General features: G+C 56.9%; 112 protein-coding genes (2 of these 112 only partly in view). 54 read left to right on the top strand and 58 right to left on the bottom strand.

Annotated elements, in window-relative coordinates:
- A protein-coding gene (locus tag ACR0MQ_RS09595; RefSeq protein ID WP_170474493.1) for an antibiotic biosynthesis monooxygenase family protein crosses the window boundary here: on the bottom strand, positions 1-232 show its 5' portion. It extends 95 nt beyond the left edge of the window; only the first 232 of its 327 coding nucleotides appear in the window; it begins with the start codon at positions 230-232; its stop codon lies beyond the left edge, outside the window.
- A gap of 131 nt (positions 233-363) precedes the next feature.
- Here ACR0MQ_RS09595 and ACR0MQ_RS09590 point away from each other — a divergent pair, with 131 nt between their 5' ends.
- The gene (locus ACR0MQ_RS09590; protein WP_480607640.1) at positions 364-1,050 is read left to right on the top strand and encodes a hypothetical protein; all 687 of its coding nucleotides are present in this window, start codon (positions 364-366) and stop codon (positions 1,048-1,050) included.
- A 38-nt stretch (positions 1,051-1,088) separates the two neighbouring features.
- Here the strand turns inward: ACR0MQ_RS09590 and ACR0MQ_RS09585 are convergent, their stop codons facing one another.
- The 4 genes from ACR0MQ_RS09585 to ACR0MQ_RS09570 form a co-directional block, all read right to left on the bottom strand.
- The gene (locus ACR0MQ_RS09585; RefSeq protein ID WP_480607637.1) at positions 1,089-3,374 is read right to left on the bottom strand and encodes a glycosyl hydrolase family 28-related protein; all 2,286 of its coding nucleotides are present in this window, start codon (positions 3,372-3,374) and stop codon (positions 1,089-1,091) included.
- A 136-nt stretch (positions 3,375-3,510) separates the two neighbouring features.
- The gene (locus tag ACR0MQ_RS09580) at positions 3,511-3,912 is read right to left on the bottom strand and encodes a DUF4864 domain-containing protein (protein ID WP_480607634.1); all 402 of its coding nucleotides are present in this window, start codon (positions 3,910-3,912) and stop codon (positions 3,511-3,513) included.
- Between the two features lie 48 nt (positions 3,913-3,960).
- Complete coding sequence (locus tag ACR0MQ_RS09575) at positions 3,961-5,535, bottom strand: lysine--tRNA ligase (RefSeq protein ID WP_480607631.1); 1,575 nt, start codon at positions 5,533-5,535, stop codon at positions 3,961-3,963.
- Between the two features lie 199 nt (positions 5,536-5,734).
- A complete protein-coding gene (locus tag ACR0MQ_RS09570) occupies positions 5,735-6,565 on the bottom strand; it encodes an alpha/beta fold hydrolase (RefSeq protein WP_480607753.1) in 831 nt (276 codons plus the stop codon).
- Positions 6,566-6,846: 281 nt separating this feature from the next.
- Between ACR0MQ_RS09570 and ACR0MQ_RS09565 the strand changes: the two genes are divergently transcribed.
- Positions 6,847-7,269 (top strand): tellurite resistance TerB family protein, encoded by a 423-nt coding sequence (locus ACR0MQ_RS09565; RefSeq protein WP_170771819.1) that lies wholly within the window; start codon positions 6,847-6,849, stop codon positions 7,267-7,269.
- Here ACR0MQ_RS09565 and dacB read toward each other — a convergent pair.
- The 3 genes from dacB to ACR0MQ_RS09550 form a co-directional block, all read right to left on the bottom strand.
- Positions 7,266-8,744, bottom strand: a complete 1,479-nt coding sequence (gene dacB / locus ACR0MQ_RS09560; protein ID WP_480607628.1) for a D-alanyl-D-alanine carboxypeptidase/D-alanyl-D-alanine endopeptidase — start codon at positions 8,742-8,744, stop codon at positions 7,266-7,268. The genes ACR0MQ_RS09565 and dacB overlap by 4 nt on opposite strands.
- 67 nt (positions 8,745-8,811) lie before the next feature.
- Entirely contained in the window at positions 8,812-9,432 is a 621-nt protein-coding gene (locus ACR0MQ_RS09555) for a nicotinate-nucleotide adenylyltransferase (RefSeq protein ID WP_480607625.1), read from the bottom strand.
- 58 nt (positions 9,433-9,490) lie between these two features.
- Positions 9,491-9,931, bottom strand: a complete 441-nt coding sequence (locus ACR0MQ_RS09550) for an MOSC domain-containing protein (RefSeq protein ID WP_480607623.1) — start codon at positions 9,929-9,931, stop codon at positions 9,491-9,493.
- Positions 9,932-10,034: 103 nt separating this feature from the next.
- Here ACR0MQ_RS09550 and ACR0MQ_RS09545 point away from each other — a divergent pair, with 103 nt between their 5' ends.
- Positions 10,035-11,408 (top strand): KAP family P-loop NTPase fold protein, encoded by a 1,374-nt coding sequence (locus ACR0MQ_RS09545; protein ID WP_480607620.1) that lies wholly within the window; start codon positions 10,035-10,037, stop codon positions 11,406-11,408.
- A gap of 85 nt (positions 11,409-11,493) precedes the next feature.
- Complete coding sequence (gene ettA, locus ACR0MQ_RS09540; RefSeq protein ID WP_170771829.1) at positions 11,494-13,161, top strand: energy-dependent translational throttle protein EttA; 1,668 nt, start codon at positions 11,494-11,496, stop codon at positions 13,159-13,161.
- 23 nt (positions 13,162-13,184) lie between these two features.
- On the opposite strand, the gene ACR0MQ_RS09535 is transcribed toward ettA, so the two are convergent.
- Both ACR0MQ_RS09535 and ACR0MQ_RS09530 read right to left on the bottom strand, forming a co-directional pair.
- Positions 13,185-13,931: a hypothetical protein gene (locus tag ACR0MQ_RS09535; RefSeq protein ID WP_170771831.1), complete on the bottom strand. Its 747-nt coding sequence runs from the start codon at positions 13,929-13,931 to the stop codon at positions 13,185-13,187.
- A 233-nt stretch (positions 13,932-14,164) separates the two neighbouring features.
- Positions 14,165-14,641, bottom strand: a complete 477-nt coding sequence (locus tag ACR0MQ_RS09530) for an REP-associated tyrosine transposase (RefSeq protein WP_480607616.1) — start codon at positions 14,639-14,641, stop codon at positions 14,165-14,167.
- A 412-nt stretch (positions 14,642-15,053) separates the two neighbouring features.
- Between ACR0MQ_RS09530 and ACR0MQ_RS09525 the strand changes: the two genes are divergently transcribed.
- Positions 15,054-15,260, top strand: a complete 207-nt coding sequence (locus ACR0MQ_RS09525; protein WP_010442474.1) for a cold-shock protein — start codon at positions 15,054-15,056, stop codon at positions 15,258-15,260.
- 166 nt (positions 15,261-15,426) lie between these two features.
- Positions 15,427-15,981, top strand: coding sequence for a L,D-transpeptidase (locus ACR0MQ_RS09520; protein WP_170771833.1), 555 nt, complete (start codon positions 15,427-15,429; stop codon positions 15,979-15,981).
- On the opposite strand, the gene ACR0MQ_RS09515 is transcribed toward ACR0MQ_RS09520, so the two are convergent.
- Together ACR0MQ_RS09515 and ACR0MQ_RS09510 are read right to left on the bottom strand one after the other, a co-directional pair.
- Positions 15,978-16,592, bottom strand: a complete 615-nt coding sequence (locus ACR0MQ_RS09515; protein WP_170771835.1) for an SOS response-associated peptidase — start codon at positions 16,590-16,592, stop codon at positions 15,978-15,980. The two genes, ACR0MQ_RS09520 and ACR0MQ_RS09515, sit on opposite strands and share 4 nt — an antisense overlap.
- Before the next feature lie 9 nt (positions 16,593-16,601).
- Complete coding sequence (locus ACR0MQ_RS09510; RefSeq protein ID WP_480607750.1) at positions 16,602-17,213, bottom strand: arylesterase; 612 nt, start codon at positions 17,211-17,213, stop codon at positions 16,602-16,604.
- A gap of 78 nt (positions 17,214-17,291) precedes the next feature.
- Between ACR0MQ_RS09510 and ACR0MQ_RS09505 the strand changes: the two genes are divergently transcribed.
- Positions 17,292-17,987: an ABC transporter ATP-binding protein gene (locus tag ACR0MQ_RS09505; protein ID WP_480607613.1), complete on the top strand. Its 696-nt coding sequence runs from the start codon at positions 17,292-17,294 to the stop codon at positions 17,985-17,987.
- Positions 17,984-20,512, top strand: coding sequence for an ABC transporter permease (locus ACR0MQ_RS09500; protein WP_480607610.1), 2,529 nt, complete (start codon positions 17,984-17,986; stop codon positions 20,510-20,512). The genes ACR0MQ_RS09505 and ACR0MQ_RS09500 overlap by 4 nt, the downstream gene beginning before the upstream one ends.
- Positions 20,513-20,514: 2 nt before the next feature.
- On the opposite strand, the gene ACR0MQ_RS09495 is transcribed toward ACR0MQ_RS09500, so the two are convergent.
- Positions 20,515-20,961: an RrF2 family transcriptional regulator gene (locus ACR0MQ_RS09495; RefSeq protein ID WP_010442480.1), complete on the bottom strand. Its 447-nt coding sequence runs from the start codon at positions 20,959-20,961 to the stop codon at positions 20,515-20,517.
- A gap of 94 nt (positions 20,962-21,055) precedes the next feature.
- Here ACR0MQ_RS09495 and ACR0MQ_RS09490 point away from each other — a divergent pair, with 94 nt between their 5' ends.
- On the top strand, positions 21,056-21,667 hold the full coding sequence (locus ACR0MQ_RS09490) for a gamma-glutamylcyclotransferase family protein (protein WP_480607607.1): 612 nt from the start codon (positions 21,056-21,058) through the stop codon (positions 21,665-21,667).
- 15 nt (positions 21,668-21,682) lie between these two features.
- Here the strand turns inward: ACR0MQ_RS09490 and gltX are convergent, their stop codons facing one another.
- Together gltX and ACR0MQ_RS09480 are read right to left on the bottom strand one after the other, a co-directional pair.
- The gene (gltX, locus tag ACR0MQ_RS09485) at positions 21,683-23,008 is read right to left on the bottom strand and encodes a glutamate--tRNA ligase (protein WP_480607604.1); all 1,326 of its coding nucleotides are present in this window, start codon (positions 23,006-23,008) and stop codon (positions 21,683-21,685) included.
- A 59-nt stretch (positions 23,009-23,067) separates the two neighbouring features.
- Positions 23,068-23,502, bottom strand: a complete 435-nt coding sequence (locus ACR0MQ_RS09480) for a DUF1801 domain-containing protein (protein WP_260024162.1) — start codon at positions 23,500-23,502, stop codon at positions 23,068-23,070.
- Positions 23,503-23,618: 116 nt separating this feature from the next.
- On the opposite strand from ACR0MQ_RS09480, the gene ACR0MQ_RS09475 reads away from it, so the two are divergent.
- Entirely contained in the window at positions 23,619-24,551 is a 933-nt protein-coding gene (locus ACR0MQ_RS09475; protein ID WP_480607601.1) for an MBL fold metallo-hydrolase, read from the top strand.
- A gap of 3 nt (positions 24,552-24,554) precedes the next feature.
- Here the strand turns inward: ACR0MQ_RS09475 and ACR0MQ_RS09470 are convergent, their stop codons facing one another.
- The 3 genes from ACR0MQ_RS09470 to ACR0MQ_RS09460 all read right to left on the bottom strand — a co-directional run bounded on the left by ACR0MQ_RS09470 (position 24,555) and on the right by ACR0MQ_RS09460 (position 28,251).
- Positions 24,555-25,886: an NAD(P)/FAD-dependent oxidoreductase gene (locus ACR0MQ_RS09470; RefSeq protein WP_480607598.1), complete on the bottom strand. Its 1,332-nt coding sequence runs from the start codon at positions 25,884-25,886 to the stop codon at positions 24,555-24,557.
- Positions 25,887-26,034: 148 nt separating this feature from the next.
- Entirely contained in the window at positions 26,035-26,343 is a 309-nt protein-coding gene (locus ACR0MQ_RS09465) for a hypothetical protein (protein WP_480607596.1), read from the bottom strand.
- A gap of 249 nt (positions 26,344-26,592) precedes the next feature.
- Positions 26,593-28,251, bottom strand: a complete 1,659-nt coding sequence (locus tag ACR0MQ_RS09460; protein WP_170771852.1) for an NAD+ synthase — start codon at positions 28,249-28,251, stop codon at positions 26,593-26,595.
- A 147-nt stretch (positions 28,252-28,398) separates the two neighbouring features.
- Between ACR0MQ_RS09460 and ACR0MQ_RS09455 the strand changes: the two genes are divergently transcribed.
- A complete protein-coding gene (locus ACR0MQ_RS09455) occupies positions 28,399-29,889 on the top strand; it encodes a 2-isopropylmalate synthase (protein ID WP_170771854.1) in 1,491 nt (496 codons plus the stop codon).
- A gap of 7 nt (positions 29,890-29,896) precedes the next feature.
- Here ACR0MQ_RS09455 and ACR0MQ_RS09450 read toward each other — a convergent pair whose 3' ends face one another.
- Positions 29,897-30,562 carry an SDR family NAD(P)-dependent oxidoreductase gene (locus ACR0MQ_RS09450; protein WP_170771856.1) on the bottom strand — a complete coding sequence of 222 codons (666 nt, stop codon included), beginning with the start codon at positions 30,560-30,562 and terminating at the stop codon, positions 29,897-29,899.
- Positions 30,563-30,838: 276 nt separating this feature from the next.
- On the opposite strand from ACR0MQ_RS09450, the gene ACR0MQ_RS09445 reads away from it, so the two are divergent.
- Complete coding sequence (locus tag ACR0MQ_RS09445; RefSeq protein ID WP_170771858.1) at positions 30,839-32,407, top strand: 2-isopropylmalate synthase; 1,569 nt, start codon at positions 30,839-30,841, stop codon at positions 32,405-32,407.
- A 44-nt stretch (positions 32,408-32,451) separates the two neighbouring features.
- Here ACR0MQ_RS09445 and ACR0MQ_RS09440 read toward each other — a convergent pair whose 3' ends face one another.
- Positions 32,452-34,191 carry an adenylate/guanylate cyclase domain-containing protein gene (locus tag ACR0MQ_RS09440; protein ID WP_480607593.1) on the bottom strand — a complete coding sequence of 580 codons (1,740 nt, stop codon included), beginning with the start codon at positions 34,189-34,191 and terminating at the stop codon, positions 32,452-32,454.
- Positions 34,192-34,302: 111 nt separating this feature from the next.
- On the bottom strand, positions 34,303-35,097 hold the full coding sequence (locus tag ACR0MQ_RS09435) for a 23S rRNA (adenine(2030)-N(6))-methyltransferase RlmJ (protein ID WP_480607590.1): 795 nt from the start codon (positions 35,095-35,097) through the stop codon (positions 34,303-34,305).
- Positions 35,098-35,251: 154 nt separating this feature from the next.
- On the opposite strand from ACR0MQ_RS09435, the gene ACR0MQ_RS09430 reads away from it, so the two are divergent.
- Genes ACR0MQ_RS09430 through ACR0MQ_RS09405 form a run of 6 tightly spaced genes read left to right on the top strand, consistent with a single transcriptional unit; the run spans position 35,252 to position 41,811 of the window.
- Positions 35,252-36,298 carry a rod shape-determining protein gene (locus ACR0MQ_RS09430; RefSeq protein WP_010442888.1) on the top strand — a complete coding sequence of 349 codons (1,047 nt, stop codon included), beginning with the start codon at positions 35,252-35,254 and terminating at the stop codon, positions 36,296-36,298.
- A gap of 56 nt (positions 36,299-36,354) precedes the next feature.
- Positions 36,355-37,257, top strand: coding sequence for a rod shape-determining protein MreC (gene mreC, locus ACR0MQ_RS09425; protein WP_010442887.1), 903 nt, complete (start codon positions 36,355-36,357; stop codon positions 37,255-37,257).
- The gene (locus ACR0MQ_RS09420) at positions 37,250-37,786 is read left to right on the top strand and encodes a rod shape-determining protein MreD (RefSeq protein ID WP_170771864.1); all 537 of its coding nucleotides are present in this window, start codon (positions 37,250-37,252) and stop codon (positions 37,784-37,786) included. The genes mreC and ACR0MQ_RS09420 overlap by 8 nt, the downstream gene beginning before the upstream one ends.
- On the top strand, positions 37,783-39,732 hold the full coding sequence (mrdA, locus tag ACR0MQ_RS09415; RefSeq protein ID WP_260024146.1) for a penicillin-binding protein 2: 1,950 nt from the start codon (positions 37,783-37,785) through the stop codon (positions 39,730-39,732). The genes ACR0MQ_RS09420 and mrdA overlap by 4 nt, the downstream gene beginning before the upstream one ends.
- Positions 39,729-40,868 carry a rod shape-determining protein RodA gene (rodA, locus tag ACR0MQ_RS09410; protein WP_480607586.1) on the top strand — a complete coding sequence of 380 codons (1,140 nt, stop codon included), beginning with the start codon at positions 39,729-39,731 and terminating at the stop codon, positions 40,866-40,868. The genes mrdA and rodA overlap by 4 nt, the downstream gene beginning before the upstream one ends.
- A 10-nt stretch (positions 40,869-40,878) precedes the next feature.
- Positions 40,879-41,811: a 2-hydroxyacid dehydrogenase gene (locus ACR0MQ_RS09405; RefSeq protein WP_480607583.1), complete on the top strand. Its 933-nt coding sequence runs from the start codon at positions 40,879-40,881 to the stop codon at positions 41,809-41,811.
- Here the strand turns inward: ACR0MQ_RS09405 and ACR0MQ_RS09400 are convergent.
- The 6 genes from ACR0MQ_RS09400 to ACR0MQ_RS09375 form a co-directional block, all read right to left on the bottom strand.
- Positions 41,808-43,823: a M3 family metallopeptidase gene (locus tag ACR0MQ_RS09400; protein ID WP_480607580.1), complete on the bottom strand. Its 2,016-nt coding sequence runs from the start codon at positions 43,821-43,823 to the stop codon at positions 41,808-41,810. The genes ACR0MQ_RS09405 and ACR0MQ_RS09400 overlap by 4 nt on opposite strands.
- A gap of 52 nt (positions 43,824-43,875) precedes the next feature.
- Positions 43,876-44,934 (bottom strand): molybdopterin-synthase adenylyltransferase MoeB, encoded by a 1,059-nt coding sequence (locus ACR0MQ_RS09395; protein WP_170771872.1) that lies wholly within the window; start codon positions 44,932-44,934, stop codon positions 43,876-43,878.
- Positions 44,934-45,389, bottom strand: coding sequence for a dUTP diphosphatase (gene dut / locus ACR0MQ_RS09390; protein WP_480607577.1), 456 nt, complete (start codon positions 45,387-45,389; stop codon positions 44,934-44,936). Before dut ends, ACR0MQ_RS09395 begins: the two co-directional genes overlap by 1 nt.
- A gap of 26 nt (positions 45,390-45,415) precedes the next feature.
- Complete coding sequence (gene coaBC, locus ACR0MQ_RS09385; protein ID WP_480607574.1) at positions 45,416-46,612, bottom strand: bifunctional phosphopantothenoylcysteine decarboxylase/phosphopantothenate--cysteine ligase CoaBC; 1,197 nt, start codon at positions 46,610-46,612, stop codon at positions 45,416-45,418.
- Between the two features lie 63 nt (positions 46,613-46,675).
- The gene (locus ACR0MQ_RS09380) at positions 46,676-47,497 is read right to left on the bottom strand and encodes a ChaN family lipoprotein (RefSeq protein WP_480607571.1); all 822 of its coding nucleotides are present in this window, start codon (positions 47,495-47,497) and stop codon (positions 46,676-46,678) included.
- Positions 47,494-48,372, bottom strand: a complete 879-nt coding sequence (locus ACR0MQ_RS09375; protein WP_010442877.1) for an RNA polymerase factor sigma-32 — start codon at positions 48,370-48,372, stop codon at positions 47,494-47,496. Before ACR0MQ_RS09375 ends, ACR0MQ_RS09380 begins: the two co-directional genes overlap by 4 nt.
- Positions 48,373-48,473: 101 nt before the next feature.
- Between ACR0MQ_RS09375 and cobU the strand changes: the two genes are divergently transcribed.
- From cobU to ACR0MQ_RS09355, 4 genes are read left to right on the top strand one after another with little or no spacing between them, the layout of a single operon-like run.
- On the top strand, positions 48,474-48,995 hold the full coding sequence (cobU, locus tag ACR0MQ_RS09370; protein ID WP_010442876.1) for a bifunctional adenosylcobinamide kinase/adenosylcobinamide-phosphate guanylyltransferase: 522 nt from the start codon (positions 48,474-48,476) through the stop codon (positions 48,993-48,995).
- The gene (locus ACR0MQ_RS09365) at positions 48,992-49,570 is read left to right on the top strand and encodes a histidine phosphatase family protein (protein WP_010442875.1); all 579 of its coding nucleotides are present in this window, start codon (positions 48,992-48,994) and stop codon (positions 49,568-49,570) included. The genes cobU and ACR0MQ_RS09365 overlap by 4 nt, the downstream gene beginning before the upstream one ends.
- A gap of 58 nt (positions 49,571-49,628) precedes the next feature.
- The gene (locus ACR0MQ_RS09360) at positions 49,629-50,513 is read left to right on the top strand and encodes a glutathione S-transferase (RefSeq protein WP_480607567.1); all 885 of its coding nucleotides are present in this window, start codon (positions 49,629-49,631) and stop codon (positions 50,511-50,513) included.
- 48 nt (positions 50,514-50,561) lie between these two features.
- Positions 50,562-52,076, top strand: coding sequence for a YifB family Mg chelatase-like AAA ATPase (locus tag ACR0MQ_RS09355; RefSeq protein ID WP_480607564.1), 1,515 nt, complete (start codon positions 50,562-50,564; stop codon positions 52,074-52,076).
- On the opposite strand, the gene gshB is transcribed toward ACR0MQ_RS09355, so the two are convergent.
- The 3 genes from gshB to rsmI all read right to left on the bottom strand — a co-directional run bounded on the left by gshB (position 52,073) and on the right by rsmI (position 54,297).
- Positions 52,073-53,005, bottom strand: a complete 933-nt coding sequence (gshB, locus tag ACR0MQ_RS09350; RefSeq protein WP_480607560.1) for a glutathione synthase — start codon at positions 53,003-53,005, stop codon at positions 52,073-52,075. The genes ACR0MQ_RS09355 and gshB overlap by 4 nt on opposite strands.
- Positions 53,006-53,066: 61 nt before the next feature.
- Positions 53,067-53,435 carry a YraN family protein gene (locus ACR0MQ_RS09345; protein ID WP_170771889.1) on the bottom strand — a complete coding sequence of 123 codons (369 nt, stop codon included), beginning with the start codon at positions 53,433-53,435 and terminating at the stop codon, positions 53,067-53,069.
- Between the two features lie 4 nt (positions 53,436-53,439).
- Complete coding sequence (gene rsmI, locus ACR0MQ_RS09340; RefSeq protein ID WP_480607556.1) at positions 53,440-54,297, bottom strand: 16S rRNA (cytidine(1402)-2'-O)-methyltransferase; 858 nt, start codon at positions 54,295-54,297, stop codon at positions 53,440-53,442.
- 87 nt (positions 54,298-54,384) lie between these two features.
- Here rsmI and ACR0MQ_RS09335 point away from each other — a divergent pair, with 87 nt between their 5' ends.
- Genes ACR0MQ_RS09335 through murJ form a run of 3 tightly spaced genes read left to right on the top strand, consistent with a single transcriptional unit; the run spans position 54,385 to position 59,874 of the window.
- Positions 54,385-55,557 (top strand): penicillin-binding protein activator, encoded by a 1,173-nt coding sequence (locus tag ACR0MQ_RS09335; RefSeq protein ID WP_480607553.1) that lies wholly within the window; start codon positions 54,385-54,387, stop codon positions 55,555-55,557.
- Positions 55,517-58,336: a [protein-PII] uridylyltransferase gene (locus ACR0MQ_RS09330; protein ID WP_480607551.1), complete on the top strand. Its 2,820-nt coding sequence runs from the start codon at positions 55,517-55,519 to the stop codon at positions 58,334-58,336. Before ACR0MQ_RS09335 ends, ACR0MQ_RS09330 begins: the two co-directional genes overlap by 41 nt.
- Complete coding sequence (gene murJ, locus ACR0MQ_RS09325) at positions 58,333-59,874, top strand: murein biosynthesis integral membrane protein MurJ (RefSeq protein WP_010442867.1); 1,542 nt, start codon at positions 58,333-58,335, stop codon at positions 59,872-59,874. Before ACR0MQ_RS09330 ends, murJ begins: the two co-directional genes overlap by 4 nt.
- Positions 59,875-59,881: 7 nt before the next feature.
- Here murJ and ACR0MQ_RS09320 read toward each other — a convergent pair whose 3' ends face one another.
- On the bottom strand, positions 59,882-60,568 hold the full coding sequence (locus ACR0MQ_RS09320; RefSeq protein WP_480607547.1) for a rhomboid family intramembrane serine protease: 687 nt from the start codon (positions 60,566-60,568) through the stop codon (positions 59,882-59,884).
- An 86-nt stretch (positions 60,569-60,654) separates the two neighbouring features.
- On the opposite strand from ACR0MQ_RS09320, the gene trpS reads away from it, so the two are divergent.
- On the top strand, positions 60,655-61,683 hold the full coding sequence (gene trpS, locus ACR0MQ_RS09315; protein WP_170474329.1) for a tryptophan--tRNA ligase: 1,029 nt from the start codon (positions 60,655-60,657) through the stop codon (positions 61,681-61,683).
- Between the two features lie 62 nt (positions 61,684-61,745).
- On the opposite strand, the gene ACR0MQ_RS09310 is transcribed toward trpS, so the two are convergent.
- Positions 61,746-62,795 (bottom strand): Glu/Leu/Phe/Val dehydrogenase, encoded by a 1,050-nt coding sequence (locus tag ACR0MQ_RS09310; protein WP_170771908.1) that lies wholly within the window; start codon positions 62,793-62,795, stop codon positions 61,746-61,748.
- A gap of 129 nt (positions 62,796-62,924) precedes the next feature.
- Between ACR0MQ_RS09310 and ACR0MQ_RS09305 the strand changes: the two genes are divergently transcribed.
- From ACR0MQ_RS09305 to ACR0MQ_RS09240, 14 genes are all read left to right on the top strand, one after another.
- Positions 62,925-63,377 carry an Lrp/AsnC family transcriptional regulator gene (locus tag ACR0MQ_RS09305; RefSeq protein ID WP_480607542.1) on the top strand — a complete coding sequence of 151 codons (453 nt, stop codon included), beginning with the start codon at positions 62,925-62,927 and terminating at the stop codon, positions 63,375-63,377.
- Between the two features lie 67 nt (positions 63,378-63,444).
- A complete protein-coding gene (locus tag ACR0MQ_RS09300) occupies positions 63,445-64,308 on the top strand; it encodes a branched-chain amino acid aminotransferase (RefSeq protein ID WP_480607540.1) in 864 nt (287 codons plus the stop codon).
- 73 nt (positions 64,309-64,381) lie between these two features.
- The gene (locus ACR0MQ_RS09295; protein WP_480607537.1) at positions 64,382-64,837 is read left to right on the top strand and encodes a universal stress protein; all 456 of its coding nucleotides are present in this window, start codon (positions 64,382-64,384) and stop codon (positions 64,835-64,837) included.
- Between the two features lie 8 nt (positions 64,838-64,845).
- Positions 64,846-65,439, top strand: a complete 594-nt coding sequence (locus ACR0MQ_RS09290; RefSeq protein WP_480607534.1) for a DsbA family protein — start codon at positions 64,846-64,848, stop codon at positions 65,437-65,439.
- 69 nt (positions 65,440-65,508) lie between these two features.
- Positions 65,509-66,072, top strand: a complete 564-nt coding sequence (locus tag ACR0MQ_RS09285) for a NifU family protein (protein WP_480607531.1) — start codon at positions 65,509-65,511, stop codon at positions 66,070-66,072.
- A complete protein-coding gene (gene tsaB / locus ACR0MQ_RS09280; protein WP_480607528.1) occupies positions 66,062-66,652 on the top strand; it encodes a tRNA (adenosine(37)-N6)-threonylcarbamoyltransferase complex dimerization subunit type 1 TsaB in 591 nt (196 codons plus the stop codon). Before ACR0MQ_RS09285 ends, tsaB begins: the two co-directional genes overlap by 11 nt.
- 11 nt (positions 66,653-66,663) lie before the next feature.
- Entirely contained in the window at positions 66,664-67,068 is a 405-nt protein-coding gene (locus ACR0MQ_RS09275) for a GNAT family N-acetyltransferase (RefSeq protein WP_480607525.1), read from the top strand.
- A 147-nt stretch (positions 67,069-67,215) separates the two neighbouring features.
- Positions 67,216-68,214, top strand: a complete 999-nt coding sequence (locus tag ACR0MQ_RS09270) for a BMP family lipoprotein (protein ID WP_010442856.1) — start codon at positions 67,216-67,218, stop codon at positions 68,212-68,214.
- 88 nt (positions 68,215-68,302) lie between these two features.
- Complete coding sequence (locus ACR0MQ_RS09265; protein WP_170771916.1) at positions 68,303-69,832, top strand: ABC transporter ATP-binding protein; 1,530 nt, start codon at positions 68,303-68,305, stop codon at positions 69,830-69,832.
- A gap of 3 nt (positions 69,833-69,835) precedes the next feature.
- Entirely contained in the window at positions 69,836-70,930 is a 1,095-nt protein-coding gene (locus ACR0MQ_RS09260) for an ABC transporter permease (RefSeq protein WP_170544552.1), read from the top strand.
- A complete protein-coding gene (locus ACR0MQ_RS09255) occupies positions 70,930-71,898 on the top strand; it encodes an ABC transporter permease (RefSeq protein ID WP_010442853.1) in 969 nt (322 codons plus the stop codon). Before ACR0MQ_RS09260 ends, ACR0MQ_RS09255 begins: the two co-directional genes overlap by 1 nt.
- 90 nt (positions 71,899-71,988) lie before the next feature.
- A complete protein-coding gene (locus tag ACR0MQ_RS09250; RefSeq protein ID WP_480607520.1) occupies positions 71,989-72,912 on the top strand; it encodes a sulfite exporter TauE/SafE family protein in 924 nt (307 codons plus the stop codon).
- Positions 72,913-73,003: 91 nt separating this feature from the next.
- Positions 73,004-73,924: a sulfite exporter TauE/SafE family protein gene (locus ACR0MQ_RS09245; protein ID WP_480607518.1), complete on the top strand. Its 921-nt coding sequence runs from the start codon at positions 73,004-73,006 to the stop codon at positions 73,922-73,924.
- Between the two features lies 1 nt (position 73,925).
- Complete coding sequence (locus tag ACR0MQ_RS09240; RefSeq protein WP_010442850.1) at positions 73,926-74,690, top strand: TIGR02186 family protein; 765 nt, start codon at positions 73,926-73,928, stop codon at positions 74,688-74,690.
- A 2-nt stretch (positions 74,691-74,692) separates the two neighbouring features.
- Here ACR0MQ_RS09240 and ACR0MQ_RS09235 read toward each other — a convergent pair whose 3' ends face one another.
- The 6 genes from ACR0MQ_RS09235 to ACR0MQ_RS09210 form a co-directional block, all read right to left on the bottom strand.
- Positions 74,693-75,421 (bottom strand): SDR family oxidoreductase, encoded by a 729-nt coding sequence (locus ACR0MQ_RS09235; RefSeq protein WP_480607513.1) that lies wholly within the window; start codon positions 75,419-75,421, stop codon positions 74,693-74,695.
- Entirely contained in the window at positions 75,418-76,950 is a 1,533-nt protein-coding gene (locus ACR0MQ_RS09230; protein ID WP_170771921.1) for an AAA family ATPase, read from the bottom strand. Before ACR0MQ_RS09230 ends, ACR0MQ_RS09235 begins: the two co-directional genes overlap by 4 nt.
- Positions 76,951-77,010: 60 nt before the next feature.
- Positions 77,011-77,649, bottom strand: a complete 639-nt coding sequence (locus ACR0MQ_RS09225) for an acyl-homoserine-lactone synthase (RefSeq protein WP_480607509.1) — start codon at positions 77,647-77,649, stop codon at positions 77,011-77,013.
- A gap of 83 nt (positions 77,650-77,732) precedes the next feature.
- A complete protein-coding gene (locus tag ACR0MQ_RS09220) occupies positions 77,733-78,452 on the bottom strand; it encodes a helix-turn-helix transcriptional regulator (RefSeq protein ID WP_170544573.1) in 720 nt (239 codons plus the stop codon).
- 367 nt (positions 78,453-78,819) lie between these two features.
- Complete coding sequence (gene ccrA / locus ACR0MQ_RS09215; protein ID WP_010442845.1) at positions 78,820-80,106, bottom strand: crotonyl-CoA carboxylase/reductase; 1,287 nt, start codon at positions 80,104-80,106, stop codon at positions 78,820-78,822.
- 112 nt (positions 80,107-80,218) lie between these two features.
- Entirely contained in the window at positions 80,219-81,601 is a 1,383-nt protein-coding gene (locus ACR0MQ_RS09210; RefSeq protein WP_480607506.1) for a 1-acyl-sn-glycerol-3-phosphate acyltransferase, read from the bottom strand.
- Positions 81,602-81,746: 145 nt separating this feature from the next.
- Between ACR0MQ_RS09210 and ACR0MQ_RS09205 the strand changes: the two genes are divergently transcribed.
- The 3 genes from ACR0MQ_RS09205 to deoD all read left to right on the top strand — a co-directional run bounded on the left by ACR0MQ_RS09205 (position 81,747) and on the right by deoD (position 84,871).
- A complete protein-coding gene (locus ACR0MQ_RS09205) occupies positions 81,747-83,714 on the top strand; it encodes a protein meaA (protein ID WP_170771927.1) in 1,968 nt (655 codons plus the stop codon).
- A gap of 111 nt (positions 83,715-83,825) precedes the next feature.
- Positions 83,826-84,143: an H-NS histone family protein gene (locus ACR0MQ_RS09200; protein ID WP_170474276.1), complete on the top strand. Its 318-nt coding sequence runs from the start codon at positions 83,826-83,828 to the stop codon at positions 84,141-84,143.
- A gap of 17 nt (positions 84,144-84,160) precedes the next feature.
- Positions 84,161-84,871, top strand: a complete 711-nt coding sequence (deoD, locus tag ACR0MQ_RS09195; protein ID WP_170771929.1) for a purine-nucleoside phosphorylase — start codon at positions 84,161-84,163, stop codon at positions 84,869-84,871.
- A 13-nt stretch (positions 84,872-84,884) separates the two neighbouring features.
- On the opposite strand, the gene ACR0MQ_RS09190 is transcribed toward deoD, so the two are convergent.
- The 11 genes from ACR0MQ_RS09190 to ACR0MQ_RS09140 form a co-directional block, all read right to left on the bottom strand.
- Positions 84,885-85,748 carry a DUF1989 domain-containing protein gene (locus ACR0MQ_RS09190; RefSeq protein ID WP_170771931.1) on the bottom strand — a complete coding sequence of 288 codons (864 nt, stop codon included), beginning with the start codon at positions 85,746-85,748 and terminating at the stop codon, positions 84,885-84,887.
- A 286-nt stretch (positions 85,749-86,034) separates the two neighbouring features.
- The gene (locus ACR0MQ_RS09185) at positions 86,035-86,175 is read right to left on the bottom strand and encodes a hypothetical protein (RefSeq protein ID WP_170771933.1); all 141 of its coding nucleotides are present in this window, start codon (positions 86,173-86,175) and stop codon (positions 86,035-86,037) included.
- Between the two features lie 136 nt (positions 86,176-86,311).
- The gene (locus tag ACR0MQ_RS09180) at positions 86,312-87,091 is read right to left on the bottom strand and encodes a succinate dehydrogenase iron-sulfur subunit (RefSeq protein WP_170771935.1); all 780 of its coding nucleotides are present in this window, start codon (positions 87,089-87,091) and stop codon (positions 86,312-86,314) included.
- Positions 87,092-87,103: 12 nt separating this feature from the next.
- Entirely contained in the window at positions 87,104-88,912 is a 1,809-nt protein-coding gene (gene sdhA / locus ACR0MQ_RS09175) for a succinate dehydrogenase flavoprotein subunit (protein ID WP_170771937.1), read from the bottom strand.
- Positions 88,913-88,924: 12 nt separating this feature from the next.
- Positions 88,925-89,308, bottom strand: a complete 384-nt coding sequence (locus tag ACR0MQ_RS09170) for a succinate dehydrogenase, hydrophobic membrane anchor protein (protein ID WP_170474256.1) — start codon at positions 89,306-89,308, stop codon at positions 88,925-88,927.
- A gap of 12 nt (positions 89,309-89,320) precedes the next feature.
- Positions 89,321-89,704, bottom strand: coding sequence for a succinate dehydrogenase, cytochrome b556 subunit (sdhC, locus tag ACR0MQ_RS09165; RefSeq protein WP_010442835.1), 384 nt, complete (start codon positions 89,702-89,704; stop codon positions 89,321-89,323).
- Between the two features lie 204 nt (positions 89,705-89,908).
- Positions 89,909-90,583, bottom strand: coding sequence for a DUF1194 domain-containing protein (locus tag ACR0MQ_RS09160; protein ID WP_480607499.1), 675 nt, complete (start codon positions 90,581-90,583; stop codon positions 89,909-89,911).
- 66 nt (positions 90,584-90,649) lie between these two features.
- Entirely contained in the window at positions 90,650-91,678 is a 1,029-nt protein-coding gene (locus tag ACR0MQ_RS09155; RefSeq protein WP_170771941.1) for a MaoC family dehydratase, read from the bottom strand.
- The gene (locus tag ACR0MQ_RS09150; protein WP_170771943.1) at positions 91,678-91,884 is read right to left on the bottom strand and encodes a DUF1737 domain-containing protein; all 207 of its coding nucleotides are present in this window, start codon (positions 91,882-91,884) and stop codon (positions 91,678-91,680) included. The genes ACR0MQ_RS09155 and ACR0MQ_RS09150 overlap by 1 nt, the downstream gene beginning before the upstream one ends.
- 12 nt (positions 91,885-91,896) lie before the next feature.
- A complete protein-coding gene (locus ACR0MQ_RS09145) occupies positions 91,897-92,451 on the bottom strand; it encodes an NnrU family protein (RefSeq protein WP_480607495.1) in 555 nt (184 codons plus the stop codon).
- A gap of 6 nt (positions 92,452-92,457) precedes the next feature.
- Positions 92,458-93,315 (bottom strand): HpcH/HpaI aldolase/citrate lyase family protein, encoded by an 858-nt coding sequence (locus tag ACR0MQ_RS09140; RefSeq protein ID WP_480607492.1) that lies wholly within the window; start codon positions 93,313-93,315, stop codon positions 92,458-92,460.
- A 177-nt stretch (positions 93,316-93,492) separates the two neighbouring features.
- Here ACR0MQ_RS09140 and ACR0MQ_RS09135 point away from each other — a divergent pair, with 177 nt between their 5' ends.
- The gene (locus ACR0MQ_RS09135) at positions 93,493-93,792 is read left to right on the top strand and encodes a hypothetical protein (protein WP_170771949.1); all 300 of its coding nucleotides are present in this window, start codon (positions 93,493-93,495) and stop codon (positions 93,790-93,792) included.
- On the opposite strand, the gene ACR0MQ_RS09130 is transcribed toward ACR0MQ_RS09135, so the two are convergent.
- Positions 93,789-94,544, bottom strand: coding sequence for a sulfite exporter TauE/SafE family protein (locus ACR0MQ_RS09130; RefSeq protein WP_170544607.1), 756 nt, complete (start codon positions 94,542-94,544; stop codon positions 93,789-93,791). The genes ACR0MQ_RS09135 and ACR0MQ_RS09130 overlap by 4 nt on opposite strands.
- A 161-nt stretch (positions 94,545-94,705) precedes the next feature.
- On the opposite strand from ACR0MQ_RS09130, the gene mdh reads away from it, so the two are divergent.
- The 8 genes from mdh (at position 94,706) to lpdA (ending at position 104,914) form a co-directional block, all read left to right on the top strand.
- Positions 94,706-95,668, top strand: coding sequence for a malate dehydrogenase (gene mdh / locus ACR0MQ_RS09125; protein ID WP_170771951.1), 963 nt, complete (start codon positions 94,706-94,708; stop codon positions 95,666-95,668).
- Positions 95,669-95,975: 307 nt separating this feature from the next.
- Positions 95,976-97,169 carry an ADP-forming succinate--CoA ligase subunit beta gene (sucC, locus tag ACR0MQ_RS09120; RefSeq protein ID WP_170544613.1) on the top strand — a complete coding sequence of 398 codons (1,194 nt, stop codon included), beginning with the start codon at positions 95,976-95,978 and terminating at the stop codon, positions 97,167-97,169.
- A gap of 83 nt (positions 97,170-97,252) precedes the next feature.
- Positions 97,253-98,134 carry a succinate--CoA ligase subunit alpha gene (gene sucD, locus ACR0MQ_RS09115; protein WP_010443702.1) on the top strand — a complete coding sequence of 294 codons (882 nt, stop codon included), beginning with the start codon at positions 97,253-97,255 and terminating at the stop codon, positions 98,132-98,134.
- 34 nt (positions 98,135-98,168) lie between these two features.
- On the top strand, positions 98,169-98,708 hold the full coding sequence (locus ACR0MQ_RS09110; protein ID WP_170474228.1) for a DUF805 domain-containing protein: 540 nt from the start codon (positions 98,169-98,171) through the stop codon (positions 98,706-98,708).
- Positions 98,705-101,662 carry a 2-oxoglutarate dehydrogenase E1 component gene (locus tag ACR0MQ_RS09105; RefSeq protein ID WP_170771953.1) on the top strand — a complete coding sequence of 986 codons (2,958 nt, stop codon included), beginning with the start codon at positions 98,705-98,707 and terminating at the stop codon, positions 101,660-101,662. The genes ACR0MQ_RS09110 and ACR0MQ_RS09105 overlap by 4 nt, the downstream gene beginning before the upstream one ends.
- 3 nt (positions 101,663-101,665) lie before the next feature.
- On the top strand, positions 101,666-103,183 hold the full coding sequence (gene odhB / locus ACR0MQ_RS09100; RefSeq protein WP_170771955.1) for a 2-oxoglutarate dehydrogenase complex dihydrolipoyllysine-residue succinyltransferase: 1,518 nt from the start codon (positions 101,666-101,668) through the stop codon (positions 103,181-103,183).
- 1 nt (position 103,184) lies between these two features.
- Positions 103,185-103,454, top strand: coding sequence for a hypothetical protein (locus tag ACR0MQ_RS09095; RefSeq protein ID WP_010443693.1), 270 nt, complete (start codon positions 103,185-103,187; stop codon positions 103,452-103,454).
- A gap of 71 nt (positions 103,455-103,525) precedes the next feature.
- Positions 103,526-104,914 carry a dihydrolipoyl dehydrogenase gene (lpdA, locus tag ACR0MQ_RS09090; RefSeq protein WP_170474220.1) on the top strand — a complete coding sequence of 463 codons (1,389 nt, stop codon included), beginning with the start codon at positions 103,526-103,528 and terminating at the stop codon, positions 104,912-104,914.
- Between the two features lie 17 nt (positions 104,915-104,931).
- On the opposite strand, the gene ACR0MQ_RS09085 is transcribed toward lpdA, so the two are convergent.
- Positions 104,932-105,510, bottom strand: coding sequence for a TetR/AcrR family transcriptional regulator (locus ACR0MQ_RS09085; protein WP_480607485.1), 579 nt, complete (start codon positions 105,508-105,510; stop codon positions 104,932-104,934).
- A gap of 102 nt (positions 105,511-105,612) precedes the next feature.
- Between ACR0MQ_RS09085 and ACR0MQ_RS09080 the strand changes: the two genes are divergently transcribed.
- Positions 105,613-106,206, top strand: a complete 594-nt coding sequence (locus ACR0MQ_RS09080; protein ID WP_170474215.1) for an NAD(P)H-dependent oxidoreductase — start codon at positions 105,613-105,615, stop codon at positions 106,204-106,206.
- A 21-nt stretch (positions 106,207-106,227) separates the two neighbouring features.
- On the opposite strand, the gene ACR0MQ_RS09075 is transcribed toward ACR0MQ_RS09080, so the two are convergent.
- From ACR0MQ_RS09075 to ACR0MQ_RS09060, 4 genes are read right to left on the bottom strand one after another with little or no spacing between them, the layout of a single operon-like run.
- Entirely contained in the window at positions 106,228-106,833 is a 606-nt protein-coding gene (locus tag ACR0MQ_RS09075; RefSeq protein WP_480607481.1) for a pyridoxamine 5'-phosphate oxidase family protein, read from the bottom strand.
- Positions 106,820-107,560, bottom strand: coding sequence for a lysophospholipid acyltransferase family protein (locus ACR0MQ_RS09070; RefSeq protein WP_010443682.1), 741 nt, complete (start codon positions 107,558-107,560; stop codon positions 106,820-106,822). The genes ACR0MQ_RS09075 and ACR0MQ_RS09070 overlap by 14 nt, the downstream gene beginning before the upstream one ends.
- Positions 107,560-108,459 (bottom strand): FtsX-like permease family protein, encoded by a 900-nt coding sequence (locus ACR0MQ_RS09065; RefSeq protein WP_170771960.1) that lies wholly within the window; start codon positions 108,457-108,459, stop codon positions 107,560-107,562. Before ACR0MQ_RS09065 ends, ACR0MQ_RS09070 begins: the two co-directional genes overlap by 1 nt.
- Positions 108,456-109,133: a cell division ATP-binding protein FtsE gene (locus tag ACR0MQ_RS09060; RefSeq protein ID WP_170544904.1), complete on the bottom strand. Its 678-nt coding sequence runs from the start codon at positions 109,131-109,133 to the stop codon at positions 108,456-108,458. Before ACR0MQ_RS09060 ends, ACR0MQ_RS09065 begins: the two co-directional genes overlap by 4 nt.
- Before the next feature lie 182 nt (positions 109,134-109,315).
- Between ACR0MQ_RS09060 and ACR0MQ_RS09055 the strand changes: the two genes are divergently transcribed.
- Entirely contained in the window at positions 109,316-110,005 is a 690-nt protein-coding gene (locus tag ACR0MQ_RS09055; RefSeq protein WP_480607477.1) for a zinc-ribbon domain-containing protein, read from the top strand.
- Here ACR0MQ_RS09055 and ACR0MQ_RS09050 read toward each other — a convergent pair.
- From ACR0MQ_RS09050 to ACR0MQ_RS09040, 3 genes are all read right to left on the bottom strand, one after another.
- Positions 110,002-112,488 carry a TIGR02302 family protein gene (locus tag ACR0MQ_RS09050; RefSeq protein ID WP_480607747.1) on the bottom strand — a complete coding sequence of 829 codons (2,487 nt, stop codon included), beginning with the start codon at positions 112,486-112,488 and terminating at the stop codon, positions 110,002-110,004. The genes ACR0MQ_RS09055 and ACR0MQ_RS09050 overlap by 4 nt on opposite strands.
- A gap of 96 nt (positions 112,489-112,584) precedes the next feature.
- A complete protein-coding gene (gene lysA, locus ACR0MQ_RS09045) occupies positions 112,585-113,850 on the bottom strand; it encodes a diaminopimelate decarboxylase (protein WP_480607474.1) in 1,266 nt (421 codons plus the stop codon).
- A 71-nt stretch (positions 113,851-113,921) separates the two neighbouring features.
- Position 113,922: a 1-nt sliver of a hypothetical protein gene (locus tag ACR0MQ_RS09040; RefSeq protein WP_010443671.1), read on the bottom strand. The gene runs 149 nt beyond the window's last position; a 1-nt sliver of its 150-nt coding sequence is all that appears in the window; its start codon lies off the right edge, out of view; its stop codon straddles the right edge of the window (only 1 of its three bases is visible, at position 113,922).

Raw genomic sequence — 113,922 nt, 5'->3', positions numbered from 1 at the left:
GCGTACGCAGCATCGCCAGAAAATCATCGCGCCGCTCCCATTGCGAGTAGTTGGCAATCCGGGTCTGGGCGTCATTCACATGCAGCCCTGCAGATATGAACCCGGGTTGTTTCGAGATGAATTCGGCATAAGCATCAGTTAGCGCCTCAAGAAGATCCTGGCAGGTTCCGGGCGTCATCTCAAATGTGGTAATGACGGTCTGATAACTGTCGGTTTTGGAAATCTGCGGCATCTGGCTTCTCCTTTGTAGCTGCCCCCAGCGTAGCACAGCTTCAGGAAATGCAATCCATTTCCTGCAGTTAAGTGCCCCTGCGTTTCAAAAACTTTATCAAACCTCAACAAGTTACTAACCATCCGTTAACCATGACTGCCGATGCTGCAGGCATGGCGCGTCAGTTTTTCATCTATCTGTTGGTCTTTTTAGTGAGCACTCCGGCTTGGGCCGGGGCGTGGCTGCGCGAAAAAGGCTCAAGCTTCACCGCGCTCTCGGTGACCGCTTTCAAAGAAGATGACGGTATCTACAAATATGAATCCGCGCTTTATGCCGAATGGGGGCTGAGACCAAAACTGACCATAGGCCTCGATGCCGAAGAGCATCAGGATCTGTATGGACATGCGTTGGTTTTCGCCCGCTTTCCGGTCGCTGACCTCGGGCAAGCAGGCCGATTTGCCGCCGAGTTTGGCGTGGGTACACATCACCGTCAATACGATGCCTGGGCGATGTACAAAACAACACTCTCTTATGGCAAAGGGATTCAAACCGGATTAGGGGGCGGATGGATCAATATCGACGCCGTGCTCGAAAACCGCACGCATGAGGCTCTAATCCGCAAGCTGGATTTCACGGCTGGCCTGTCCTCGGGACGACGCATTGACCCGCTCTTACAGATAGAAACCTCGTATACTTCAGATCGCCCTTGGTATTGGCGGGTACGTCCCTCGCTGATGTATCGCCCGAAAAAAGGCAACCTCACCTGGATTCTGGGTGCCGAACGCAATTCAGCCAATGACAATATCGGAATCAAATTCGCCCTGTGGCGCAGCCATTGAAGATGGGCCGCCCAAAACTGGGCAGCCCGCCACGTCAATCAGGTATCGATCCGCAGGATCGTAGAGATCGCCCCGCGCAAGCCTTCGGACCAGCGCAGGCGTATATCGCTCTGACTCGCACCCTGTCTCAGTTCAACATAAGGCGCGGTATAGCGTATCGCGTTCGATGCGTTCCTGAGACTGCCCAGGGCCACAACCGAATCACATCCACGGGCGCGCGCCCCAAACGGCAGCTGCCCCTGCGAACTGACGCTCCAGGCCGATGACGCAGAGCTTTGCGTATGTTGCAGCCGCAACGGATTGGCGCAGGGCGTATCGATGCCGTGAAACGTATTATTCTCAAAACACACTCTCTTGTGCCGTTCCGGGTCGAGATCGGCAAAACTGGTATCGACCCGATCCACCCGGTCGATCCGCACATTGTTGACGCGGAACTTGTTCCCGGTCACGGTCAGCCCGTTCAGGAAATGACCCGTGCCATGGGGGCGGATCACCAGATAGCTGAACCAGGGGGCAACATCGCTTGCGTAAAAGATGTTATCCGTGATGCTCAGCGCGCTGAACGAGAAACTGGTGAAATAGTCAGGGTTCGCGTCATGCTCGTTGGTCCACTCGATAAAACAGTTGTCGACATAGTTCTCAGCGATGGACGAACTGTTATAGCCGCCGATGATCACCAAGCCAGCATTGCGCACCCCATTGGCAACATTGTCGCCCTGAAAGAAGTGGTTGCCCAGCACCAGATTGTTGTCGCCGCTCAGCACCGCGAAATGGTGGAACCGGGTCGCGCGGTTGTGGCGCAGCTTGACGTCATTGGCATTGGCGTTCAGTGCGATTGAGCTGCGATCCGGCACATCCAGACTTTCCTCGGTCGACAGGAACTGACAGCCATCAATCAACATCCCCTGACATCCGCGCCCGATCGAGGTAACGCCGCGATCCTTCGGACGACTAATGAAACAGTCCTTCAGCACAAAGGTGTTCCCACCCGGTGACAGCCGGATCGCACTGCATCGACCGTTACACTGGAACTCGATCCCTTCCATGTTGAACTTTTGCAGCGCGCTGAAGCCGCTGAAATCCAGCAGGTATTTAAACGACGTAAAGGTGAAGGTCTGCGTACCCGCCGCATCATAGGTTGGCGCGCTCAGCGTGATCTCACCGGTGCTTTCGTTTTTCGACTGCACATAAACCTCACGCCCAACACCGCTGCCGGTGACCAGCGAGCCAACAGGGATATTGGCCACATTGGCCACATTGGTCAGCGTATCGGGATCAGACGGGCTATAGGTCGCGACCGAGGTGAAGGTTTCGGTATCCCAGGCCGAGCTGCTTTTGACATCAAACTGCCCGTTGCGCACCACCCGACGCGTGGCATAGCCCGTCCGGTTCGGCACCGCTGCCGCCATATCGATAGGCTCGGTCACCGCAATCTTGCGCCCGCCCAGATCCAGCGATTCATGGTCCGAGCTGTTCAGCAGCGCCTGAAACGCCTTTTTGAAGGCCAGCATCTCATCGCCGAAAGCGGTGATATAGGTCGGCAGATCGAAATTCTTGGTCAACAGCAGCATCTTATCGACTGGCATCGTGACGGTGCCGTCGAACGAGACCTCGGATGCCATATTGGTGTTCTCTTCCAGCCGGAACTCACCTTGCGGAATATAAACCTTGCGCCCATTCGCGGCCTGATCCGCCGCTTCAAACGCCGCCGAGTCATCGGTGACCCCATCACCGACCGCCCCGAAATCACGCACATCGACCAGACCGATCATGTCACGCAGGAAGACTGAGGTCACATCGGTGATCTCAATATCATCCACCCGCACCACGGCACCGTTCGTGCCTTCGACATCCAGGCCAAAGTGACCATAAAGCGCCGCATTGCCCCACGGCATGTCCACACCGGGGCGCAGACCTGTGCCCACGATGGCGGTCACCTCATGCACGGTGCCATAGCCGGTCAATTGCACCGCCGGGCCCTGCTCGACCAACCCGTCCACATGCGCATCTCCGGCACCACCGGCCCAGCCCGCGATCCGCACCTCGGGCAGCGGCCCGCTGATCGCCTTCACCCGCGCCTTTATCTGCAAATAGCAACCCGGCAACAAAGGCGTCTGCCCCATGTACCGCAGTCGCTGAGGCTCTGCCGTTTTGTAAATCTCCAGACAGCCCGCAAAATCCGCATCCGCTGGAACGAACACGCCCGTACCCGACCCTTCATAGGTCGGAGAGCCCGGCGTGCCGTCGCCACTGGACCAGACCCCAAGATCAGCCGCATAGGCGGACGGCATGAACACGATGCCGTCGGTGATTGCCTTGTTCATGTAAAATCCCTTTCCCAATCGCGCCAAGCACGCGCGCCAAAACCCGATACCGCCCGGGCCCTGAGCCCAAGCGCATGGGTCTGAGTATCGAAAAGGGATTAATCGCGGCTCTTACCACCGTGACGGTGGTGTTGCCTCAGGCCGCCGGGTCAGAATTGCCCAGCAACTGCACGCCGTTGATCTTCCAACGGCCCTCTTGTTGGATCATCTGGTAATCCAGCAGATGCACCCGTCCGTCGCCATCGGTGATCATGACCTTCTGCCACAAGGCACCGCTTATCTCGCGCAACTCCAGAAACCGCACCTCCGCCGGTCGCCAGACCATCGGATAACCGCGGCGCACCATCACCCCAAAATTGTCCGGGTCGCCAAATAAGCGCTGAATGTTGGGACTCGCAAAGGTAAAAGCGGTGGCAAAATCATCTGCCTTGAAGGCCTGTATCTGGGCCGAGATATTGGCCTCGATCTCCGCATTCTGCGCGAAGGCTCCGGATGCTAGTCCGGCACTCAGGGATAAAGCAAGCAAAAGTCGACGCATGGGGCCACCTCCTGATGCAAGGGTAGCCCCACACTGGATCAGGTCAAATCAGGACAGTTCTCCGGCCAGCGCCTTGTCGATCAGAGCGATCGTCTCTGGCACACCATATAACGCGATGAACCCACCAAACCGAGGCCCTTGCGAAGCCCCCAGCAGCACTTCGTAAAGTGCCGTGAACCAGCCGCGCATCGGATCGAACCGCTCGCGCCCGATGGAATAGACCACGGATTGCAGTGCCTCGTCTTCCATCGGCCCGTCATAGGCTTCCAAGGCCGCCCTCAACGCTTCCAGCGCCTCACGCTCCTGATCCGTCGGCGCGCGATGCTGGCGCGTCGGTTTGACGAAATCGTTGAAGTACCGCACCGCAAAGCCCGCCGCCTGATCCAGATCAGGATGGGTTTGGGCGGTCGCCTCAGGTGCGTATCGACGGATAAATCCCCACAAGGCTTCTTTATCCTCAGCCCCGGAGACCGATGCCAGATTCAGCAGCATTGCAAAGGGAACCATCAGCGTGGACTCGGGCACATTCCCACCATGGATATGCCACACTGGATTATTCAGCTGCGCCTTCAGGTCCTGCCCAGGATAAGCCCGCAACTGCTGATGATACTCATCATACGCCTTCGGGATCACATCGAAATGCATCCGCTTCGCCGTCTTCGGCTTCTGATACATGAAATAGGCCAGCGACTCGGTCGGTGCATAGGTCAGCCAATCGTCAATCGATACACCATTGCCGGACGACTTCGAAATCTTCTGGCCGTTCTCATCGAGGAACAGTTCATAGCTGAAATGCTCGGGCGCACGTCCACCTAAGGCCCGGCAGATCGCGTCATAGATCTTCTCGTTGGTGGCGTGTTCCTTGCCATACATCTCGAAGTCAACGCCCAGCGCGGCCCAGCGCGCACCGAAATCCGGCTTCCACTGCAGCTTAACGTTCCCGCCGGTCACGGGCAGCGTCCATTCCTTGCCATCCTCGTCATCGAAGGTGACAGTGTAGGTCTCGGCGCAAACCTTCTTCATCGGCACGTACAGAACCCGCCCGGTCTCGGGGTGGATCGGCAGGAAGATCGAATAGGTCTGCTGACGTTCTTCGCGCAGGCTTTTCAGCATGATAGCCATGATCTCATCATAGCGCTCAACAGCACGCTTGAGCACCTCGTCGAACTGACCGGATTCATAGAACTCCTTGGCCGAGTAGAACTCATACTCGAACCCGAACGTATCCAGAAACCGGCGCAGCATCGCGTTGTTATGCTCACCAAAGCTATCATACTCGCCGAACGGATCAGGCACCGAGGTCAGCGGACGCTGCAAATGCTGCTCCAAGATTTCCGGGTTCGGAACATTGGTCGGCACCTTCCGCATACCGTCCAGATCGTCCGAGAAGCAGATCAGCTTGGTCGGAATATCCGACAGCGCCTCAAACGCGCGCTTGACCATCGTGGTCCGCGCCACCTCGCCAAAGGTACCGATATGCGGCAGACCCGATGGGCCATAGCCGGTCTCAAACAGCACATATCCCTTCTCCGGAGCGCCCTGCTTATACCGTTTGAGCAACCGCCGCGCTTCTTCAAACGGCCACGCCTTGGACGTCATCGCGGTTTCACGCAGGTCAGACATTTGGATACTCCATCGGGAAACGTGCCAGACACCCCATGCGCCCGGACCGGCCCCTGTTATTGTGCAGGTGCAGTATGAGTCAATAAAGGGGTGGTGAATTTCATGCCTCTATGCGCATGAACACCATGCAATCGATATCTGCTCTGGATTACGAATGTCTGCGACGCGGACGAAGCGGACATTAACTCCGTCGAATTATTCAATCACCGATCGTGCCAGTCGGAATGTTCAAAACAAAGTGTGTTATTGCTTCTGCCAGTAAGTCCGGGCGTGTGACAGGCGCGCCGTGGCTGACACCGTCCACCATCTGCAACTTTGCTGTTTCAATGCTCGCGCCCGTTTGCTCTGCCATAAGTCGATACTGATCGAGCGAGTTTTCTCCAAACATAATCAATGTTGGGCACGTAATCTGAGCGAACTCCTTTGCAGACAAAGGCTTGGCCTGCTCAGCATGAAGATCCGGCAACATTGTATGGCAGTTCTCTAAGTGAACCTTTTGGAAATCTGGATGTAAGTCAAAAAAACCGCCGGATGGCATGCTGTAGACCGCTTCAAGGCCGGTACGCATGCCCGCTTTGGGATCGCCATTTTCGGCGAGAGCATAGGCGGGTTCCAAGCCCTTCCACGCGACCTCGCGCGCTTCCTTTAGCGGGCCTTTCTCTGTTGGCGGCTCGCACTCATACGAAGGTTCGAAGATGTTCAAAGAGAGGACTTTGTTGGGACTGGTTGCGGCGGCGCGCAAGAGAATACCACCGGCGTAGGACCAACCAGCGAGATGCACCGGGTACTCTAGGACTTCCAGCAGGTTGATCAGGTCTTCCGTGTGGATACGCCGCGCGTACGGCTTCTCATCAGGCCAGTTCCAATTGCCAAAATGACGTTGAGTGTAGGCCAAGAATTTCGCGTGCCGGGATATAGGTTTCCAAAGACCACACCAGATGCGGTGATCGGCCCATGCGCCATGCACAAAAAGTATCGGTTCACCGTTCCCTGCTACGACAAGCGGGAAATCGGTTCCCTTGACATCCATCGGATGTGGCGCTGGCATTCCAGCTAAATCAACGTCAATCAGGTTTTGGCTCATTCTTCAAAGCCTAGATCATACCATGTAGCCAAGCAAATTGGGCTTCTAATATTGTGCCGGGGTGCTCCTGAGTTCGGTTCAGCTTTGGGCTCTCAGCGGAAATACACATCACAGCCGAATTCACCCAGCCTCACCAATCGCATTCATTGCACCCCAAAACTACCAGTTGAACCTCTGCGCCCCCCCTCCTATCGTGCGGCAACAGAATTATCATTCAGGACGACCCTATGACCGAGCAAATCCCCCACCCGATGTCCCCGCAGGATTGCCTTGTGGCGATCATGGTGGCGGTTTCCGCCTCGGACGAAAACATCCGAACCGCAGAGCTGGTCAAGATCGAAGGCGCGGTGAACATGCTGCCGGTGTTTGCAGGCTACGATATCGACCGCACGCGCCGTGTCTCGCAAATCGTATTTGACCTGTTCGAGCAGGAAGACGGGCTGGATGCCCTTTTTGGTCTGATCCGTGAAAATCTGCCCGAGCGACTAAACGAAACAGCATACGCGCTCGCTTGTGACGTCGCCGCCGCTGATGGCACTCTGGCCGAAACCGAACTGCGCCTGCTGGAAGAAATCCGGTACGAGCTGAGCATCGACCGCCTGCACGCCGCCGCCATCGAACGCGGAGCCCGGGCGCGGCATACAACCTAACTGCCGTAGAGCGTACCCCAGCGCTCAATCAGATTGCGTTGCAATTTGCGGGACCGACGGTTCCAGGGCCGCGCGCCGTCCGGGCGCTCGCGCGATGCTCGCGGGATCGTGGCGCGGTGCGCGGTATCGGCGGTGAAGATCGCAAAGGCCAGATCAACCCCATCTGCCGTTGTCATATAACCCCCAAGACCCGAGACGAAGTTCAACGTCCCCGTCTTTGCGTCGACCTTGATCGGATGATCCTTGACCAGCTGCCCATTTTTGTCGGCCAGCGTAAAGGACCGAAGCAATGGCCGCAGCTCCTCTGATTGCCCCGCAGCTACCAGCGTCTTGACCAGACCGGCGGGGGCCATGCGCGACGCTCCGCTAAGGCCGGAATGATCGACCATCGCGATCCCATTCGCACCAAAGCGCGCGGCCGCCCAGCGGTTCATTTCAGTGGCGGACTCTTCAAGGCTCTGCGGTGCAACCCCGCGCGCTTTGGTCGCCGCCAGGCCCACCATTTCAGCGGTTATATTGGTCGAATATCTCAGCATTCCCTTCAGGATGCTTTCCAACGGATCGCTCTGATGCACCACCAGCGTGGTCCCTTGCGGTGCTTGCCGCGTTACCTGCACCCGGCCCAGCACGATCCCGTTCACCCGTGCCAGCGTGCGGAACACGTCCCCAGCATAAAGCGCAGGCTTGCGCACCGGCAGCCAGCGTGCCCCGCCATTGCCCAGCGCCCCTTTGGCGACGGTCCAACGATCCTGCCGCGCGCTTGGCTGATAGGTGTAAATCGGCAGGCTGCGATTCTCGACTCGCATCGATGCCATATCCACCGACGGCGTGTAACTTGCGCTGCGCGCATCCATGGTCACGCCATAGCCGGTGCCCTCGCGTTTCCACTCGAAATGCACGCGGTTGAAGTTAAGGGAAATCCCGCTGATCGACGGGCTATAGCCCAGATGATCCGGCTGCCCCGGATCGATGCTGAAGACGTAAGGCAGCGCACCACCATAGACTTTGAACGCGCCCCGAACCTCGGTGATTCCGGCCTTGCGCAGATTGGCTGCCATGGTGGCCAGTGCGTCTGTATCCAGCAGTGGATCCCCACCACCTGCAAGGATCAGGTCGCCTTTCAGAATGCCATTCTCGATCGGTCCATCCGCGATCAAGGTGGTTTCAAACCGATGCTCCGACCCCAGCACATCCAGCGCGTAAAGCGCGGTCAACGCCTTGGCGACACTGGCGGGCGGCAGGCTTTGGCCTTCGCCATATACCTCCAGCGGGGTTCCGGTTTCAACGTCGGCCACGGCAAAGACAACTTCGCCCCTCAGCCCCGCCGCTTTAACCAGCCGCTCGGCCCCGCTGGGCTGCGGCCCGCGCAGCACAGGACGCAAGGATACCAAAGGCGCCTCGGCCAGACCCGTGCCCGGAACCAGAGACGCCCCTAATCCACCCAGAAACAATCGACGCGAAATATGATCAACCATGGGTCTATTAGAATCCCAGAGCTTAAATGCAGACAATCACTAGATTAAGATTATGCGCCAAGAGGAGTCATTCCGGCAACACCTCATCGCTCCAGCCTCCGCGCTTGCGCAACTCGGTCGAGCTGAGATCGACCATCGGCACGTTCACAAAACACCAAGCCGGAGCCTCAGCCCGCCCCAACAAATGCCGCGCCTGCCCGTCGATACGGTATTTAGCGTAAAGCCGCGCCGCCGGTGACATCCGGGCCGAAATTCGGTCCCCCGGCCGCGCCACAACGCCCACCGGGATACTGTCCATGATCAATCGCCAGTCTTTCCAGCGATGAAACTGCGCCAGATTATCCGCGCCCATAAGCCAGACGAATCGGACGCCTGAATAAAGCCGCCCGAGCGCCGCCAACGTATCCGCCGTCGCCCGCGTCCCGGTCAGTGCTTCGATATCCGTGACCTCGACCCGCGGATGCTGCATGACATCGCGCGCCGCTGCGACCCGTTGTGCCAAGGGCGCAGGCCCGCGTTCCTTCAACGGATTGCCCGGCGACACCAGCCACCACACCCGATCCAGCCCAAAGGCCTTCATCGCCTCGCGCGTCACATGCACATGGCCTTGATGCGGAGGGTCAAACGACCCCCCAAACAAACCCACGACCTGCCCGGGCCGCGCATATGGAATAGCATTGCGCTGCATCCCCTGCTGATGTTCAGAACTGACGCGGCTTGTCAATCAATCGGCTGCACCACATCGCCTACCTTGACCTGCCCCGGTCGCACAACCTCAGCGCACCATCCCCCATGCCCCGCACAGCGGAATAGCCCCCCTCGCCCAGCGCTTCCTCCATCCGGCTGCAAGGTGCACAGATCACAGTAAAAAGCAAAATCGCTTCGCCCACCTGCACTTCACGCCCCTTGAGCGCCGCCAGATTGATCCCCGAAACCACCAGATTGCGCCGTAGAATGTCAGGCGCAACCGCCCTCTGCCCCAAATAAGAGCCAATCGCCGCAAGATGCTCCTGCTGGATCAGAGTCACCGCCCGCTTTCCTGCGCGGCTGCGGTCGCCTTGTAGGCCATCGGTTGAGATCATGGCTTCATCCACGTTGACCATCCCTGCCCGACGTTCTGGCCGGAGTCCGATCCAATCAACCCGTCCCGGCTGCGCCCACCCTGCGATGAGAGTTTTCAGTGACATTCCAGACTTTTCCTCCGCATCTCCTCCCCTCATTTAGCAGTCTGGCTCTTCCGGGTGCAGTCGCTAAAAGTAGCGCTGATTGATTTGTGAATCGGATAAAGACATGCGACTGACCATCCCCGAGCCCAAGATCAAACTTTATGAAGACGGGTTCGATGAACACGACAAACTCTCGCGCAAAGCTACAGGCGACAAGCTTTCAAAATTGGTCGAACGGATAGACGACCCACTGGTAATTGCCTTGGACGGAGCATGGGGCTCAGGCAAATCGTTGTTCCTGAAGTGCTGGGTGGGTGAGCATCTGAAGCGAGAGGGAAACACCACTCAAACCGTTTATTTCGACGCATTCAAACATGATTTTCTGGACGATCCTTTGATCGCGCTGACCGGAGCGATTGCCGAACGGTTTGAAGAGTCAGATGACAAAACCGCCCAGAAGGCTTGGGACAAAGCTAAACGAGTGGCTCCTGCTCTTGGTCGGGCAATTGTTCGCGCCGGGGTTTCAGTCGCCACAGCGGGTCTGGTGAATAAAGCAGACGAATTGGCAGATTCCGCAATTAAAACTGCATCGCGCGAACTTGACGAAGCTGTTGCCGAATTCTGGAAAAGAGAAAACGGGAAACGGGCTGCGATGGAGAGCTTTCGTCAAGCGTTGGTCGACTTAACCCAACCAGATGCAAGCGGAACGCCGACGCGAAAGCTAATCGTTGTGATTGACGAGTTGGATCGTTGTAGGCCGGACTTTGCGCTTTCTGTTCTAGAGACAATCAAACATTTCTTTGACGTCGCAGGCATACATTTTGTCCTGGGCGTTAATTTGATGGAGCTACAGAATTCTGTTCGAGCTCGATATGGAGGACAAGCAAACGCAAATGGATACCTTCAAAAATTTATACAAGTTCAATTTGAACTGCCGATTGAATCAAGAAGGTCGGCGGTTCCCACGCTGCCAAAATTCTTGAACTACATATCCGGTCTGACCAATAGCAACGATACTCAAGGAATTGGCCTTTTGAGCCTATACACAGACATCAACCTGGTTGCTCGCCAACTGACGCTTCGCGATATGGAAAGGCTGTGCACTCTGGCAGCCACTACTACTCCACTAAACACGGAATGGGGCGGTAAATACGCAACTTGGTTGATTCCGGGATTGCTCATTCTCAAAATCAAAAAACCGGGACTGTATTCGGCATTACGCGACAGAAAACTACCAATTGAAGAAGTGTTTGAACAAATTGGATTGACTGAACTTGAAAACAAACAGGGAAGCCCAGAGCGTCCTACCAAATACTACTTTCTGAGAATGGTGTGGCGTTACTATTTGGATCCTAGTTTTAACAGCACCGCGGTGGCTCTCATCAAGGTCAAGGACCCCGAAGAGAGCTTTGTGCCAGAAGACTTGCGGGGTGTGCCGCGCAGTGAGCTTCTTGCCACATTTATTAACGAATACCTTGAAGTCTTCCGACCAGTCTGAGTTCTTTAATTCGTATCATTGCCCCCACCAAGCGCATCCGCTATCACACCGCCCAACTCAATTTCCCCGACCCAGAGGACGCGACATGGCCGCCTATCAATATGTCTACCACATGCAGGGTGTCTCCAAGACCTATCCCGGTGGCAAGAAGTGCTTTGAAAACATCCACCTCAGCTTTCTGCCCGGCGTGAAAATCGGTGTCGTCGGCGTCAACGGCGCGGGTAAGTCGACGCTGATGAAGATCATGGCGGGCCTCGACACGGACTTCACCGGTGAGGCATGGGCGGCCGAGGGCGCCAAGGTCGGCTATTTGCCGCAGGAACCGCAACTGGACGAATCCCTGACCGTCCGCGAAAACGTCATGCTGGGCGTGGCCGCTAAAAAGGCCAAGGTCGACCGCTTCAACGAAATCGCCATGGAGATCGCCGAGAACTACTCGGACGAGTTGATGGAGGAAATGACCACTCTGCAGGACGCCATCGACGCCGAAAACCTGTGGGACCTCGACAGCCAGATCGACGTCTCGATGGAGGCGCTGCGCTGCCCGCCGGACGATGCCAACATCGCCAACCTCTCGGGGGGTGAGAAACGCCGCGTGGCGCTGTGCAAGCTGCTGCTGGAAGCGCCCGACATGCTGCTGCTGGACGAACCGACCAACCACCTGGACGCCGAGACCATCGCCTGGCTGCAACAGCACCTGATCGACTACAAGGGCACCATTCTGATCGTCACCCACGACCGCTATTTCCTGGATGACATCACCGGCTGGATTCTGGAACTCGACCGCGGCCGCGGCATTCCGTATGAGGGCAACTATTCCGCATGGCTGGAACAAAAAGCCAAACGGCTGGAGCAGGAAGCCCGCGAGGACAAGTCCAAGCAGAAAACCCTGCAACGCGAACTGGAATGGATGCGTCAGGGTCAAAAAGCGCGTCAGGCCAAATCCAAAGCCCGGATCAACGCCTATAATGAGTTGGCCGAACAGTCCGAGCGCGAAAAGCTGACCCGCGCCCAGATCGTTATCCCCAACGGCCAGCGCCTTGGCGGCAAGGTGATCGAGGTCGAGGGCCTGTCGAAACACATGGGCGACAAGCAACTGATCGAAGGGCTGGACTTCGCCCTGCCCCCCGGCGGCATTGTCGGCGTCATCGGCCCCAACGGCGCCGGTAAATCGACGCTGTTCAAGATGCTCACCGGTCAGGAGCAGCCAGACAGCGGCACCATAACGCTGGGCGACACGGTCGAGCTGTCTTATGTGGACCAGTCCCGCGACGACCTTAAGGATGGCGATACCGTGTGGGAAGCGATCACCGGCGGGGCCGAGATCATCCAACTGGGCGACGCACAGGTCAATTCCCGCGCCTATTGCTCGTCCTTCAACTTCAAGGGTGGCGATCAGCAGAAAAAGCTCTCGCTGCTATCGGGCGGTGAGCGCAACCGCGTCCACATGGCCCGCTTGTTGAAAGAGGGCGGCAACGTCCTGCTGCTCGACGAACCGACCAACGACCTCGACGTCGAAACCCTGCGCGCGCTGGAAGACGCGCTGGTCGACTTCGCCGGCTGCGCCGTCGTCATTTCGCACGACCGCTTCTTCCTCGACCGGATTTGCACGCATATTCTGGCCTTCGAGGGCGATGCGCATGTGGAGTGGTTCGAGGGCAACTTTGAGGATTACGAAGAGGACAAAAAGCGGCGGTTGGGGCCAGATGCGCTGGAGCCTAAGCGGTTGAAGCATAAGAAGTTTGCGCGGTAACTCCGCGCACCTTTTTCATATCGTCAACGCAAATCCCTAAATGTGAACTGCCTGGACCGCTCAGTGAAAATCACAGTTGCGTCAAATGATTCCCCTGCGCCGCCGTCAAACTCGAATAAAAAACCATACCTTTCAATCCCACCTCCATTTATCTTTCTACAGTCGTACCCCGAACCGGAAACCGCTTTCTTGCCGTCAGAAGAAATGGCATATGCGTGGGGGTTGCTTTGACATAGTCGAATTGGGTCTTCAGTCTCGCTCCTCAGGGTCAAGCTCAGATCCGCAAAATCACCCTTTAGTCGTGAACTGCTCACGCAAACTTCAAAGAACTGAGTAGTCTTGCAGTCAAAAAGTCCAGATGAGTTTCCATAACTGGAAACCCGTTGCGCACTTTCTACAATTTCCTCATTGCTACTTGAAGTTGCGCCAGAAACGATATCGCTCCAAATCCTCATACGGCAAGTTCTGTTGCTAATTATTTCTTCACCAAGTTCTTCTCTCAGCACACCGACATATTCTTCTGCTAAAAAATCACCATCGCCTTGTATGCCAACATCAACTAAAATTCGGGCCAAGTTTGTTAATTCCACTCCAGCTGTTCCACTTGCCTTGACTTCGCTGTAAGTGCCATCCTTTGCGAACTCGCCGCATACAAGTACAACCGCCTCTCTAATTCTTCTAAGGTCTTCGTCTTGAATTGATTGCGCCTGCAGCGCACTAGAAAAATTGCAAAGCAAACAGATAGTTTCAGAATAATTCTTATCTAACACAGCCTAAAGTTTGATACCAAAAGTCATTCTAACAGTTTAAGCCCAAGGTTAGCGACTAAAAACTAGCAAGCGTGGGATGGTGTTTCACCCCACCACTCACTCAACGATCGTACCCGAACACCCGCACGATCTTTTTCCGCACGCCAAACCACTCCCAACCTCCAACCTTCCAAATGATGGGGTGAAACCCCATCCTACGGCTCTCCGAACGTGCCATCGGTGACCATATCGCTCTACTCCGGATCAACCCGGCGTGCACGATTATCGCGATGGATCGACGAATATGGCCAATCCGTTGGATGCTCCACCAACCCATGTTTGACCGGATTGCCCCAACAATATGTCATATGATTGCGGTAATCTCGTTCGTCTCCGATACAATGTTCCCAAAACCGACGTTGCCAAATGGGCGCTTCGCGTTTGTCGGCCCGTAGGCCGGGCTTCAGCCCGGCATATCTGCCAGACGTCACGACGGGCAGATGTTCGGGGGTGGGTGCCGGGCTGAAGCCCGGCCTACGCCGCGACCTGTTCATATGCATGGTAAACCGAGCCTTAATCGCACCCCACCGCGTTGAATAATCCGCGTCCCCCGGCGGCAAGGTCCAAACCGCGTGCAGGTGATCTGGCAACACAACAAATGCATCGCACCAGAACGGCCGCTCCCTCTGCGTCATCACAAAAGCCACGCGCAAATACGCCACCTCTCGCACCAGCAAATCCGACGACCGGTCGGCCAAAGACACAGTGAAAAAAGTACTTGGCTCCGGGAATGCGGACGCGTCGATAATCGCTCATGCTGTAACTTGATCATGACAAGGGTTAACGGATTCTGAATGTCGCTCCGACGCGCCCGATAAATAACTAGGCCTTATCAAAGGTCCACAAACCAATAACCAAAACCATCGGCGGATTCTTGTACAAGACGGACGATTGCCCCTCAAACCCTTGTACAAACCATACAATCCGCCCTTGCCACACGGCCTGACCGATGCCATATCCAAGAGGCTTACGTTTTTCTATTTCGACCCACTGTCTCCTTTTACGGCGCTCAGTCACTCGATCCAGACTACGACGCCAGGCTGCCGCAACTCCGTGGGCAGCACCAAACAGGAGACAACGGATATGCCCGCAGGCACCGTGAAATGGTTCAACACCACCAAAGGCTACGGCTTTATCGCACCCGAAGATGGCGGCAAAGACATCTTCGTACACATCTCGGCTGTCGAGCGTTCGGGCCTCACCGGTCTGGCCGACAACCAGAAAGTCACGTACGAGCTGCGCGCTGGTCGTGATGGCCGCGAAAGCGCGGACAATATCGAATTGGCCTAAGCCGTTCAAAGGGCGGGATTTTTCCCGCCCATCCCATAAGCCCGCATTGAGTGTGTGGCAAAGGGAATACATCACAATCGGGTTATCCTTCCCCGGTGATTGACCAAATCGGCTATCATTCCAAAACTAGCGTTATGATTTCTTTGGTCATTTGAGGGATGTCACCATGTTCACACGCCGTGTCTTTCTGGCCGGTACTGCTGCCAGCCTGTTGCCGGGTGTTGCCAGCGCCAAGAAAGCGGTCGAGTATGATCCGACGCCGCAATTCGTGCGCATCAAAAAGCAATTTCAGCCCGGTCAGCTGCTGGTCGCGCCGCGATCCTTTTACCTTTATTATGTAACCGAGCCGCGCAAAGCGATCCGCTATGGCTGCGGCGTCGGCAAAGCCGGACTGGAGTTCACCGGATCGGCCACCATAGACGTCAAGAAAGAATGGCCGACCTGGCGACCCACCAATGAGATGATTGAGCGGGACCCTGTCACCTATGCCAAGTTCAAAGACAATGATTATGTCCAGCCCGGCGGCGGAGACAATCCTCTGGGCGCGCGCGCGCTGTATCTGTTTCAGAACGGGGTGGACACGTATTTCCGCATTCACGGCACAACGCAGCCGCAGACCATCGGTCATGCAGTGTCAAATGGATGCATTCGGATGCTGAATGAGCATGTGATCGATCTGTATAACAGAGTTCCTATCGGCACGGTGGTCACAGTGGTCTAAGCCCCCGACCAATCGACGTCGTCAGCTTCTTCGATCATCAAACGACCTTCGGGCCAAGGACGTGTCAAACTCTGCGCCTCGTCTTCAGACCCATGCAACCAGCGCTGAACGTCCCGCGCCTCCAGCAGCACTCCCATTCGGTGATGGATCGGCTTTACATCAGCATTGGGTTCGCATGTCACCGCTGCAACCTGATCCACGCGTAGCCCGCCCGGGGCTTCCCAAGTGTCGGTGATCGCAGCAAATAGCAGTGGAGCCCCGTCCTTGGCGGCAATCCGCCAGGCCGTTTTGCGCCGTTTCTCTCCGGTCCACTCGTACCAACCATCAACAGGGATGATTGCGCGCCCGACTCCTTCGAAGGCGCTCTTGTCAAAAACCGTCTCGGAACGGGCGTTGATAATGGTCTCCATGACAGGGCGCCCGCGTGCATTTACTCTGCCGACCGGAATCATGCCCCATCGCATGGCCTTTAACCCATCACCAGTCAGTACAATCACTTCCTGACCCGGCTGGATGTTCCTTCGCTCTGGTTGAGGACCAAAGTTGTCTTCCACATTCAGCAACCTCGCGATCTCGCCAATGGGTATTGTGAGGGAAAACCGGCCGGGCATCGCGTACTCCTATTCGGCAACGCGCTCCGTAAGCGCCAAGACAAAGGGGCCCAGCGTGTCAACGATCAGCGCAACGCCTTGGGCACTTGGATGGATACCATCAGATTGCATGAACTGGCGCGCGGCCGCCGGATCGCCTTTGGTTGTGAGCCCGTCAAAAAAGCTTTCCACATAAAGTGCATCATATTGCTCTGCCAGCTCTGGATACATGGCATCGAAACTCTGCTTGTAATCGGCTCCGTAGTTACCAGGCGCCTGCATTCCAATTATAAGCACCTCGACATCCGCGGTCTCTGCAACACGCAGTATTGTCTCGAGGTTTGATCGAGCAACGCTCGGATCGATGCCACGCAACAGATCATTGCCACCAAGTGCAACAATCATGCCGTCGACCTCTGGTGTCAGGGTCCAGTCAACGCGGGCAGCGCCCCCTGCGGTCGTATCTCCGGAAACACCGGCATTGATCAACCGAACCTCCGCACCTTCTTCCTGAAGCCAACGCTGTAGTTGCGGCACGAACCCGTCTTGTTCCGGCAGCCCATATCCTTGTGTTAGGGAATCTCCGAGCGCAGCAATCACAATTGGCTCTGCCGTCGCTGCAATTCCGCAACAGATGAACATGCCCGAGATCAAACCCTTGCGTAGCTTCTGTTTCACGCCATATCCCAATGGACTGTACCCCTCTTGATGGCCTGATCAATGACGACACCCATTCTTTCGCTCCAAGATGCCGCATTATCGCTAGATGGCAATGCCGGAAGGGTGGAAATTATGCACGACATCTCTCTGTCTGTGAACCAAGGCGAGACGCTGGGGTTGGTCGGCCCTTCTGGTTCAGGGAAATCCTCACTGCTAATGCTGATGGGCGGGTTGGAACAGGCGACCGGCGGACGTGTCACGGCATTGGGCCATGATCTGACGGAAATGAGTGAGGATGCACTTGCTCGGTTCCGGCGCGATGCGATGGGCGTCGTGTTTCAGAATTTTCACCTGATCCCGACGATGACCGCGCTTGAGAACGTCGCCACCCCGCTCGAACTTGCAGGGCATAAGGATGCTTTCAAGCGCGCTGAGGCCGAGCTAGAGGCTGTGGGGCTGTCACATCGAAGCGATCACTACCCGGCGCAATTGTCAGGTGGCGAGCAGCAACGTGTGGCGCTGGCCCGTGCGTCGGCCCCACGCCCTAAGATTTTGCTAGCAGACGAACCCACAGGAAATCTGGACGAAGCCAACGGTGCGGCGATTATAGATCTGTTGTTCGGTCTACGCGACCGGCATGGTGCCACCCTGGTTCTGGTCACGCATAGCCACACGCTGGCGCAGAAATGCGACCGCGTCGTGCGGTTGCGGGATGGACGCATCGCTGAAGAGTCGCAGCGCGAGGCAGCCGAATGAGCCTGCGTCTGGCAGGACGACTGGCACGGCGCGAACTCCGCGGTGTGCTGCGTGGATTTCGGGTGTTTCTGGCTTGTCTGGCCTTGGGCGTTGCAGCGATTGCCGCGGTCGGCATGGTCCGCCAAGCAATCCAGACCGGCCTTCAGCAAGAGGGCGCATCGCTACTGGGCGGGGATGCGCAACTGGAATTCACCTATCGCTTTGCCAATGATCAGGAACGCGCTTGGATGGAAAAAACCGCACATGCGGTTTCAGAGGTTGTTGATTTTCGGTCTATGGCCGTAACGGGAAACGGGACGAACATGCAACGTGGGCTGACCCAGGTTAAGGCTGTGGATGACGCTTATCCGCTGTTAGGTTCGGCGATCCTTGAACCTGAACTTACTCTGACCGATGCCTTTGCAGGTGCCGATGGGCTGCCTGGTGCAGTCATGGCCCCCTCTCTGATTGACCGCCTAAACCTGACGATTGGCGACCAATTTGAACTTGGCACGCAGAGATTTGTTCTGATGGCCGCGTTAGAGCACGAACCTGACGGCGCGGCTGATGGGTTCTCGCTTGGGCCGCGCACATTGGTCCGGACAGAAGATCTGCAGTCCTCCGGCCTGTTGGCGCCGGGCACTTTGTTTTCAACTAAGTACAGGTTGGACCTGCCTCAGGCTGCCGAATTGGATGCGCTGTCGCTGGAAGCGAAGCAGGCCTTCGAGGGGACCGGCATGCGCTGGACCGACGCTCGCAACGGTGCGCCGGGAATATCTGAATTCGTAGGCCGCCTCAGCGCGTTTCTGGTTCTGGTGGGCCTGTCGGGATTGGCCGTTGGCGGGATCGGGGTGTCTGCTGCCGTGCGAGCCTATCTTTCCCAAAAGACGGAGACGATTGCGACATTGCGCACGTTGGGCGCTGATAGGGCGACAATCTTTCAGACCTATATGATTCAGATCGCCGTTCTGTCGAGCATCGGTATTATCATGGGCTTGGTCCTGGGCGGTGTGTTGCCGCTGCTACTGGCCCCCGTAATCGAAACGCAATTGCCAATCCCCGCAGTCTTCTCGCTTTATCCGCAGCCACTGTTCGAGGCCGCACTTTATGGTGTGCTGACCGCGTTCCTGTTCACACTCTGGCCGCTGGCCAGAACCGAGGAGGTGCGCGCAGCAACCTTGTTTCGGGATGCGCTAACATCGGCGCGCAGTTTCCCGCGCCTGATCTATGTCGTAGCGACCGCTATTGGCTTGGCCGCACTGATCGGAGCCGCTGCATGGTTCAGTGGTTCAACCCGATTGACCCTCTGGACCAGCGCGGGGTTGGCCGGGGCGCTTACTTTGCTGGCCCTTTCTGCCTTTGCCATTCGCAAATTGGCCCGCGCGGGCGCGCCTTGGACCAGAGGCCGCCCTGCCCTGCGGTGGGCCTTGTCCGCCATTTCTGACCCACGCGAAGGCGCAGCGTCGGTGGTTCTGTCCCTTGGGCTCGGCCTGTCGGTCCTCGCAGCGGTGGGACAAATCGACGGCACCCTGCGCAATGCGATCTCGGGGAACCTGCCAGAAGTGGCACCCTCATATTTCTTCGTCGATATCCAGAAGGATCAGATGCCCGGGTTCAGCGAACGTCTCGACACTGACCCCGCCGTCAGTCGGGTAGAAAGCGCTCCAATGCTGCGCGGGATCATTACCAAGATCAATGGACAACCCGCGCGAGAGATTGCAGGCGATCACTGGGTTCTGGACGGCGACCGGGGCGTGACCTATTCCGCCCAACCGCCGCAGAATGCCCGCGTGACCGACGGAGTGTGGTGGCCCGAAGATTACAGCGGCCCTCCACAAGTCAGCTTTGCCGCCGAGGAGGCTGCTGAGATGGGGCTTAAACTTGGGGATGAACTCACGGTCAATATCCTTGGCCGCGATATCACTGCTGAACTGACCTCATTACGCGAAGTTGATTTTTCGACCGCTGGAATGGGATTTGTCATGTCGATGAATCCCTCCGCGCTGGCGGGCGCGCCGCATAGCTTCATCGCAACAGTTTATGCCGAAGAGCAGGCCGAAGCCGCCATCCTGCGCGATCTGGCGGGGCAATATCCCAACATCACGGCGGTCCGCGTCCGCGATGCCATTGACCGGGTCTCTGGTTTGCTGGCGGGCCTGGCAGCAGCTACCTCGTATGGCGCAGGCGTGTCCCTGCTGACCGGTTTTCTGGTGTTGATCGGTGCTGCCGCCGCAGGAGAGCCAGCGCGCAGATATGAAGCGGCGATCCTCAAAACTCTGGGCGCGGACCGGGGCCGCATCCTGCGCAGTTTTGCCTTGCGAGCTATTCTGTTGGGGGCCGCTGCCGGATGTGTCGCCCTGTTGACCGGTATTTTGGGCGGCTGGGCCGTGGCCACATATATCTTCGACACAGATTTCGCGATTATCTGGTCATCCGCGCTCGGGATCGTTATCGCGGGCGTCGCGGTAACGCTTGGCGCGGGGATGCTCTTTGCGCTGCGCCCGCTTTCAGTGCGTCCGGCGCGCATTCTTCGCGCCAGTGACTAAGTTCAACGCACGCACGCGACTGGCTGTAGTATCTTCAGCAACTGGTCGTTGTCACAAACCAACGCATCAAGCGTGATTTCGTCTAAGGACGCATAAAACACCTCAGCCGCATCCTGCAGCGCCAATCGCAAGCGGCAGGCATCGGTCAGCGGGCATGTATTGTCTGCATCCGCAAAACACTCGGCAATCGGCAATCCACCTTCAACATGGCGGAACACAGACCCGACCCGGATCTGATCTGCCGAGCGGGCCAGCGTCATGCCGCCATTGCGGCCACGTTGGGTACTGAGATAATCCAACTGGCTAAGCTGGTTGATCACCTGCGCCAGATGGTTCTCGGAGATGTTGCAGACTTCTGCAATCTCAGCCTTAGTAACCAGCCGATCCTGATGCGCGGCACAATACATCAATACGCGCACCGCGATATTCGTCCGTTTGGTAATCCGCATGAGGGCCTCCCGAATCTCAAGATGAAGCCTTATTGCATGTTCTGTAAAAAGACTGTTTGACATACATCAATCGTCAAAGAAGGACACGACCCGCATGGCAGACCCCTATTTCTTCGGCTATGGCAGCCTCGTGAACCTGTCGACGCACGATTTTCCCGACCCGCGCCCGGCGCGTCTGAAGGGCTGGCGGAGGGCGTGGCGGCACACCGATCTGCGCCCGGTCGCCTTTCTGACTGCGATTCCAGATCCCTTGTCAGAAATCGACGGCATGATCGCTCACGTGCCCAAAAACGACTGGGCCGCGCTGGATGAACGGGAATGGGCCTATGAACGCCTGCCTGCCACGCGATCAGTCTCCCATACGCTGACGCAGGAGGCAGAAATCGCCGTCTACGCTGTGCCCCATGACCGCCATACAGCGCCCAGCAATCACCATCCACTACTGCTGAGCTATATCGATGTCGTGGTGCAGGGGTACCTGAGGGCATTTGGATCGGACGGCGCTGATCGCTTCTTTGCCACAACCGATGGCTGGGACGCGCCGATTTTGAATGATCGTGCCGAACCGCGATATCCGCGTCATCAGCAACTCAATCTCACCGAGACTGAATTCGTGGACGACCGTCTGAAGCGCGTATCGGCTCGTATTTTGCAGCCCGGAGACCAAAGAAAAGCAGGCCAACTGCCTGCCTCCTTCGTGTTTTAAGATACTCTCTGCGGGTCAGCCCCGCGCGCGGATCACCTGCAGCAGCGGCAGCAAGGTCGCCATCTCTGGCCCGCGCTCCATCCCGGTCAGCGCTTTGCGCAGCGGCATGAACAGGCCTTTTCCCTTACGGCCCGTGGCCTCTTTCACCGCCTTGGTCCAATTCGCCCAGGTATCTGCGTCGAACGGACCTTCGGGCAGCAGGGCCACCGCCTCTGCTATGAATTCACGATCTTCATCTGCGATCAGAGGTTCGGCCCCATCGCGGCAAAGATCCCACCAGCCTTTGAGATCGCTCAAGGTGGTGATGTTTTCACGCGCCATGGTCCAGAAAGGTTCTGCCAATTCATCCGGAACACCCGCCTCTGCAACGGCATCCGCAACTTCGGCCAGAGGCAGCGATTGCAGGTGCTTCGCCGTCAGCGGGAACAGGTCCTGCACGTCGAACTTGGTTGGTGCCGCGCCAAAACGGTTGATGTCGAACCCGTCGATCAGCTCGGACATCTCAGCACGCAGCTCAACCGGATCAGAAGAACCCAGACGCGCCATCAGGCTCAGCAGGGCCATTGGCTGCACGCCCTGCTCTCGCAGATCACGTAAGGCCAGTGTGCCCAGACGTTTAGACAGGGCCTCACCCTGCGGGCCTGTCAACAGAGAGTGATGCGCAAAGCGTGGGCAGGTGCCGCCCAACGCTTCGATGATCTGAATCTGCGTCGCCGTGTTGGTGACATGGTCCGAACCACGCACCACGTCGGTCACGCCCATCTCGGTATCATCGACCACGGACGCAATCGTATAGAGAACCTGACCATCACCCCGGATCAACACCGGGTCGGATACCGAGGCGGCATCGATCGAGATGTCGCCCAAAATGCCATCGTTCCACTCGATACGCTCGTGGTTCAGTTTGAACCGCCAGACGCCGTTGCCACGCTCAGCGCGCAGGGTTTCTTTCTCGGCGTCGCTGAGGTTCAGCGCGGCACGGTCATAGACCGGCGGCTTGCCCATGTTCAGTTGCTTCTTGCGCTTAAGGTCGAGCTCGGTGGGCGTCTCGAACGCCTCATAGAACCGGCCCATCTCGCGCAGCTTGTCGGCGGCCTCGGCGTAGCGGTCCAGACGCTCCGACTGTCGCTCAACCCGGTCCCAATGCAGGCCCAACCACTCCAGATCCTGCTTGATCGCGTCGACATATTCTTCCTTCGACCGCTCGGGATCGGTGTCATCAATGCGCAGAATGAACGTACCGCCAGCTTTGCGGGCGATCAGATAGTTCATCAGGGCGGTGCGCAGGTTGCCCACATGGATGTAACCGGTGGGCGACGGGGCAAAACGGGTCGTGGTCATGGAAGTCTCCTGTTGGCGCGGCTCATGTCACATGGGCGCGTTTTTGTCCAGCAGGGCGTTCAGGTCGGCTCTACCGGCCACATATCATACAGGTGTTCGAGCCCAGCCTTGATGAGTTCACGAAGCACGTCGAGATCGATGTCTGACAACTTGTTCACGTAGAGGCAGGATTTCCCCAGCTTGTGTTTACCCAGTCGAGACAGGATATTTCCGAAATCAGCATAACCCGGCATGATGTAGATGGAATGCGCAGCCTTGCGCGGAGAGAACCCGGTCGCCAAAAAATCGCCTTCCCGCCCGGAAGCATAGCGATAGTGATACCGGCCATAGCCAATGATCGACGGACCCCACATCACTGGGGTAAACCCGGTGGTATCCTGAAAGAGCCTGTCCAGCACTTGCGCCTCGTCCGCCTTACGCAGCGGCTGAACGGTCGCCAGAAATTCAGCAATATTTTGCCCGGTGGGCACTGTTTTGTTCTCAGATCGCGGCATGAACAAAAATTAACACGTAATGTTCATCCATGCAGTCCATGTATTGGGTCTATAACTGGCAAGAGAAACGCTCCGACCTATTTCCACTACTGGCGTTCTGACAGGGAGACTTAGATATGACGATCAAATTGACTCGCAGGGCTGCTCTGAGTGCCGCTGCCGCATTGCCTTTTGCCTCTGCCGCGATGCCGGCTTTCGCAGCTGGTAAGCCGAGCAAAGCAAATTCGACCATCGCAAAATCATTCCAGTTGGGCGATTTCACAGTTACCACCCTGCTCGACGGCAGCGTGCCACGTGATGAGCCAAAGGCACTATTCGCAGCTGAAGTATCTGACGACGAATTTGCAGCAATCTCTGCGGAAAACTTCATTCCAACTGATGTTGCGCAATTCTTCTTTACTCCGACACTGGTCCATACCGGCTCTGAACTGGTGTTGTTCGACACAGGCTTGGGTCAAGGCGGTATCCAAGCCGCGCTGGCTGACGTAGAAGTCTCACCTGACCAAATTGATGTGGTCGTGATCACGCACATGCACCCCGACCATATCGGAGGCATGACAACGAATGACGCTCCGACATTTGCGAACGCCCGATTTGTAACCGCCGCGCCGGAATATAATTTCTGGTCTGCGATGGATGCGGGCAACCGCGTCGGAGATATGGTTGCAGCGAAGGTCACACCCCAAGCCGAAAAGATGACGTTCCTTGACGATGGTGGAGAGGTCACTTCGGGAATAACAGCGATGGCGGCTCACGGACATACGCCTGGTCACACGGTTTATCATCTGGAAAGCAATGGACAACGATTGGTTCTGACGGCCGATCTGGCAAATCACTACGTCTGGTCATTTGCGCGCCCCGAATGGCCCTTTAGCTTCGATATGGACGCTGCAGCGGCTACCGCGTCGCGTCGGAATGTGCTGGGTATGCTGGCCGCAGATAAAATACCCATGATCGGCTATCACATGCCTTTCCCAGCTGCCGGGTACGTTGAAACACGCGGCGAGGGGTTCCGGTTCGTACCGGTCAGCTATCAAATGATGGGCTAGGGCCTAATAACCAGGATCTGGCCGTACTTTTGAACCATCCGTGAAACGGGACAGGCGAAAGGCGGCTGGATCAACGCAGGGCGTGCTATCGGTGACAATATCCGCCATCAGCCGACCTGCGCCTGGCCCAATCCCAAAACCATGGCCGGAAAACCCGGTTGCGATATGCAGACCCGGGAATTCGTCTACTTTTGAGATAACTGGAATCGCATCCGGGGTCACATCGATCAGCCCGGCCCAGCTTTGGACGATCTCTGCCTCCTCAAGTACTGGCATCGCTTTGCGAGCGTTGGACCAGGCCTTTCGCAACACTTTTCGAGAGGGCTCGGGATCCAGCACCCGGCAGTGCTCAAACGGAGTCACATCGGTGGGCAGCCAAGTTCTGTCCTCTTTTGCCTCGACCATCCAGCGGCGCGACAGGCGAAACCGCAAGGAACGCCACTCTTGCCGAAACGCTGGCAAGAACTGAAGGCCGAGTCGAAAACTGTCAGGAACGATATCCACAGTATTCTCGTGACCCGACGCAATCGTATAGCCCCCGTCCGCACGTTTGCGAATGGCGAAATCATCACTCCAAAGCGATTCCTCCGGCCCGGACTCTACCGGTGAGGTCCGCAAGACTGTATTCAGCACCTTGAGTTGGGGCAGAGCGATACCTGCGTTCCCCGCAAAAAGACGCGACCATGCCCCACCCGCCAACACCACCTGACTGCAACGAACTCGCCCTCGTTCGGTGAAGACACCTGCAATCCGACCTGCCTCGAGATCGACGCTGCGCACTGCGCATTGTGTCATGATCGCGGCCCCACAATTGCGGGCCGCCTCGGTCATTGCGGGGGCCGCCCATTGCGGCTCAGCCCGTCCGTCTTGCGGCATATAGAGCCCAGTCTGCGGTTTCATGGTGGAGTTTGGAAATAGTGAGGCCAACTCAGCGTGCGATACCATACGGGCACCTGTCTGCTGCCCTTCAACATGCTCCAACCACCGCGTCAAGTTACCAACGTCGCGTGTGCCTGATGCGCCAAATACGATCCCCGACTGAACATAGCCCGTGCTCCGCCCAAGGCGTTCATCCAACCCACGCCAGATGCGCAGAGCTTCCTGCATCAATGGGATCTCGCGTGGGTCGCGCATCCCAAGCCGGACCCAACCCCAGTTACGCGAACTCTGTTCACCGGCGATCCGGCCCTTTTCGCACAACAGGACGGAAACGCCACGCTCGGCCAACTCAAAAGCCGTCGAGGCACCAATTATTCCGCCACCAATAACGACGACATCCACCGATTTAGGAAGGGTAATATCAGATTCGACGGGAGTCGGAGAAGGACCTGGCATCAACCGCTCGGAAGTTGTTTATCGAAGCGGTATCCAGCCCGAGAACGCGTATTCTGGCAATGAGAAATGGAGGTGGGTCAACTGAATGCAACAACCTGTTGCCTATCAGCCAGCCCATTACGCACCACGCAGCGCTGGTTGTTCTTAATCAGGCAGCGCCGGACAGTTGCTCCCATGTTTGGCGCAGGAAAGATCTGCGGCCAGTATCAGGCTTTGCAGCAAGAACTTCTTGCGAATTCAAGGATGGAAATTCCGGTCGCGTCGGCTCATTGTCTGTAGCCGGCGGCGGCGCAAGATCCTCTTTGTTCAGAATTTCTGCGATCGAAGAATCAAGCGTTTCTTCATCCAGCTTGCGCGGCTCAGACTCCATTGTTTTCCATTGCAATGGAGCATGAAGCGATTTGTCATATCCATTCGTCATTTGACCACCATCACCTTTACTGACACCCAAAAACACGGATGCCCCATCTCAAATCAACAATCACGGTCGCAGTTTCTGAAATAGCAGAGCGGCTTACCGGATTACGTCACATTCACCTCACGCAAGGCGAACTCTTGACACAAATGTGGCAAAAAAAGGACCCAATTACAAGCCGAACGTGCGCCAGATCTCCATAACCAGTTGTCATGTATGGACAATTATTATGACTTAAGCCAACTGCCGACGAATTGGAAACAATCATAGCGATAGAAACTGATCCGGCTCTTAATTCTGATCGCGCCAGCGATTTACAATCGGGTAACGACGATCCAACCAGAAGGCCCGCGGGGTCAGCCGTGTGCCCGGCGCGGACTGGAAGCGCTTGTACTCACTGATGTAAATCAGGTGCTCAACGCGCCGCGCGTCGCCTTCATCAAAACCTGCCGCTACGCAATCGGCGATCGAGCCATCCTTATCCACCAATATATCAAGAATGGCGTCCAGAACTGGGTAATCCGGCAGGCTGTCGCTGTCTTTCTGATCTTCACGCAATTCAGCGCTCGGTGGCTTATCGATGACCGAGGGACGGATGACCACTCCTTCGGGGCCCATCATCCAATCGCAGTGATTGGCGTTGCGCCAGCGACAGGTCGCGAACACGCGGGTTTTGTACAGGTCTTTGATCGGATTGTAGCCTCCGTTCATGTCGCCATAAATAGTAGCATATCCTACCGCGACCTCGGACTTGTTGCCGGTCGTCAGCAGCATCTCACCAAACTTGTTCGAGATCGCCATCAACAACAGACCACGTAGGCGGGACTGAACATTTTCTTCGGTCAAATCTTCCTCGCGCCCGGCAAATAGCGGGGCAAGCGTGTTGGTCACCGCTGTCCGACCTTCGGAAATCGGAACAAAATCATAGTGAACTCCCAACGCCTTCGCGACGGCTTCTGCATCATCCAGAGAGCTTTGGCTGGTATATTCTGATGGCAACATAACGCAGCGCACATTGTTCGCCCCGATGGCATCTACCGCAATCGTTGCAACCAATGCTGAGTCAACACCCCCTGACAAGCCAAGCACCACCTTTTTAAAGCCGGTTTTAGCCATGTAGTCGCGCAGAGACTGCACCATAGCGCGATAGTCCTGCTCCCATGCATCTGGCTGCGGCACCACCTCTGCAAGTTCGATTCGCCAGCCGTCGTCGGTGCGCATCAGATCGATGTTTTGCACTGCTTCATCAAAGACCGGCATACGGAATGCAAGCTCTCCGCCGGGGTTCAGACCAAAAGTGGCACCATCAAAAACCTGATCATCCTGCCCGCCGACCATGTTCAAATAGATCACTGGCAAGCCTGTCTCGACCGTACGCGCCACCATATGGTTCAGCCGGATGTCGTATTTGTCTCGGAAATAGGGCGACCCATTGGGGATTAACAGGAACTCAGCCCCGGTTTCCTCGAGTGTTTCGGCGACATCCTCGTGCCAGCCATCCTCGCAAATCGGACTCCCCACCCGGACGTTACCGACCGCATAGGGTCCACCCATTGGACCTGCGTCATAGAGCCGAACCTCGTCAAAGACGGTTTCATTTGGCAAGTGATGCTTGAGAACCTTGCTTACGATCTTCCCACCTTTGAGGACCAGATACGCGTTATAAAGCTTGTCTTCCTCGACCCAAGGACCTCCGATTGCGAGCGCAGGGCCCTCGGCGCAGTCTTCTGCCAGCGCCTGCACAGCTTGCATCGCCGCACGATGAAACACAGGCTTCATCACCAGGTCCTGAGTATTGTAACCGGTGATGAACATCTCAGGCAGCGCCACCAGATCAGCCTGCGCCGCGCGCCCTTGCTGCCAGGCCGCAGCAGCCTTTGCGGCATTCCCTTCGATATCCCCAACGGTTGGGTTCAGTTGCGCCAGAGTGATGCGGAAACGGTCGGCCATTTTGCCCTCTTGCCCTCGTCAGTCCTTCAGGGATTTAGCAGATCACAGCGCGAGTGAAAGGCAAATGCGGCAAAACCCGTTGCTCTGCCCCCTGCGGTATCCTAGTTTTGCGCCAACATCTCACAAGAGCCGCAGGCAGGTACAAATATGAACGCGATCCGCACATCCCTTACCGCTGCTACATTCGCCATGCTGACGCAAATTGCAGCGGCCCAGCAAAATGATCAGATCATCATAGCCGACGACGACGTCGGAGGTGTTTACGAAGGCACATTCGAAAACGGCCTGCGGCACGGCACAGGCACTTATCGGCTGCCCAGCGGATTCGAATATTCCGGTGAGTGGGTCGAAGGAGAGATTCAGGGTAAGGGTACGGCACGATACGCCAATGGTTCGGTCTACGAAGGCGATTTCGTAAAAGGCCAACCTGAAGGACTCGGGAAGATCGTTTATGCCGACGGGCAAACCTATGAAGGTGAATGGTCCAAAGGTGCGATCAATGGCGACGGTATTGCCGAGTACACCAATGGCATGCGGTACGAGGGCACGTTCAAGGAAGCTAAGCGCCACGGTCAGGGCGTGCTGACCAGTGCCGACGGATATATCTACGATGGTGATTGGGTGGACGGCCAAAAAGAAGGCAAGGCCAAGATCACCTACGCTGACGGCAGCACTTATGATGGCGATGTCAAAGCCGGGAAACGTGCTGGCACAGGCACTCTGAATCTGACTGGCGGATTGACCTATACCGGTGACTGGCTTGATGACAACATGACCGGAACCGGTCGGCTCACACACCCCAATGGTGACGTCTACGAAGGCGCGCTGATCAATGGGCGGCGTCAGGGCGAAGGCAAAGTCACGTACGCCAGTGGCGCGGTCTATGAAGGTAATTTCGCCGACGACCTGCGTCAGGGACAAGGCACATTTACCGGCACTGACGGCTTTCGCTATACCGGCGAATGGTCAGATGGTCAGATCGCGGGATTGGGCGAGGTAACCTATGCGGATGGTTCCGTTTATGTCGGTGACTTTCTGGATGACCTGCAGCACGGCAAAGGGCGGACGACCTATCCAAACGGCACTGTTTATGACGGCGACTGGGTTGCAGGCGTATTTGAAGGCACCGGAACAGCGACCTATCCAAATGGAACTGTCTATTCGGGGCAGTTTAAAAACGCGCGCAGTCATGGCAAAGGAGTTCTGACCTTCGCCAACGGCTATCGTTACGACGGAGATTGGGTTGATGGTGTCCGGCAAGGGAAGGGCAAAGCCACGTTCCCGGACGGTATTATATATGAAGGCGAGTTTAAGGATGGCAAACGCCACGGACTAGGAACGCTCACTCGCCCCGGCGGTTTCAGTTATACAGGTGAATGGTCTGAGGGAAAAATCAACGGTGCTGGCATAGCAACCTATGAAACAGGCGACGTCTACGAAGGCAATTTTCTGAACAATAAGCGTCACGGTGAAGGCACAATGCGTTTCGCCGGTGGTGAAGTTGAATCTGGGATCTGGGAAAATGACACCCTGGCGCGTGAAACAGATACCCCTGCTGAGATAACTGATCCAGAACCAGAGGCCGAACCTTCAGAACCTCAAACCGATACAGATAACGCAGATACGAGTGACGGCTAACAAAGCCCTACCAAGGCACGCGCTTGCCAGCCCAGTCGAAAAACCCGCCCGTGTCGGTTGGTGAGAGCCCTGCGATAACGGCAAGCAAATTTTCCGCCGCCTCCTCGGGCTCGACTGCAGGGTGGCGTCCGAGATATTTTTTCGTAAATGCAGTCTTAACCGTGCCGGGATGCATCACGACACACGCAGCTTGTTTGTGCGTGCGCGCCAGCTCAATCGCGGCTGTATGCACAATCTGGTTCACCGCAGCCTTCGATGCACGATAGCTTACCCAACCACCAAGTCGATTGTCTTCAATTGACCCGACGCGCGCCGACAACACAACGAAGGCTGCCTTCCGGTCACGTGGTAACAGCCTGTGAGCCTGTTTGAGGACCAATGCAGGGCCAATAGTATTCAGGGCAAACTGGTCCATCATCGCGCGGGCTGACACGGCGCGCATCGACTTCTCAGGTTCAGCCCCGTTTATCTCAAGCGCGCCAGATGCAACGATAATCAGATCGAACGGATCAGAGAGAGTATTCAAAATCCGCGCTACCACATCAGGGTCCGTCAGATCAAACCCATCCACAGACCGTGACAATCGCGTCACCTCAACGCCCCGCGCTTGCAACAAATCGCTCAGCGCGCGCCCAATTCCACCAGATGCACCTATGATTAAAGCGGTTTCCATGACTTCAGAGCTAGAAGGAAACCAAGTCCCTTCAACAGCTCAATCAATTTCAACTAGGGTTCATTTTCCCGCTTTTCATTCGCCATGCGCCCTGTATAAGCTGAAGCCCATGATCAACCGCGCAGATATCGCTTTTGCCGACGCCGCATCCTGCGGTGCATCGCTGCGTGGTCTACTGATCCTAATCCGCCTCTGAGCGTGCCATCCGGCGCGCCCGCTCAGAGGAGGACGCCCGCGCGCCAAGAGGCTTTAGGACAGAAGAAGAAAGAGAACCCCATGACAAACGTGACCGACCAAGACCGCGTCGTGATCTTCGACACCACATTGCGCGACGGCGAGCAAAGCCCAGGCGCGACTATGACACACAACGAAAAGCTCGAGATTGCCGAGCTTTTGGATGAGATGGGCGTCGATATCATTGAAGCAGGATTTCCGATCGCATCGGAAGGCGACTTCAAGGCAGTATCCGAGATCGCCGAACGGTCGAAGAACAGCCGCATCTGCGGTCTGGCCCGCGCCAATTTTGCCGATATCGACCGCTGTTGGGAGGCCGTGAAACACGCCGAGAAGAACCGGATTCATACGTTCATCGGCACCTCTCCACTGCATCGCGCCATACCGAACCTGACGATGGACGAGATGGCCGACAAGATCCACGAAACAGTCAGCCATGCGCGCAACCTGTGCGAAAACGTGCAGTGGTCGCCGATGGATGCAACGCGGACCGAATGGGATTATCTGTGCCGCGTAATCGAGATTGCGATCAAAGCGGGTGCGACCACAATCAACATTCCCGATACTGTCGGCTACACTGCCCCGGTCGAGTCCGCCGACCTGATCAAACGCCTGATCGAAACGGTCCCCGGTGCAGATGAGGTGGTCTTTGCAACGCATTGCCATAACGACCTTGGCATGGCGACCGCGAATTCTCTGGCCGCAGTCGCGGGTGGGGCGCGTCAGATCGAATGCACCATCAACGGTCTCGGCGAGCGCGCGGGCAACACCGCGTTGGAAGAAGTTGTTATGGCGTTGCGCACCCGTAACGACATCATGCCTTGGCATACTGGGATAGATACCACCAAGATCATGCACATCTCCCGCAGAGTGGCGACCGTGGCGGGCTTTCCTGTCCAGTTCAACAAGGCCATCGTGGGTAAAAATGCTTTCGCCCATGAAAGCGGTATTCACCAGGACGGAATGCTGAAAAACCGCGAGAATTTTGAGATCATGCGGCCCGAGGATATCGGTCTTTCAGGCACGTCATTGCCGCTGGGCAAGCACTCGGGCCGGGCTGCACTGCGCGACAAGCTTGAGACGCTGGGCTATGAGGTCGGAGACAACCAGCTCAAGGATATTTTTGTGCGCTTCAAGGATCTTGCAGATCGCAAGAAAGAGGTCTTTGACGACGATCTGATCGCCTTGATGTCGCTGGACGACGACGACGATCGTTTGCAACTGGTGTCGATGAAAGTGACCTGCGGTACAGGCGGTCAGGCTGAATCGACGGTCGAGCTTGAGTTCGATGGCAAAGATGTCATCGCCACCGAGCACGGCGACGGACCAGTCGACGCGACTTTCAAAGCGATCCGAGCGATTTACCCGAACAAGGCGCATCTGCAGTTGTATCAGGTCCATGCAGTGACCGAAGGTACGGACGCGCAAGCCACGGTTTCTGTACGGCTGGAAGAGGATGGCATGATTGCCACCGGTCAGTCAGCAAATACGGATACCGTTGTTGCCTCGGCCAAAGCTTATATCCACGCGCTGAACCGCCTGATCATGCGCCGTGAAAAAGCAGGTCCAGGCGCGGACACGCGTGAGATCAGCTATAAGGATCTGACCTGAGATAAAATCGGCCCGTTGTCGCGGGCCGTTTTTCGTTTGGAAGGTCAGGACAATCCGGCCTTTCTTACCCCACCGACAAAATGCTGCAGATCTTCGTCCCGGGCGTAATGCAGCGTCGCAACCAGATCTTTGATCTCGGTATCGGGCTGCGCAGCATAAATAGCCTCTACATGTTTTCGGGCCTTGGCATCATCCCCCAGCCACGCGAAGCACGCCGCGACATAGGCATTTTGCACAGAGTCCAGCGTTGGCAAATGGGCAAAATCGTCAATCGCCTGATCATAATGCTTTCCGCCAAACCGCGCCTTTCCCAGATGGCTCCAGAAACGTGCAGGATGATGCGGATTTAGGCGCATGGCTTTCTGAATCCACTCAGCGCCTTCGTCGGGTCGGCCCGACCAGGTTAGCAACTCTCCCATCTGGACGACAACCAGATCGTAGTTCGGGTTCAGCGACAACGCCCGTTCATGATGGTAACGCGCGCGCGCCAGATTGTTCCGCAATATCTCGACCGCGCCCATCAAACGATGAACATCCGCGTCGTTGTCATCCATCGAGGCCGCCTTCAGGATCGCCTCTTCGCAGGACGCCATCATGGCGTCGCTGTCATCACACCAGCCATAGCCCCAGGCTTGCCCCCGGATGCACCCGCTCCAGGCGTGGGCGTGGGCATAGTCGGGGTCAAGCTCGATGGCGCGGTCGATCAGCTTGGTGGCCTCGGCATTATCTTCGCGCGTGCTGCGATGATGCAGGACCTTGGCGGCCAGAACACATTCGTAAGCGGCGAAACTCGATGGTTTTTTGCGCGCCAGCCCTTCTTGCTGCGACGCTTCGATCCTCCCCGGCAGAGTCGCAACCACAGCTGAAATCACCTCGTCCTGAATGGTGAAAATATCGTCAAGGTCACGGTCATATTTCTCGGCCCAGACATGGCCGTCGCATTCACTGTCGATCAACTGAACCGTAACGCGCACCCGATTTCCCGCCTTGCGAACGCTGCCTTCGACTATGTAGCGCGCACCCAGTTTATCACCAACATCACGGACGTTCACCGCTTGCCCTTTGTAGACAAAGCAGGAATTGCGCGAGATCACGAACAGTTCGTGCCTGCGGCTCAGCTCAGTCAGAAGATCTTCGGTCAGACCGTCGGCAAAGAACTCCTGCTCTGGATCACCACTCATGTTCTCAAATGGGAGAACCGCGATCGAGGGTTTGACGACTCTTGTCCCTTCTTGCCCGGTAAGGTTCTGCTCGGCCTCGCCGGCCGGCGCATCTAATCCGACCCTGTACGCGCGAACAGGTTGCGACAGGTTCTTGAGCGACAGGTCCCCTACATCGTGAAACTGTAACTCCAACCGACTGGATACCCGTTCGTGGACAGCGCCGGAAATCAGCACATCGCCTGCTCGTGCTGATTGTTCCAACCGGGCGGCAATGTTGACACCACTGCCAAAGATGTCCCCGTCTTCAAAGATGATTTCATCAAGGTTGATGCCTATGCGAAACTGAATGCGCTGATCTTGCGGAACATCCGCATTCCTACGCAACATTCGGTTCTGAACTTCGACGGCGCAGGTTACGGCGTCGCTTGCGCTGGGAAATTCGACAAGCATTCCGTCGCCGGTGGTCTTGATAATCTTTCCGCGGTTTTTCTCGATCGAAGGGTCGATAAGCTCAATCCGGTGCGTGCGCAGCCGCGCCAGCGTGCCTTGCTCGTCAATTTCCATCAATCGGCTATAACCCACCATATCGGCGGCCAAAACCGTAGCAAGTCGGCGATTCATGGCACCCCTCCCTGCTGTAAGTTTAGGGCCGGTGGTCCTTTTGGAACAAGAAATTTTGCAGACACAGCCAGGACGTGTAGTCGGACACGCTCAATGCGCCTTGAACATGTGTTACCTGTGAACCAGCCCCGCAAATATTGAATCCAACCTGCGCGCCTCGTCCGCAAACCCAAACGGAGCGTTCACGACAAACATGCCAGACCCGATCATCTGATGACCTTCCCGCGCAGCAGGAAACCGCACCTCATGGCAAATCGTTTTGGGATATCCGGCGGATTTCAGTGATGAAATCATAGGCTTGTGTCGCGCATCCGTCAGGATTGGATACCAGAGTGCGATCACCCCCACATTCCACTTGCGATGCAATTTCGCGATCACCCCAGGCAACCGGTCATAGTCTGCCTTCACTTCATAGCTGGGATCGATCAGCATCATCCCACGCCGGGGCGTTGGTGGCAGCAGAGATTGCGCAAGTTCGAACCCGTCTTGCCGGTAAACCTTGGCCCTGTACGGCGATAGTGCAGTAGCCAGTGCCGCATGTTCCTGAGGATGCAACTCAGCAAGGTGCAAACTGTCCTGTTCTCTGAGCAGATTTGCAGCGATTAGTGGGGAACCGGGATAAGCAGGCGCGCCATATCGGGCCTGCATGGCCCCCAACACCTGCATCATTGGGTGATCCGGATCAAACCAACCCTCACGCTGCGCACGCGCGATCCCGGCAGCCGCTTCTCCAGTTCGGACTGCTTCAGCCGCGTCAAGTGCATACAGACCACGCCCCGAATGCGTCTCGATATAACTGATCGGCTTGTCCTTTTGGGTCAGATAGCGCAGCGTCCACGACAATAAAGCGTGCTTTTGTACATCAGCCAGATTTCCAGCGTGGTAAATATGTTGATATGAGAGCATTTTGCCTTCTAAAGTCCCTACCAATAAGGCGGAAAGGTGCTGACTATCGCGGAATCAGCCCTTTAACCGGACGAGTTGGCACCCTATAAGGCATCCGTCCCGGAACCGTCGAGTCGCGGGCAGTGGAAATTCGGACAAACGGGATCAGGGAAGTATGGGCATCTTTGGCACTCTGGGCGGCCTGTTCACAGCGGACATGGCTATAGACCTCGGAACAGCGAACACGCTTGTTTACGTCAAAGGGCGCGGTGTGATCCTATCTGAGCCGTCGGTTGTTGCCTACCACGTTAAGGATGGCGTGAAAAAGGTTCTGGCCGTCGGCGAGGACGCCAAACTGATGTTGGGTCGAACGCCAGGCTCGATCGAAGCGATCCGCCCGATGCGCGAGGGCGTCATCGCTGACTTCGACACCGCGGAAGAGATGATCAAGCACTTCATCCGCAAAGTACATAAGCGCTCGACCTTCTCCAAGCCCAAGATTATCGTCTGCGTCCCTCATGGCGCGACACCCGTTGAAAAACGCGCGATCCGTCAATCTGTTCTGTCTGCAGGCGCGCGACGCGCGGGCCTGATTGCCGAACCGATTGCAGCTGCGATCGGTGCGGGCATGCCAATCACCGACCCAACTGGCAACATGGTCGTTGATATCGGCGGCGGCACCACCGAGGTCGCGGTTCTTTCGTTGGGCGACATCGTTTATGCTCGTTCGGTCCGCGTGGGTGGTGACCGCATGGACGAGGCCATCATCTCGTATCTGCGTCGCCAGCAGAACCTGTTGGTCGGTGAATCGACCGCTGAGCGCATCAAGACCACAATCGGCACTGCACGGATGCCCGATGATGGGCGTGGGCAGTCGATGCATATCCGAGGCCGCGATCTGTTGAACGGCGTGCCTAAGGAAATCGAGATCAGCCAGGCTCAGGTGGCCGAAGCGCTGTCCGAGCCCGTTCAGGCGATCTGCGAGGCGGTGATGACCGCGCTGGAAACCACACCGCCCGATCTGGCGGCTGATATCGTCGACCGCGGCGTCATGCTGACAGGTGGCGGTGCGCTGTTGGGCGATTTGGATCTGGCTCTCCGCGAACAGACCGGGCTGGCCGTGTCAATCGCTGATGAAAGCCTGAATTGTGTGGCTTTGGGCACCGGCAAAGCGCTGGAATACGAAAAACAACTGCGCCACGCGATTGACTACGAAAGCTAAGGCGCGCACCCTTAGGGTACGAAAACTCGGGCACGAGCAGCACGGGAAGGTAACCTGTGGCAAAGGACCGATCACAGCGCGACGAATACACGACTCCCCTGCGCCGATTGCTTGTGGGGATCGTTGTTTTATGCCTGCTGGGTATCTTCTTGGTCTGGCGCATCGACAGCCCGCGTGTCGAACGTTTCCGTGCTCAGGTGGTAGACACCGTTGTACCTTCGATGGAGTGGGCGATGGTGCCGGTTACCGCGTTGATCAACCTGTCGCGTGATTTCCAAAGCTACCAGCGCCTTAGCGAACAAAACCAGGAACTACGCAGCGAATTACGCCTGATGCGCGCCTGGAAAGAGGCCGCACTACAGCTGGAGCAGGAAAACGCCCGCCTGCTGGATTTGAACAATGTACGCCTAGACCCGCGACTGACCTACGTTACCGGCGTCGTAATGGCTGATAGCGGATCACCATTCCGGCAATCAGTTCTGCTGAATGTCGGCGAGCGGGATGGTATCGTTGATGGCTGGGCTACGATGGACGGGATTGGCGTGGTCGGGCGCATCTCGGGTGTTGGGTCCGATACTTCGCGCGTGATCCTGTTGACCGATGCCTCAAGCGCAATCCCCGCCACCATACAACCATCGGGTCAGACTGCATTGATTACCGGTGATAATACCTCTGCACCCGCTGTCGAATTTCTCGAAAACCGGGAACTGGTTCGACCCGGCGACCGTGTTGTGACATCCGGCGATGGGGGAGTATTCCCCGGCGGCCTGTTGATTGGACAGATCAGCGTTGATCCGGGCGGCAGGTTACGCGTACGTCTTTCCGCCGATTTCGAGCGTCTCGAATTCTTGCGTGTTCTACGCTATCAGTCCGCACCACCAATTAGCGATTCAGGAGACATAGTCGGTCCGCGCCAGCCCGAGGCAGCTTTGACCACACAAGGGGTCAACGATGGATAAGTCTGTCTCCTCTCTTTGGGCTAAACGCAGCTTGTATGTCGCCTTGGCGATAATAGTGATGTTCCTGCACTTGTTGCCGCTGGACACGAAACCTGATCGGCTACCGTTTCCAGATATCATGATCGCGCTTACCTATGCGTGGGTATTGCGGCGACCCGAATACGTTCCAATCCTGACGATTGCCGTCGTCATGTTCATGGCTGATTTGTTGTTACAGCGCCCGCCCGGTCTGCTGGCTGCTTTGGTGGTGTTAGGGGCGGCCTATCTCCATTCCGCCTCCGTTGGCATGAAAGATTTGGGATTTATAGGCGAATGGACGACTGTCGGAGCCGTAGTCACAGTTGTTTTTGTACTTAACCGCCTCCTTCTTGCTATCCTGTCAGTGCAACAGGCGTCATTGGGGCCGGTGGTAGTGCAAGTGGTACTGACAATCGCAATCTATCCCTTGATGGTCCTGATGAGCCAAAGTGCCTTTGGTGTGCGACGAAAATCGGTCGCGGACAGCACAATGCCCCGAGTGCGGTCATGAAACAAAGAAAACCAAAACCTCAGGGTCTGGCATACAAGCGGCTGCCGCGCCGCGCCTTGATTTTAGGTGGATTGCAAGCGGCCTTTGTTGGTGGCCTCGCTGCCCGAATGCGGTTCATGCAGGTTGATCAGGCTGATGAGTATCGCTTGCTAGCCGAAGAAAACCGTATCAATATTCGCCTGATTCCACCGACCCGGGGCCGGATCTACGACCGAAACGGGCAGATCATTGGGCAAAACTCACCGTCTTATCGCATCGTCATCGTGCGTGAGGATGCGGGCGACATCGACAAGGTCATTTCCAAACTCTCGGAACTGATCCCGCTGACCGTAGATGAAATTGAGCGTGCCAAGACGGAAATGCGTCGCTCTGCCCCGTTCTTGCCTGTTACATTGGCTGACCAAGTAACGTGGGAGGATATCTCAAAAGTTGCCGTCAACGCTCCGGCTTTGCCTGGTGTCACTCCCGAGGTAGGCTCAACGCGCCAGTACCCGCGCTATGAGGATTTCGCCCATGTGGTCGGTTATGTCGGCCCGGTCAGCGATTATGACCTGAGCCAAATCGAAGACCCCGAACCGGTTCTGCGTATCCCACGGTTCCAGATTGGCAAGGTTGGTTTAGAAGCCAAGCAAGAAATCAGCTTGCGCGGCAAGGCAGGCGCAAAACGGGTCGAGGTCAATGCCACAGGCCGCGTCATGCGTGAACTGGACCGGCAAGAGGGTCTTGCCGGGGCCGATCTGCAACTATCTGTTGATGCCGATCTACAGCAGTATGCTCAGGCCCGCCTGGCTGGCGAAAGTGCTGCAGCCGTCGTGATGGACTGCGAAACTGGCGATATCCGCGCCATCAGCTCGGCCCCGAGTTTTGATCCGAACTTGTTCGTGCGCGGCATTTCAGTGGCCGACTATCGCACTTTGACGAATGACAAATACCGTCCGCTGGCCAACAAAACGGTACAGGGCACCTATCCACCGGGATCAACCTTCAAGATGATCACTGCCATGGCCGCGCTTGAGGCCGGAGTAATCAGCCCCTCCAACACGGTGTACTGCCCCGGTCACATGAAAGTCGGCAGCCGCCGCTTCCACTGTTGGAAACGCGGAGGGCACGGGTCAGTTGACCTTGAAACATCGCTGAAGCGTAGCTGCGATGTATTCTACTATGACGTGGCAATCCGCGTTGGGATCGACAAGATTTCCGAGATGGCAAACACTTTCGGGTTGGGTATCAAACATGACATCCCGATGTCTGCGGTAGCTGCGGGGCTTGCCCCTAATCAGGAATGGAAGCAACGCATCCACGGGCAGGACTGGCTGGTGGGTGACACCGCGAATGCCTCGATCGGTCAGGGTTTCATGCTCGCATCACCACTCCAACTGGCAGTCATGACTGCGCGACTGGCGACCGGTCGTGCGGTAAAACCACGGCTGGTGCGCTCGGTTGACGGGATCGAGCAGCCCTCGGGAGCAGGCGAACCGCTGGCCGTTAATCGCAACAATCTTGAGCAAGTGCGCAAGGCAATGTTCTCGGTCTCGAATAATCGGCGCGGCACGGCATACCGCAGTCGGATCATCGCTGATGAGTTCCGCATGGCCGGTAAGACGGGTACGAGTCAGGTGCGCAACATCACCAAAGCCGAGCGCGCCGCAGGGGTAATCCGCAACGAAGACCTGCCGTGGGAGCGTCGGGACCACGCGCTCTTCGTAAGCTTCGCGCCCTACGACAATCCGAAATACGCAGTGGCCGTGGTGGTGGAACATGGCGGCGGTGGCTCCAAAGCAGCCGCACCGGTGGCGCGCGACATCATGCTACAGGCACTTTACAACGGCACTCCACCGCTCGAAGCCTACCCGGCTGGTGACCGCGAGCGTATCAAAGAACAACAAAAGCGACTTGAGGGGGATCGCCGCCCCAAAGCGCGTCCTGATGAAAAGGACCGCGCATGAGCTATCTTGAATATGCCGTCAAATCCACGCCTTCGGGCTTCCGCAAGTTCCTCTATATGAACTGGCCGCTGACGCTGCTTTTGATCAGCGTCGCCAGCGCCGGGTTCTTGATGCTGTATTCGGTGGCGGGCGGGTCTTGGATGCCATGGGCCGAACCTCAGATGGAGCGTTTCGGCCTGGGGCTGGCGGCAATGTTCATCGTCGCCATCGTTCCTATCTGGTTCTGGCGCAATATGTCGGTCGTAGCCTATCTGGGATCCATAGGATTGCTGATTGTGGTGGAACTGTTCGGTGCCATCGGCATGGGCGCGCAGCGCTGGATTGATCTGGGGTTCATGCGGCTCCAGCCTTCCGAGGTCATGAAAGTCGCGTTGGTGATGGTCCTCGCTGCCTATTACGATTGGCTGCCTGCCCATAAAACCTCGCGACCGTTGTGGGTGATTTTCCCGGTCCTTCTGATCCTGATTCCGACATTTATGGTTCTGAAACAACCCGATCTAGGCACATCAATCCTGCTGCTTGCCGCTGGCGGAGGTCTTATGTTTCTGGCCGGTGTCCATTGGGCCTATTTCGCCGCCGTCATCGCGGCGGGGGTTGGATTGATTGCCACGGTGTTCAACAGCCGTGGGACGGAATGGCAACTGCTCAAAGACTACCAGTTCCGACGAATCGACACCTTCCTCGATCCTTCCACCGACCCGCTCGGGGCGGGATACCACATCACGCAGTCGAAGATCGCGCTTGGGTCAGGCGGCTGGAACGGGCGCGGCTTTATGCAGGGCACGCAGTCACGCCTTAATTTTCTACCCGAAAAACACACCGACTTCATCTTCACCACTCTGGCGGAAGAGTTCGGCTTTGTCGGTGGCATAACCCTGCTGATCCTATATGGCCTGATCCTGATCTTCTGTATGGTCACTGCCCTGTCGACCAAGGATCGGTTCTCGTCGCTGGTAACGCTGGGCATTGCGCTAAACTTCTTCCTGTTCTTCGCCGTCAACATGTCGATGGTGATGGGGCTTGCCCCGGTTGTTGGCGTGCCTCTGCCAATGGTCAGTTATGGCGGTTCTGCCATGCTGGTCCTGATGGCCGCCTTTGGCATTGTCCAAAGCGCTCACATCCACCGCCCCCGCTGAAAGGTTCCCCATGCCCGTGAATATCCTGTTTTCCGCGCGCCCTGAGTTGTGGCCAGAGTATGAGCCTCTGATGCGCCAATACCTGACCGACGCGGGGCTGGATTTTCACTTAGCCAAAGACATCCCAGCAGATCAGGTTGACTACATCGTCTATGCCCCGAACGGAGGGGTACAGGATTTCACTCCCTTCTCGCAGCTCAAAGCGGTGCTGAGCCTCTGGGCAGGGGTCGAGAAGATCTCGGGCAATGAAACGCTGACAGTTCCGCTGGCGCGTATGGTCGATGGTGGATTGACGCAGAGCATGACCGAATGGGTGGTTGGGCACGTACTGCGCTATCACCTTGGCATGGACCGTCACATCACGCAGCAGGATGGCACGTGGACACCGGATGCTCCGCCGCTGGCCTCTCAGCGCACGGTCTGCATATTGGGATTGGGCGCATTGGGTGAGGCCGCGGCCCTCGCTCTGGCCGCATTGAATTTTCATGTCATCGGCTGGAGCCGTACCGCAAAAGATATCCCCAGAGTGACCTGCCTGCACGGACAGGATGGGTTGCGAGAAGCGCTGTCGCAGGCAGAAATCGTTGTGCTCCTGTTGCCCGATACACCTGCCACCGAAAACATCTTGAATGCAGACACGCTCGCCCTGCTTCCCAAAGGCGCACAGATCGTTAATCCGGGGCGTGGGCCTTTGATTGATGACGACGCCTTGCTGCAGGCGCTAGGTTCGGGTCAGATCGGACATGCCACACTGGATGTATTCCGAGTCGAACCGCTGCCGGTCAACCATCCGTACTGGGCGCATCCCAACGTAACCGTCACACCGCACATTGCCTCGGAAACGCGGCCCGTCACAGCAGCGCAGGTGATATGCGAAAACATCCGACGAGGTGAGGCAGGAGAGCCCTTACTGCACCTCGTCGATAGGGACCTCGGTTACTAGGCAGCAATCAAACCGCGACCCTTAAGCAAGGCTTCGACGCCGGGCAGGCGACCACGGAAGGCCAGATAGAGATCTTCAGCCTCGCGTGATCCACCCGTAGACAGGATATTGTCCTCCAGCGCCTTAGCGCGTTCAGGATCGAACGCCCCACCTGCCTCTTCAAAGGCGGCAAAGGCATCTGCGTCCATGACCTCGGACCACATATAGCTGTAGTAGCCCGAGCTATAGCCGTCTCCCGCGAAGACGTGGGCGAAATGCGGGGTCGCATGGCGCATGCCAATAGCAGAAGGCATCCCTATTTCCGCAAGAACCTCAACCTGTTTCTCCATCGGGTTAGCGGGCGCTGCCCCATCGTGGAACGCCAGATCAACTAGCGCCGAGGCAACATATTCCACCGTCTGAAAGCCCTGGTCAAAATTGGCCGCTTTCAGAACCTTTTTCAGCATTTCCTGCGGCATCGGCTCATCGGTATCCGCGTGCGTGGCGAACTCGGCCAATACCTCGGGCACTTCCAGCCAGTGTTCGTAAAGCTGGCTGGGCAGCTCGACAAAATCACGCGCCACTGAGGTGCCTGAAATGCTTTCATAGGTCACATTGGACAACATCTGGTGCAGGGCGTGGCCGAATTCGTGGAACAGTGTTCGCGCATCGTCATAAGACAGCAGTGCCGGGTCACCCTTGGCGAAGTTGCACACATTGATAACGACAGGCGCCTGTACCTTCGGAAACTTTGCCTGCCCCCGCATTGCGCTGCACCATGCGCCTGATCGTTTCGATCCACGTGCAAAGTAGTCTCCGATGAAGACCGCAACATGTTCGCCGTTCCGGGTTACCTCCCACGCACGACAATCAGGATGGTAGAGAGGCACATCCAACGGAGCAAATTCCAGCCCGAACAGCCGATTGGCGCAGGCAAACGAGGCCTCAATCATCCGATCCAGTTGCAGATAGGGCTTCAGCGCCGCCTCATCCAGATCATGTTCGGCTTTGCGCCGTTTCTCGGCATAGTAACGCCAGTCCCAGGCTTCCAATGGGCCGTTGATGCCGTCCTCTTGCATCATTTGTGTCAACTCATCGGCGTCTGCATCTACTCGCTTTTTCGCAGGTTCCCAGACCTGCATGAGAAGGTCGCGCACCCGATCAGGTGTCCGTGCCATCTCGGTTTCCAGCTTGTATTCGGCAAAGCTGTCATAGCCGAGCAGCTTGGCGCGTTCTTCACGCAGTTTCAGGATTTCGGCAGCAATCTCGCGATTGTCAGTCTCACCGCCATTTGCGCCACGCGCCGTCCACGCACGATAGGCTTTTTCTCTTAGATCCCGGCGAGGTGAAAACTGCAGAAACGGCACAATAAGCGATCGCGACAGCGTCACCACCGGCCCATCCGCGCCCTTTTCCTGTCCGGCTGCCCGGGCTGTATCGACGACAAAACCGGGCAATCCCTGCAGATCTTCTTCGGCGAGTTCCATGAACCAATCCCGCTCATCTGCCAACAGATTCTGCGTGAAAGACGTGCCCAATGAGGCCAGACGGGCCTTGAGCTCTTGCATCCTCGCATCGTCATCTCCGGTCAACGCGGCCCCAGCCCGCACTAATCCTCGATGGGATAACATCAGAACGCGCGCCTGTTCGTCGGTCAGACCCAATTCGTCGCGCCGATCCCACAGATCAGCCACCCGCTGAAATAGGGATTTGTTCGAAGAAATGCGTGAGTAATGTGCGGCGAGTTTCGGTGAAAACGCGCGTTGGAGTTCCTCGCGCTTGGGGTTGCTGTCAGCGCCTGCGACGGTGAAGAACACCGACAAGACTTTGTCCATCTGCTCTCCGGCGGCTTCAAGTGCTTCAATCGTATTGGCGAAAGTCGGCGTCTCTGGATTTGCCGCAATCGCATCGATCTCAGCATCATGCGCTTGCATCGCCTGCTCCAGTGCAGGAGTGAAATCATCATCTGAGATCGCCGCAAATGGGGCAATTTCGAAAGGCGTATTCCAGTCAGACAGGATCGGGTTGGTCATTGAGGTCTCCTTTGACCTCATAGCTAAGACCGCCCGACGCAATGATCCAGAGCTAGTCTGAACTTTGAGCTCCTGACCCGCAAATCGGACAATCTGCGCGGTGCGCCAAGGTGATCTTGCGGCTTTCGCCGTAAAGCGCGTCGTAGATTAACATCTCACCCCGCAACGCCTGCCCGGCACCGGTGATCACCTTGATCGCCTCAACCGCCATCATCGAGCCGACGACACCGGGCAACGGCCCGATTACGCCTGCCTCGGCACAAGAGGGCGCCAGACCAGGGGCCGGGGCTTCAGGAAATATACACTGATAGCACGGGCCGGAAGTGGCTGGGTCGAACACGCTCAGTTGCCCTTCCCATTGCGACAACGCTCCCGAGATCAACGGCTTGCCCAGCGCCACAGCCGTCCGGTTGGCCAGATAGCGGGTGTCGAAATTGTCTGTACCATCAAGGATCAGATCAAAATCAGCGAACAGTTCAGCAGCAATCTCTTCAGTCAGGCGGCGATGATAGGGCAGAACCACGACATTGGGGTTCTGCGCCACCATGGCTTGCTGGGCTGAAAACACCTTGGGCATCCCGATATCCGCATCGCGGTGGATCACCTGCCGCTGCAGGTTCGCATTCTCGACCGCGTCATCATCGATCACACCAATGGTGCCAACTCCGGCGGCAGCGAGATATTGCAAAGCGGGTGCGCCGAGGCCCCCGGCCCCGATCACCAGCACGCGCGCCTGTTTCATCCGCTTTTGACCCGGTCCGCCAAGTTCGCGCAGAACGATATGGCGGGCGTAGCGTTCAAGTTCGGTTTCGCTGAACTGATCGGATGGCATGGCAGGTTCCGACATTGGGCTGGGCGCAGCGCGACTACGTAACGCCTTGATGCCCCGCCCATAAAGCAGAGCTAGCAGAACCACGCCAGAGAGGATCAGCCACATCGCTGCAGACCCGCCAGTCGCCTCACGCAACGGATTTCCCTCCGGCAGCACAAGTTGAGCAATGATCACCCCCGTTAGCAGAGCGCCAACAGAAACCAGACGCGCGGCGCGCGACACACCGGCGATATATCCAACGCCCCATAGCGCGGCAGCCAGGATCAGAACCAGAAGCATCAGCCCCGCCCGGTCGAGCCGAAACCGCCTGCGCCACGGTCGGTCTCACTCAGAACCTCAACGTCCTGAAAAATGGCCTGTACCACAGGCGCGACAATCAGTTGTGCAATACGTTCGCCATGGGTGATTTCGAAAGGCTCCTGCCCCGCATTCAGCACAATCACCCCCAACGGGCCGCGATAATCGCTGTCGATCGTACCCGGGGTATTCGGCAAGGTGATCCCGTGTTTAAGCGCAAGGCCCGAGCGGGGCCGCACCTGAACTTCGAAACCAAGCGGGATCTCGATCCTAAGGCCCGTTGGCACAAGGGTGCGCTCACCTGGAGCTAACACAATTGGCGTACCATTTGGCAAGTTAGCCCGTACATCCGCACCAGCCGCACCAGACGTTTCATAAGAGGGTAACGGCACCGAATGATCAGCCCCTTCCTCTCGGATCACACGAATTGCCACCATCACTGCACCTCAGATTTCAACGACTACTATTTGGTCAGCGCGCCAGCGATCTTAACCGCTAACCGCTTTGCCACTTCGTCTTTACCCATGCGCGGCCATTCTTCGGCACCCTCTTCCGAAATCACGATCACGGCATTTTCGGACCCGCCCATGATGCCCGTCGCGGGACTGACATCATTCGCAACAATCCAGTCACAGCCCTTACGGGCGCGTTTTGCAGTGGCATGTTCGATCACATTGTCCGTCTCAGCCGCAAAACCCACCACCAACAGGGGTCGGCCATCTTCCATATGAGCAATGCGCTTCAGGATGTCAGGGTTCTCGGCGAACTCAAGTGCAGGCAGGCCATCGCGACTTTTCTTTAGCTTCTTGTCCGAGGCGCTGGATACCCGCCAATCGGCCACAGCGGCTGCGAATACACCAGCATCAACAGGAAGCGCAGCGTCCACCGCATCTGACATCTGCTGCGCCGTCTCAACCTGTACAACATTCACTCTTTCAGGGGGCGAAACGTCAGCCGGACCTGTAACAAAAATAACCTCGGCCCCCAGCGCTGCCAGTGCACGCGCCACAGCCGTGCCCTGTGCACCTGACGAGCGGTTTGCGATGTAACGCACAGGATCAATCGGTTCATGTGTCGGGCCCGAAGTCACCAAAATACGCTTACCAGTCAATGGGCCGGCCGAAAATTGCGCCTCAATCGAAGCAACGATCTCCAGCGGTTCCGACATGCGGCCCGGGCCATATTCTCCGCAGGCCATGTCACCCTCGTTCGGGCCGACAAATCGCACACCATCGGCTTCAAGTTGCGCGAGGTTGCGTTGGGTCGCTGGATGCTCCCACATGCGAACATTCATCGCGGGTGCACACAGAACGGGTGTATCGGTTGCCATCAACAGCGTTGAGGCCAAATCATTCGCCAAACCACCTGCCATCTTGCCCATCAGATCAGCGGTCGCGGGCGCAACCACGACCAGATCTGCCGAACGCGACAGTTGGATATGACCCATCTCGGCTTCGTCGGTCAGATCAAAAAGGTCCCTGTAAACCTTCTCACCGGCCAATGCGGATACGGAAAGGGGAGTCACGAACTCCTCCGCGGCGCGCGTTAATACAGGCGTCACTGCGGCACCGCGTTCACGCAGCCGCCGGATCAGATCCAGCGATTTATAGGCGGCGATCCCACCACCAATAATCAGCAGAATGCGTTTGGATGACAGCATGTTTTGCCCTTCCCGTCTCGGTCGGCCCTGACATTAGGCAACGCCGCCGGTCAGTTCCAGCGGTTAATTCTGTGCCTCGAAGGCCTCGCAGGGATCTTCACGTTCTGCAGTAGGGCTATCAATCACGGCGTCGAAGTCTCCGTCAATCAGCCCATCCTCAGATTGCCCGAGCACAAAGACTTTGACTCCGGGCCGCAAGCGCGTCAAAAAAGTTGGTATTCCGCGATCTTTGCGTGCATGGCCGTTGCCCGTGATCACTGCAATCGGCCCGCCCGTTTCATCCGCGGCCCGCAATATGGCACGCGTTAGCACCGCGTCCCGCAAACGCTGAATTGCAACCATCTGCGGCAAGGCCTCGGCAGGCAAAGCATCGCAATGGACCGCAAGTTGATCTGCCTCACGCGCGGCCTGATCATCGTCAGGCAAGGGTACTGTCAGCCCATATCTGGCCGCGTCCGCCCCTAAAGTGGTCGCTGCTCCGCGCTCCATAGCTGCACGCGCGGCAGCTCGAGGCACCATCGCGCCGTAAACGGGCACATTGGCCGCGCGAAAAACCGGGTAATACATGCTGAGTGGGGGCCAACCAGACTCGGCCCAGCGCAGAATTCTGGACAGCTCTTCAGGATTACTCGCCGCTTTCTGCGCCAGTCGCTGTGCGCCTTCTTCGGTCACCATTTCCCAAACAACCGCAGATGGCGCAATTGCTGCAACCGCTTCGGCCTGCACGAGATGATGTCGCGGGTTGTCATGTATTTCACCCAGAATAACGACGTCTGCCGATTGCATATCGTCCAAGACATCCTGAGGTATAAGTTCATCGGCGCTGCCCGGCTGAGGTAGTGCGGCGAGCAACACAAAAGCTGTAAGAATCGCAAGTGCTTTCATGCGAAGAAGTGTTGCACCTCGCGCGATTGAGCTTCAAGGTTCTTGCGCATTTTTATGAAGGCTGCTGCCTCGAGCTGACGCACACGTTCTTTCGACAGACCAAGCTCCTGACCGAGGCTTTCCAAAGTCCGAGCGGGTTCGCGCAACTTTCGTTCGCGGACGATGAATCTCTCACGCTCGTTCAAAGCCTGCATGGCCGTAACCAACCATTCGCGCAATTGCTGCCTATCATGATTGTTCTCGACCGCTTCGGCGGCTTGTTCACTGTCATCTTCCAACGCATCTATCCACTCGCGCCCATCTTCATCCGCCGACTGAATCGCATTCAGTGAGAAATCGGACCCGGCGAGCCGCCCTTCCATCATCTCGACGTCACGCAACGGTACACCGATTTCAGCCGCGATCATCTGGTGCAACTGGTGGCGATCCAAATCCATGCCTTCGGTCGCCGCTTCACGTTCAAGACGCGCCTGAACCCTTCGCATATTGAAGAAGAGAGATTTCTGGGAAGAAGTCGAACCGGTGCGCACCATTGACCAGTTACGCATCACATAGTCCTGAATGCTCGCCTTGATCCACCACACCGCATAGGTTGAAAAGCGAACGCCCCGGTCCGGATCAAACTTGTCGGCGGCTTTCATCAAACCCAGTCCCGCCTCTTGAATCAGATCATTCATCGGCGCGCCGTAGCGTTTGAATTTGGCTGCCATAGAAATTGCCAACCGCATATAGGCCGTGATCAGGCGGTGCAGAGCTTTCTCATCGCGTTCATCGCGCCAGGCATAGGCCAGCTTCAACTCTGTCTCTGCGTCCAGCAATTCGGCCTTCATTGCCTGCCGGGACATCGAAAAATCATGTGCGTTATCAAGTGCCATGCAAATCTCCCTTTTTCACAGGCGATTGGCCGGGCTTGCTTTGCCGACTCAGGGTCGATACGCAGGGCAAAACCGGTTGGATCACCAGAAAGGTAATAAAAGTGCATGCCGATTTAACCTTTATCTTGGGCGGCGCGGCATCCGGAAAATCCCTTTTTGCGGAACAAACTGTTGTTTCTACAGGTAAAAATCGCATTTACCTCGCAACATCACAAGTGTTTGATGACGAGATGCGCCTAAAAATCAGGCAACATATTGCACAACGAGGCAGCGGGTGGACGACGATTGAAGCACCATTCGATCTGACACCAGAACTCGCAAAGCTGACGCGGGATCAGGTTTGCCTGATCGACTGTGCAACCATGTGGCTGACCAACCACCTGCTCGCTGAGAGCAATCTTAACGAAGCGCAAACCAAACTGCTGAACGCGTTGAAAACCTGTGCAGCGCAAATCGTTATCGTCTCGAACGAAGTCGGCCACGGCATCGTGCCTGACAATGCGCTGTCCCGTCGGTTCCGCGAGGCACAGGGGCGCCTGAACATAGCACTTGCTGCACAGGCGGATCGGGTGGTGCAGGTCACGGCCGGGCTACCATTGGTTCTAAAGGGACCACCCCTGTGACCCGGCTACATTTGGTACGGCACGGCCCGACACATGCCAAAACCATGGTAGGCTGGTCCGATCTGCCCGCTGACTTGAGCGATCACGCTGCAATCGGCCGTCTCGAAACGCACCTTCCCTCCAATGCCGTCGTGATTTCATCGGATTTGTCACGCGCCGCCGACACGGCCAGTGCAATTCAAGGCACACGCCAGCGTCTGCCGCACCATGCCGATCTTCGCGAAATCAATTTTGGCACATGGGAGTTGCGCCCATTTGCAGAGATCGAGGCTGAAGACCCCGAGCTTTGCTTTGCATACTGGGACAATCCCGGAGATGTCAGACCCCCAGATGGGGAAAGCTGGAATGAAGTCCGCGCGCGGGTCGATGCGGTAGTTGATACCTTGATTGCCGACAATTCAGGACGCGATTTGGTAGTGGTCGCTCATTTCGGCGTAATCCTGACTCAAATCCAACGTGCCTTGGACGTGGATGCGCAAGAGGCGTTCAGTCACCGAATCGATAATCTTTCGGTTACCGAGATTACACGCCTCGAAGCTGGCTGGTCGGTGGGGCGGATCAATCACCGACCGTGATAGGACTGCGCACAAATCACTGATTTACGAACGCGCATCGACCCTGCATCGTTGGCGCATGACCCATGACCTCTTTATCGGCGACCGGTTGTTTTCAAGCTGGTCCTTGCGCGGATGGCTGATGCTCGAAAAATTCGGCCTGCCCTACCGCACCCACATGATTGGCCTCTACTCCGGGACGATGGCAGCGGATATGAAGCCACTGGCACCAGCACGTCTGGTACCAGCATTGCGGCTACCCGATGGAACTGTGGTCGGTGAAAGCCTCGCCATGGCAGAGACTTTGGCCGAACATCACCCTGACGCCGGACTTTGGCCAACAAAGCCGACAGCTCGTGCAACGGCCCGGTGGCTTTGTGCTGAAATGGTCGCCGGATTCACAGCACTGCGGGGGCAATGCCCCATGCAGTTGAAATATCGCTGGGAAGGCTTCACCCCTTCTAAAGATACGCTGGCGGATCTGCAGCGGATCGAAACCCTCTGGGCCCATGCTCGGAGTATTTCGAGCGCCGAGTCGGGCCCTCTGTTTGGCGCATACTCGTTGGCTGATGTATTCTATACTCCGGTTGCAGCACGAATTATCGGCTACGATTTACCCGTGTCTGAGGCCAATCGCACCTACTGCATGGACCTGCTTTCAGACATTTCCGTTCGGCAATGGCGCGCCATGGGCATGACCGTCGAGTATGATCCCTTTCCCTATCCACAAAACCTTACCGCCCATAACTGGCCGATTGGCGAGAACTCGAAAGCGGCAACCGTCAGTACCGGCCCATCCATTAACTCCGCCTGTCCCTACTCCGGAAAACCGGTGAGGGATTACTTAGAACTCGAAGGTAAGGTTTGGGGCTTTTGCAACCCGTTTTGCCGGGACAAAACTGTTGCCGACCCTGGGGCTTGGCCGAATTTTACGGCGATGATCGGCGGCGTTAACGATTCCTAAACCGCAGACGTGGCAGCAACGTCCTGTTAACCAAAAAACAGGATTGCCATGGTCGCCCGCGCCCACACCGTCGCTTTTCAAGGGGTCGATGCCCGCCCGGTCGAAGTGCAATGCGCCGTTGCACCGGGTCTTCCAGCGTTTTCCATCGTTGGATTACCGGACAAGGCAGTCTCTGAGGCGCGGGATCGGGTGCGCAGCGCACTGAGCGCGATGGCCATCGCGCTGCCCTCGAAACGGATCACAATCAACCTGTCGCCCGCCGATTTGCCCAAAGAAGGTAGCCATTTCGACCTGCCTATCGCGGTTGCCTTGCTTACTGCGCTAGAGATCATTCCTGCGGACGCTGCAGAGGGTGCCGTCGCTTTGGGCGAATTGTCGTTGGACGGCTCGCTTGTTCCGGTTGTCGGAGCGTTGCCCGCCGCCATGACGGCTGCCGCTGAAGACCGTAGCTTGCTTTGCCCCAGCGCCTCTAGCTCGGAAGCCGCTTGGGTAGATGCCACACAAGTGATCGGTGCTGGCTCATTAGGAGATGTGGTGCGGCACTTCACCGGCCAATCCGCGTTGCCCGCCGCGACGCCGGGCGAGGTCAGTCTTTCGCCCAGCGCGCGTGATTTGCGAGACGTAAAAGGGCAGGAACGCGCTAAACGGGCCTTGGAAATCGCCGCCGCGGGGCGGCATCACCTGATCATGATCGGGACACCCGGTTCGGGCAAATCCATGCTGGCGGCGCGCCTGCCAGGAATATTGCCACCGCTGACGCCGGTCGAAGCGCTGGAAACTTCGATGATCCAATCGCTTTGTGGGTTGTTGGACGAAGGCGGCATCAGCCGCGCCAGACCGTTTCGAGAGCCGCATCACACCGCCTCAATGGCGGCTATCGTCGGTGGGGGGAAAGGTGCAAAACCCGGTGAAATCTCATTGGCACATAACGGCGTTCTTTTCATGGACGAGTTTCCCGACTTCCCGCGCACCGTTCTGGAAACCTTGCGACAACCGATTGAGACCGGCGAAGTCATGGTCGCCCGCGCCAACGCCCATGTGAAATACCCATGCAGGTTTATGCTGGTGGCCGCTGCCAACCCCTGTAAATGTGGATACCTGACTGATCCGTCCCGTGCCTGCTCGCGCGCACCGGCTTGTGGCGAGGATTATCTGGGCCGCATCTCAGGGCCACTAATGGACCGGTTCGACCTGCGTATCGAAGTACCCCCTGTAGGTTTTACCGATCTCGATTTACCACCTTCGGGCGATAGTTCAGCCGCTGTGGCTGCGCGCGTTGAAGCCGCGCGCGCTGTTCAAGCTGACCGGTTTCGCGACACCCCCGAGACCCGTCAAAACGCGGATGTCGAAGGTAACCTATTGGAAGAAATCGCCGCGCCAGATTCCGAAGGCAAGGAGTTGCTTCTAAAAGCTGCCGAGCGTTTCGGCCTTTCGGCCCGCGCCTTCCACCGTATCCTGCGAGTCGCCCGCACCATTGCCGATCTCGATGGAGAGCCGGACGTGCGCCGCCCCCATGTCGCCGAGGCGCTGAGCTTTCGCATCAGCGCAAAGGCAGGGGCTTAAAACTTGGCCTCAATCGCCTGCCAGATTTTTTCGGCAATATTCAAACCGTTGAACCGCTCAAGCTCCTGAATGCCGGTGGGTGACGTGACATTGATCTCGGTCAGGTAGTCGCCAATCACATCGATTCCGACAAAGACCTGTCCACGTTCTTTCAACAACGGCCCAATTGCAGCGCAGATTTCCATATCGCGGTCAGACAGGCCGATTTTCTCAGGGCGCCCACCCACATGCATGTTAGAGCGGGTTTCACCCTCGGCTGGAACGCGGTTGATGGCCCCCACCGGCTCGCCATCCACGAGGATGACGCGTTTGTCGCCGTTTCTTACATCCGGCAAAAACTTCTGTGCAATCAACGGCTCACGCGAGAAACCCGTGAACAACTCATGCAGCGATGTCAGGTTGCGATCATTCGCATCAAGGCGGAACACACCAGCGCCCCCATTGCCATAGAGCGGCTTGAGGATGATATCGCCGTGTTTCTCTTTGAACGCTTTGATGGTGTGCAGATCCCGCGCAATTGTGGTGGGCGGCGTCAGTTCAGGAAAGTCCAAAACCAGCAGCTTTTCCGGATAGTTTCGCACCCAAAACGGGTCATTCACCACCAAGGTCTGCCCCCGGAGACGGTCCAGCAAATGGGTCGAAGTGATGTAGTGCATGTCGAACGGAGGGTCTTGCCGCAACCAGACCACATCGAAATCAGCTAGATCCACTTCGCGTTCTGGCCCCAGAACAGCCGGGTCGCCAGCGACCCTTTGCACTGTCATGTCGTGCCCGCGCGCAGTAACTTTGCCCTCCTGATACGCCAATTGATCCGGGCCATAGAAAAAAAGCTTGTGGCCGCGGGCCTGAGCCTCTTCTGCCAAACGAAACGAGCTGTCGGCATTGATATCCACGGCCCCGATCGGGTCCATCTGAAAGGCGATTTTCATGGTCTATCCCTCAATTCCACGCCTGATACATGGCGCAGAGACTCGACGGGTTCAATGGTGATCAGTTCATACCGAAGGCGTTTTCGATGATTTGAACAGTTCCGGTATCATCCACCAAAGCGGCGTCAAAGCGCGTGTTTGTCAACTGCCCGCCGGGTTCCTGTTCAAGATACTGCGCGGCAGATGCACAAATTCGATCCATCTGTCGACGGTTGATGCGAGCGGCGGCGGTTTCAAAATTGCGGCTTTTCTTGACCTCAACGAAGACCAACCCATCCGCATTGCGCGCAATCAAATCAATCTCGCCACCTGCGCCGCGCCATCTGCGCTGTGCGATTGAATACCCTCGGCGCTGGTATTCAATGGCAACGCTAATCTCTGCCGAACGTCCGGCGTGATATGAAACCGAACCCCGAACAGATCGCCGCATGCTTTCATCCTTTTCCCAGTTTCAGGGCCTTCTGATAAATCGGACGGCGCGGCAGGTTGAACATCTCTGATACCAGATCTGCTGCATCCCGTACCGAATGCGTTTCCAAGGCTCTTCTTAAGGCCTCTTCTACGTCGGTTTCCTTAACAGATCGCGAATGGGCGCGATCTACAAGCAAGACAACTTCGCCCTTGACGGACGCACCCTGATACTCGGAGGCAAGATCCGCCAACGTACCTATTCGGGTTTCTTCAAACTTCTTCGTCAGTTCACGGCAGAGCGCCGCCTGGCGCTCACCACCCAGCACTGTGGCCAGGTCCGCGAGACAACCCGCCACACGCTTCGGCGATTCGTAGAAAACCAGCGTTCCGGGGACACTACGCAGCGCCTCGATTCGCGAACGCCGCGCGCCAGAAGCATTGGGCAGGAAACCGGCAAAGAAGAAGGCGTCGGTCGGTAGACCGGCCAATGTCAGTGCGGTCAATACGGCAGACGGGCCCGGTGCACAGGTCACGTTATGCCCGGCCTCGGCTGCTTGACGCCCCAGATCATAACCGGGATCGGCAATCAGGGGCATTCCGGCCTCGGATGCATAGGCAACCGATTGCCCCTGCGCGAGCGCATCAAGGATCTTGCCACGTGCGCCAGCTCCGCTGTGATCGTGATAGGCCAAAATACGACGCCCCTCGAGCGGCACGCCATGAATTTCCATCAACCGACGCAGGCTACGGGTATCCTCGGCAGCGATCATGTCTGCCGAGGCCAGCACATCCAAAGCCCTGAGCGTAATGTCGCGCGCTGTCCCGATTGGAGTGGCAACAAAATACAGCCCTGCGGCCAATCTGATCTTTTGGAAATTCAAAGCTGGACCCTCACAGCGTGACGTTTATTATCGCGGATCAATAGACCAAGGTGCCCTCAGACGCCGGATCAGGGAGTTTTCTTTTAGATGTTTACCGTTTGCAAGCCCGCACGCAAACTGGCGAAATCCGCCATCGCTCTGGCTACGGCCGCATTCCTCGCTGCTTGTGATACCGGAGGCTTGGGTGGAGGTCCTTCGATCGACGCCTCAGACCCGGTCCCGGTTGCGCTTCTGGTGCCAAGCGGATCGCCTCAATCTGGTGATGCCGCCCTTGCGCGAAGCCTTGAGAATGCCGCACGTCTGGCGATCGCGGATTTGCCAAACGTCAAGATTGACCTGCGGGTATATGACACGGCTGGAAATGCAGGAACAGCATCGAGTGTCGCACAGCAAGCCGTTGCGGATGGGGCTAAGATCATTCTTGGTCCAGTATATGCGCAGGCGGCCAATGCGGCGGGCCTTGCTGTTCTAAACAACAACGTCATCGTGCTGTCCTTCTCGAACAACACCAGCATTGCGGGCGGCAATGTTTATGTGCTCGGGCCCACATTCCAAAACACGGCCAACAGGCTCGTGAACTACGCCGGACAGCAGGGCAAGAACAATACTGTCATAGTGCATAGCAATGACTCGGCAGGCCTGTTGGGTCGGTCTGCCATTGCCACCGCGCTCAGCAACAGTCGCGTCAATAATGCGGGTACCGTTGGATATGACCGGTCTCAGCAGGGGGTGATCGATTCGGTTCCGACCATCAAGGCGACAGTCGACTCAACTGGCGCGGATTCGATCTTCTTGACTGCAACGACGGCGGGCGCACTGCCCCTCTACAGCCAATTGCTACCAGAGGCAGGCGTTTCACCGGCAACAACGCAATATATCGGCCTGACGCGCTGGGACATCCCGGCACAGACGTTGGAATTACCAGGTGTCCAAGGCGGATGGTTCGCGCTACCTGATCCTGCAAAGGCACAGGTCTATCGCCAGCGGTACAATAATACCTATGGCGAAGCACCGCACCCGATCAGCGGGCTTGCCTACGATGGGATTGCCGCCATTGGCGCGTTGGTGAGCCAAGGCAAATCCGATGCCCTGACTGGGGCGGCTCTGACCCAAAACGCCGGATTTCAGGGTGTAGGTGGTATCTTCCGCCTGCGACCTAACGGTACGAATGAACGCGGTCTGGCGGTTGCCACGATCCAGAACAAACAGGTGGTTGTGATTGACCCTGCCCCACAAAGCTTCTCTGGCGCCGGATTCTGAGCGACTGGCGCTGGCCACCGCGTCTAAAGACGACCTGATCTGTTCAGCCGACGAGATTTTTGACAGCGTTTCCGTCGATGCCAGATTGTCCGACGCAATTAATAACAACTCGGACAACGCAGCGTTGCGCGCAGAAACAGTGCGTATTCTGCGAGACGCCCAAAAGGCTGGGCGCGAGGCGATTTCCGATTCATTTTCACAGCGCCCATTCGATGCACGCCCTCTGACACATTCCTATACCTATCTGACGGATCAGATGGTGCGGACCGCAATGCGGGTCGCAACCGAGCATTTGCACCCGCTCGCCAATCCTACTCGTGGGGAAAAAATCGCCGTATTGGCGGTAGGAGGCTATGGCCGGGGTGAAATGGCTCCCTCCTCTGACGTGGACCTGCTGTTTCTGACGCCCTACAAAATCACCGCCTGGGCCGAGAGCGTGATCGAATCCATGCTCTACATCCTCTGGGATTTGCGACTGAAGGTCGGGCATTCTTCGCGTACGATCAAAGACTGTTTGCGTTTGGGTGCAGATGATTTCACCATTCGCACCGCCATGCTGGAGCAGCGTTATCTCGTCGGGGATCAGACGCTTGCGCAAGAGCTTGAAGAACATCTGAAAAGCGAGCTGTTCAAGGGTACTGAGCGGGAATTTATCGAAGCCAAGCTGAAGGAACGGGATGAGCGGCACCTGAAACAAGGTGAGCGCTATATGGTTGAGCCCAATGTCAAAGAAGGCAAAGGCGGCCTGCGCGACCTGCAATCGCTCTACTGGATCGCAAAATATATCTACAGCGTGAAAGATGTTGCCGAACTGGTCCCGATGGGTTTGTTCACACCGGAAGAGTTCGGTGAATTCGTTCAGGCCGAAGAATTCCTTTGGGCTGTCCGGTCGCATCTGCATCTGGTGACCGGTCGCGCGACAGAACAGCTGACTTTCGATCTGCAGGTCGAGGTGGCGGATCGCATGGGCTACGAAGACCGCGCGGGTCGGCGGGCTGTTGAAGTATTCATGCAGCGGTACTTCCGCGAGGCGACACGTGTGGGCGAGTTGACCCGCATATTCCTGACCAAGCTGGAGGCGTCCCATATGAAGGGCGCGCCGTTACTGGAACGCATTTTTCGCCGTCGACGTCGGATCAAGGCCGGGTACAGGGTTGTTCATGGCCGTCTGGATATCGCGGACCCCGACAAATTCCTGTCAGACAAGGTCAATCTGCTGCGGCTGTTTGAGGAAGGCCTGCGCACAGGCATGTTGATCCACCCGGACGCCATGCGTTTGGTTACGGCAAACCTGAACCTGATCGACGAAGACATGCGCAACGACAAAGAGGCGCGGCGCATTTTCCTTGATCTGATGCTGAAACACGGCAACCCCGAACGGGCCCTGCGCCGAATGAACGAGTTGGGTGTACTGTCGGCCTTCCTGCCCGAGTTCGAACACATCGTAGCGATGATGCAGTTCAATATGTATCACAGCTATACTGTGGACGAACACACGATCCAGTGCATCGTAAATCTGGCCCAGATCGAACGCGGAGAGCTAATCGAAGAGCTGCCGCTGGCGTCCTCGATCCTTGAGCGAAGCGTCAATCGCAAGGTCTTATACGTTGCCTTGCTGCTACACGATATTGGGAAGGGGCGGCCTGAAGATCACTCGATCCTCGGCGCTCAAATCGCTCGCAAGGTGGCGCCGCGTCTGGGACTGAACAAGGCAGATTCCGAAACCGTGGAATGGCTGGTGCGATACCATCTGTTGATGTCCGATATGGCACAAAAGCGCGATATTTCTGATCCGCGCACAATCCGCGACTTCGCCAAAGCGGTTGAAACAGTAAAGCGATTGGATTTGCTCACGGTGCTGACGGTCTGTGACATTCGCGGTGTCGGGCCAAATACCTGGAACAACTGGAAAGCCACATTGCTGCGCGCCTTGCACGCAGACACCAAGCGCGCGCTGGAATCCGGCATGGAGGTTCTCAATCGTGCCAACCGTGGCGCAGAGGCGAAAAAGCAGTTGCGTGCCGAGCTGGACAGCTGGTCCAAAGCCGATCTGAAGACTGAAACCGGGCGACACTACGATCCATATTGGCAAGGGTTGAACCTTGCGACCCATGTCGAGTTTGCGGAGATGCTGAAATCTCTCGAAGACAGCGGTGATCCAGGGGCGGTCGAGATCCGCTTGCATCCGGATGAAGATCGCGACGCGACCCGCGCTTGCTTTGCCATGGGCGACCACCCGGGTATCTTTTCTCGGATTGCCGGGGCGCTGGCTCTGGTTGGGGCCAACGTTGTAGATGCACGCAGCTATACGACAAAAGACGGTTATGTGACCGACGCATTCTGGATACAGGACGCCGAAGGCCATCCTTTCGAAGCCTCTCGCCTTCCGCGTCTGACCCAGATGATCCACAAGACGCTGAAGGGTGAAGTGGTGGCCAGGGACGCCCTAAAGTCACGCGACAAGATCAAAAAACGTGAGCGCGCCTTTAACGTCCCAACACACGTCACCTTCGATAATGAAGGCTCTGAAATCTACACGATCATCGAGGTCGACACGCGTGATCGGCCCGGCCTGCTTTATGATCTGGCCCGAACATTGGCGGCAGCCAATGTTTACATCGCGAATGCGGTGATCGCGACCTATGGCGAACAGGTGGTTGATACGTTCTATGTCAAGGATATGTTTGGTCTGAAATACCATTCTGAGGCCAAGCAGCGTGGCTTGGAAGCCAAGCTTCGTAAAGCCATCGTCGAAGGTGCGGAGCGGGCCGCCTCATGAAGCCGATCCGCCTGATCTCGGGCTTTTTCACCGTTGGCTTCTGGACCCTCGCCAGCCGTATTCTGGGTTTTCTGAGGGAAATTCTGCTGACCGCCTTTATCGGCCCGGGCCCGGTTATGGATGCCTTTGTCGCGGCGTTTCGCCTGCCCAACATGTTCCGCCGCTTCTTTGCTGAAGGTGCATTTAATGCAGCCTTTGTGCCGATGTTCTCGAAACGCCTGGAGGGCGATGAGAACGCAGAGGGCTTTGCGCAGGACGCATTCAATCTGTTGGCGGTGGCTGTGCTGGCCTTGGTCGGGTTGGCGATGGTTTTTATGCCCGGCTTGGTCTGGATTACCGCTGAAGGTTTTTACGGAGACGAGCGCTTTGATCTGGCAGTGGACTATGGATACGTCGTGTTCCCCTACATCCTATTCATGTCTCTTGCCGCGTTGTTTTCCGGTGTTTTAAACGCGACTGGTCGATTTGCGGCTGCCGCTGCGGCACCAGTGTTGCTGAACATATTTGCCTGTTTTGCATTGATCTTTGGAGCCATGTCGGGAGGGGACGTGATCCGCTGGCTGATCGCAGTCATCCCGGTCGCTGGTGTCGCACAACTGGCATTAGTCTGGGTTGCCACTGAAAGCGCCGGAATTCGTATACGGCCGGGTTGGCCGACGCTTAGCCCAGAAATGCGGCGTATGGTGCGGATCGCTGTGCCAGCGGCGCTGGCCATGGGGGTGACGCAGGTCAATTTGGTAGTGGGGCAGCTTGTAGCTTCCAAAACCGAAAAAGCAATCAGTTGGTTATTTGCAGCGGATCGTTTGTATCAGCTGCCATTGGGAGTGGTTGGAATCGCAGTTGGCATCGTATTATTGCCTGACCTATCGCGCCGTTTGCGCGCAGAGGACAAAGACGGCGCCCGCAACGCGTTTTCTCGGGCCGGTGAGTTCACTTTGCTTTTGACCCTACCCTCAACGGTTGCCTTTCTCATCATTCCTGGCCCATTGGTCTCGGTTCTGTTCCAACGCGGCCAGTTCAGCGCCGAGGATACGGCAGCGACCGCTCTTGCCGTCGCAATCTATGGCATCGGGTTGCCTGCGTTCATGTTGCAAAAACTATTACAGCCGCTGTTTTTCGCCCGCGAGGATACAAAATCACCGTTTAGATACGCCGTATTTGCGATGGCGGTGAATGCCGGGCTTGCCTTTGGCCTGTATCCCGTCGCCGGTTGGATTGCGCCCGCGATCGCGGCCTCGACCGCTGGTTGGGCGATGGTAGCTTTGCTGGCAATCGGCGCACGGAGGATGGGGGACGAGGCACGATTTGACGATCGATTCAAACAGAGAATCTGGCGGATCGTGGCCGCCTCGGCGGGCATGGGCGTCGTGTTGTTTGCTGCGATCCACTTGTTTGGATGGGCGTTTGGCATACCCGGCTGGCGCTACCTGGCGCTATTGATGCTCATCGTTACCGCAGCAATTGCCTATTTCTTGTTGGGCCACGTCTTCGGCGCGTTTAGGCTTTCGGAATTCCGAAATGTACTAAAACGAGGCTGAATTTGCACTAATCACGCCTTGTTTTGCTGAGAATGCGCGCCCAACCGCCCGGAGCGAGAAAGAAAGACAAGCCGAACCCGGTGGCAAATCCACCCAGATCGGCAACCCAATCCGAGGTTCCACCGAAGATCAAACCGAAGAGCAACTGAATCCCCATTAGCACCGCGATCAGGCTGAAGGCGCGGGATTGGTTTTCGCCGACCAGTGAAAGCTTACGCCACAACAACCATGTGAACGCACCGATCAACCCGTAGACAGGCGGGAACCCCCCAACCAGAGGATAGGGCGGGTTCAGCAAAACGGCATAGGCCAGCGCTCCGCCCACGCCAGACACCACAAAGATGATCAGCATGGCGATGCTGCCAAAGACCTCGGCAACCATTTTACCCATCGCCAGCACAAAGACGCAGACAAACACAGCTTGCGTGAAATTGGCCTGGACAAAAGGGTAAGTGACAAAGCGGATCACATGTTCGAACGGCCAACGCCCGTTCTGGACCATCCAGTCGAAGATATCGGGCGAGAACGTGTATTGCCGCAGCGCGTCCAGCCGCCAACCAACCGCAGTTGGACCTCCGACCAGCCCGCGGCCGCCAAGCATAAAAGCCAACTCGATCCCCATGATGAACAGAACTAATGCCACCACGACCGGCGGCAGAGGGTTCACGGGCGGTGTATAATGCTCACTGCTCATTGGGCTGGCCTTTCGCGGCTGTTGACGTCCCTTTGCCTCATGGGTAAGCGACGGGGGCTGATTTTTCCAGACAGGAGTTTCCTTCGATGACCGAGACCCAATTCACGCCGCGCGTGTTTTCCGGCATCCAGCCTTCAGGAAACCTGCACTTGGGTAACTATCTGGGTGCACTCAAACGTTTCGTGGATATGCAGGGGCCGGAGTATGAGACCGTCTACTGCATGGTTGACCTCCACGCGATTACTGTCTGGCAAGACCCGGATCGCCTGCGTGAGAAGACTCGTGAAGTTTGCGCTGGATTCATTGCCGCCGGTCTCGACCCTGAGAAATCCATCCTGTTCAATCAGAGCCAGGTGCCCGAGCACACGCAGTTGGCCTGGATCTTCAACTGCATCGCCCGGATCGGTTGGATGCAGCGTATGACGCAATTCAAGGACAAGGCCGGGAAGAATGCGCAAAACGCGTCGTTGGGTCTGTTCGCTTATCCCGCACTGATGGCTGCGGACATACTGGTGTATCACGCGACCCATGTGCCGGTCGGTGAAGACCAGAAGCAGCATCTCGAACTGACGCGCGACATCGCAATCAAGTTCAACCATGACTATGGCGTCGATTTCTTCCCCGTGACCGAACCGGTCATCGGTGGCCCAGCGCCGCGCGTGATGAACCTGCGCGACGGGTCGCGTAAGATGTCATCCTCTGACCCGTCCGATATGACGCGGATCAATATGACTGACGATGCCGACGCCATCGCCAAGAAGATCCGCAAGGCCAAGACTGACCCGGATGCACTGCCCTCGGAAGTGAAGGGGCTTGAAGAGCGGCCCGAGGCACGAAATCTGGTGAACATCTACGCTGCTCTTAGCGATCAGACTGCCGAGCAGGTTTTGGCAGAGGTCGGTGGCAAACAATTCGGCGAGTTCAAGCCGATGCTGGCTGAATTGGCGGTTGAGAAGCTGTCACCCATCTCGTCCGAGATGGCACGTCTGATGGGAGAAGAGGCTGAGATCGACCAGATACTTGCCCGCGGGGCTGAACGGGCGCGTGCGCTTGCCTCCCCGATCTTGCAAAAAACCTACGAGATTGTGGGCATGGTCGGAGCAGGCAAGTCCTGATGATCAGAACCCGATCTAGAAACGCCGCCCAGTCCGGGCGGCGTTTTTTGTTTGGCAGCCCATTATGCGGCCTTGGGGCGCAGCATTTCATGCACAATGGATTCAGCGACCTCATGCGGGCTAACCGCTTCGATCTTGGCCCTCGTCAGGATGCGATCCATCGTCTGCTCAAGCGCCTTTAATCTATCAGCGACCCAAGCTTCACGCTCTTCCACGCGCAGGATTTCTGTTGCCACATTTATGATGCCACCCCCGTTAGCGACAAAGTCGGGTGCGTAAAGAATGCCGCGCTGGTGAAGCAACTGCGCATCGCCAGCACTGGCTAACTGGTTATTTGCGCCCCCAGCCACGGCGCCGACCTGCAACAACGGAATGCTTGTTTCGTTAAGGATACCCCCGATGGCGCATGGGGCAAATATGTCGGCCTCAACACCATAAATCATATCGGGGGCCACAGCCTGAGCCGCATACTGTTCAGCAACACGTGCCGATTGGCGGGCATCGATATCTGTGACGATCAGCCGTGCGCCTGCATCATGAAGCAACCGACACAAATGCGCGCCTACATGGCCAAGCCCCTGAACCGATACGGTCAGGCCATCCAGATCAGTTCGCCCAAAACGGTGCTGCGCAGCCACCCGGATCGCGTTGAATATTCCGCGTGCCGTGATGGGGGATGGATCTCCGCTCGCAAATTCCCCGTCTGCCAGCCCTGCCACAAAGTCAGTCCGGGACCCGATATGGGCCATGTCAGCGGGCGTCATACCCATGTCTTCTGCGGTCCAGTACTGGCCGCTCAGGCTTTGCACCGCTTGACCGAAGGCACGCAGAAGATCGGGTGATTTATCGACGTGCGGGTCACCAATAATAACGGCCTTGCCACCCCCCAGAGGAAGATCAGCTGCAGCGTTCTTGAAGGTCATGCCCCGCGCCAATTGCAAGGCATCATTCAATGCCTCAGCGGCATGCCCGTAGGGGCGCATCCGCACACCGCCAGCAGCAGGACCGCGTTGCGTCGAGTGAACTGCAATATAGCCCAATAAACCAAGTGCGCTGTCCTTGAATTCGACCACGCGCTCGTAATCTGGCGCGTCTATGATGGTGATGTCCATTCTTCTCCTCCGGGCTACCCAGTGGAGTTTGCCATCTGTCGGAGAGTGAATTTCACCTATTTATCGCTACCAGCAGAAGTATTTTAGGGGTATTCTTCAACCAACTGGAAAATGATGGAGTTTTTCACTATGGATGACATCGACTCCAAGATAATCCGTGCCCTCCAGAATGATGGCCGCATGACTGTTATCGATCTGGCAGACCATGTCGGGCTGTCCCCGACACCTTGCGCGCGGCGCTTGGATCGATTGCAACGAGATGGGATCATCACCGGGTACGCCGCTCAGGTAGACCCCGAGCAGCTTGGCTTCGGCGTTACGATTTTTGTCTCTGTCGAGTTGGAGAAACAGGATCGCAGCGCCATCGATTCCTTTGAAAAGGCAATTCGGCGGTGTGATGAGGTGATGGAGTGCTATCTCATGACAGGCTCGCGTGACATCTTGCTACGCGTCGTGGCCAAAGACCTCAACGCATTTGACACCTTCTTAGAAAACCGACTGATGAAAATACAAGGCATCAGAAATCTGCGTTCAAACTTTGCCTTGCGCACCATGGTCAAACGTGAGTCGCTGCCTCTGTAACGCGGATAATCTGCTGGACCTTGCCTCGGCCCCAACCTAGGTTTCCCGAAGCTTGAGGGAGGGCGCAATGGCAGTCGGCAAAAACATCCGCACCTATTTCGAAGGTCAATGGCATGATGGGGACGCCCCGATCATGCGCGCAGCCGACCATGGCGCATGGCTTGGCTCGTCTGTATTTGACGGCGCCCGCTTCTTTGATGGAATGACCCCGGATCTGGATGCCCATTGCGCTCGGGTCAATCGCTCGGCAGAAGCTCTGATGCTAACGCCTTCGGTGACTACGGAACAGATGGTTGAACTGGTCCAGGAGGGGCTACAAAGCTATCCAACAGATACTGCAGTTTACATTCGTCCTATGTATTGGGGCATCGACGGAGACCCCGCCGCCATCATCCCCCAGGAAGACAGCACTGGCTTCGCCATTTGCCTGGAAGAAATCCCGATGGCCCCCGAATCCGCCTCGGCCACGCTGACGACAACCCGCTTCCGTCGCCCCGTTCTGGAATCTGCCGTGGTTAACGCCAAAGCGGGTTGCCTCTATCCGAACAATGCGAGGATGCTGCTGGAGGCACGCAGCAAAGGATTCTCAAACGCGTTGGTTGCCGATGCGATGGGGCACGTGGCGGAAACCGCGACCGCCAATATTTTCATGGTTCGCGACGGCGAAGTTTTCACCCCGATTCCCAATGGAACATTCCTTGCCGGCATCACCCGGGCGCGACACATCAAGAATCTGCGCGCCGATGGGGTGAAAGTGCATGAATCTGTGCTGAGCTTTGAGGACTTTCACGATGCTGACGAAGTGTTCATGACCGGTAACATGAGCAAAGTGACCCCAATCACCGCGCTGGATGACACCCAGTATCAGGTTGGTCCAATTGCCCGTCGCGCACGCGAGATGTACTGGGACTGGGCTGCAAGCAATCGCTGATCGACACCCTGCCCGTTTCAGTTGCCTCTGCGCATCCTGTGGGGCATGATCCCGAAAACAAACGAGGACAAACATGCGCAAGTTCCTAGTCGTTCTTGACGACAGCCGTGAATGCCTGAACGCCATGCGCTTTGCCGCAATGCGCGCGGCCCATACTGGCGGCGGGGTTACGGTTCTTTCGGTAATTCCACCGGACGAGTTCAACCATTGGATCGGTGTTGCCGAGGTGATGCGCGAAGAGGCGCGCGAGCGTATTCACGCGCATTTTGAAGTGTTCGCCAAATGGATGCGTGACAAGCAGGGTGTCGAGCCCGAATTGGCCATTCGCGAAGGCGACCCGGTTGCTCAAATCATCGAACACGTCCAGTCCGACTCTGAAATTGGCGTGTTGGTGCTAGGCGCTGGCACTGACAAGAAAGGACCCGGACCATTGGTAACCCAGCTAACCCGGAACTCTGGCAGTCTGCCTATACCGGTCACTATCGTGCCCGGCGACTTAAGCAAAGAAAAGCTGGAAGCCATCACCTGAGGCACTTTATGCCAGCAACATTGCAATTTTGGTTCGATTTCGCGTCGACCTATTCCTATCTCAGCGCCATGCGCATCCAACAGGCGGCCGCAGAAAGGAGAGTCGCCTTGGAATGGCACCCATTTCTTCTGGGCCCGATCTTTGCTGAACAGGGATGGAACAACTCGCCGTTCAATCTGTATCCCGCAAAGGGCCGGTACATGTGGCGGGATATGGAACGGCTTTGTGCAGCGCGCGATCTACCATTTCAGCAGCCCAAAAATTTTCCACAAAACAGCCTGCAAGCGGCGCGTCTGGCATTGGCAGTCGGATCAACTAATCAACGTGGTGCATTTGTACGCGCTGTCTATTCTGCACAATTCGGAGCGGGACAAGACATTTCGGACCTCACGGTTCTGGCGGAATGCCTTGCCATGTCAGGCGTTTCGCAAGATGTGATGGAACAGATTCGTAGCCCCCAGATCAAATCCGCGCTGTTCGAACAGGTCGCTCAGGCCAAGGCTCTGCACATCTTCGGCGCACCAAGCTTTATCGCCAAAGATGAATTGTTCTGGGGTGACGACCGATTGGATGACGCGATTTCCTTTGCCACATCAATTTAGAACGATTCCAAATCTTGACTTCCCCCGTCCGGACGCGCATATCAGATACACCTTAAACGGAGCCGCGCCATGTTTATCCAAACTGAATCCACACCCAACCCGGCAACTCTGAAGTTTTTGCCCGGTCAGACGGTTCTGGAAGCGGGTACTGCAGATTTTCCAAACGCTGAGGCGGCCGAGAAATCTCCGCTCGCCACTCGTATCTTTGGCATCGCGGGTGTGACAGGAGTGTTCTTTGGCAATGATTTTGTCACGGTGACAAAATCCGATGATGTCCAATGGGATCACATCAAACCCGCCATCCTTGGTGCTGTAATGGAGCATTACCAGTCCGGTCAGCCCGTCATGGGCACAAACGTTGATGCAGGCGCAGGGCACGCCGAACATACCGGTGAAGACGCTGAAATTGTGCACCAAATCAAAGACTTATTGGACAGCCGAGTGCGGCCTGCCGTGGCACAGGATGGCGGCGACATAACATTCCATGGCTTCGACAAGGGGATTGTTTATCTTCACATGCAAGGGGCCTGTGCGGGATGTCCATCGTCCACGATCACTCTGAAAATGGGTATCGAAAACCTGCTACGGCATTACATCCCGGAAGTGATCGAGGTTCGCCCCGTTGCGATCTGATCCAACCATCCTGGCATTCGACACATCGGCCGCGCATTGCGCGGCCGCTTTGTTGCAAAACGGTGTGATTATTGCGTCCTGCGTTGAGCCCATGTCGCGCGGGCAGGCTGAGAGGTTGATGCCTTTACTAGAAGAGTTGTTGGAAGAGAACGGATGCAACTGGCGAGATCTGGATGCGATTGGTGTCGGGGTTGGCCCCGGAAACTTCACCGGGATTCGAATCTCGGTCTCGGCGGCCCGAGGACTGGCGCTTGGTCTGGACGTTCCCGCAGTCGGTGTATCGGGCTTCGATGCCTTGGCCGAGTTGGCCCCCAAAGGCCACTTACCTGCGATTCCCGCTCCTCGCGACCAAGTTTATTTGATGCCGGATGGAGCAGAAGCGCGACTGGTCGCGCGACACGAGGCAGAATCATTGGGCAGACTATATCTTTGCGATCAGCCTGATCGGCAGGTTCGCACTATTGCTCGATTGGCGTCGCGCCGTTTGGCCTCGACGCTCACTCCACCCGCGCCTTTATATGTTCGCCCTGCAGATGCCGCGCCTTCGCGCGACGTACCTCCGGTCTTGCTTGACGAATGACGCCACAGGAAATGGCTCATATCCATGCCGCCGCGTTCCATCAGAGCCGCCCTTGGGTTGCAGATGAGTTTGCCGAGCTTTTGGCAAATCGCTTCATCCATGCAATTGGGGACACAAGATCATTTGCGTTGGTTCAGGTGATTGCCAACGAAGCGGAACTACTGACGATAGCAACCCATCCAGATCACCAAAGGAAGGGATTGGCGCGAAAGATAATGGTAGAATTCCACGCCTACGCGGATCAGGCTGGGGCTTCGCGGGCGTTTCTGGATGTTGCCTCGGACAATGACGCGGCAATCGCTCTTTACGAAGCATGTGGATACGAAGCATGTGGCACACGCAAGCGCTACTACCTGCGCGAGAACGGTCCAAACGTCGACGCAATCGTCATGGAATGTCGTTTTCACGGCAATTAATCACTTTTTTAGACCATATGGTCAAATTTCTATTGACCGAAGCTGTTGCAAACAGCTTCAATTCCCGCCATCACAACATGTATGCTCGCTCTGAGTGGGTATCGGGGGATTCAGCCCCGGACCGATAATAGCCAACGGGAGTAACAAATGACCCTTATGAAATCTTTGATGGGCGCAGCCGCTGCGGTTGCACTGACAGCAGGCGCAGCCCTGGCAGAACCGGCCCTGATCTTTGATCTGGGCGGTAAGTTCGACAAGTCATTCAACGAAGCGGCCCATAACGGCGCGTCTCGCTGGGCCGAAGAAACGGGCGGTACATACCGCGAGATTGAGATGCAGTCCGAAGCACAGCGCGAACAGGCCCTGCGTCGTTTCGCCGAAGCCGGCTCGAACCCGATCATCACCATGGGCTTTGGCATGGCTGACCCGCTGGCCGCGGTTGCAGCTGACTACCCTGACACAACCTTTGTGGTAGTTGACGTGACATGGCTGGACGCCCCGAACCTGCGTCAGGTTGGCTTTGCCGAGCATGAAGGCTCATACCTAGTTGGCATGATGGCAGCGATGGCATCGAAGACCGGCACTGTCGGCTTCATCGGCGGTATGGACGTGCCACTTATCCGCCACTTTGGTTGCGGATACGCACAAGGTGCCAAAGCCGTGAATCCCGACATCAATGTTGTTGCCAACATGACTGGTACAACTCCGGCAGCGTGGAACGACCCGGTAAAAGGCTCTGAGCTAACCAAAGCACAAATCAGCCAAGGTGCTGACGTGGTTTACGCCGCAGCTGGCGGCACTGGCGTTGGTGTTCTGCAGACCGCCGCAGACGAAGGCATCCTGTCGATCGGCGTTGACAGCAACCAGAACCACCTGCACCCAGGTAAAGTTCTGACTTCGATGCTCAAGCGCGTTGACGTCGCCGTTTATGAAGCGATGAAAGCGGGTGAGGACGTCGAAACCGGCGTATTCGTCATGGGCCTGTCCGAAGATGGCGTTGGCTATGCTATGGACGAAAACAACGCGCCGCTGGTTTCCGACGATATGAAAGCTGCGGTTGACAAAGCTCGTCAGGACATCATCGACGGCAATGTTTCGGTTGTCAGCTACTATGAGAACGACAGCTGCCCGGCACTGCAGTTCTGATAACACACGGGGCGAAGGGTCAAACTTCGCCCCGAATGCACTCTGCCGCGATACTGATCGCGGTCCTTTCGGCAATTGAGGACAAGACATGACCGTCCCCGCCATTGAGCTCAAAGGGATTTCCAAAGCCTTTGGGCCGGTTCAGGCCAACAAAGACATTTCCATCAGCGTAGCCCCCGGAACGATCCATGGGATCATCGGAGAAAACGGTGCGGGCAAATCCACGCTGATGAGCATTCTCTACGGCTTCTACAAAGCCGACAAAGGTGAGATCTGGATCAACGGATCCAAGACCGACATCCCCGATAGTCAGGCTGCGATTGCAGCAGGCATCGGGATGGTTTTCCAGCATTTCAAACTGGTCGAAAACTTCACCGTACTAGAAAACATCGTTCTGGGTGCCGAGGATGGCGGACTGCTGGCGCCATCCTTGGCGAAAGCCCGCAAAGAGCTGAAAGAGCTTGAAGAAGAATACGAACTGTTCGTGGACCCCGATAAGCGCATCGACGAAATTGGCGTTGGCATGCAGCAGCGGGTTGAGATCCTCAAAGCGCTCTATCGCAAGGCAGAAATTCTAATTCTCGACGAGCCGACCGGAGTGCTGACCCCCGCCGAGGCGGATCAATTGTTCCGCATACTTGACCGGCTGCGGTCCGAGGGCAAAACGATCATCGTGATCACGCACAAGCTGCGCGAGATCATGGAAAATACTGATACCGTCTCGGTGATGCGGCGCGGTGAGATGACCGCGACAGTCAAAACCGCTGAGACCAACCCACAGGAACTGGCCGAACTTATGGTGGGCCGCAAAGTTCTGCTCCAGGTCGACAAGGTGCCCGCGCAACCGGGCAAACCGGTTCTGGAGATCGAAAAGCTCAGCGTCACCGATTCGGCAGGTGTCGAGCGCGTGAAAGGCATCGACCTGACTGTTCGCGCAGGTGAAATCGTGGGGATTGCTGGCGTTGCAGGAAACGGGCAATCGGAACTGCTGGAGGTTCTGGGCGGGATGCGTCCCGGACAGGGATCAATCAAATTGAATGGGGAACCTCTGCCATTGCACGGCCCCGACTCGGACGGTCAGGCACGGCGCGCGCAACACATCGCGCATGTGCCCGAGGATCGCCAGCGCGAAGGCTTGATCATGGATTTTTACGCGTGGGAGAATGTGGCCTTCGGCTATCACCGCGATCCTGCGTATAAGCGCGGGCTGTTCATGGACAATGCCGCACTGCGCGCCGACACCGAAGCCAAGATTGAGAAATTCGACGTACGCCCGCCCAATGGCTGGCTGACCGCCAAAAGCTTCTCGGGTGGCAACCAGCAGAAGATCGTCGTCGCGCGCGAGATTGAGCGGAACCCGGACCTGCTGCTGGTGGGCCAACCCACACGCGGTGTGGATATCGGTGCCATCGAATTCATTCATAAACAGATCGTTGCCCTGCGTGATCAGGGTAAGGCGATTCTGCTGGTTTCGGTCGAACTGGAAGAGATCTTCTCGCTGTCCGACCGGATCGCCGTGATGTTTGACGGACATATCATGGGCGAGCGTCTGCCCGCCGAGACGGATGAAAAAGAACTGGGCCTACTGATGGCCGGTGTTGCAGGAGAGGCCGCCTGAACCATGGAAAAAATGCCCAAATGGGCCGATGTGGTGCTGATCCCGATCATCAGCCTGCTGTTGGCCACAATCCTTTCGGCAATCGTTATTCTGGCCATTGGGGAAAACCCGATCGAGGCGGTCAACCTGATGGTCACAGGGGCCTTGGGTTCAACCTATGGCTGGGGTTATACGCTCTATTACGCGACAAACTTCATCTTCACCGGTCTCGCGGTTGCAGTCGCCTTTCATGCGCGCCTGTTCAATATCGGTGGTGAGGGGCAGGCCATGTTGGGCGGACTGGGCGTTGCCATTGTCTGTCTATCAGTCCCATGGCCGCATTGGACCATTGCATTGTTGGCTGCCTGCGCAGCTTCGATGATCTTTGGGGCAGCTTGGGCTGCAATCCCGGCCTATCTGCAAGCCAAGCGGGGCAGCCATATCGTTATCACCACGATCATGTTCAATTTCATCGCCGCTGCCTTCCTGAACTACATGCTGGTCAATGTGATGCGCCCGCAGGGGTCGCAAGACCCGGCGACCGCCCGGTTCCCCGAGGCAGTACACTTGCCAACATTCCAGTCGATGTTCTCAAGCGCTGAAAACATCGTATTCCGGGGGGCGCCCGCGAATATTTCGTTCTTCGTAGCGATACTTGCCTGCATCGTGGTTTGGGCCCTGATCTGGCGCACGCGACTGGGATACGAAATCCGCGCCTATGGCCATTCGGAAACGGGAGCCGTCTATGCCGGTATCTCACCCGTGCGCATCACGATCATCGCAATGCTGATCTCGGGTGCCCTTGCAGGCATGATGGCTATCAACAATGTCATGGGTGAAGCAGAACGACTTGTCCTCAATTCGACCGAGGGTGCCGGATTTATTGGGATCGCCGTGGCTCTTATGGGTCGTTCCCATCCATTTGGCGTTTTCCTTGCTGCGATCCTGTTCGGATTTCTGTACCAGGGCGGCGCTGAATTGGCGTTGTGGACGTCGATCCCACGTGAACTGATCGTGGTCATTCAGGCGCTGGTCATCCTATTCACCGGTGCGCTCGATAATATGGTGCGCATGCCGCTTGAAAAGATCTTCCTGAGTTTTCGGAAGGGGGCAGAGTGATGGAATTTTTCGTTACCCTCATTCAGGTCCTCGATTCTACAGTTCGACTGGCCACGCCACTGTTGCTGGCTTGTCTGGCGGGTTTGTATTCCGAACGCGCCGGCATTTTCGACATCGGGCTTGAAGGCAAGATGCTTATGGCGGCTTTCTTCTCGGCTGCTATCGCCGCAGTAACGGGTTCGGTCTGGTTAGGGCTTCTGGCTGGGATCGGAGCCTCTCTGGTTTTGTCAGCATTGCACGGACTGGCTTCGATCACGTTTCGGGGCAATCAACTGATCTCGGGTGTCGCCATCAATTTCCTCGCGTCCGGTATGACGGTTCTGATCGCGCAAAGCTGGTTTCAACAGGGTGGACGCACTCCGTCTCTGTTTGGCGGCGGCCGGTTTGAGCCGATCAACTTCCCCTTCGCAGAAGCGCTGGAAGGTGTGCCATTCATCGGCCCGATATATTCCGAGCTGCTGTCAGGCCATTCAATCCTCGTCTATGTGGCATTCCTGTTCGTACCACTCACCTGGTGGATCTTGTTCCGCACCAGGTTCGGGCTGCGATTGCGTGCGGTAGGCGAAAATCCTGCGGCGGTTGATACAGCCGGGGTCTCGGTCGTTGGTCTGCGATTTGCCGCCGTGGCCATCTGCGGCATTCTCTGCGGTATTGCCGGTGCATATCTGGCGACAGCCTTGCAAGCCGGATTTGTAAAAGAAATGACAGCAGGTCGCGGATTCATCGCATTGGCAGCGCTAATCTTCGCAAAGTGGCGCCCTTGGCACGCGATGTGGGCTTGCCTGTTGTTCGGGTTGTTGCAGGCGATTGCGCTGCGGTTCCAGAACATCGATCTGGGTGGGGTCGTAATCCCGGTCCAGGTGATGGACGCCCTGCCCTACATTCTGACCGTGGTGATTCTTGCAGGCTTTGTTGGCAAAGCCATTCCACCACGCGCGGGGGGTGAACCCTACGTCAAAGAACGCTGATAGAGCCAGTTCAGGACTGCTCCTCAGTCCTGTTTGCTGCAGAGCGGCATACAGAGTTGATTTTGTATGTCGCAACCGTTCTAAGGGGGTATGCACGTATACCTCCCCATAGCCGAAGTTTCGGTCAACCCTTTCCTGCTGCTTGGAATTGGCGGGTTGGTTGGTGTTTTGTCCGGTATGTTTGGCGTGGGCGGGGGGTTCCTGATCACCCCTATGCTTTTTTTCATCGGCATACCCCCGGCTGTGGCGGTGGCCACATCGGCCAATCAAGTTGTGGCCTCATCGTTCTCTGGGCTGATGGCGCACCTGAAACGCAAGACCGTTGACCTTGAGATGGGCACCGTCCTGCTTGGCGGAGGGCTGCTCGGTGCGGCCTTGGGAATGGTTGTTTTTAACTTTCTGAAACATCTCGGCCAGGTCGATCTGGCGGTTCAGCTTTGTTATGTCGTGTTCCTAGGCGTGATCGGCAGCTTGATGTTTGTCGAAAGCCTGAACGCTATCCGTCGCGCAAGGCAGTCAGGAAGTACCCCTGTCGCCAAGCGCCGGCAACGGACATGGGTCCACGCGTTACCCTTCAAAATGCGCTTTCGTGCTTCGAGCCTTTATATTTCAGTGATCCCACCCGCACTGGTCGGGTTCTGCGTTGGTATCCTGTCAGCGATCATGGGAGTTGGCGGCGGATTTATCATGGTGCCCGCGATGATCTATATCCTTGGTATGCCCACAAAAGTCGTGATCGGCACATCCCTGTTTCAGATCATATTTGTGGCTGGGTTCACGACGATGATACATGCCTCGACAAACTACAGCGTCGATGTGCTTCTTGCGGTTCTTCTTTTGGTCGGGGGGGTTGTGGGCGCACAATTGGGCACCCAAATCGGCGCACGTTTGAAGGCCGAGCAATTACGCATTCTGTTGGCTCTTTTGGTCATTGCAGTTGCTGCAAAAATCGGGTTTGACCTGCTCCTGACGCCGCCTGACTATTTTTCTCTCTCAGAACCCGGAGGAGTTTAGCCGTGTTGCAAGCTCTGCCCGCAAGCCACCCCGACCGCAAGAGAACGGGCCGGTTCAAGCCCGGTAACGCCAGTAATAACGTGACGGTATCATGCATATTTACCTGCCCATAGCCGAAGTCTCTGTAAACGCCTTCCTGTTGTTTGGTCTGGGCGGAATGGTCGGCATTTTGTCGGGGATGTTCGGCGTTGGGGGCGGTTTCCTGATGACCCCATTGCTGTTCTTTATCGGCATTCCACCCGCCGTGGCCGTTGCAACCGAAGCCAACCAAATTGTTGCCTCTTCATTCTCAGGGGTTCTGGCACATTTCAGACGCCGAACCGTTGATCTGAGAATGGGGACAGTCCTATTGGTTGGGGGGTTGGCAGGTGCTGCATTGGGCGTCGTCGTCTTTAATTATCTCAAAAGTCTTGGTCAGGTCGACCTGCTGGTCAAACTTTGCTACGTCGTCTTTCTAGGCATCATCGGCAGCCTGATGTTCGTCGAAAGCCTGAATGCAATACGCAAGACCCGAAAAGGCGGTACGCCTCCTCCGAAGCGGCGCCAGCGTGGATGGGTTCACGCCATGCCGTTCAAGATGCGTTTCCGGACTTCGGGTCTGTATATCTCGGTCATTCCACCAGTGATCGTTGGTCTGTTCGTCGGTGTCTTGTCAGCCATTATGGGGGTTGGCGGCGGGTTTATTATGGTGCCTGCGATGATCTACCTTTTGGGCATGCCAACCAAGGTGGTTGTAGGAACTTCCCTGTTTCAGATCATCTTCGTAACCGCCTTCACCACCATGCTGCATGCCACGACCAACTATACGGTTGACGTCGTGCTGGCCGTTCTGCTGCTGGTCGGTGGCGTGGTCGGAGCCCAGGTGGGAACTGTTATCGGGGCCCGGATGCCAGCCGAGCAGCTGCGAGTTCTGCTTGCCGCGCTTGTGCTTGTCGTCTGCGGCAAGCTGGCACTTGATTTGTTGCTACAACCTTCCGAGCTGTACTCGCTGGGCACGGATGGAGGACACTAAGATGTTGCGTTTGATTGTCCTTCTATCTCTGATTTGCCTGCCCGCTTTTGCCGCCGAAGAACAAGTTGTTCTGGGATTAAGCCAGGATCGCGTATCAATCACGGCCAATTTCGACGGCTCCGAGATTCTGGTATTCGGAGCTGTAAAACGCGAAGCCCCCATACCGGAAGGCCCCCCGCTTGAGGTTGTTGTCGCTGTCGCTGGTCCATCCGAACCCGTAACCGTTCGGCGCAAGGAAAAGCGATTTGGCATCTGGGTAAACACCGATAGCCTGGTTGTTGATCTGGCCCCTAGTTTTTATGCCGTAGCCACGAGCGCTCCGTTCAGTGAAGTACTGACCCAAACCGAAGATCTGCGGTACAAGGTTTCAATCGAACGCGCCATCCGCTCGGTGGGCGCCGATATGAATATTCAGGGCGCTCAGGACTTTTCCGAAGCCGTCATTCGCATCCGAGAGGATGAAGGTTTGTATTCCATCCGTGAAGACACTGTGGCGGTTGACGAACAAACTCTGTTCCGAACTTCGATCGAAATGCCGTCAGACCTTACAGAAGGTAGCTATGCCGCCCGTATTTTCCTGACGCGGGGTGGTATGGTTGTCTCAACTTTCGAAACATCTATTGATGTACGCAAGGTCGGGCTGGAAAGGTTCCTGTACAGCATGTCCCGCGAACAGCCGATCTGGTACGGGCTTATGTCGCTGGCGATAGCGATTGCAGCAGGGTGGGGTGCATCGACCGCTTTCCGACTGTTGCGCGAAAACTAGGCTCAGCCGCGGCCGATATAGGGCATCTTTGTCGCCATCACAGTCATGAACTGCACATTTGCTTCTAGCGGTAGCTGGGCCATATGCAGCACAGACCGGGCGGCATCGCCAACAGCCATCGTCGGATCGGGCTGACGACCATCAGCGATGGCGTTCTCGACCAGCTCTTGCACCATGGGCGTGCGGGCGTTGCCGATATCAATCTGCCCACAGGCAATTCCAAAATCCCGCCCATCCAGCGACAAGCTCCGTGTCAGGCCCGTGATCGCATGTTTTGTTGCCGAGTAGTGTACCGAATTCGGGCGCGGTACATGGGCCGCGATTGATCCATTGTTGATGATCCGCCCGCCCTGCGGCTTCTGCGATCGCATCGTGGCAAACGCGGCGCGCGCACAATGGAACATCCCGTTCAGATTCACATTGACCGAGTTGTACCAATCCTCAAGCGCGATCTCATCAATCGTGCCGCCCGGCGCAAAAATGCCGGCGTTGTTGAACAGGACATCCAGACGGCCGATTTGTTTTACAAAGTTGGTGAACGCTTGAGCGACCGCTTCTGCGTCGGTCACATCAGCAACCAACGGGATCGCCTTGTCGTTGCCCTGCGCCATTGCTTCAAGTTTGTCGGCGCTGCGGGCCAATAGACCAACTGTCCAACCCTCTGCCAGAAACAACTCGGCGGTCGCGCGACCAATGCCCGAACTTGCGCCAGTTACGATGATTGTCTTCATGTCACTTCCGACTCCAATATCAGCGACGGCGTCGCGACGGCCCGCAGATCATCTACCCTTAAGGGATGAGATGGCTTTGACAATCTGTTCCGCACCACCCAGATCAATCGTTCCTGCGCACGGGTGATCGCCACATAGGCAAGACGCTTCCAAAGCGGCTGCCCCGCCTCGGTCCGTCCCATCCGCGCGGCGGCATAAATATCCGGTGCGAACACCTGCACGGTGTCCCATTGAGAGCCCTGCGCCTTGTGAATTGTCACCGCAGCACCGTGCAGAAACGTCGCCCCCATCCGCGCGGCAAAGGGAATGAACGGCTCTTCCTCATCAGGCTTTTCGATTTGCACAATTGATGCAGCCGAGACCTGCGGGTCCTCAGCTCCCATAACATGTAAGCGTGAAAATCCGGGTTTGCGACCAAGGCCAAGGTAGATAACCTGTGCCCCTTTGATTAGCCCGCGCGCTTCAAGATCCAGCCGTTTCTTGCGGTGCTTCAATGGCAATTCAATGCCGTCACAGATCAGCGGTTCACCTTCCAACAGCTCAGTTTCCGGCGCACCATGCACGCTGCGGAACGCCTGTATCAAACGGATGCGGGTCGCGTTGCGCCAGACCAGGACCGGACTACGCGCCATCAGATCAACTTCGACCCGCTGGCCCCAGACAACGCGATCATCCTTGCGGGCGGTGTCCTCAATCAGACGCTCAAAATCCTCGAAGCCCATGGCGGGATCGGATAGAGCGTGGGCTAGATCAAGTATTGGGTTATCAGCCGTCTGCCTATGTACACGATGCAAGATCTGCTTACGCGGCTCTGGCAACCCGTCAAAAACCATCGAGCCCGATTGATTGACTGGTGCCAACTGCGCCGGATCACCAAACAGCAACAGCGTCGGGAAGATTTCTTTCAGATCTTCAAATTGCCGGTCATCCAGCATCGAGGCTTCGTCCACAAAGCCAATATCGAGGGGTTCATCGCGGCGTTTCCAGCCAGTGATAAAGTCAGATCCACGCAGACCAGCAGCGGCCAGAGCGCCGGGAATGGATTTGTTATTGGCATAAAACGCCGCCGCCCGGTCCAGCGCTTCGTCGGTCAACCCTTCAATCTCGGGTCGTTCGTCATTGCCCGCCAGCCATTCGGCAATCCGCTCATATTCCGGGTCATAAACGGGTGTATAAAGGATACGGTGGATTGTCGTTGCAGGCACTCCACGCAATCTTAAAACACTGGCTGCCTTGTTCGTCGGAGCAAGGATCGCAAGGCTGCGTTTGTCGCGGGACTTGCGGCTTTCAAAATCACCCGAGATCAGGTTGACTCCAGTTTCGGCCAGAGCCTTGTAAAGTTCCGCCAGCAAAAGGGTTTTACCAGATCCCGCCTTGCCAACCACAGCCATGACACCCGATTTCCCGTTTCCGGGAAGTTTCAGCAGAGCGTCATCCTCAAGATCAACTCCGGCCGAGCGCAACATCTCGGCAATGTTGTCGAAAGCGGTGGCTTGATCATCGGAAAAGGTGACTTGAGGCAGAGACATGGCGCGACCCTACAAGGACGCGCCGTGCGCCACCAGAGGCGGAATACGATTTCCGTGCTGTCAGGCAGAGAGAGCAAACCGATGCTGCTTCCCCTTCCCAAATGCGGTATTGAACCACAAGCGCGATAACTCTCTCGGGATGCCAGCACGGGCAGCGACTCGGTTGCAATCCTCTGCGGAATAAGGCCATAGGCCTACCGAAATCTGATTACGACCTTTGCCTTCTGATCCCAGAACCACGGGTGATGGCCCAATCATTCGGTAAATCCGGATCATACGGGCATCAAAAACGCCAGCGATATGGGTCAGTCCAATTCCCTCCATAACCTCGCCCCCACTTAGCATGATAGCCCCGGCGGTATGGGCGCTGGCAGTTCGAGAAAGGCAAAAGCGCGTGACCTCCCAAATAAGCGGGCTTCGGATCGGGCTGCCCCCGGTGAGATGGCCAAAAACGTCGTTCACCATAACCGGACCGGTCGTCGGCAATATCCGCATCGACGCTCCGTGACTGCCATCCGCTTCTTCCCAGATCACATAGAGCGGATTGAGGTCATCGTATTGATCCCGCTCTTCCCCCCTTTCGTTAACCTTTACATCCCAACCGAGTCGGGTTTTGAACTGATCGGCGCGATCTCTGAACATTCCTTCTGCCAATGCCGGAAATTTATGCAGCTCATCAGCATAAATATAACGCAACATGATGTATTTCCCTTGTCGTCCATATCTGGAACAAAAGAGGTACAAACACGTGGTTAATATTGGATGAGACCACCGTACGGTGGTTAAACGACTATTAATCCTCTGCTAAGCGCGGTGGCGATTGCATGAGTCGTATTCTGCGCTCCGAGTTTCGAACGCGCACTTTCGATATAGGCCCTGAGCGTATGCTCCGAAATCGAAAGCGAATGCGCCACTTGCGCCCTACTGTAACCCAGCGCCAGCAGCGTCATGGCATCTATCTCGCGAGGAGAAAGCCCGCGCGTCGTTTCCGGTTGTCGATTTTTGGCAAATTCCAGTGCTTTTCGGTTAAGAAAATGCGCCACTAAGATCAGATCGCGACCATGGGCGTCTTTGAACGTCTGCCAGGCCGCATCGTCGCACGTGTTATTCACGGTGAACAATGCGAACTGCCCGCTGGGTCCGCGCAATGGGATCGAGTATCCCTGATTGCCAACACCATGATCCTGCGCGTCTTCCAAGAAAGCTCTGACGGCTTTGCCCGACCAATTCAATTGTTTCCAATCCACCGCATGGAAGCGCTGAAAACAACCAAGAATAACCGGATCAATCCGGTGGTAGTTTTTATCGCGATACTGCTTGTCCCAGGCATCTGAATATGTCGTAAACCCATATTGGTCACCGGCACCATCGACCCAGTGATAGGTTACATGGTCGATGCGCAGCGTGTCACGCAGCTGGATGAGTATAGTCGCAAGCTCTTCAAGCGTGCTGGTGCTTTCCAAATCCTCGAGGATCTGACTCAAATCGAACTTTGTTCCCATTCGCGGGCGCGCAAGCCTCATCCTTTGAGGACGCAATCTCGGCCGCTGCGATTAGCCTTGTATCATCAAGCTGCTCGGCAAGTGCGCTCAACCCATTTGCCACCGCAAAGGCGTTGAGATCCGACAATACGTCCAATATCCACTCATTCTGCGCCATTAGGGTGTCTCCGAAATAGTTAACGAAGGGTTAACACAACCATAACATGTGCAGTCTATTTCGGCCTATTCACTGCTTTCTACTCCCCAGAAATAGTGTGGGCTGGATTTCTAACGTATTGAAAAAATTGATAACTGGGAATCGCAAATCACCCGCAAGGACGATGCGATGCCTTGCGGGTGATGTAGCTGTTCAAAAAAACTGAGACCGTTAGTCGCGGGCGGCTAATACTTCCTCAAGGGTGCGCATACCCGTATACGGAGCCTGAACTAATACCGACATATTGCCCGGCTTGTGCTCATTTCGCATCATCTTCATATGCGCCTCGGGCAGCTCCTTCCAGGTAAACACCTCGGACATGCATGGATCCAATCGGCGTTCTACCATCAGCTTATTCGCTGCGGCAGCTTGCTTTAGATGGGCGAAGTGCGAGCCCTGCAAACGTTTCTGATGCATCCACATATAGCGCACGTCGAAGGTCAGATTATAGCCAGTGGTCCCGGCACAAATCACGACCATGCCGCCTTTTTTCACCACAAAGGTCGATACCGGGAATGTGCTTTCACCCGGATGCTCGAACACCATGTCGACGTTCACACCTTTGCCGGTGATATCCCAGATGGCCTTGCCGAACTTGCGGGCCTCTTTGAACCATTCGGCATATTCAGGCGTATTGACCGTGGGCAACTGGCCCCAGCAGTTGAAGTCCTTGCGGTTCAGAACGCCTTTGGCACCCAGCCCCATAACAAAGTCACGTTTGCTTTCGTCCGAGATCACGCCGATCGCGTTAGCTCCCGCCGTATTGATCAGCTGGATTGCGTAAGAGCCCAGACCGCCCGACGCGCCCCAGACCAGTACGTTCTGGCCAGGTTTCAAGTCATGCGGTTCGTGACCGAACAGCATCCGATAAGCCGTTGCCAGGGTCAAAGTGTAGCAGGCGCTTTCTTCCCAAGTCAGGTGCTTGGGGCGCGGCATCAGCTGCTGTGCCTGTACATTTGTAAACTGCGCGAATGACCCATCTGGTGTCTCATATCCCCAGATACGCTGGCTGTCCGAGTACATCGGATCGCCGCCGTTACAGTGCTCATCATCACCATCATCCTGGTTGCAATGAATGACCACTTCGTCGCCGACCTTCCAGCGTGTGACCTTCTCACCCACGGCCCAGACGATGCCCGAAGCATCCGAGCCCGCAATATGGTAAGGGGCTTTGTGTCCGTCAAACGGGCTGATGGGCTTGCCCAACGAGGCCCAGACACCGTTATAATTCACACCGGCTGCCATCACGAGGACCAGAACTTCGTGACTGTCCAGCTTGGGTACATCAACCACCTCGAGCTGCATTGCCGTGTCTGGCTCGCCATGACGCTCTTTCCGGATGGCCCAAGCATACATTTGCTTGGGTACATACCCCATCGGAGGGATTTCACCCATTTCATAGAGGTCCTTTTCCGGTGCCTCATACGACGCGATACCGCTATCGACATCCAAAGCCATGTTGGCCTCCTTTGTTCTTATCTATTGCCGCGCCGCAGAATCGCGGCTTTCCTCAGATGGAATATTGATCCCTAAGTAATATTGCAACCGTTTTTGATGTATTTTTGTAATTTTATGACCCAGCGGTCGCAGAATTACTTTCTGCAGCTGCATCATGTCCTACGCGATCAACAGGCTCGGACGCAGCCGCATAATATGCAAGCAACTCGCCCCGCTCGCCTGAAGGGCGCAGCACTCCACTTTCTCGCCGCAATATCCGGCGCTCAACTAATTGGTTGATCGCATCATCAATTGCCTCACCTTCGCCGTTGGCGACGGCTTTACCACCCATTTCCAGCAATCGAGATTTCAGGTCCTCTTCTGACATCTGCCCTTCTTCCTGCAGCAGCCGACAAGCTGCGGGGACCGGCACAAAGGGTATCGCAGCGCCGATTCTACGCATGAGCTCGCGCGCCAAATCAGTCGTCAAATCCCGCTCATGCGAAGCGCGAAATTCCTTTAAGGATATCGGCGTTGCATATTGGACTGATGCAATCCCAAACTTTTTGTAACGCCCAACAAGACGCCGCCAGATTTGCTTTAGTGTCCAGCGCGTGATGACCCCAATACGTGCACGAAACCGGCGTTCACTGTCCTGCGCCGCAGCCGTCAGGACTGTATCTTCCAAAACGCGATCGTAATTCAGGGCGACGGGTACGAATACAACATCCCGCCCCTTCGGATCCACGCCATCGATGATGTATTTGAGCAAACCCAGCTTAGGGCGGCCCAGTTTACCTGTCAGGCTCAACCCGCCCTCTGGGAACATGGCCTGTGTAACACCCGCTTCGGTCGCGTGACGCACATAGCTTGCCAGCACCTGACGATACAAATCGCTGCCCGATTTACGTCGAATGAAGTAGGCCCCCATTGCACGTATCAAACGACTCAGCGGCCAAACACGGGCCCATTCGCCCACAGCGTAGGAAAGTGTCGAATGATCCGCCGCCAGATAGGTAACAAGCACATAGTCCATATTGCTGCGGTGGTTCATGACGTAAACGACTGTCGCTTCGGGATCGATATTGTCTAGGGCCGTCTTGTCCTCATACCCCAACTGGACCTTGTAGAACGCGTTGCTGAGCATTCGCGCAAATCGAATGGCTATGCTGAAATACGCAACTGTTGAAAAAGACGGGGCGATCTCTCGTGCATAGCGTTGGGCCTGTTCCGAGGCGACGGCATCGGGCACACCCTCCTCTTTGGCATGCTTCTGTACGGCCTTGCTGACTTGAGGGTCATAGATAAGCCTCTGAATCATATCATGGCGCCCGGCCAGTTTGAACGGCTGGATCGGACGCTGCAGGCGTTTGTTCAGCCGCGCAACAGCACGTTCAAGGCGGCGGCGGAAAAACCACCGCACTGAAGGAAATAAGAAATGCGAGGCAAAGGTGACCGTGGCAAACAGCACAATCAGTACAAACAACCAAATCGGTATTTCCACAGTCTGCATCATTTGGGCACAGTGCCATCAATCGCAAACACCCACAATCTGAAGAAACTTGCGATGCCGCAACGCAGCGAATTGACATATACTGAAAATTGCGATTTATGCCTATAGAACGTAATTTTGTTACCCACCGATCCGCGAGGCCCGACCCATGACGCAGTTGCAGAAAGACCGCCCCTGGCTCATCCGTACCTATGCCGGTCACTCGACGGCCAAAGCGTCAAACGCGCTTTATCGTGCAAACCTGGCTAAAGGCCAGACCGGACTATCTGTGGCTTTCGATCTGCCAACCCAAACCGGATACGACAGCGACCATACGTTGGCGCGTGGAGAGGTTGGTAAGGTCGGTGTGCCGATCTGCCATCTGGGGGATATGCGGAATCTGTTCGATCAAATCCCGCTGGAACAGATGAACACCTCGATGACGATCAACGCCACAGCCCCATGGCTTTTGGCGCTTTATATCGCGGTGGCCGAGGAACAGGGTGCTGATGTCTCTAAACTGCAGGGCACAGTCCAGAACGATCTGATCAAGGAATATTTGAGCCGCGGCACCTATGTATGCCCGCCCAAGCCATCCCTGAAGATGATCGCGGACGTGGCCGAGTATTGCTACGAAAACGTGCCCAAATGGAACCCGATGAACGTGTGTTCCTACCATTTGCAAGAGGCAGGCGCGACACCCGAGCAAGAGCTGGCCTATGCGCTGGCCACCGCCATCGCGGTTCTGGACGAGCTGCGTCCGCGCGTGCCGGCGGAAGACTTCCCCGCACTCTGCGGACGGATTTCGTTTTTTGTGAATGCGGGCATCCGGTTTGTCACCGAAATGTGCAAAATGCGCGCATTTGTGGATCTTTGGGATGAGATTCTGCAGCGACGCTATGGTGTCGAAGACCCCAAGTTCCGCCGCTTTCGCTACGGCGTTCAGGTGAACTCGCTGGGGTTGACTGAACAGCAGCCGGAAAACAACGTCTATCGCATTCTGATCGAAATGCTGGCGGTCACCCTGTCAAAACGCGCCCGCGCCCGTGCGGTTCAATTGCCCGCCTGGAATGAAGCGCTGGGTCTGCCGCGCCCTTGGGATCAGCAATGGTCAATGCGGATGCAACAGATTCTCGCCTATGAAACCGACCTGCTGGAATATGGCGATCTGTTCGACGGCAACCCGGTAGTCGATGCCAAAGTCGAAGAACTCAAGAATGGCGCGCGGGCCGAATTGGCCAACCTCGAGTCGATGGGTGGCGCTGTTGCGTCGATCGAATACATGAAATCCCGCCTGGTCGAATCCAACGCCGAACGCCTGAACCGGATTGAACGCAACGAGACCGTTGTTGTTGGGGTCAATAAATGGATCGAGGGTGAAGCCTCACCCCTGCAAACTGAAGATGGCGGCATCATGGTTGTCGACCCGGCGGTTGAACAGGAACAGATCGGGCGGCTCAATGACTGGCGGACAGTGCGGGACAACGCTGCGGTTAGCGCCGCGCTGCAGGCCTTACGCGAAGCGGCGCAATCAGGTGCTAATGTGATGGAACCTTCAATCGCCGCGGCCAAGGCCGGGGTTACAACCGGTGAATGGGCCGAAGAGATGCGCAAAGCATACGGCACCTATCGTGGGCCGACAGGTGTTTCCGGTTCGGTTTCGAACAAAACCGAAGGGTTGGAGGATTTGCGCGCCGCCGTTGATGCAGTCAGCGACCGTCTTGGACGCCGCTTGAAGTTCCTTGTCGGCAAGCCCGGCTTGGACGGCCACTCGAACGGAGCTGAACAGATTGCTTTCCGCGCACGCGATTGTGGAATGGATATCAGCTATGAAGGCATTCGCCTTACGCCAGAGGAAATCGTGTCAGCGGTCCAAGAGACCAATGCACATGTGATTGGTCTGTCCATTCTTTCGGGCAGCCACTTGCCGCTGGTCAAGGACGTGATGACGCGTCTGACCGAAGCGGGTCTGAGCGACATACCTGTCATCGTAGGCGGCATTATTCCCGATGAAGATTCAGAGCAATTGCGTTCCATGGGCGTGGCCAAAATCTATACGCCAAAGAACTTCGAATTGAATTTGATCATGGGTGATATTGTGACCTTGGCCGACCCGAAGGAAATCGCGGCTGAGTAAAAACAAAAAATGAATTTCCAATTCTAATTCCCAATGGGATGGAATAGAGATATTCGGATGAATTGAATTCCTATTGCGTTCTGCTACGGAATAACCGGATTGGAGAGATAAATGGCAATCGATCTAGAGAAAATGTCTCGCAAAGAATTGCTCAAATTGCGCGATCAGGTCGAAAAGGCACTCAAAGGCGCTGAAACGCGAGAGCGAAAAGCGGCGTTGAAGGCGGCCCAAGAGGCTGCAGCCGAGTTTGGCTTCTCGCTATCTGAATTGTCGGGCGATGGTTCAAAACCGGCGAAAGGCTCTAAAGCCAAGCCAAAGTACCAAAACCCTAACGACTCAACACAAACCTGGACAGGACGCGGTCGTAAACCGCAATGGGTTCACGACGCTCTGAATGCAGGCATCGATATTTCTGACCTCGAAATCTGAGTTGAGGTATTGCCAAAATGACAATTCATATTGGAGCCAAAATAGGGGATATCGCCGATACCATTCTTCTACCCGGCGATCCCTATCGCGCAAAATGGGCGGCCGAGACGTTTCTCGACGACGTTAAACTGGTCAATGAAGTCCGTGGCATGCTGGGTTTCACCGGCACCTGGAAAGGAAACCGTGTAACGATTCAAGGCAGCGGCATGGGGATGCCTTCCCTGTCAATCTATGTGAATGAACTAATCCGCGACTATGGTGCAAAAACACTGATCCGGATCGGTTCTTGTGGTGGCATGCAGGAAAGCGTGAATGTGCGTGATGTCATTCTGGCGATGACCTCGACCACGCTCAGCACGCCGTCGCGCGGCATCATGAAAGAGATGAACTTCGCCCCTTGCGCCGATTGGGGATTGCTGCAGGCCGCAGCGCAAGCGGCACAGGCCAAAGGTACACCGACGCATGTGGGCGGTATTTATTCATCCGATGTCTTCTATGACGAGCGTCCAGACCTGAACGAACAAATGGTTCGCCACGGCATTTTAGGGGTCGAGATGGAAGCGGCCGAGCTTTATATCCTCGCTGCACGTCACAAATGCCGGGCGTTGGCGGTGCTCACAGTTTCAGACCACTTGCTGACCGGCGAAGCCCTGCCCTCCTCGGATCGGGAAAGCAGCTTTGGCGAGATGGTTGAGATTGCGCTCCAAGCAGCGTTTCCAGACGGTTGAACAATACCGGAGCTTAGCGCCCATGCGTGCCATCATATCCGTTGCGCGCAGGGCTGCTCCATCCTTCCAGGGCACCCTCGGTCGGAGCGAATATCTCCACCAACAAGGGATAACACGCCGCCGCATCCGATGAGTGCTCCGACGAGCAATCGCCGCCGGGGCACGCGCTGAGATTTCCAAGCAAGTCGATCTCGGCAAAAAACTCAAGATAATCACCAGGACGCACGGGTGACGCCTTCATGAAGTATTGACCCGTGTCCCGCGTGAACCCGGTGCACATGAACACATTCAACACATCATGCACGGCGGGCTCAGCTTCGGCCAACGAGATGCCTAAATGATCCGCCAACGCGCGTGTAAGGTTTGAATGACAACAGTGATGGTACTGCGTTCCGGATAGAAGATTGCCGGTGTAGGGGTCGCAACGCGTCCCGATCACATCATGGACCGATCCGCCAAATTTATCGATTCCATACCAGCCCAGCGTATCGGCAATGATGGTCGCCATTGGCCGCATATGTGGAAAGCTCGACCACATTCGCTCACCCGTTGTGAGGTGCGTACCGTGCAGCGCGCGCGTCTTGCCAGAGTAAAACCGTTCCGACAGATCAGTGAGGCTCCACATGTTGAGATCACCAACCTGAGCCCCCTCGACAGACGTGATACGAAAGAAATGTCCGGCAGGCACCTCAAAGCAACGTGCGTCGCGCGGTGGAACCAAAACCTCACCTGTTTTCTGAGCACCCGCGCGGGCATTTTGATAAAGCTCAAGACTAGGTTGGGGCAGCCCTTCGTTTGGGTAGCAAATCACTGGTGCAATCGCGCGGCGCGCATCTGCATCAGCGGGAGGTCGGGGAGTGGTCTGGGATTCTGTCATGGGCCGAGACTGGCTCAGTTCATCCAGGCGGGAAACCCCAAACTTTTATCATTGCCCTTTCTGGCATTGTTTCGGTTCGGCATCAGATTGCGAAACCGCGCCGCAAAAGGCACAACGCCAATTGCCCTCGCTTCGGTGCTGCCGCCATCTGCAGTCTCGCGACAGTGAAGACGTGCGGGACCGCCAAAGGAAATAGGCGAACACACCAGCGGCAAGCAGAAGCAGGAGAATAGGCATATCTCTGCTTTGCCGATTGCACCAAAGTTTTCAAGCCCGTGTAAGACGGTCAGGCCGCGTTTGCGTACTCAAACAGTTCGGGAGTTTCGTTTTTGTTCGGAACGACCGGTTCGGGCGAGTAATAGGCCCAAGCCTGTTCCAATAACCTGAGCGCTTCGGCTGCATCGCATTTTTGGGTTTGTTTGCTCATTGGAGTGACCTCTATTCGATTCATCACTCCTCCCTTTGCGAAACTTAAATCCGCTCAGCGGCAAACGCATGGTATAGTTTTGCAGAGGCGTCATGCACTTGCCGCAAACCGGCAAGTGCTTTGGTATGTTGCGCGATCAGACCGCGCGATCGATCATCATCTTCTTGATTTCAGCAATCGCCTTGGCCGGATTCAGCCCCTTGGGGCAGGTCTTGGCACAGTTCATGATGGTGTGGCAGCGATACAGCTTGAACGGATCTTCCAGCTCATCCAATCGCTCACCCGTTGCCTCATCCCGGCTGTCGATGATCCAGCGATAAGCGTGCAGCAACGCGGCGGGGCCAAGGTAACGATCACCGTTCCACCAATAGCTGGGGCAGGAGGTCGAACAGCTGGCACACATCACGCATTCATAGAGACCATCCAGCTTTTTACGGTCTTCGATGGACTGCTTCCACTCTTTCGCTGGACGGTTGGTCTTGGTTTCCAGCCACGGCATGATCGAGGCATGCTGGGCGTAGAAATGCGTGAGATCCGGGATCAGGTCCTTGACCACCGGCATATGCGGCAGTGGATAGATTTTCACGTCGCCCTTGATCTCATCCATGCCATAGATACAGGCCAGCGTGTTGATACCATCGATATTCATCGCGCAGGAGCCACAGATGCCCTCGCGGCAGGACCGGCGGAAAGTCAGGGTCGGGTCGATCTCGTTCTTGATCTTAATCAGCGCGTCCAGAATCATCGGGCCGCAAGTGTCCATGTCGACGAAATAGGTATCGACACGCGGGTTCTGGCCATCATCCGGGTTCCAGCGATAGATCTGAAACTTGCGCACATTGGTCGCGCCCTCGGGCTTGGGCCAGGTTTTGCCGGTAGTGATCCGGGAATTCTTGGGGAGGGTCAATTGTACCATGGGTTCCTCTCCTTAGAACGTCCGCGCTTTGGGCGCGATTTTCTTTAGGCTGATGCCGCCTTCGGCCTCGGTGCTCAGCGGGTCGACGATCACTGGGCGATAACTGAGATCTACCTGCGTTCCGTCGACGCGAGACACCGTGTGAACGCGCCAGTTTTCATCGTCACGCTCTGAAAAGTCTTCGTGTGCGTGGGCTCCACGGCTTTCCTTGCGCGCCTCGGCCCCAACGATAGTGGCCAGAGCGTTGGGCATAAGGTTCGCCAGTTCCAGCGTTTCCATCAGGTCGCTGTTCCAAACCAGCGAACGGTCGGTGACTTGCAGATCATCCATCTTGGCAGCGATCGCCGTCATCTTTTCAACGCCTTCGGCCATCGTCTTCGCGGTGCGGAAAACAGCCGCGTCCGCCTGCATGGTTTTTTGCATCTCAAGCCGCAAATCAGCAGTTGGGATCGCACCGCTGGCGTTACGCGCCGCATCGAAGCGGTCAAACGCCTTGTCGACCGATGCTTGGTTCAGCACCGGGTTCGGAGCCTCTGCATCCACGACCTTACCCGCGCGGATAGCTGCCGCACGACCAAAGACAACGAGGTCGATCAGAGAGTTTGAGCCCAACCGGTTTGCGCCGTGCACCGAGGCACAACCGGCCTCACCCACAGCCATCAAACCCGTCACAACGGCGGTCGGATCATCGGCCGTTGGGTTCAGAACCTCACCCCAATAGTTCGTTGGGATACCTCCCATGTTGTAGTGCACGGTAGGCAGAACCGGGATCGGCTCTTTGGTGACGTCCACGCCTGCGAAAATCTTGGCCGATTCCGAAATGCCCGGCAGTCGTTCCGCCAGAGCTTCAGCGGGCAAGTGGCTCAGGTTCAGGTGGATGTGATCCCCTTCGCCACCAACGCCGCGCCCTTCGCGGATTTCCATGGTCATCGAACGGCTGACATAGTCGCGCGGTGCAAGGTCTTTGTACTGGGGCGCATAGCGCTCCATGAACCGCTCGCCTTCCGAGTTGGTCAGATAACCGCCCTCGCCGCGCGCACCTTCGGTGATCAGGCAACCCGAACCATAGATACCGGTCGGGTGAAACTGCACAAACTCCATATCCTGAAGCGCCAGCCCTGCGCGGGCCACCATGCCCCCGCCGTCGCCAGTGCAGGTGTGTGCCGAGGTCGCGCTGAAATATGCTCGACCATAACCACCGGTCGCCAGCACCACCATCTTGGCGTTGAACACGTGCATGGTGCCATCGTCCAGCTTCCAGCAGACGACGCCCTGACATTGCCCGTCTTCGGACATGATTAAGTCGATTGCGAAATACTCGATGTAGAACTCGGCATTGTTCTTCAGCGACTGACCATAAAGCGTATGCAGGATCGCATGGCCTGTCCGGTCGGCGGCAGCACAAGTCCGTTGCACGGCGGGGCCTTCGCCAAATTCGGTGGTGTGGCCACCAAATGGGCGCTGATAGATCTTGCCTTCTTCGGTCCGGCTGAATGGCACACCATAATGTTCCAGCTCATAGACGGCCTTTGGAGCCTCGCGCGCGAGATATTCCATCGCATCCGTATCGCCCAGCCAATCCGAGCCTTTGACGGTGTCATACATATGCCACTGCCAATGGTCTGGCCCCATATTCGACAAGGACGCCGCGATGCCGCCCTGCGCCGCCACGGTGTGTGAACGGGTCGGGAATACCTTCGTCACACAAGCGGTGCGCAGACCCTGTTCCGCCATGCCCAAAGTCGCGCGCAAACCCGCGCCGCCGGCACCAACAACAACCACGTCATATTCGTGGGTTTCGTATTCATATGCTGCTGTCATTGTTCTTGTTCCTTACTGCGCATAACCGAGGGCAAGCCGTGCGAGAGCAAAAAGACCCGCAGCAATCAGTGTGTAGGCAAACGCCCGTGCGGCCATCAGCGCCAGCTTTTCTGCAACGCCGTGCACGTAGTCCTCAATCGCCTCCTGCGCTTCGCGCAGCAGATGCGGGACGACAACAACCAATGTCAGACCCATGACAATCGCCGGGAACGGTCGGCTGTAATACGCCAGAGCTTCTTCGTAGGTGCCACCCAACGCGCGCCCGAAGGTGAATACAAACAGCGGAACAAGAATAACCAGCGCCGCTGAGCTGAGCATCATCTGCCAATGATGATGTGTACCTGCGCGTCCGGCTCCCATGCCCTGTGCGCGTTTACGGTCTGTTAGAAACTGCATACCAACCTCCCTCTAAAGCGCCACGGCTGTGATCAACGCAAGAACCGTCGCCAGAACAAACATGCCAATGCCCATCTTCTCGGACACTTCGACATTCACGCAATATCCGAGATCCCAGATGACGTGCCGCAAACGGCCCAGCATGTGATAGAAAATTGCCCACGCTGCGCCGAACATGACCAGATCACCCAGGAAACTGGTCATCAGACCATTGATCAGGTCATAGGCGCCTGCTGATGTGGCTGCCGCCAGCAACCACCAGACGACCAACAAAGCCAAACCAAAGGACGCTAGACCCGTGATGCGCACCATAATCGAAGAGATGGACGTCATCTGCGGACGATAGATCGTCAAATGCGGAGAGAGCGGGCGGTTGCCCCGATTTACATCGGCCATGTTGGCTCCTTTTCGGTTGGCTACCGAACGTTTTACTGTTTTTTACGACTCTGTCACGCGCTGCAGGTGCAAAATCCAGTAAAATTACCGCAAAATCGCTTATAAGATACATATGTGATCACACAAAATAATCTCGTGATCACAAAATTTATTCGATACCACCAATGTTAGCGTTTTCAACGGAAAAGCAATGTGATCACGAATCTATGGCTGAGTTTGAGTCAGCCCTGCGGTCTGCTGCGTCACCTCGCGCAAAAGCTTTTTCCGAATACGCTCAGGGTAATCAGCAAAGCCCGCGGCCGAGACGACAAAGGCCCCCTCACCCACGATAACATTCTCAAAGAAATAGGCTGTCAGGTCCGGTTCGCTTTCTTCTATAGCAATCGCGTTCACTGTGATTCCACTCTCACGCATTTTGGCGTGGATCGTCGAAGGTTCGATACCTTCATTCGAAATTCCGTCACCTGAAAGATCGATCAGATGTCTTTTGCAATTACGCACTTCGTCGAAGCTTTTCACGGTCATCTCAAGCGCCTCACCGATTGCTGTAGAGAAATTGCGCCAGACACGCGGATCAGCAGCAACCTGTTCGGCAAAATCGTCCAAAGTGGCAAAGCTGTCGATCCGTGTCCATGGGATCGTGATCCTTTGGCGCGAACTGCCAGTCCATTGCACCAGCATCAGCCTGGCCTGCCCACGTACCAACGCCTCGGAAACGATGGGATCACGCAGCCCTACGGCAAGACCGTCCATCTGGATGCGATATTCCTCGGAATCCACCGAGCCTGACACATCGACGGCTAGAGCAAGAGCAAGATCGCAGGCAAATGCTTGCGGTGCCAGAAACAAACTGACCATGAGTGCGCGTAACATCTTCATACGCCGAGCGTAGCACGGATTTCGCCGACCGCGATCACTTCAATGTCAGCAGACGAGCGGCCCTACTTATATGGGCATCAAGGCCCAGTAATCCAGATCCAACAGCACATTGGGCAGGTATTTCCCATCTTCATTGCGCAACTCAAATGGCTCCCCACCCTTGGTCGCCACAAGCCGCAATCGTAGTGCACCGATGCCCGGTGTTCCGGACTCGGCCTTATCCAGAACCTCGGACCAGACCTTAATCGTGTCGCCCGCAAAACAGGGGTTGGCGTGGGCGCCGCCGTTCAGACCGACGATCATCTGCGCATTCGCCAAACCGTTGAACGACAACGCGCGCGCCATCGAGATCACGTGGCCGCCATAGATCAGTCGGCCCTCGGGGCGGAAGGTGAGATCGAAATGCACCTTGGCCGTGTTCTGCCACAGGCGCGTAGCCAGCATGTGCTCGGCCTCTTCGACGGTCACGCCATCGACATGATCTATCGTTTCTCCCGTGTTGTACGCATCCCAGCGGTGGTTTTCGCCGGATTGTACAAAATCGTATTTCGAGAAATCGAGGCCCTGCGGCACGACCAGATCGCCAACATCCAGCACCTTCTTCAGGTCGGGCACAACGGTCTCAGGCTCAGGCGCATCTAGGTTCGATTTGCGCACCATCACCCAGCGCACATATTCGATCACCACTTCGTCGCGCTGGTTCAAACCGCGCGTACGCACCCAAACCACTCCGGTCTTGCCGTTTGAGTTCTGCTTAAGGCCAATCACCTCAGATTCAGCGCGCAGCGTATCGCCGGGATATACCGGTCGCAGCCAGCGACCCTCGGCATAGCCCAGATTGGCCACGGCGTTCAGCGAGATATCGGGAACCGTCTTGCCGAACACCACATGAAAGGCCGCCAGATCATCAATCGGGCTTTGGGGCAGGCCGCAATTTCGGGCAAACTCATCCGAGGAATAAAGCGCATGGCGAGCTGGATAAAGCGCGTGATAGAGCGCCCGCTCGCCATCCGTCACGGTGCGGGGTACTGCGTGATGCAGCACCTGCCCGATGGAATAATCCTCGAAAAAGCTACCCGGATTGGTTTTTGCCATTATTGCTGTCCCAGTTTCATGTCCGCAGAATAGTCGGCCTCGACCTCTTTGGTCACAGCCTGCGCGCAGCGCATCATGTTGTTGGCAGCGTCAAAGGCATAAAACGGGTCGCCATAAAGCTCCCAACCTTTGGCCAGCGCGTCCGAGACTTTGTGGCAGAAGGCAGATGTGTCTTCCTCGGTCAACAAACGATAAAGTTTCGCCATTGATTTGGTCCTTTAGCCACCGAACGGAGATGGGCCAACCAGCCCGTGAATATAGCCCACGACACCCAACAGCACGATTGAGCCGACAAAGAAAATCGCATCCTTGCCATAGGTGCCGGGTTCACCCGGGGTCCAGTCAGGCTCGGACTTGTTGATCACGATGACTTCGACGATCGCCCAGGCCAGCAGGCCACCAAACAGCACGATCGAGGCCAGATCGCCATTTACCAGCAAATGCGCAAAGGCCCAAAGCTTGAAGCCGCCCAGCATCGGGTGGCGCACTCTATTCAGAAGACGGCCTTTCTGTCCTGCCGGGCTCATCAAGTAGAACGCAATCAACACCAGCAGGTTGTTAATGTGGATCAGGAAGGTCGGCGGCGCCCAGACATAGATGAAATCGGTCATGCGATAGCCGAAAATCATCAGAAGGATCGCACCCGCCAAAGCCAGCGCCACGACGCCCTTGCCCGCATCGCCCATGGCGGCACGGCGTTCCGGCATCACGCGCTTGAAGAGATGCGCGGCCCACCACAACGCCACACCAAGAATCAGAAGAACAAAGCCCATGCTGGCTTACCCCGCTTGCAAAGCTAATATCGCCTCTGCTTTTGCCAGAGTTTCGCGGGCAGTTACAACGTGTAGGTTTTCGACAATCTTGCCATCGACAACAGCGACCCCCTGACCTTGTGCCTCGGTCTCTTCAAAGGCTGCGATCTGGCGGCGGGCCAATTCTATCTCGGTGTCCGAAGGCGCAAAGGCAGTATTCGCAATCTCGACCTGCGCGGGGTGGATCAGAGTCTTGCCATCGAAGCCCATATCGCGGCCCTGGGCGCATTCGGCTGCCAGACCGTCGGTGTCCTTGAACGCATTATACACGCCATCCACGATGATCAGCCCTTCGGCCTTTGCGGCCAGCAGGCACAGGCCCAGCGAGGTCATCATCGGCAGCCGGTCGGGGCGGAAACGCGTCTGCAGCTCTTTCGCCAGATCGTTGGTCCCCATGACGAAGCCCGCCATCAGCGGATGTGCGGCAATTTCGGCCGCGTTCAACATGCCGCGCGGGGTTTCCATCATGGCCCAGATCGGCAGATCACCGGTGATCACCGCCAGCGCATCCACATCCGCGGCCGAATTTACCTTGGGCAGAAGAACGGCGTCCGCATCCATCTCACGCACTGCTTCGGCATCGGCGCGACCCCATTCGGTATCCAAACTGTTGATCCGCACGATCTTGACCCGCGCGCCGTACCCGCCGGCGGCCAACGCTTCCTTGAGCGTTTCGCGCGCGTTCTCTTTCTCATCAGCTGCAACCGCGTCTTCAAGATCAAAGATGATGGCATCCACCGGCAGCGTGCGCGCTTTATCCAGCGCCCGATCACGCGAGCCGGGGATATAAAGAACAGAACGATAAGGGCGTTGGCGCGGATCCACGGGACTCTCCCATTGAAATAATGTTGCGCGGAATGGGGCATTTTTTGACGGAAAGTTCAAGCACAAAATCGCCGCAACGCAGCATTCTGGCATCGTGACGCAACGCTCGTTGCCTTAACGCGATTTCTTTCAGCCTGCAGCACGCTGTTTTCAAGAAGGAATCGAAAGGGGTGACTGATGAAGACGATATTGCTGAATTTGACGATCGGGTTGGGCATCATGGTGTTGGCTGCGCAACAGGTCAGCGCTCAGAACTGCGCGCCGCGCGAGGATGTGATCAAGCGTTTGGCAAAGACCTATGGCGAAACCCGGCGCGGCATCGGGATTGCGCGTCAAGGGGCGGTGATGGAGGTTTTTGCCTCGGATCGAACCGGCAGTCGGACCATTGTTGTGACCTTGCCCGAGGGAGTGACCTGCCTGATCGCCTCGGGCCAATCCTTTGAGGTGCTAGCTGAGGCATTGCCGCCCAACGCTTAGACCAATGCGTCCCAGATCAATTTACTGCCAGTCAGTGTTAGCAGGACATAGGCGATGCCAAAGAACAGGCGTTCGGAAAGCATGAAATGTGCCCGGACGCCGAGCCAGGCCCCGAGGATCGCAAACGGGGTTAGCAACAGATCGGCTAGTGCCGTGTGCCATGTGAATAGACCCAGATAGGCGAACGGTACGAATTTCACGGCATTGATCACCCAGAAGACCAGCACGGTGGAGGCCTGGAATTCGGTTTTTGTCAGACGTTGGGACAGCAGATAGACGGCGGCGGGCGGACCGCCTGCATGGCTGACAAAGCTGGTGAACCCGGCAACCAGCCCGGCAAACAATCCTGCCGAAGGCGGCAGGCGGTTGGCAAAGCCGCGCACCCAGCCCCTTGTCTGGGCAACATGCCAGATCACAAAGCCGACCGATATCCCACCAATCAGCAGGCGCAGCAGATCGTCATCGGTGACACGATAGAGCCACGCGCCCAACGCAATGCCGGGCACTGCACCCAGAATCAGCAGACGCGAATCCGGCCAGCTCCAGCGTTTCCAGTAGGGCTTTAACGTGGCGACATCGATCACCATGAGGATCGGAAGCATCAACGCCAACGCCTGCCCAGGCGTCAGGATCAGCGCCAGAATCGACGAGGACGCAAAGGCCACGCCCGAGCCGAACCCACCTTTCGAGATACCCGCGAAGATCACCGCCGGGATCGCCACGGCAAAAAACATCAGGTTCATCTCGAACATCTGGCGCCCCGGAAATATGCATGAGTCACAGGTGGTTTAGCGCAATCAGCACATGACATGCAAACGGTATGCGGTGGCATGCCGCGCCGCAGGAGACTTGCGCGACGCCGCATTTACGACTAGCAAAACCGCGATTTCAAAACCCATCGGAGATATTCCAAATGGCCAGACCCAAGATCGCGCTGATCGGCGCAGGTCAGATCGGCGGCACGCTCGCCCACCTCGCTGCAATGAAGGAACTCGGTGACGTTGTCCTGTTCGACATCGCCGAAGGCACCCCGGAAGGCAAGGCGCTGGATATCGCCGAATCCGGCCCTTCCGAAGGGTTCGACGCCAAGCTGAAAGGCACCCAATCCTACGAGGATATCGCGGGCGCCGACGTCTGCATCGTCACCGCTGGCGTGCCGCGCAAGCCGGGCATGAGCCGCGATGATCTGCTGGGCATCAACCTGAAAGTCATGAAATCGGTTGGCGAAGGCATCGCCGCCAATGCGCCTGACGCGTTCGTCATCTGCATCACCAACCCGCTGGACGCGATGGTCTGGGCCTTACGTGAATTCTCGGGCCTGCCGCATAACAAGGTTTGCGGCATGGCGGGCGTTCTGGATTCGGGCCGTTTTGCACACTTCCTGTCGGAAGAGTTTAACGTCTCGATGCGCGACGTCACAGCGTTTGTTCTGGGTGGCCACGGCGACACCATGGTGCCGTCGGTTCGTTACTCGACCGTCGCCGGTATCCCGCTGCCTGATCTGGTTGAGATGGGCTGGACCACACAAGAAAAACTGGACGCCATCGTTCAGCGCACCCGTGACGGCGGTGCTGAAATCGTTGGCCTGTTGAAAACCGGGTCGGCCTTCTACGCGCCCGCCACTTCGGCGATTGAAATGGCCGAGGCCTATCTGAAAGACCAGAAACGTGTTCTGCCTTGCGCCGCTTATTGCGATGGCGAGCTTGGAGTAGAAGGCATGTATGTCGGCGTTCCTACCGTGATCGGCGCCGGTGGCGTCGAACGGGTCGTCAACATCAAGCTGAACGAAGAAGAGCAGGCCGGTTTCGACAACTCGGTGAATGCTGTGAAGGGTCTGATCGAAGCTTGCAAAGGCATCGATAGCTCGCTGGTCTAATCGTCAGCAGTGAAGAATTTGAAACCGGCCCTTGGTGGGCCGGTTTTCTTTTATGCCATACATCATGAGTCAGAGATGTTGGCGCAAACGCCGAAAGTCACGTGTATGAATGTGTTTTCTTCGCGCGAACCTGCATCATCGAATCAAGCTCACGCTTTGCTCAAACTTTGTGATCACACCCCAAAAACCTGTGATCACAAATCCTGAAAATCTTCGACAATTTCCCGTGACACGTCAAAAAACTCTTTAATTTTGGCGCTTAGACACGCCTATAACAGGGTAATCGTAGTCAGACGGGACAATTTCGATGAACATTCACGAATATCAGGCCAAAGCTCTTTTGCGCAGCTATGGCGCTCCGGTCTCCGACGGTCGCGCGGTTTTGCGCGCCGAGGAAGCCAAAACCGCAGCCGGTGAACTGGATGGCCCTTTATGGGTTGTAAAAGCACAAATCCACGCAGGTGGGCGCGGGAAAGGCAGCTTCAAAGAAGCCGACGCCGGTGAAAAGGGCGGTGTCCGTCTGACCAAGTCGGTGGAAGAGGCCGCCGAAGAAGCCAAAAAGATGCTAGGCCGCACACTGGTCACACATCAGACCGGCCCCGCGGGCAAACAGGTCAACCGCATCTATATCGAAGCCGGGTCCGGCATCGAACGCGAGCTGTATCTGGCCCTGCTGGTGGATCGCCAGACTAGCCGCATCTCGTTTGTCTGCTCGACCGAAGGCGGCATGGACATCGAAGAAGTGGCCGCTGCCACGCCAGAGAAAATCCTGTCCTTCTCGGTGGATCCTGCGACCGGCTATCAGGCTTATCACGGCCGCCGCATCGCCTTTTCGCTGGGTCTGCAAGGGGTGCAGGTCAAGCAATGCGTCAAGCTGATGAACCAGCTCTATAACGCCTTCGTCGAGAAGGACATGGAGATGTTGGAGATCAACCCGCTGATCGTTTCCGACAGTGGCGACCTGAAAGTGCTGGACGCGAAAGTCGGCTTTGATGGCAACGCGGTCTACCGCCACCCGGATATCGCCGAACTGCGTGACACGACCGAGGAAGACCCCAAGGAACTGGAAGCGTCGAAATACGACCTGAACTACATCGCCCTGGATGGTGAGATCGGCTGCATGGTTAACGGTGCTGGTCTGGCGATGGCGACGATGGATATCATCAAGCTTTATGGGGCCGAGCCTGCCAACTTCCTTGATGTGGGCGGCGGTGCCACCAAAGAGAAAGTTACCGAGGCGTTCAAGATCATCACTTCGGACCCGCAGGTCAAAGGTATTCTGGTTAACATCTTCGGCGGCATCATGCGCTGTGACGTCATCGCCGAGGGCGTTGTTGCTGCCGTCAAAGAGGTCGGCCTACAGGTGCCGCTGGTTGTGCGTCTGGAAGGTACGAATGTCGAAAAGGGCAAAGAGATCATCAACACCTCTGGCCTGGACGTGATCGCGGCGGACAACCTGAAAGACGGTGCCGAGAAGATTGTGAAGGCGGTCAAAGGCTGAGTGTCATCCCGTAGGGTGGGCTTCAGCCCACCTTTCCCAAGATTTTGGCGGGCTGAAGCCCGCCCTACAAAGGAGAACGCCAGATGGCAGTCCTCATCGACGAAAATACCAAAGTGATCTGTCAGGGCTTTACCGGCTCGCAGGGCACATTCCACTCTGAACAAGCCATTGCTTATGGCACCAAGATGGTAGGCGGCGTGACGCCCGGCAAAGGCGGGATGACACATCTTGACCTGCCCGTGTTCAACTCGGTCCACGAGGCCAAGCATGTGACCGAAGCCAACGCCTCGGTGATCTATGTTCCGCCGCCGTTTGCGGCTGACTCGATCCTTGAGGCGATTGATGCCGAGATGGAGGTGATCGTCTGCATCACCGAAGGCATTCCGGTTCTGGACATGATGAAGGTGAAGCGCGCGCTGGAAGGCTCGAACTCGCGCTTGATCGGGCCGAACTGCCCCGGTGTCATCACGCCTGATGCCTGCAAGATCGGCATCATGCCCGGCCACATTCACAAGCGCGGCTCGGTCGGCGTTGTGTCCCGTTCGGGCACCCTGACCTATGAGGCCGTCAAGCAGACCACCGATGTGGGTCTAGGCCAGTCCACCTGCGTGGGCATCGGCGGCGACCCGATCAAGGGCACCGAGCATATCGACGTGCTGGAGTGGTTCCTGGCCGATGACGAAACCGAATCGATTATCATGATTGGTGAGATCGGTGGCTCAGCCGAGGAAGAGGCTGCGCAGTTCCTGGCGGACGAGGCCAAGAAGGGGCGCAAAAAGCCGACCGCTGGTTTCATAGCAGGTCGCACCGCCCCTCCGGGCCGCCGCATGGGTCACGCGGGCGCGATTGTCGCCGGCGGCAAAGGTGGCGCCGAAGACAAGATCGAAGCCATGCGCTCGGCCGGTATTGTCGTGGCCGAAAGCCCGGCGCAGCTGGGTGAGGCTGTGCTGGAAGCCATCGGTTGACCAGAATTTGACTGCTTTGGGAGGAGCGGTAAACATGACTTTCGGCGAAGCCATTAAAACCTGTTTCTCCAAGTTTTTCACCTTTTCGGGCCGTGCCTCGCGGCCCGAATACTGGTTTTTTTTCCTGTTCATCGTGATCTGGAGCATTATTGCCGGGATCATTGACTGGCAGTTCTTCACTCAGGTCGCAGTGACCGAAACGGAGACTACCAAATCCGTCACGGCCACTTCGACAGGCCCGGTCCAAAGCATCGTCAGCCTTATTGTCTTCTTCCCGCATCTGGCTGTCGCGTGGCGGCGGATGCATGATACTGGGCGCAGCGGGCTTTATGCCTTGTTGCCTATCTTGCTGATCCTCGGTGCGCTGGCTGTTCTGATCTTTGGCATCGGCCTTGCCAGCCAATTCCATGGCGGCACGTTGGATATCCTGTTCACCCGCGCAACTCTTCTTATCGTCATACCGACACTTCTTGTCCTGTTTGTGTCGCCCCTCCTGGTTCTGTGGTGGCTGACCCGCCCCAGCGAACCAGGCACCAACCAATACGGTCCCAACCCATATGAGGTAGCCCAATGACCGAACACTCGCCCAACTCAGCCTTTCATGCCTCCAGCTTCATGCAGGGGCATAATGCCGAATATCTGGAGCAGCTTTACGCCCAGTACACCAAGAACCCCGGCGCGGTAGACGCCGCCTGGGTCGAATTTTTCAAGGCCATGGGCGATGACGCGCCGGATGTGCAGCGCGAGGCCGAGGGGCCATCGTGGGCGCGCAGTGATTGGCCTCCGATGCCAGCGGATGATCTGACGGGTGCGTTGACTGGGGAATGGGCCGAGATCGATGCCAAGGCGGCGGGCAAGAAGATCAAGGACAAGGCCGCGGCCAAGGGCGTTGAGGTCAGCGAAGACCAGATCAAGCGCGCGGTGCTGGACAGTTTGCGGGCGCTGATGCTGATCCGGGCCTATCGCATCCGGGGCCACCTGGCTGCGGATCTGGATCCGCTGGGGATGCGCGCCGCAAGTACCCATCCTGAACTGGATCCAAAGACCTACGGCTTCACCGATGCGGATATGGACCGCCCGATCTTTATCGACAACGTCCTGGGCCTGCAGATGGCCAGCATGCGCCAGATCGTCGAGATCGTGAAGCGGACTTACTGTGGCACCTTCGCGCTGCAATATATGCACATCTCGAACCCGGAAGAGGCCGCTTGGCTGAAGGAAAGGATCGAAGGGTACGGCAAGGAAATCGCCTTCACCAAAGAGGGCCGCAAGGCGATCCTGAATAAGATGGTCCAGGCCGAGGGCTTCGAGAAATTTCTGCATGTCAAGTACATGGGCACCAAGCGGTTCGGTTTAGACGGTGGTGAAAGCCTGATCCCTGCAATGGAACAGATCATCAAGCGCGGCGGTGCGCTGGGATTGCAGGACATCGTCATCGGGATGCCACACCGGGGGCGTCTGAACATTTTGGCCAATGTGATGGGCAAGCCCTATCGCGCCATATTCAATGAATTCCAGGGCGGCAGCTTCAAGCCTGAGGATGTGGATGGATCGGGTGACGTGAAGTATCACCTCGGTGCATCCAGTGACCGGGAATTTGACGGCAACTCAGTGCACCTATCGCTGACCGCCAACCCCTCGCACCTTGAGGCGGTGAACCCGGTGGTTCTGGGCAAGGTTCGCGCCAAGCAGGATCAGTTGAACGACGAAGACCGCACCAAGGTTATGGGCATTCTGCTGCACGGCGATGCGGCCTTTGCCGGACAAGGTGTGGTGGCTGAAGGGTTCGGCCTGTCGGGTCTGAAAGGGCACAAGACCGGCGGTACAATGCATATCGTGGTGAACAACCAGATCGGCTTTACCACCGCGCCACATTTCAGCCGCTCCAGCCCCTATCCAACAGATATCGCGCTGATGGTCGAAGCGCCGATCTTCCATGTGAACGGCGACGACCCCGAGGCGGTGGTGCATGCCGCCAAGGTGGCGACCGAATTCCGTCAGAAGTTCCACAAGGACGTGGTGCTGGATATCTTCTGCTACCGCCGGTTTGGTCATAACGAGGGCGATGAGCCCATGTTCACCAACCCGATCATGTACAAGAAAATCAAGACGCATAAGACTACGCTGTCGCTGTACACGGAACGTCTGGTCAAAGACGGCCTGATCCCCGAAGGCGAGATCGAGGATATGAAGGCCGCCTTTCAGGCCCATCTGAACGAAGAGTTCGACGCCGGGAGAGACTATAAGCCCAACAAAGCCGATTGGCTGGATGGGCGCTGGTCGCATCTGGACAAGAACAAAGAAGAATACATGCGCGGCGAAACCGCGATCTCAGCGGATACGCTGGCCGAAATCGGGACCGCCCTGACCACAGCACCCGAAGGTTTTGCGATGCATAAAACCGTCGGACGATTGCTGGAACACAAGAAACAGATGTTCGAAAACGGGACCGGATTTGACTGGGCAACTGGCGAGGCTCTGGCGTTTGGCTCGCTGCTGACCGAGGGCTACCCAGTGCGTCTGGCCGGACAGGACGCGACGCGAGGTACATTCAGCCAACGCCATTCCGGATTTGTCCATCAGGAAACCGAAGAGCGCTACTACCCGCTGAACAACATCCGCAAGGGTCAATCTCAATATGACGTGATTGACTCGATGCTCAGCGAATATGCGGTCTTGGGATTCGAATACGGATATTCTCTGGCCGAGCCTAACGCTCTGGTCCTTTGGGAAGCACAGTTCGGTGATTTCGCCAACGGGGCGCAGATCATGTTCGATCAGTTCATCAGCTCGGGTGAGAGCAAGTGGCTGCGGATGTCCGGTTTGGTCACGCTGCTGCCGCATGGTTTCGAGGGGCAAGGCCCGGAACACTCATCCGCGCGCCTGGAAAGGTTCCTGCAGATGTGCGGTCAGGACAACTGGATCGTGGCGAACTGTACAACACCTGCGAACTATTTCCACATCCTGCGCCGTCAGCTGCACCGGACTTTCCGCAAGCCTCTGATCCTGGTGACGCCAAAGTCGCTGCTGCGTCATAAACTGGCGGTCAGCACGGCGGATGACTTCACCACAGGCTCCAGCTTCCACCGGGTGCTGTGGGATGACGCGCAGAAGGGCAACTCTGACACCAAGCTGGTGGCGGACGACAAGATCAAGCGTGTGGTGATGTGTTCGGGCAAGGTTTACTTTGACCTGCTGGAAGAACGCGATGCGCGCGGCATCGATGACATCTACCTGATGCGAATCGAGCAATACTATCCCTTCCCTGCGCATTCGCTGATCAACGAACTTGAGCGTTTCAAAGGTGCCGAGATGGTCTGGTGTCAGGAAGAGCCCAAGAACCAGGGGGCCTGGACCTTTATCGAACCCAATATCGAATGGGTTCTGACCCGCATTGGCGCAAAACACACCCGTCCGGTCTATGCCGGTCGCGCAACCTCGGCCTCGCCTGCAACGGGTCTGGCCAGCCAACACAAAGCCCAACAAGAAGCGCTGGTGAACGAAGCGCTGAGCATTGAAGGAAAGTAAACGATGACGATTGAAGTTCGTGTTCCCACGCTGGGCGAGTCTGTCACCGAAGCCACCGTTGCGACATGGTTCAAGAAACCCGGCGACGCCGTTGCAGTTGATGAAATGCTGTGTGAGCTGGAAACTGACAAGGTGACGGTCGAAGTGCCCTCGCCTACCGCAGGTGTGATGGGCGAGATTGTCGCTGCCGAAGGTGAGACGGTGGGTGTCGATGCATTGCTGGCCACCATCACCGCTGGCGAAGGGGCAGCGCCTGCTCCGGCAGCGGCGGCCCCGGCCCCAGCTGCAGCAGCGCCGGCTGCGGCAGGTGGCAGCGTGGACGTAATGGTGCCGACGCTGGGCGAATCCGTGACCGAGGCAACCGTTTCGACATGGTTCAAACAGGTTGGTGACAACGTCGCACAGGATGAGATGCTGTGCGAATTGGAAACCGACAAGGTCTCGGTCGAAGTTCCGGCCCCGGCGGCAGGCGTTCTGGCAGAGATCGTTGCCCCCGAAGGCAGCACGGTCGATGCGTCTGCCAAGCTGGCGGTGATCTCGGGCTCGGCCGCAGGTGTGGCAAGCGCTCCGGTTGCGGCCGCTGCCGCTCCGACTGCTGCCAGCACAGGTAAAGACGTGTCCAACGCACCATCAGCTGAGAAAGCGATGGCCGAAGCCGGTCTGACCGCCGATCAGGTCACCGGCACCGGTCGCGATGGGCGTATCATGAAAGAAGACGTGGCAAAGGCAGTTGCTGCAGCAGCTACAGCCCCAGCGCCTGCGGCGGCTGCCCCCGCTCCCGCGGCGCAAGCTCCACGCGCTCCTGTGGCTGCCGAGGATGAGAGCCGCGAAGAGCGCGTGCGCATGACCCGTCTGCGCCAGACCATCGCCAAGCGCCTGAAGGATGCGCAAAATACAGCGGCCATCCTGACCACCTATAACGAGGTGGACATGACCGAGGTGATGGCCCTGCGTAATCAATACAAAGACCAGTTCGAGAAAAAGCACGGCGTGCGTCTGGGCTTTATGTCCTTCTTCACCAAGGCCTGCTGTCATGCGCTGAAAGAAGTGCCCGAAGTGAATGCCGAGATCGACGGCAATGACATCGTCTACAAGAACTTTGTGCATATGGGCGTCGCCGCTGGTACGCCTCAGGGACTGGTGGTTCCGGTGATCCGCGACGCCGACAGCATGTCCTTCGCAGCGATCGAGAAAGCCATTGCTGAAAAGGGCAAGCGCGCCCGCGACGGCAAGCTTTCGATGGCTGAAATGCAGGGCGGTACATTCACGATCTCGAACGGTGGCGTCTATGGCTCGTTGATGTCTTCACCGATCCTGAACCCGCCGCAATCAGGTATTCTGGGAATGCACAAGATTCAGGACCGCCCGATGGTCATCAATGGCGAGATCAAGATCCGCCCGATGATGTATCTGGCTCTGTCCTATGACCACCGTATTGTTGACGGCAAGGGTGCGGTGACATTCCTGGTTCGCGTGAAAGAAGCGCTTGAAGACCCACGCCGCCTGTTGATGGATCTGTAAGATGGCAACACATGTACTCTGGCAGGCCGATGTGGCCGATTTCGACGCCTGGCTAAAAGTGTTCCGCGAGGATATGCCGATGCGTAAGGCCGCGGGTATCCGCGACCTGCATGTCTGGCGTGATCCCGATCAGAAGGACCATGCGATTGCAATGTTCGAGGTCGTGAACCTAGACAAGGCCCGCGCCTTTTTCGGGTCCGAGGAACTGGCGATGCATCACGAGCGTGGTGGGATTGCGCATATCTCGATCAAGCTGCTGGAACCCGTTTGACAAAAGATATTTCTGACCCACGAAATCGGGTCGGGGAAGTGCCGGGCGACCGGTCGATTTAGGAGAATGTAATGGCAAATTATGACGTCATCGTAATCGGCGCCGGGCCCGGCGGCTATGTCTGCGCAATTCGCTGCGCTCAACTGGGTCTAAAGACCGCTGTGGTCGAAGGGCGCGAGACGCTGGGCGGGACATGCCTTAACGTGGGCTGCATCCCCTCGAAAGCTTTGCTGCATGCCAGTCACCAGTTGCACGAAGCTGAACATAACTTTGCCAAGATGGGTCTGAAGGGGAAATCGCCTTCGGTCGATTGGAAGCAGATGCAGGCCTATAAGGATGAAGTCATCGATGGCAACACCAAGGGCATCGAGTTCTTGTTCAAGAAGAACAAGATCGATTGGCTGAAAGGTTGGGGCTCGATCCCCGCTGCGGGCAAGGTCAAGGTTGGCGATGAGGTGCATGAGGCCAAGAACATCATCATCGCGTCGGGCTCTGAGCCGTCGGCGCTGCCCGGCGTCGAGGTTGACGAAAAGGTCGTAGTGACTTCGACCGGAGCGCTGTCTCTGGGCAAAGTTCCCAAGAAAATGATTGTGATCGGTGCCGGTGTGATCGGGCTTGAGCTGGGTTCGGTCTACAGCCGTTTGGGCGCCGAGGTGACGGTGATCGAATTCCTCAAGGAAATCACGCCGGGCATGGACCCGGAGGTGCAGAAGACCTTCCAGCGCATCCTGAAGAAACAGGGCTTGAAATTCGTCATGGGCGCTGCCGTGCAAAAGACCGAGGCGACCAAGACCAAGGCCAAGGTGACCTACAAGCTGCTCAAAGACGACAGTGAGCATGTGATCGACGCCGATACCGTGCTGGTGGCAACCGGGCGCAAGCCGTACTCGGATGGTCTGGGGCTGGACGCTCTGGGCATCGAGATGACCCCGCGCGGCCAGATCAAGGTTGGGGCCGATTGGCAGACCAATGTGCCGGGTATCTACGCCATCGGCGACGTGACCGAAGGCCCGATGCTGGCGCACAAGGCTGAAGACGAGGGCATGGCTGCAGCCGAACAGGTCGCTGGCAAACACGGTCACGTAAACTATGGCGTCATTCCGGGGGTCATCTACACCTGGCCCGAGGTGGCCAATGTGGGTGAGACCGAAGCGACACTCAAGGAACAGGGCCGCGCCTACAAGGTCGGCAAGTTCATGTTCATGGGCAATGGCCGAGCCAAGGCGAATTTTGCGGCCGACGGATTCGTCAAGATTCTGGCAGACAAAGATACTGATCGCATTCTGGGCGCACATATCATCGGCCCCGCGGCCGGAGACCTAATCCACGAGGTCTGCGTCGCCATGGAATTCGGCGCCTCAGCCGAAGATCTGGCCCTGACCTGCCATGCGCACCCGACCTATTCCGAAGCCGTGCGCGAGGCAGCGCTGGCCTGTGGTGACGGACCAATTCATAGCTGAATAAACGACCCCGGTGGTTATCTCGCCGGGGTCAACCACGCCTCAAGATAAACCTTAAGCCTTTCGCTGAAGCTTGTTGAGGCATGCAACGCACAGAACTTTAGCGACATGGCCTGAATTGCAAATGCCTGCACTCCTTCGGCCAAAAGCTCCGAAGGAACGTCCTGGCGAACTTCTGCATCTTCGAGCCACATCATCACAACGCGAAAGTATCGTTCAAAGAAATATGCGATCGGACCAATCTCGGCTATTGCCGTTGCGCCGGAATACCTGATGAGCAGGTCGAATACATAGCGTTCAACCGTCATGAAGCGGTGCACGGATTCTAGGGCCGCGATGATTTGTGGCACTGATTTTGGTGGCTTTCCGGCCTCTGCCTGATCAAGGCAGGCATTCAGTTTTTCCGCCAGCAGGATTTCCATCAGCGCATCCTTGTCGCGAAAATGCGCAAAGAATGTTCCCTTGGCCACACCTGCTGCCTGAACCACCTCTTCCACGCGCAGAGCTTCGTACCCGCTCTTCTGAATTACGTCCTCGGCGGCTGAGATCAGGCGTGCTCGGGTTTTAAGAGTTCGTTTTTGAATTGGTCTCTGCATAGTGCTTGCTTGCATATTTTGTGACCGTGGTCAAATTTATTATTGACCACGGTCATTTTTTTCGCTTACAAAGTGACCATGGTCAATTTTAGGAGATTCGCAATGCCAGCTAAGAAGATACTCGTCCTCAATGGGCACCCTGCCGAAAGCAGCCTGTCGCGCACCTTTGCACAGACCTACGCAGACGCAGCCATTGCCAAAGGTCACGAGGTTCGCATGGTGCATCTGAGTGATCTGCAGTTCGATCACGACTTTGGTCAGGGAAATTATGAAGATTTCAAACCGCTTGAGCCCGTGCTTGAACAGGTATTGCAGGACATCGAGTGGAGCGAGCACCTGGTCCTGACGACACCGATGTGGTGGGGCGGTCTGCCAGCCAAGCTGAAGGGCCTGATCGACCGGACATTCATCCCAGGACGGACGTTCGATACGCGGAACACAACAAAGATCGGTTTGCCAGCACCGATGCTGAGCGGACGCACCGCAAGGGTGATCCTGACGTCAGATACGCCAGGCTGGTTCATGCGTTTAATCTATCGGCAGGCGCTGCTGCGGCAGCTTCGCGATCAGGTTCTAGGCTTTGTTGGGTTCAAGCCTACCCGCTTTACCTATTTTGCCAGCGCAAGCTATCCGAAACCCGGAAGCGTTGAACGTTGGATCGGCAAAGTGGCCAGAATGGGAGCCGCCGCGCTTTAAAGTTACTATGCGGCAAAGCTGCTACCACATAGTCTTTGCGGCGCGGGCACCCCATTCCTGATCATATTGTGCGCCGCCCTCTTCACCCGATGTCATTTCAGACAGAATCTCGCCAACACTCGGAAGGCCATCGGTTTCATCACGACCGCTCCAGGTTCCGGCTCGGATCAGGGCGCGGGCGCATTGGGTGTAGACCTCGGATACCTCAATCAAAATCACGGTCGCAGGGCGCTTTCCGTTTTTCTCGAAACGGGCGCGCAGGTCGTCGTCATCGGTCAACTGAGCATTCCCATTTACCCGAACCACGTTGTTCGAGCCGGGCACCAAAAACATCAGCGACACTCGGGCGTCCTGAACGATGTTTCGCAGTGAATCCAGACGGTTGTTTCCTCGCCAATCCGGCAGGGCCAAAGTGCCCGGATTCAGTTCCAATACGACTGATCCGTCGTCTCCGCGCGGGCTGCCATCGACACCTTCGGGGCCGACGGTGCTAAGAATACACAGGCGCGAGGCCATGATCCACTTGCGATAGAGCGGAGTAAGTTGCCGCGCCACCTTGCGTATAGATGGCGCACCGGGCGTCCCGTAGAGCGCCTCGAGCGTAGCGATGTCCTTAATGAACTCCATCCGGATCAAATCCCACTTCCTGCATCAATTCGTTCGACCGAGTCTCGATCACGTTTTCCAGCCGCTCAAGAAAGTCATTTCGTGCAACGCCGGGCTCGATTGGATTAAGGAAATCGACAATCGCGTTGCCCGGCTTACGCATGACACCGGTTCTGGGCCAGAAGACGCCCGCATTGGTGGCAACGGGCACGCACGGGAACCCAAGGCCTTCATACAGAACCGCCGTTCCAACCTTGTAGGGCTTGTGCACACCCGGCGCGACGCGCGTTCCCTGCGGGTAGATCACCAACTGTCCGGGTTCGCTGAACTCGCGCGCAACATCTTTGACCATCTTAGCCACCGCCGCCCCTCGTTTGCCGCGATTGACCGGGATACAGCCCAGACGGCGCGCATACATGCCAATGACCGGCGTCCACAAAAGCTCGCGCTTCATGATGAATTTACCGTGCGGGATGGCGTCGAAGATTATGATGATGTCCAGAAACGACTGGTGCTTGGCGCCGATCACGACCTCGCCATGAGGCACCTCTCCGCGCACTTCACAACGAATGCCAACCATCCAGCGGGCCAACCATTTGGTCGTCCGCGCATAGGTCTTGCAGGCGCGCAAAGCGCCACTTTTGGCAAACAGCGCATAGGGGGCAAAGATGATCCCGAGGACCAGCATCCAGGCGTAGATAGTGATCATGAAGATCAGCGACCGGACCCATTGAATGGCCATGAACATCACGAAAGCTCCTTTAACTTGCGCTGTGCTGCCGACCATGTGGCCAGAAATGCAACGGCGGCCCCCAACACTGGTATCAGCACCGGCAGTAGCCATCCAATCCCTTGAAACCCAAGCCCTGTAAGAAATCCACCAGTATCCGAGGCCTCGGGTAGCAGTAAAACACCAGACATACCTAACAGGGTTCCGACGGCCGCCCCGAATAGCGCGCGGAAGGTAAAGCGCCGCACAAAAGCTCTGGCGATAAACCGATCCCGCGCGCCGACCTGACGCAGTACCTCGATAATCTGCGCGTTGGCGGCAAGTGAGGCGTTGGCGGCTAGGGTGATCATAGCGGCAGTAGCGCCACCAATCAGCAGGATCGAAATCCAGCCTAGACGCCGCAGTGAATTGGCCGCATCAACCAATGGCTCGCGCCAGCGGGTGTGATCATCCAGCACCGCGCCCGGCACTTCTGCCCCCAATCTCAGGCGCAGACCAGCCGCATCCAAGCCGGGTTCACCTTCGATGATCTCGATCAGCTGCGGGATTGGCAATGTGTCCAGAGGCAAGTCCGGTCCGAACCAGGGTGACAGCAGCGCGGCCTGTTCTTCACTCGTCAACGCCCGAGCCGAGGCTACACCCGGCGTTTGCTGGAGAACGTTCAAAGCTGCCTCGGTTTGCGCCGCACGTTGATCCGCAGGGGCATTGATCCGCAAGGTCGCAGCCCCTGCCAGTTCCGAGGCCCAACGATCCGCCACACGGCCTGAGGCCAATGACAGGGCCAGTGCAAATACTGCGAGAAATGCCATCGCGCCCGAGACAAACAGGGTCAGCTGAGCAGTGAAACCAGTGGGTGGCACAACGCGATCAGCGCGAGTGTCGCGGCGCAGCAAATTTCGGATCGTGCCCTTGCTCATAGATCCGCCCCCGCAAGTTGCACCCGGCGCTGCGCGATGCGCAGAACACGGGCCTGAACCTGGCTTTTCGCGGCGCGGATCAGGCTTAGGTCATGGGTGGCGATCAGCACGGTTTTACCCATCCGGTTCAATTCGATCAGCAGACGCAGCAGACGTTGAGACATCTCCCAATCCACGTTGCCGGTGGGCTCATCCGCAAGCACCACGTCGGGCGACAAGATGACAGCGCGGGCCAAAGCGGCACGCTGGCGTTCCCCACCCGACAATTCGGGCGGGTGTGCTTCGAGTCTGCTTCCAAGTCCGACCCAGCTCAGCAGCTCGGTCAGGTCGTCCTGCTGCCCATTCTCAGAGCGCCCCGAGACCATAAGCGGCAGCGCAACATTTTCGGCCAGCGTCATGTGATCCAGAAAGCGGCAATCCTGATGCACCACGCCGATCCGACGGCGCAGCAGCGCCATCTGATCACGATCCATGCTGGCGATATCTTCGCCAAAGGCCATCAACCTTCCCGAGGTTGGCAGCAACGCGCCATAGCAGAGTTTCAGCAATGTGGTCTTGCCCGCGCCGGAAGGGCCGGTCAGGAAGTGGAACGAACCCGGCTGCAACTGCAGCGAAACATCGCTCAGCAATTCGCCGCCGCCGTAGGTATAGCTGATATTGTCCAGCTCGATCACGCCTGCCCCCATTGTTCTGCTCACCTCTTGCCCGAGCGCAGCGCTGGATTCAATGCCTCGGGCGGGGCCAATTGGCGACACTTGGCCCGCGAAACCGAAAACACGCTTTGCTGTTGGGTCTTAACGGAATATCATCCCTGAAAAAACTATTATCAGGCCAGCCTTGAAGGCCAGGAGGCAGAATGCGTTTAACGTGTCCGAATTGCAGCGCCCAGTACGAAGTCCCGGACGAGGTGATCCCAGAAGACGGGCGCGAAGTGCAATGCTCCAATTGCGAAAAGACCTGGTTTCAGGAAAAACACCCTGCCACCGGCGAAACAGAGGCCGAGGCAACGCAGGAAATAGACTCACCAGATCCTGTAGAGGTCAAAACAGCGGCCGAAGCGTCTCATGATGAGAGTGCCAGCAAAATAGATCCCGCGGTTTCTAACATCCTAAAGGAAGAAGCCGCGCGCGAGGCTGATCTGCGAGAGCGTGAAGGCAGTAGTCTAGAAAGCCAGCCTGATCTGGCCCTTGACCCACCCGAAGAGCCAAAGGTCAAACCCAATAGACCATCCGCCACTGAATCAGCAGCCGATGCAGGTCAGCGCGATGAGCTACCTGATGTTGAGGCAATCAATTCGGGCCTGCGCAGCGATCTCAGCTCGGACGAGGCTGAAACAGATGCACCAACTCGCAAATCCGGTGGATTTTTACGTGGCTTCGCGCTGATACTGATCATCGGCGTTATTCTGTTTCTGATCTATGGCAATGCTAGCCAGATCAGCGAAGCGGTACCGCAAGCTGATCCGGTGCTGAAATCTTATGTATCAATGGTCGATCAGGCCCGTTTGTGGTTAGAATCACAGACCGGTGGCGCAGGACAGAACTAAAACCTTTCGAGCAAGCGCTTGAGGTACTCCAGCTCAATCTGAGGCCGATCCTGTTCGCCCGTGCGGCGACGGATTTCATCCAGCAGCTCGCGCGCTCGGCGATAGACGTCTTCGCCTTGCAACAGATTATCATCGGTCGAGATCGACCCTGCCGATCCCGGCGCGCGGCCCAACGGGTCGCGGTTGTTGGCTTGCATATCACCCGCTTCCGTACCCTGCCCCGGCTGGTTTTGCTGGTTCTGCGCCATGGCCTCACCCAGTGATCGCATCCCCTCGCGCAGCGCTTCCATCGCTTCAGACTGCCGGTCGATCGCCTCGGCCAGATCATCGCTGCGCAAGGCGTCTTCGGCCTCGTCCATCGCTCGCCCTGCACGGCCCAGTGCCTCACGTGCGGCATCACCTTCAGGCGTGCCGCCACCCGGCAGGCTTTGTTCCTGCCGTCCCAGTTCATCTCGCAGCGCTTGCTGACGATCCGCCAGAGATCCCTGACCTTGCTGCCCCTCACCTGCCTGATCCTGACCCTGGCCCTGTCCGCCCTGACCTTCGTGGCTTTGTCCACGCCCGAGCCCGCCGCTGCTGCCTTCATTGCCTTGACTTTCGCCGGATTGGGCTCCCGGATTGAACTGTTCCTGTAGATCTCGGAAGGCCTGATCGCTCAACCCTTGCTGTTCCCGCAGAGTTTCCGCCAGCCCCTCCATGGCCTGCTGACCTTCGGATTGGCCGCCCTGACCCTGGCCCTGCGTGACGCGCATGTTTTCCATCATCTGTTGGAACTCTTCCAGCGCCTGCTGCGCTTCGGCCATGCGGCCCTGTTCCATCAGCTCCTGAATGCGATCCATCATCCGCTGCAGGTCATCTTGCGTCATCTGCAGCGTTTCGCCGTTCTGGCCTTGTTGGTTCTGACCATCTTCGCCGTTTTCTTGGGCGAGACGCTGAAGCTGTCGCATATAATCCTGCGTTGCTTCGCGCAGCTCTTGCATCAACTCAGCGATTTCCTCATCGCTGGCACCGTTCTGCATTGCTTCGGTCAAACGCTCTTGCGCACGGCGCATCCGCTCCAAAGCGTCAGCCAGTGTTCCGTCCTCGATCAGAACAGCGAGATCCCATAGCGCCTGCGCGATCTCTTCCTGCTGTTTGAGGTTCAGCGCACCGTGCCGATCAAAGGTTTCCAACCGACGCAAGATCACCCTCAGGCGCAAGTAGGCGGTGTCCGAGCGGAACAAATCCTCGGGCAGATGCGAGACGGCACGCAACAATTGTGCAACGCGCAGTGAATTGTCGCGCGACCAGAGTAAATCGCGCCGCTGTTCAGCGACCGCGGCAGCCAGTGGATCAAAGAAACGCCGGGCAGGCAGATCCGCCAAATAAGGCTCGGCCACCGATTCCTGATCTGCCGCATCAACGGCCAAGAGGGTAATTTTCACCGGCAAATGCGCCCAAGGGTGCTGCGAGAAATCCTCAATCAGGTCTTCGGTAAAATCCGTCCTGTCGCCGGTGATCGGCATCGGAAGCTCGACCGTGATGATCTCGCGCGGCTCCGGTTCGGTCGCCAGGCCAAATTCGCGATTCACAGCAGGCAGATTCAACTCGATCCGAGCCGTGCCTGAAATGATGCCATAGTCGTCGGACGCCGCGAACGGTAGTTTCATCTGTCCGCCAGCTTCGGCCTCAGCAGCGCCCGCCACCTCGATCTGTGGTTTTGTGTCCGCGAGTATGTCCAGCGCCCAATCGCGTCCAGCCGGACCTTCGATCCGCAATTGGCCCGAGCGATCGGCGACAAAATCCTGCTCTGGCTCGGTTGCGGCCTCGGTTCCAAGCGGCGTCGTCGTCTCGGTAAGGCTGTGTGCACCAATCTCCCCGTAGAACCGCAGCGTGATGCGGCTGCCTTTGGGCACCGTAAGTGTTGGATCAGTTTGATCAGCAAGGTAAAGCGTCGGCAAGCCCGTGTAACGTGGCGGTTCTACCCAGCCTTCCCAGGTCGGGCCCTGCCCGGCCTGCGCGGTCCCCGGCGTCATGTCCGCCACCGAGCCAATCCGCCAGAACGAACCAAACAGAGCTGCAACGACGAGCGCCAACAATGCAGCATAGCGAAGCGCATAGGGATCGCGAGAGGCCAGCCGCAAGTCGGGTTTCACCGGATCGGCATGTGAAGCACGGTCTGCCATGCGCGCCTGGTGTGCTTGCCACAGTGCCACCGAATCCGCATCCATCGCACCGATTGCCTGATCATCCATCAACGCCTGAATTGGGCGACCGGGCAGGGTCTCATCCAGCCGAACCAACGCCTCGGACCGGGTTGGCAGGTGAAACCGCCTGATCCCCAAGATCGCGGTCGCAATCAACGCTATCAATCCGACAGCCGCAGAAATCCAAACGGTTTCGATGGGCACAAGATCGTGCAGCCCCAGCATCAGGGCCGCCAGCAGCGCCATGAGAATAGAAAAGAGCGGCCAGAAGGCGCGCATCACCTGCTCGGCCAGCATGCCCCCATGCGTCAGCCACAGGGACAGTCTTGGAATCGGCAGGGTCTGGTTCTCGCGCAAGGCGGGCCTCCTGATCCGGCCCGCGCGCCTATCGCGTCAGAGCCACTCTGGTATGGTATCGCGGTTTATGATTTCGTCAAAGCTTGGGCGTTCACGAATTACGGCAAGTTGATCCCCGTTCACCAGAACTTCAGGGATCAGGGGGCGCGTATTGTACTCGCTGGACATGACCGCGCCATAGGCCCCCGCGCTGCGGAAAGCGATCAGATCACCTGATTTCAGCGGCGGCATGTTGCGCTGCTTGGCAAATGTATCGCCGGATTCGCAAACAGGACCGACAATGTCATAGGGCCTTTGTTCGACCCCTGCAGCAGGTTCGTCGACGGCGACTATATCATGATGCGCTTCATACATAGCGGGGCGGATCAGGTCGTTCATCGCCCCGTCAAGGATCAGGAAATCGCGGTCCTCACCGGATTTGACGTAGATGACCTTGGACACCATCAGACCCGCATTACCCGCAATCAGTCGGCCGGGCTCGATCTCGATCTCACAGCCCAGATGGCCCAGCGTTTTCTTGATCATCGCGCCATACTCAACTGGCAAGGGCGGCGCGTCATTGGAACGCGTATAGGGAATGCCCAATCCACCCCCAAGATCAAGGCGCCGAATATTGTGCCCTTCGGAGCGCAAACGCTCAGTGAGTTCCGCGACCTTGTTATAGGCCAGCTCAAACGGCTCCAATTCGGTCAGTTGCGAGCCGATATGGACGTCGATCCCGATCACTTCGAGCCCCGGCAGGCTTGCAGCCAACGCATAAACCTCGGAGGCGCGCGAGATCGGGATGCCAAACTTATTCTCGGACTTGCCTGTGGCGATCTTGGCATGAGTTTTGGCGTCGACATCCGGGTTCACCCGAACGGTGATCGGCGCAATCACGCCCAAGTCCAGCGCGACTGCATTTATCACCTGCATTTCAGGCTCGGATTCGACGTTGAATTGCCGAATTCCGCCAGTCAATGCCGTGCGAATCTCATCTGCAGTTTTGCCAACGCCCGAGAAGACAATCTTGTCACCGGGCACGCCTGCAGCCTTGGCACGCAGGTACTCTCCACCAGAAACCACATCCATCCCCGCACCTGCCTGAGCCAGCGTCTTCAGGATGGCCTGATTGCTGGCCGCTTTCATCGCGTAGCAGACAAGGTGGTCGGTGCCCTCAAGCGCGTCATCAAACAGCTTGAAATGCCGCAGCAAAGTAGCCGTCGAATAAACATAAAACGGGGTCCCGACCGCGGCTGCGATTTCGGAGATTGGCACATCCTCGGCGAAAAGCGCGCCGTCGCGGTAGAGAAAATGATCCATACCGCGCGCTTAGACCAAAAGAGGCATGTGGATCAAATGATTCCAGCCATCTGCAGAAATCCCATCGCTATC

Source organism: Ruegeria sp. AN6 (assembly GCF_056540425.1).
This window is presented reverse-complemented; position numbering and strand designations above follow the sequence as displayed.

Coding starts and splice junctions, on each gene's coding strand:
- ACR0MQ_RS09590 (WP_480607640.1), top strand. CDS start 364: ATGACTGCCGATGCTGCAGGCATGGCGCGTCAGTTTTTCATCTATCTG.
- ACR0MQ_RS09585 (WP_480607637.1), bottom strand. CDS start 3,374: ATGAACAAGGCAATCACCGACGGCATCGTGTTCATGCCGTCCGCCTAT.
- ACR0MQ_RS09580 (WP_480607634.1), bottom strand. CDS start 3,912: ATGCGTCGACTTTTGCTTGCTTTATCCCTGAGTGCCGGACTAGCATCC.
- ACR0MQ_RS09575 (WP_480607631.1), bottom strand. CDS start 5,535: ATGTCTGACCTGCGTGAAACCGCGATGACGTCCAAGGCGTGGCCGTTT.
- ACR0MQ_RS09570 (WP_480607753.1), bottom strand. CDS start 6,565: ATGGATGTCAAGGGAACCGATTTCCCGCTTGTCGTAGCAGGGAACGGT.
- ACR0MQ_RS09565 (WP_170771819.1), top strand. CDS start 6,847: ATGACCGAGCAAATCCCCCACCCGATGTCCCCGCAGGATTGCCTTGTG.
- dacB (WP_480607628.1), bottom strand. CDS start 8,744: ATGGTTGATCATATTTCGCGTCGATTGTTTCTGGGTGGATTAGGGGCG.
- ACR0MQ_RS09555 (WP_480607625.1), bottom strand. CDS start 9,432: ATGCAGCGCAATGCTATTCCATATGCGCGGCCCGGGCAGGTCGTGGGT.
- ACR0MQ_RS09550 (WP_480607623.1), bottom strand. CDS start 9,931: ATGTCACTGAAAACTCTCATCGCAGGGTGGGCGCAGCCGGGACGGGTT.
- ACR0MQ_RS09545 (WP_480607620.1), top strand. CDS start 10,035: ATGCGACTGACCATCCCCGAGCCCAAGATCAAACTTTATGAAGACGGG.
- ettA (WP_170771829.1), top strand. CDS start 11,494: ATGGCCGCCTATCAATATGTCTACCACATGCAGGGTGTCTCCAAGACC.
- ACR0MQ_RS09525 (WP_010442474.1), top strand. CDS start 15,054: ATGCCCGCAGGCACCGTGAAATGGTTCAACACCACCAAAGGCTACGGC.
- ACR0MQ_RS09520 (WP_170771833.1), top strand. CDS start 15,427: ATGTTCACACGCCGTGTCTTTCTGGCCGGTACTGCTGCCAGCCTGTTG.
- ACR0MQ_RS09515 (WP_170771835.1), bottom strand. CDS start 16,592: ATGCCCGGCCGGTTTTCCCTCACAATACCCATTGGCGAGATCGCGAGG.
- ACR0MQ_RS09510 (WP_480607750.1), bottom strand. CDS start 17,213: ATGTTCATCTGTTGCGGAATTGCAGCGACGGCAGAGCCAATTGTGATT.
- ACR0MQ_RS09505 (WP_480607613.1), top strand. CDS start 17,292: ATGACGACACCCATTCTTTCGCTCCAAGATGCCGCATTATCGCTAGAT.
- ACR0MQ_RS09500 (WP_480607610.1), top strand. CDS start 17,984: ATGAGCCTGCGTCTGGCAGGACGACTGGCACGGCGCGAACTCCGCGGT.
- ACR0MQ_RS09495 (WP_010442480.1), bottom strand. CDS start 20,961: ATGCGGATTACCAAACGGACGAATATCGCGGTGCGCGTATTGATGTAT.
- ACR0MQ_RS09490 (WP_480607607.1), top strand. CDS start 21,056: ATGGCAGACCCCTATTTCTTCGGCTATGGCAGCCTCGTGAACCTGTCG.
- gltX (WP_480607604.1), bottom strand. CDS start 23,008: ATGACCACGACCCGTTTTGCCCCGTCGCCCACCGGTTACATCCATGTG.
- ACR0MQ_RS09480 (WP_260024162.1), bottom strand. CDS start 23,502: ATGCCGCGATCTGAGAACAAAACAGTGCCCACCGGGCAAAATATTGCT.
- ACR0MQ_RS09475 (WP_480607601.1), top strand. CDS start 23,619: ATGACGATCAAATTGACTCGCAGGGCTGCTCTGAGTGCCGCTGCCGCA.
- ACR0MQ_RS09470 (WP_480607598.1), bottom strand. CDS start 25,886: ATGCCAGGTCCTTCTCCGACTCCCGTCGAATCTGATATTACCCTTCCT.
- ACR0MQ_RS09460 (WP_170771852.1), bottom strand. CDS start 28,251: ATGGCCGACCGTTTCCGCATCACTCTGGCGCAACTGAACCCAACCGTT.
- ACR0MQ_RS09455 (WP_170771854.1), top strand. CDS start 28,399: ATGAACGCGATCCGCACATCCCTTACCGCTGCTACATTCGCCATGCTG.
- ACR0MQ_RS09450 (WP_170771856.1), bottom strand. CDS start 30,562: ATGGAAACCGCTTTAATCATAGGTGCATCTGGTGGAATTGGGCGCGCG.
- ACR0MQ_RS09445 (WP_170771858.1), top strand. CDS start 30,839: ATGACAAACGTGACCGACCAAGACCGCGTCGTGATCTTCGACACCACA.
- ACR0MQ_RS09440 (WP_480607593.1), bottom strand. CDS start 34,191: ATGAATCGCCGACTTGCTACGGTTTTGGCCGCCGATATGGTGGGTTAT.
- ACR0MQ_RS09435 (WP_480607590.1), bottom strand. CDS start 35,097: ATGCTCTCATATCAACATATTTACCACGCTGGAAATCTGGCTGATGTA.
- ACR0MQ_RS09430 (WP_010442888.1), top strand. CDS start 35,252: ATGGGCATCTTTGGCACTCTGGGCGGCCTGTTCACAGCGGACATGGCT.
- ACR0MQ_RS09420 (WP_170771864.1), top strand. CDS start 37,250: ATGGATAAGTCTGTCTCCTCTCTTTGGGCTAAACGCAGCTTGTATGTC.
- mrdA (WP_260024146.1), top strand. CDS start 37,783: ATGAAACAAAGAAAACCAAAACCTCAGGGTCTGGCATACAAGCGGCTG.
- rodA (WP_480607586.1), top strand. CDS start 39,729: ATGAGCTATCTTGAATATGCCGTCAAATCCACGCCTTCGGGCTTCCGC.
- ACR0MQ_RS09405 (WP_480607583.1), top strand. CDS start 40,879: ATGCCCGTGAATATCCTGTTTTCCGCGCGCCCTGAGTTGTGGCCAGAG.
- ACR0MQ_RS09400 (WP_480607580.1), bottom strand. CDS start 43,823: ATGACCAACCCGATCCTGTCTGACTGGAATACGCCTTTCGAAATTGCC.
- ACR0MQ_RS09395 (WP_170771872.1), bottom strand. CDS start 44,934: ATGCTTCTGGTTCTGATCCTGGCTGCCGCGCTATGGGGCGTTGGATAT.
- dut (WP_480607577.1), bottom strand. CDS start 45,389: ATGGTGGCAATTCGTGTGATCCGAGAGGAAGGGGCTGATCATTCGGTG.
- coaBC (WP_480607574.1), bottom strand. CDS start 46,612: ATGCTGTCATCCAAACGCATTCTGCTGATTATTGGTGGTGGGATCGCC.
- ACR0MQ_RS09380 (WP_480607571.1), bottom strand. CDS start 47,497: ATGAAAGCACTTGCGATTCTTACAGCTTTTGTGTTGCTCGCCGCACTA.
- ACR0MQ_RS09375 (WP_010442877.1), bottom strand. CDS start 48,372: ATGGCACTTGATAACGCACATGATTTTTCGATGTCCCGGCAGGCAATG.
- ACR0MQ_RS09360 (WP_480607567.1), top strand. CDS start 49,629: ATGACCCATGACCTCTTTATCGGCGACCGGTTGTTTTCAAGCTGGTCC.
- ACR0MQ_RS09355 (WP_480607564.1), top strand. CDS start 50,562: ATGGTCGCCCGCGCCCACACCGTCGCTTTTCAAGGGGTCGATGCCCGC.
- gshB (WP_480607560.1), bottom strand. CDS start 53,005: ATGAAAATCGCCTTTCAGATGGACCCGATCGGGGCCGTGGATATCAAT.
- ACR0MQ_RS09345 (WP_170771889.1), bottom strand. CDS start 53,435: ATGCGGCGATCTGTTCGGGGTTCGGTTTCATATCACGCCGGACGTTCG.
- ACR0MQ_RS09335 (WP_480607553.1), top strand. CDS start 54,385: ATGTTTACCGTTTGCAAGCCCGCACGCAAACTGGCGAAATCCGCCATC.
- murJ (WP_010442867.1), top strand. CDS start 58,333: ATGAAGCCGATCCGCCTGATCTCGGGCTTTTTCACCGTTGGCTTCTGG.
- ACR0MQ_RS09320 (WP_480607547.1), bottom strand. CDS start 60,568: ATGAGCAGTGAGCATTATACACCGCCCGTGAACCCTCTGCCGCCGGTC.
- trpS (WP_170474329.1), top strand. CDS start 60,655: ATGACCGAGACCCAATTCACGCCGCGCGTGTTTTCCGGCATCCAGCCT.
- ACR0MQ_RS09310 (WP_170771908.1), bottom strand. CDS start 62,795: ATGGACATCACCATCATAGACGCGCCAGATTACGAGCGCGTGGTCGAA.
- ACR0MQ_RS09305 (WP_480607542.1), top strand. CDS start 62,925: ATGGATGACATCGACTCCAAGATAATCCGTGCCCTCCAGAATGATGGC.
- ACR0MQ_RS09300 (WP_480607540.1), top strand. CDS start 63,445: ATGGCAGTCGGCAAAAACATCCGCACCTATTTCGAAGGTCAATGGCAT.
- ACR0MQ_RS09295 (WP_480607537.1), top strand. CDS start 64,382: ATGCGCAAGTTCCTAGTCGTTCTTGACGACAGCCGTGAATGCCTGAAC.
- ACR0MQ_RS09290 (WP_480607534.1), top strand. CDS start 64,846: ATGCCAGCAACATTGCAATTTTGGTTCGATTTCGCGTCGACCTATTCC.
- ACR0MQ_RS09285 (WP_480607531.1), top strand. CDS start 65,509: ATGTTTATCCAAACTGAATCCACACCCAACCCGGCAACTCTGAAGTTT.
- ACR0MQ_RS09275 (WP_480607525.1), top strand. CDS start 66,664: ATGGCTCATATCCATGCCGCCGCGTTCCATCAGAGCCGCCCTTGGGTT.
- ACR0MQ_RS09270 (WP_010442856.1), top strand. CDS start 67,216: ATGACCCTTATGAAATCTTTGATGGGCGCAGCCGCTGCGGTTGCACTG.
- ACR0MQ_RS09265 (WP_170771916.1), top strand. CDS start 68,303: ATGACCGTCCCCGCCATTGAGCTCAAAGGGATTTCCAAAGCCTTTGGG.
- ACR0MQ_RS09260 (WP_170544552.1), top strand. CDS start 69,836: ATGGAAAAAATGCCCAAATGGGCCGATGTGGTGCTGATCCCGATCATC.
- ACR0MQ_RS09255 (WP_010442853.1), top strand. CDS start 70,930: ATGGAATTTTTCGTTACCCTCATTCAGGTCCTCGATTCTACAGTTCGA.
- ACR0MQ_RS09250 (WP_480607520.1), top strand. CDS start 71,989: ATGCACGTATACCTCCCCATAGCCGAAGTTTCGGTCAACCCTTTCCTG.
- ACR0MQ_RS09245 (WP_480607518.1), top strand. CDS start 73,004: ATGCATATTTACCTGCCCATAGCCGAAGTCTCTGTAAACGCCTTCCTG.
- ACR0MQ_RS09240 (WP_010442850.1), top strand. CDS start 73,926: ATGTTGCGTTTGATTGTCCTTCTATCTCTGATTTGCCTGCCCGCTTTT.
- ACR0MQ_RS09235 (WP_480607513.1), bottom strand. CDS start 75,421: ATGAAGACAATCATCGTAACTGGCGCAAGTTCGGGCATTGGTCGCGCG.
- ACR0MQ_RS09230 (WP_170771921.1), bottom strand. CDS start 76,950: ATGTCTCTGCCTCAAGTCACCTTTTCCGATGATCAAGCCACCGCTTTC.
- ACR0MQ_RS09225 (WP_480607509.1), bottom strand. CDS start 77,649: ATGTTGCGTTATATTTATGCTGATGAGCTGCATAAATTTCCGGCATTG.
- ACR0MQ_RS09220 (WP_170544573.1), bottom strand. CDS start 78,452: ATGGGAACAAAGTTCGATTTGAGTCAGATCCTCGAGGATTTGGAAAGC.
- ccrA (WP_010442845.1), bottom strand. CDS start 80,106: ATGGCTTTGGATGTCGATAGCGGTATCGCGTCGTATGAGGCACCGGAA.
- ACR0MQ_RS09210 (WP_480607506.1), bottom strand. CDS start 81,601: ATGATGCAGACTGTGGAAATACCGATTTGGTTGTTTGTACTGATTGTG.
- ACR0MQ_RS09205 (WP_170771927.1), top strand. CDS start 81,747: ATGACGCAGTTGCAGAAAGACCGCCCCTGGCTCATCCGTACCTATGCC.
- ACR0MQ_RS09200 (WP_170474276.1), top strand. CDS start 83,826: ATGGCAATCGATCTAGAGAAAATGTCTCGCAAAGAATTGCTCAAATTG.
- deoD (WP_170771929.1), top strand. CDS start 84,161: ATGACAATTCATATTGGAGCCAAAATAGGGGATATCGCCGATACCATT.
- ACR0MQ_RS09190 (WP_170771931.1), bottom strand. CDS start 85,748: ATGACAGAATCCCAGACCACTCCCCGACCTCCCGCTGATGCAGATGCG.
- ACR0MQ_RS09185 (WP_170771933.1), bottom strand. CDS start 86,175: ATGAGCAAACAAACCCAAAAATGCGATGCAGCCGAAGCGCTCAGGTTA.
- ACR0MQ_RS09180 (WP_170771935.1), bottom strand. CDS start 87,091: ATGGTACAATTGACCCTCCCCAAGAATTCCCGGATCACTACCGGCAAA.
- sdhA (WP_170771937.1), bottom strand. CDS start 88,912: ATGACAGCAGCATATGAATACGAAACCCACGAATATGACGTGGTTGTT.
- ACR0MQ_RS09170 (WP_170474256.1), bottom strand. CDS start 89,308: ATGCAGTTTCTAACAGACCGTAAACGCGCACAGGGCATGGGAGCCGGA.
- sdhC (WP_010442835.1), bottom strand. CDS start 89,704: ATGGCCGATGTAAATCGGGGCAACCGCCCGCTCTCTCCGCATTTGACG.
- ACR0MQ_RS09160 (WP_480607499.1), bottom strand. CDS start 90,583: ATGAAGATGTTACGCGCACTCATGGTCAGTTTGTTTCTGGCACCGCAA.
- ACR0MQ_RS09155 (WP_170771941.1), bottom strand. CDS start 91,678: ATGGCAAAAACCAATCCGGGTAGCTTTTTCGAGGATTATTCCATCGGG.
- ACR0MQ_RS09150 (WP_170771943.1), bottom strand. CDS start 91,884: ATGGCGAAACTTTATCGTTTGTTGACCGAGGAAGACACATCTGCCTTC.
- ACR0MQ_RS09145 (WP_480607495.1), bottom strand. CDS start 92,451: ATGGGCTTTGTTCTTCTGATTCTTGGTGTGGCGTTGTGGTGGGCCGCG.
- ACR0MQ_RS09135 (WP_170771949.1), top strand. CDS start 93,493: ATGAAGACGATATTGCTGAATTTGACGATCGGGTTGGGCATCATGGTG.
- ACR0MQ_RS09130 (WP_170544607.1), bottom strand. CDS start 94,544: ATGTTCGAGATGAACCTGATGTTTTTTGCCGTGGCGATCCCGGCGGTG.
- mdh (WP_170771951.1), top strand. CDS start 94,706: ATGGCCAGACCCAAGATCGCGCTGATCGGCGCAGGTCAGATCGGCGGC.
- sucC (WP_170544613.1), top strand. CDS start 95,976: ATGAACATTCACGAATATCAGGCCAAAGCTCTTTTGCGCAGCTATGGC.
- sucD (WP_010443702.1), top strand. CDS start 97,253: ATGGCAGTCCTCATCGACGAAAATACCAAAGTGATCTGTCAGGGCTTT.
- ACR0MQ_RS09110 (WP_170474228.1), top strand. CDS start 98,169: ATGACTTTCGGCGAAGCCATTAAAACCTGTTTCTCCAAGTTTTTCACC.
- ACR0MQ_RS09105 (WP_170771953.1), top strand. CDS start 98,705: ATGACCGAACACTCGCCCAACTCAGCCTTTCATGCCTCCAGCTTCATG.
- odhB (WP_170771955.1), top strand. CDS start 101,666: ATGACGATTGAAGTTCGTGTTCCCACGCTGGGCGAGTCTGTCACCGAA.
- ACR0MQ_RS09095 (WP_010443693.1), top strand. CDS start 103,185: ATGGCAACACATGTACTCTGGCAGGCCGATGTGGCCGATTTCGACGCC.
- lpdA (WP_170474220.1), top strand. CDS start 103,526: ATGGCAAATTATGACGTCATCGTAATCGGCGCCGGGCCCGGCGGCTAT.
- ACR0MQ_RS09085 (WP_480607485.1), bottom strand. CDS start 105,510: ATGCAGAGACCAATTCAAAAACGAACTCTTAAAACCCGAGCACGCCTG.
- ACR0MQ_RS09080 (WP_170474215.1), top strand. CDS start 105,613: ATGCCAGCTAAGAAGATACTCGTCCTCAATGGGCACCCTGCCGAAAGC.
- ACR0MQ_RS09075 (WP_480607481.1), bottom strand. CDS start 106,833: ATGGAGTTCATTAAGGACATCGCTACGCTCGAGGCGCTCTACGGGACG.
- ACR0MQ_RS09070 (WP_010443682.1), bottom strand. CDS start 107,560: ATGTTCATGGCCATTCAATGGGTCCGGTCGCTGATCTTCATGATCACT.
- ACR0MQ_RS09065 (WP_170771960.1), bottom strand. CDS start 108,459: ATGAGCAAGGGCACGATCCGAAATTTGCTGCGCCGCGACACTCGCGCT.
- ACR0MQ_RS09055 (WP_480607477.1), top strand. CDS start 109,316: ATGCGTTTAACGTGTCCGAATTGCAGCGCCCAGTACGAAGTCCCGGAC.
- ACR0MQ_RS09050 (WP_480607747.1), bottom strand. CDS start 112,488: ATGCTGGCCGAGCAGGTGATGCGCGCCTTCTGGCCGCTCTTTTCTATT.
- lysA (WP_480607474.1), bottom strand. CDS start 113,850: ATGGATCATTTTCTCTACCGCGACGGCGCGCTTTTCGCCGAGGATGTG.